At 45.0% G+C, this 115343-nt stretch carries 80 protein-coding genes and 1 pseudogene (1 of these 81 running past the window's edge); 50 read left to right on the top strand and 31 right to left on the bottom strand.

Annotated features, from left to right (window positions below):
* The 6 genes from IY568_RS05270 to IY568_RS05295 all read left to right on the top strand — a co-directional run.
* The coding region (locus IY568_RS05270) for an RHS repeat domain-containing protein (protein ID WP_194866946.1) at window positions 1-1769 on the top strand (1769 nt) is incomplete at its 5' end.
* Entirely contained in the window at window positions 1769-2182 is a 414-nt protein-coding gene (locus IY568_RS05275; protein WP_194866947.1) for a hypothetical protein, read from the top strand. The genes IY568_RS05270 and IY568_RS05275, both read left to right, overlap by 1 nt.
* A gap of 393 nt (window positions 2183-2575) precedes the next feature.
* Window positions 2576-2926 (top strand): hypothetical protein, encoded by a 351-nt coding sequence (locus tag IY568_RS05280; RefSeq protein WP_138539779.1) that lies wholly within the window; start codon window positions 2576-2578, stop codon window positions 2924-2926.
* A 240-nt stretch (window positions 2927-3166) separates the two neighbouring features.
* Window positions 3167-10432 carry an FG-GAP-like repeat-containing protein gene (locus tag IY568_RS05285; RefSeq protein ID WP_194866948.1) on the top strand — a complete coding sequence of 2422 codons (7266 nt, stop codon included), beginning with the start codon at window positions 3167-3169 and terminating at the stop codon, window positions 10430-10432.
* 8 nt (window positions 10433-10440) lie between these two features.
* On the top strand, window positions 10441-10728 hold the full coding sequence (locus IY568_RS05290; RefSeq protein ID WP_194866949.1) for a DUF6966 domain-containing protein: 288 nt from the start codon (window positions 10441-10443) through the stop codon (window positions 10726-10728).
* A gap of 452 nt (window positions 10729-11180) precedes the next feature.
* Window positions 11181-11525 (top strand): hypothetical protein, encoded by a 345-nt coding sequence (locus IY568_RS05295; RefSeq protein WP_194866950.1) that lies wholly within the window; start codon window positions 11181-11183, stop codon window positions 11523-11525.
* A 491-nt stretch (window positions 11526-12016) separates the two neighbouring features.
* Here IY568_RS05295 and IY568_RS05300 read toward each other — a convergent pair whose 3' ends face one another.
* From IY568_RS05300 to IY568_RS05320, 5 genes are all read right to left on the bottom strand, one after another.
* On the bottom strand, window positions 12017-21739 hold the full coding sequence (locus IY568_RS05300; protein ID WP_194866951.1) for a hypothetical protein: 9723 nt from the start codon (window positions 21737-21739) through the stop codon (window positions 12017-12019).
* An 89-nt stretch (window positions 21740-21828) separates the two neighbouring features.
* Complete coding sequence (locus tag IY568_RS05305; RefSeq protein WP_125557867.1) at window positions 21829-22200, bottom strand: hypothetical protein; 372 nt, start codon at window positions 22198-22200, stop codon at window positions 21829-21831.
* 79 nt (window positions 22201-22279) lie between these two features.
* A complete protein-coding gene (locus tag IY568_RS05310) occupies window positions 22280-22759 on the bottom strand; it encodes a hypothetical protein (protein ID WP_138539173.1) in 480 nt (159 codons plus the stop codon).
* Between the two features lie 624 nt (window positions 22760-23383).
* Window positions 23384-24253, bottom strand: coding sequence for a bile acid:sodium symporter family protein (locus IY568_RS05315; RefSeq protein WP_194866952.1), 870 nt, complete (start codon window positions 24251-24253; stop codon window positions 23384-23386).
* A gap of 143 nt (window positions 24254-24396) precedes the next feature.
* On the bottom strand, window positions 24397-27024 hold the full coding sequence (locus IY568_RS05320) for a TonB-dependent receptor domain-containing protein (RefSeq protein WP_194866953.1): 2628 nt from the start codon (window positions 27022-27024) through the stop codon (window positions 24397-24399).
* Between the two features lie 277 nt (window positions 27025-27301).
* Here IY568_RS05320 and IY568_RS05325 point away from each other — a divergent pair, with 277 nt between their 5' ends.
* Window positions 27302-27649, top strand: a complete 348-nt coding sequence (locus tag IY568_RS05325; RefSeq protein WP_194866954.1) for a hypothetical protein — start codon at window positions 27302-27304, stop codon at window positions 27647-27649.
* Between the two features lie 112 nt (window positions 27650-27761).
* Here IY568_RS05325 and IY568_RS05330 read toward each other — a convergent pair whose 3' ends face one another.
* Together IY568_RS05330 and IY568_RS05335 are read right to left on the bottom strand one after the other, a co-directional pair.
* Window positions 27762-29132 carry a hypothetical protein gene (locus IY568_RS05330; RefSeq protein WP_194866955.1) on the bottom strand — a complete coding sequence of 457 codons (1371 nt, stop codon included), beginning with the start codon at window positions 29130-29132 and terminating at the stop codon, window positions 27762-27764.
* A gap of 220 nt (window positions 29133-29352) precedes the next feature.
* Window positions 29353-29565, bottom strand: coding sequence for a hypothetical protein (locus IY568_RS05335; protein ID WP_194866956.1), 213 nt, complete (start codon window positions 29563-29565; stop codon window positions 29353-29355).
* 250 nt (window positions 29566-29815) lie between these two features.
* On the opposite strand from IY568_RS05335, the gene IY568_RS25250 reads away from it, so the two are divergent.
* The 4 genes from IY568_RS25250 (at window position 29816) to IY568_RS05355 (ending at window position 33136) form a co-directional block, all read left to right on the top strand.
* Window positions 29816-31021, top strand: a complete 1206-nt coding sequence (locus IY568_RS25250; RefSeq protein WP_194866957.1) for an RsmB/NOP family class I SAM-dependent RNA methyltransferase — start codon at window positions 29816-29818, stop codon at window positions 31019-31021.
* 16 nt (window positions 31022-31037) lie between these two features.
* The gene (locus IY568_RS05345; RefSeq protein WP_049865270.1) at window positions 31038-31289 is read left to right on the top strand and encodes a DUF2999 family protein; all 252 of its coding nucleotides are present in this window, start codon (window positions 31038-31040) and stop codon (window positions 31287-31289) included.
* A 147-nt stretch (window positions 31290-31436) separates the two neighbouring features.
* Window positions 31437-32234 carry a glycoside hydrolase family 25 protein gene (locus tag IY568_RS05350; protein WP_125557849.1) on the top strand — a complete coding sequence of 266 codons (798 nt, stop codon included), beginning with the start codon at window positions 31437-31439 and terminating at the stop codon, window positions 32232-32234.
* Complete coding sequence (locus IY568_RS05355; protein ID WP_125557847.1) at window positions 32231-33136, top strand: hypothetical protein; 906 nt, start codon at window positions 32231-32233, stop codon at window positions 33134-33136. The genes IY568_RS05350 and IY568_RS05355 overlap by 4 nt, the downstream gene beginning before the upstream one ends.
* A 332-nt stretch (window positions 33137-33468) precedes the next feature.
* Here IY568_RS05355 and IY568_RS05360 read toward each other — a convergent pair whose 3' ends face one another.
* Window positions 33469-34692: a NupC/NupG family nucleoside CNT transporter gene (locus IY568_RS05360; RefSeq protein ID WP_010380163.1), complete on the bottom strand. Its 1224-nt coding sequence runs from the start codon at window positions 34690-34692 to the stop codon at window positions 33469-33471.
* 17 nt (window positions 34693-34709) lie between these two features.
* A complete protein-coding gene (gene udk / locus IY568_RS05365) occupies window positions 34710-35339 on the bottom strand; it encodes a uridine kinase (RefSeq protein WP_194866958.1) in 630 nt (209 codons plus the stop codon).
* Window positions 35340-35655: 316 nt separating this feature from the next.
* Between udk and IY568_RS05370 the strand changes: the two genes are divergently transcribed.
* The 5 genes from IY568_RS05370 to IY568_RS05390 all read left to right on the top strand — a co-directional run bounded on the left by IY568_RS05370 (window position 35656) and on the right by IY568_RS05390 (window position 40376).
* The gene (locus tag IY568_RS05370; RefSeq protein WP_125557844.1) at window positions 35656-36870 is read left to right on the top strand and encodes a phosphopentomutase; all 1215 of its coding nucleotides are present in this window, start codon (window positions 35656-35658) and stop codon (window positions 36868-36870) included.
* Between the two features lie 17 nt (window positions 36871-36887).
* Entirely contained in the window at window positions 36888-37589 is a 702-nt protein-coding gene (gene deoD, locus IY568_RS05375; RefSeq protein WP_010380169.1) for a purine-nucleoside phosphorylase, read from the top strand.
* A gap of 376 nt (window positions 37590-37965) precedes the next feature.
* Window positions 37966-38955 (top strand): tetratricopeptide repeat protein, encoded by a 990-nt coding sequence (locus tag IY568_RS05380; RefSeq protein WP_194866959.1) that lies wholly within the window; start codon window positions 37966-37968, stop codon window positions 38953-38955.
* Between the two features lie 92 nt (window positions 38956-39047).
* Complete coding sequence (locus tag IY568_RS05385) at window positions 39048-39788, top strand: ferredoxin--NADP reductase (protein ID WP_125557840.1); 741 nt, start codon at window positions 39048-39050, stop codon at window positions 39786-39788.
* Window positions 39789-39917: 129 nt separating this feature from the next.
* Window positions 39918-40376, top strand: a complete 459-nt coding sequence (locus IY568_RS05390; RefSeq protein ID WP_125557838.1) for a nuclear transport factor 2 family protein — start codon at window positions 39918-39920, stop codon at window positions 40374-40376.
* A 67-nt stretch (window positions 40377-40443) separates the two neighbouring features.
* Here the strand turns inward: IY568_RS05390 and IY568_RS05395 are convergent, their stop codons facing one another.
* Window positions 40444-41325 (bottom strand): tetratricopeptide repeat protein, encoded by an 882-nt coding sequence (locus tag IY568_RS05395; protein WP_125557836.1) that lies wholly within the window; start codon window positions 41323-41325, stop codon window positions 40444-40446.
* A gap of 124 nt (window positions 41326-41449) precedes the next feature.
* Between IY568_RS05395 and IY568_RS05400 the strand changes: the two genes are divergently transcribed.
* A complete protein-coding gene (locus IY568_RS05400; RefSeq protein ID WP_228553147.1) occupies window positions 41450-42247 on the top strand; it encodes a substrate-binding periplasmic protein in 798 nt (265 codons plus the stop codon).
* Between the two features lie 134 nt (window positions 42248-42381).
* On the top strand, window positions 42382-43863 hold the full coding sequence (locus IY568_RS05405) for a hypothetical protein (protein WP_194866960.1): 1482 nt from the start codon (window positions 42382-42384) through the stop codon (window positions 43861-43863).
* Window positions 43864-43907: 44 nt separating this feature from the next.
* Here IY568_RS05405 and IY568_RS05410 read toward each other — a convergent pair whose 3' ends face one another.
* The 3 genes from IY568_RS05410 to IY568_RS05420 all read right to left on the bottom strand — a co-directional run bounded on the left by IY568_RS05410 (window position 43908) and on the right by IY568_RS05420 (window position 46082).
* On the bottom strand, window positions 43908-44204 hold the full coding sequence (locus IY568_RS05410) for a hypothetical protein (protein ID WP_125557832.1): 297 nt from the start codon (window positions 44202-44204) through the stop codon (window positions 43908-43910).
* Window positions 44205-44359: 155 nt separating this feature from the next.
* Window positions 44360-44995 (bottom strand): response regulator, encoded by a 636-nt coding sequence (locus tag IY568_RS05415; protein ID WP_125557830.1) that lies wholly within the window; start codon window positions 44993-44995, stop codon window positions 44360-44362.
* The gene (locus IY568_RS05420; protein WP_194866961.1) at window positions 44988-46082 is read right to left on the bottom strand and encodes a sensor histidine kinase; all 1095 of its coding nucleotides are present in this window, start codon (window positions 46080-46082) and stop codon (window positions 44988-44990) included. Before IY568_RS05420 ends, IY568_RS05415 begins: the two co-directional genes overlap by 8 nt.
* A 188-nt stretch (window positions 46083-46270) precedes the next feature.
* On the opposite strand from IY568_RS05420, the gene IY568_RS05425 reads away from it, so the two are divergent.
* The 5 genes from IY568_RS05425 to IY568_RS05445 all read left to right on the top strand — a co-directional run bounded on the left by IY568_RS05425 (window position 46271) and on the right by IY568_RS05445 (window position 52243).
* On the top strand, window positions 46271-47044 hold the full coding sequence (locus tag IY568_RS05425; protein WP_194866962.1) for a hypothetical protein: 774 nt from the start codon (window positions 46271-46273) through the stop codon (window positions 47042-47044).
* Window positions 47045-47243: 199 nt separating this feature from the next.
* Window positions 47244-49892, top strand: a complete 2649-nt coding sequence (locus IY568_RS05430) for a reprolysin-like metallopeptidase (RefSeq protein ID WP_194866963.1) — start codon at window positions 47244-47246, stop codon at window positions 49890-49892.
* Complete coding sequence (locus tag IY568_RS05435) at window positions 49882-50235, top strand: hypothetical protein (RefSeq protein WP_125557822.1); 354 nt, start codon at window positions 49882-49884, stop codon at window positions 50233-50235. The genes IY568_RS05430 and IY568_RS05435 overlap by 11 nt, the downstream gene beginning before the upstream one ends.
* Window positions 50236-50934: a response regulator gene (locus IY568_RS05440; RefSeq protein ID WP_138539155.1), complete on the top strand. Its 699-nt coding sequence runs from the start codon at window positions 50236-50238 to the stop codon at window positions 50932-50934.
* The gene (locus IY568_RS05445; RefSeq protein WP_194866964.1) at window positions 50924-52243 is read left to right on the top strand and encodes a sensor histidine kinase; all 1320 of its coding nucleotides are present in this window, start codon (window positions 50924-50926) and stop codon (window positions 52241-52243) included. The genes IY568_RS05440 and IY568_RS05445 overlap by 11 nt, the downstream gene beginning before the upstream one ends.
* Here IY568_RS05445 and IY568_RS05450 read toward each other — a convergent pair.
* From IY568_RS05450 to IY568_RS05480, 7 genes are all read right to left on the bottom strand, one after another.
* Window positions 52227-52652, bottom strand: a complete 426-nt coding sequence (locus IY568_RS05450; RefSeq protein ID WP_194866965.1) for a hypothetical protein — start codon at window positions 52650-52652, stop codon at window positions 52227-52229. The genes IY568_RS05445 and IY568_RS05450 overlap by 17 nt on opposite strands.
* Window positions 52653-52660: 8 nt before the next feature.
* Window positions 52661-53470 carry a DNA-binding domain-containing protein gene (locus tag IY568_RS05455; protein ID WP_194866966.1) on the bottom strand — a complete coding sequence of 270 codons (810 nt, stop codon included), beginning with the start codon at window positions 53468-53470 and terminating at the stop codon, window positions 52661-52663.
* Window positions 53463-54299, bottom strand: a complete 837-nt coding sequence (locus IY568_RS05460) for a DUF692 domain-containing protein (RefSeq protein WP_125557812.1) — start codon at window positions 54297-54299, stop codon at window positions 53463-53465. The genes IY568_RS05455 and IY568_RS05460 overlap by 8 nt, the downstream gene beginning before the upstream one ends.
* Before the next feature lie 77 nt (window positions 54300-54376).
* Window positions 54377-54835 (bottom strand): hypothetical protein, encoded by a 459-nt coding sequence (locus IY568_RS05465; protein ID WP_125557810.1) that lies wholly within the window; start codon window positions 54833-54835, stop codon window positions 54377-54379.
* A 261-nt stretch (window positions 54836-55096) separates the two neighbouring features.
* Window positions 55097-55351 carry a hypothetical protein gene (locus IY568_RS05470; protein WP_194866967.1) on the bottom strand — a complete coding sequence of 85 codons (255 nt, stop codon included), beginning with the start codon at window positions 55349-55351 and terminating at the stop codon, window positions 55097-55099.
* A 139-nt stretch (window positions 55352-55490) separates the two neighbouring features.
* Window positions 55491-55721: a hypothetical protein gene (locus IY568_RS05475; protein WP_194866968.1), complete on the bottom strand. Its 231-nt coding sequence runs from the start codon at window positions 55719-55721 to the stop codon at window positions 55491-55493.
* A gap of 32 nt (window positions 55722-55753) precedes the next feature.
* Window positions 55754-56062: a hypothetical protein gene (locus IY568_RS05480; protein ID WP_125557804.1), complete on the bottom strand. Its 309-nt coding sequence runs from the start codon at window positions 56060-56062 to the stop codon at window positions 55754-55756.
* 380 nt (window positions 56063-56442) lie between these two features.
* Between IY568_RS05480 and IY568_RS05485 the strand changes: the two genes are divergently transcribed.
* From IY568_RS05485 to IY568_RS05495, 3 genes are read left to right on the top strand one after another with little or no spacing between them, the layout of a single operon-like run.
* Window positions 56443-56883, top strand: a complete 441-nt coding sequence (locus IY568_RS05485; protein WP_194866969.1) for a hypothetical protein — start codon at window positions 56443-56445, stop codon at window positions 56881-56883.
* A complete protein-coding gene (locus IY568_RS05490; RefSeq protein WP_194866970.1) occupies window positions 56880-61571 on the top strand; it encodes an RHS repeat-associated core domain-containing protein in 4692 nt (1563 codons plus the stop codon). Before IY568_RS05485 ends, IY568_RS05490 begins: the two co-directional genes overlap by 4 nt.
* 22 nt (window positions 61572-61593) lie before the next feature.
* Complete coding sequence (locus IY568_RS05495; RefSeq protein WP_194866971.1) at window positions 61594-62067, top strand: hypothetical protein; 474 nt, start codon at window positions 61594-61596, stop codon at window positions 62065-62067.
* Between the two features lie 610 nt (window positions 62068-62677).
* Here IY568_RS05495 and IY568_RS05500 read toward each other — a convergent pair.
* The 3 genes and pseudogenes from IY568_RS05500 to IY568_RS25255 form a co-directional block, all read right to left on the bottom strand.
* Complete coding sequence (locus IY568_RS05500; RefSeq protein WP_194866972.1) at window positions 62678-63787, bottom strand: DUF418 domain-containing protein; 1110 nt, start codon at window positions 63785-63787, stop codon at window positions 62678-62680.
* Window positions 63788-63959: 172 nt separating this feature from the next.
* Entirely contained in the window at window positions 63960-64208 is a 249-nt protein-coding gene (locus tag IY568_RS24665; RefSeq protein WP_228553166.1) for a hypothetical protein, read from the bottom strand.
* Window positions 64209-64238: 30 nt separating this feature from the next.
* Window positions 64239-64520: pseudogene (locus tag IY568_RS25255) on the bottom strand (helix-turn-helix domain-containing protein); the annotation flags it as partial.
* A 231-nt stretch (window positions 64521-64751) separates the two neighbouring features.
* Between IY568_RS25255 and IY568_RS05510 the strand changes: the two are divergent.
* The 6 genes from IY568_RS05510 to IY568_RS05535 all read left to right on the top strand — a co-directional run bounded on the left by IY568_RS05510 (window position 64752) and on the right by IY568_RS05535 (window position 75954).
* Window positions 64752-66761: an alpha-amylase gene (locus IY568_RS05510; protein ID WP_194866973.1), complete on the top strand. Its 2010-nt coding sequence runs from the start codon at window positions 64752-64754 to the stop codon at window positions 66759-66761.
* A gap of 409 nt (window positions 66762-67170) precedes the next feature.
* A complete protein-coding gene (locus IY568_RS05515; protein WP_194866974.1) occupies window positions 67171-69801 on the top strand; it encodes a hypothetical protein in 2631 nt (876 codons plus the stop codon).
* 12 nt (window positions 69802-69813) lie between these two features.
* The gene (locus IY568_RS05520) at window positions 69814-73506 is read left to right on the top strand and encodes a DNA/RNA non-specific endonuclease (protein WP_194866975.1); all 3693 of its coding nucleotides are present in this window, start codon (window positions 69814-69816) and stop codon (window positions 73504-73506) included.
* Window positions 73507-73524: 18 nt separating this feature from the next.
* The gene (locus IY568_RS05525) at window positions 73525-73872 is read left to right on the top strand and encodes a hypothetical protein (protein WP_194866976.1); all 348 of its coding nucleotides are present in this window, start codon (window positions 73525-73527) and stop codon (window positions 73870-73872) included.
* 303 nt (window positions 73873-74175) lie between these two features.
* Window positions 74176-75147, top strand: a complete 972-nt coding sequence (locus tag IY568_RS05530; RefSeq protein ID WP_194866977.1) for a transposase — start codon at window positions 74176-74178, stop codon at window positions 75145-75147.
* A 132-nt stretch (window positions 75148-75279) separates the two neighbouring features.
* Complete coding sequence (locus IY568_RS05535; protein ID WP_194866978.1) at window positions 75280-75954, top strand: hypothetical protein; 675 nt, start codon at window positions 75280-75282, stop codon at window positions 75952-75954.
* Between the two features lie 621 nt (window positions 75955-76575).
* Here the strand turns inward: IY568_RS05535 and IY568_RS05540 are convergent.
* Window positions 76576-77073 (bottom strand): YdcF family protein, encoded by a 498-nt coding sequence (locus IY568_RS05540; protein WP_125557779.1) that lies wholly within the window; start codon window positions 77071-77073, stop codon window positions 76576-76578.
* Between the two features lie 429 nt (window positions 77074-77502).
* Here IY568_RS05540 and IY568_RS05545 point away from each other — a divergent pair, with 429 nt between their 5' ends.
* The 4 genes from IY568_RS05545 (at window position 77503) to IY568_RS05560 (ending at window position 82582) form a co-directional block, all read left to right on the top strand.
* Window positions 77503-78474, top strand: a complete 972-nt coding sequence (locus IY568_RS05545; RefSeq protein ID WP_049862959.1) for a hypothetical protein — start codon at window positions 77503-77505, stop codon at window positions 78472-78474.
* A gap of 49 nt (window positions 78475-78523) precedes the next feature.
* Window positions 78524-80107: a HEAT repeat domain-containing protein gene (locus IY568_RS05550; protein WP_194866979.1), complete on the top strand. Its 1584-nt coding sequence runs from the start codon at window positions 78524-78526 to the stop codon at window positions 80105-80107.
* A gap of 166 nt (window positions 80108-80273) precedes the next feature.
* The gene (locus IY568_RS05555; RefSeq protein WP_194866980.1) at window positions 80274-81953 is read left to right on the top strand and encodes a hypothetical protein; all 1680 of its coding nucleotides are present in this window, start codon (window positions 80274-80276) and stop codon (window positions 81951-81953) included.
* Between the two features lie 281 nt (window positions 81954-82234).
* Complete coding sequence (locus tag IY568_RS05560) at window positions 82235-82582, top strand: hypothetical protein (protein WP_194866981.1); 348 nt, start codon at window positions 82235-82237, stop codon at window positions 82580-82582.
* 90 nt (window positions 82583-82672) lie between these two features.
* Here the strand turns inward: IY568_RS05560 and IY568_RS05565 are convergent, their stop codons facing one another.
* Genes IY568_RS05565 through IY568_RS05575 form a run of 3 tightly spaced genes read right to left on the bottom strand, consistent with a single transcriptional unit; the run spans window position 82673 to window position 86976 of the window.
* Entirely contained in the window at window positions 82673-83785 is a 1113-nt protein-coding gene (locus IY568_RS05565; RefSeq protein WP_194866982.1) for a tryptophan 7-halogenase, read from the bottom strand.
* A 9-nt stretch (window positions 83786-83794) separates the two neighbouring features.
* Window positions 83795-85963: a LodA/GoxA family CTQ-dependent oxidase gene (locus tag IY568_RS05570; RefSeq protein WP_194866983.1), complete on the bottom strand. Its 2169-nt coding sequence runs from the start codon at window positions 85961-85963 to the stop codon at window positions 83795-83797.
* Window positions 85964-85974: 11 nt separating this feature from the next.
* Window positions 85975-86976 (bottom strand): ferritin-like domain-containing protein, encoded by a 1002-nt coding sequence (locus IY568_RS05575; RefSeq protein ID WP_010380249.1) that lies wholly within the window; start codon window positions 86974-86976, stop codon window positions 85975-85977.
* Between the two features lie 668 nt (window positions 86977-87644).
* Between IY568_RS05575 and IY568_RS05580 the strand changes: the two genes are divergently transcribed.
* Window positions 87645-88562 carry an esterase/lipase family protein gene (locus IY568_RS05580; RefSeq protein ID WP_010380250.1) on the top strand — a complete coding sequence of 306 codons (918 nt, stop codon included), beginning with the start codon at window positions 87645-87647 and terminating at the stop codon, window positions 88560-88562.
* Window positions 88559-89416, top strand: a complete 858-nt coding sequence (locus IY568_RS05585) for a lipase chaperone family protein (protein WP_194866984.1) — start codon at window positions 88559-88561, stop codon at window positions 89414-89416. Before IY568_RS05580 ends, IY568_RS05585 begins: the two co-directional genes overlap by 4 nt.
* A gap of 23 nt (window positions 89417-89439) precedes the next feature.
* On the opposite strand, the gene IY568_RS05590 is transcribed toward IY568_RS05585, so the two are convergent.
* Window positions 89440-89826: a thiol-disulfide oxidoreductase DCC family protein gene (locus IY568_RS05590; RefSeq protein WP_194867101.1), complete on the bottom strand. Its 387-nt coding sequence runs from the start codon at window positions 89824-89826 to the stop codon at window positions 89440-89442.
* A 591-nt stretch (window positions 89827-90417) separates the two neighbouring features.
* Between IY568_RS05590 and IY568_RS05595 the strand changes: the two genes are divergently transcribed.
* Together IY568_RS05595 and IY568_RS05600 are read left to right on the top strand one after the other, a co-directional pair.
* A complete protein-coding gene (locus IY568_RS05595) occupies window positions 90418-92046 on the top strand; it encodes a methyl-accepting chemotaxis protein (protein ID WP_194866985.1) in 1629 nt (542 codons plus the stop codon).
* Window positions 92047-92362: 316 nt separating this feature from the next.
* Entirely contained in the window at window positions 92363-93547 is a 1185-nt protein-coding gene (locus tag IY568_RS05600; protein ID WP_194866986.1) for a GTP-binding protein, read from the top strand.
* A gap of 85 nt (window positions 93548-93632) precedes the next feature.
* Here the strand turns inward: IY568_RS05600 and katG are convergent, their stop codons facing one another.
* Complete coding sequence (gene katG, locus IY568_RS05605) at window positions 93633-95951, bottom strand: catalase/peroxidase HPI (protein WP_194866987.1); 2319 nt, start codon at window positions 95949-95951, stop codon at window positions 93633-93635.
* Window positions 95952-96429: 478 nt separating this feature from the next.
* Between katG and IY568_RS05610 the strand changes: the two genes are divergently transcribed.
* The 6 genes from IY568_RS05610 (at window position 96430) to IY568_RS05635 (ending at window position 104312) form a co-directional block, all read left to right on the top strand.
* A complete protein-coding gene (locus tag IY568_RS05610; protein ID WP_125557757.1) occupies window positions 96430-96882 on the top strand; it encodes a nuclear transport factor 2 family protein in 453 nt (150 codons plus the stop codon).
* Between the two features lie 18 nt (window positions 96883-96900).
* Window positions 96901-97134, top strand: coding sequence for a hypothetical protein (locus IY568_RS05615; protein ID WP_125557755.1), 234 nt, complete (start codon window positions 96901-96903; stop codon window positions 97132-97134).
* A 101-nt stretch (window positions 97135-97235) separates the two neighbouring features.
* Window positions 97236-97652, top strand: coding sequence for a membrane protein insertion efficiency factor YidD (gene yidD / locus IY568_RS25420; RefSeq protein ID WP_194866988.1), 417 nt, complete (start codon window positions 97236-97238; stop codon window positions 97650-97652).
* Between the two features lie 695 nt (window positions 97653-98347).
* Window positions 98348-98806 carry a hypothetical protein gene (locus IY568_RS05625; RefSeq protein ID WP_194866989.1) on the top strand — a complete coding sequence of 153 codons (459 nt, stop codon included), beginning with the start codon at window positions 98348-98350 and terminating at the stop codon, window positions 98804-98806.
* A gap of 60 nt (window positions 98807-98866) precedes the next feature.
* On the top strand, window positions 98867-103696 hold the full coding sequence (locus IY568_RS05630) for an RHS repeat domain-containing protein (RefSeq protein ID WP_194866990.1): 4830 nt from the start codon (window positions 98867-98869) through the stop codon (window positions 103694-103696).
* A gap of 280 nt (window positions 103697-103976) precedes the next feature.
* Window positions 103977-104312 (top strand): hypothetical protein, encoded by a 336-nt coding sequence (locus IY568_RS05635; RefSeq protein ID WP_194866991.1) that lies wholly within the window; start codon window positions 103977-103979, stop codon window positions 104310-104312.
* Between the two features lie 1152 nt (window positions 104313-105464).
* Here IY568_RS05635 and IY568_RS05640 read toward each other — a convergent pair.
* Window positions 105465-107522, bottom strand: coding sequence for a S9 family peptidase (locus tag IY568_RS05640; RefSeq protein WP_194866992.1), 2058 nt, complete (start codon window positions 107520-107522; stop codon window positions 105465-105467).
* Between the two features lie 309 nt (window positions 107523-107831).
* Here IY568_RS05640 and yddG point away from each other — a divergent pair, with 309 nt between their 5' ends.
* The 4 genes from yddG to IY568_RS05660 all read left to right on the top strand — a co-directional run bounded on the left by yddG (window position 107832) and on the right by IY568_RS05660 (window position 114515).
* On the top strand, window positions 107832-108725 hold the full coding sequence (gene yddG / locus IY568_RS05645) for an aromatic amino acid DMT transporter YddG (RefSeq protein ID WP_194866993.1): 894 nt from the start codon (window positions 107832-107834) through the stop codon (window positions 108723-108725).
* 67 nt (window positions 108726-108792) lie between these two features.
* Window positions 108793-109662, top strand: coding sequence for a PhzF family phenazine biosynthesis protein (locus IY568_RS05650; RefSeq protein WP_194866994.1), 870 nt, complete (start codon window positions 108793-108795; stop codon window positions 109660-109662).
* Between the two features lie 108 nt (window positions 109663-109770).
* On the top strand, window positions 109771-111672 hold the full coding sequence (locus IY568_RS05655) for a S9 family peptidase (protein WP_194866995.1): 1902 nt from the start codon (window positions 109771-109773) through the stop codon (window positions 111670-111672).
* 290 nt (window positions 111673-111962) lie between these two features.
* Window positions 111963-114515, top strand: coding sequence for a serine protease (locus tag IY568_RS05660; RefSeq protein WP_194866996.1), 2553 nt, complete (start codon window positions 111963-111965; stop codon window positions 114513-114515).
* 154 nt (window positions 114516-114669) lie between these two features.
* Here IY568_RS05660 and aroQ read toward each other — a convergent pair whose 3' ends face one another.
* A protein-coding gene (aroQ, locus tag IY568_RS05665; RefSeq protein ID WP_194866997.1) for a gamma subclass chorismate mutase AroQ crosses the window boundary here: on the bottom strand, window positions 114670-115343 show its 3' portion. Its footprint extends 523 nt past the window's final position; only the last 674 of its 1197 coding nucleotides appear in the window; its start codon lies beyond the right edge, outside the window — the gene reads right to left on this strand; the stop codon is at window positions 114670-114672.

Genomic DNA, 115343 nt, shown 5'->3' on the forward strand with positions numbered 1-115343 from the left:
AAACGTTCGGGTATGACAGCCTGAACCGGGTTACCAGCAGTGCGATATCAGGGGGGCCGAGCACCACAATCAGCTATAATGAGCTGGGTAACATCACCTATAAAACAGGTGTGGGCCATTATCATTATCAGTCGAGCCGCCCCCATGCGGTGACGAAAGTCACGGGTGACAGAGCCAATACCTACCAGTACGATGCGGCGGGTAACATGGTGAAGGACAATGCCCGTGAGCTGGTATACAACACCTTCCACAAGCCGGTTTACATCAAAAAAGACAGCTACTGGATGGAGTTTGCCTACTCGGGTTCTGGTAAGCGTTATAAGCGTACTGAATTTGGTGGTGAAAAAGGTTTACTGCTGCCTATCCTCAACGGGGATATCAGCACCTTTATTCCAATCGCACAGGAAACCCGTTATGTGGGTAATGTGGAGTTCGTTCGCTATGGTGGCCAGAGCACCTGGGTGAGCAAGCGCTACATTGCGGGCAAGGTACTTATTACCACAGTGAACAATCAGGCGACGACACGCTTTATGCTGGACGACCATCTGGGTTCAACGCATGTGATAGCGGATGCCAGTGGTAAGAAAGAGCAGGTGATGAGCTTTGATGTGTTTGGTGCACGGCGAAACGCAACCACCTGGGCGAGAGACTTCAGTGACCAGAATAAGTTCACCAGCAAGCTGACACTACGCGGTTACACGGGTCATGAGCAAATGGATGAGGTAGGCCTGGTGCACATGGGCGGGCGTATTTACGACCCAATCCTGGGACGTTTCTTACAGGCAGACCCGATGGTGCAGGCACCGGAGAATATTCAAAACCTGAACCGTTATTCGTATGTGGTTAATAACCCGCTGAATAAGACTGACCCCAGTGGATATATCTTTGCGACGATTGCGGTATGGGCACTGAATGCGGCAATCAGCCAGGGAATCATCACGGGTGTGACAGCGACTGTACTCAGTGGTTTGCTGACAGCTTACTCTTACTATGGCCTGGCACAAACAGCAGTAGGCATCATTCAGGCCATTAATGGAGGGGGAACGGCAATGGCCAATTTCCTAGGTGGTTATGCTAAAAGCTGGGCAGAAGGGTGTGCACTTTCGGTTGCCGGAGTTGGCTCCTGTGATGTGCCGTTTAGTGAGCTTAAGGCACTCTACGTTGCTGGCAGCACACTTATGGATATGGCTACATCTGTGAATAAAGCTAAGGCATCCGAAGGAGCTAAAGATGCTATCAGTGTAACTGCCGCTGATGCTGAAGTAGAAGCACCTGAAAAAGAGGAAACCGCTAAGACGGAACCGCCAAAAGATATTGTTGGTACCCCAGAAATGGACAAGAAAGCAATAGAATTATTAGGCGGTATGACAGATACTAAAAAAGAGCAGTCCGTTGTCGTGAAAAAAGATGGTGGATTGATACAGCCTGACAAATGTGTGAACGAGAAATGTTCGTTTTCTATCAAACCATCGGATGATCTCTCATTCGTTGCTCATACCCATGTTGAAAGTGACGAATCTAATCGAAAGCTTAGAAAATTGATCAATGAGAAGCGAGAAATACCGGGTCCCGGTGACCATGGTTTCCTGGAGAAAAAGAATATTCCTAACTATATAAAAACCCCAACTGGTGCTATCAGGGTGCTGGAAAAGGTCGGTGGACAATATCGGGTCAGAACGCTGTCGGGTGAAGCAGTTCCGACAGAGTGGAAACCAAAGGACGCCGTAATTTCAATTAGCGCTATTAGAAGGGCAAGAAGGGGTAGGTAATGACACCAATGAAAAGTTACCTTATGCTTTGTATCCTTGTTTTCTCATCACTTGCTCAGGCAAGTGATGAGAAAGAACAATACAAACGAACGGTATTTGAAGAGTTACTCAAGAATCCAGAAAATTACCACGACAATTCCATCAGTATTCGCGGTGTGTACTTATTTGGCTTGGATTTTTCTACACTATTTCCAGATTATGAAAAATATGAAAAAGACGATTTTGAGAACTCTATTAGTTTAGTACTTCCTGATGACTCAAATCTCGAAACGGCATATCAGCTCAGTGAACTTCATGGAAAGTGTGTGGAGGTTACAGGTGTTTTTGATGCGGCCTTTAGAGGGTATGGAGGGTTTAATAAAGGAACGCTAATGAAAGTGTTTAGTATTGAGCCCTGTATGAAGCATAATTAGCAGAGCGCTTGATATATAACATTAATGCAGAGCTTTCTCGCCACCTATTGTCTTAAATAGGTGGCGTTTTTGTGAAAGACACTAACTCGATTCAAGAGACAAATAGAGGCTGTCTATGCTCACTTAAGCTAAGTATTCGCTCCTAAATAACGATTTTTTAGTGACTTGTTAAATAGATATATTTTTTGTCGCACAGCCTTAGCAGATCACTTTGCTTACTTCTCAGCATACTGAGATGCGGTGATAATAGGTGCCATGCCCGTGTGAGTTGCCCTTTTGTTTACATTAGAAATAGCTGTATGCAATTGATGATGGGGGTGTGAACTTGTGGTTTATTTTTTGTTCTTTTTTGGGTACCATTGTACCGATAACTAATAAAAGGACGTAATGACAATGAAATTCTCTACACTTGCTATTTCCGCTTTATTCATCACTTTCGCTGGTCAGGCTGCTGCAAGCTGCGATAAGTACAGCTGTGAAGGCGTATCGAACGTTGTATTTTCTTCGGTTGTTGCCAACACCACTCAGGTAAAAGTGAAGTTCCCTCAGGGTACCAATGCCACTTTGGCTTGTAACCTGGACCAGGAAGAAGCGGCTGCACTGAATAAAACCAGCGAAAACTATCGCAATATGCAGTCTATGCTACTGACTGCTGTTGCCGCGAACCTGCCCGTTAAGCTCACTTTTAATCAGGCTTCTGCGAACTGTCAAATCGATGAAGTTGAAGTGAAGGTGGTTGAATAACACCACCGACCAAATTGTCGATATGGCTATACCACTGTGCTCAAGTCAGAGCACTGCATTCAGGTATCCTGATTTTGTGTACAACAGGCTGCCTGTGTCTCTGTGACACTATCAAGGCCCCGGGTGGGAATTACGCTCATTCTGGGTCTGCCAGCGCGCGCGATGTGTCTTTAAACTAAATGAGTGTAAATGCAGACAGGTATTAACGTCAGATAAAAATAAAAAACAAAGTGAGCAAACATGTTTAAGTATAAAGGAACCCTGGCCCTGATGCTGGGGGCTTTTAGTGTGTCGGGACAGGCCAGCCCGGTCACCCCCAGCAGCGATGTCTGGGGAGACAGTAATGGCCACCTCTATTATCAACAGCCTGTTAAACAGGTCACCACGGCGGATGACGCCCCGGTCAGTATTCGTGTTCACAACGCCATGCCCTATGTGCGTGTGGTCGAAACGGCAAACGGATACAAACTGGAGTATCTGTCAAAGCAAGATTTTACGGCACTACGCAATGAACTGGATGTGGTTGGTAAGCGTCTGCGTAGTGATTTTGACGGAGATGGTCAGCCCGACATTCTGATGCAGTCCGATCTTGGACATGAATTGCTCATTTCAAATGGCCAGGTACGCCCTTACCGTATCGGCATTGACCTGCGTGACATCGGTGTTCAGATGCAGGTACGCGATGTAAACTATGATTTTCGTAGTGACTTTGTGAACCCATCTGCCGAGCTGGTACATTATGCCCAGGCGACGGGTCTGAGTTCGGCCATCAACACCAATGATTATGTGGGCTCACTGTCGGCAGAGAGTAACGTATCACCCAGTGGTGAGTTTACTTATTCCATTCCCATCACCATGGGCGAATCAACGGGTGGACTGAAGCCATCGGTTTCTCTGAGCTATGCGTCTAACCCCAACAATGGTCATGTGGGTGTGGGATTTGCCATTGGCGGACTCAGTGCCATTACCCGCTGTGAGCAGAATATGGAAACCGACGGTAAGGCCGGTGCGGTTAACTTTGATAGCAATGACCGCTTTTGTCTGGACGGCCAGCGTCTGATTGTGAAATCGGGTCAGACTTATGGCGCCAACAACACGGAATACCGTACGCGTCAGAACAGTGGCCAGAAAATCATTGCCCATACTTCCAGCACAAGCACAGGTCCGTATGCCTTCACGGTAACGGATGTGAAAGGCAATAAATATACCTATGGTAAGTACAGCAGCACCTCGGATGCGTTGATTAACTCAAAGCAGGGTAAGGCATTTGCCTGGGCACTGAAGCGTGTTCAGGATGCTTCGGGTAACTACTATACCTACCACTATACTAAGGTCAGCGGCAGTCTGGAGTATTACCCGACGGCGGTGAAGTATTCGGGCTATGGTACAGGCGGCACCCGCAATGAAATCCGTTTTACCTGGGAAGACCGTGTAGATAAGAACAAAGTCTCTTATCTGAAAGGGAACAAGGTTGGCCTGACCAAGCGCCTGAAGCAAATTGATTCCTATTACTCAGGGAATCTGCTGCGTAAGTATAAGCTGACGTACCGCTATATCGGCACCGGCGTTACACAAAGTGCGCTGCAAAAAGTGCAAGCCTGCTCGTCGGACAACAGCTGTTTGTCACCCACTGTGTTTAACTGGAAGACGCGCGGTAGCATTCGTCTGGGGTCAGACATTGGTCGTGATTACTCCAGAAACAGCCGCTATAAAGCGCACCAGTTTATGGATTTCAATGGGGATGGCCTGACCGACATCGCGTTTGTGCGTAACGACCGGGGCAGCTCGTCAGATCATTTATACATGATCCCGAATACGGGTCGCGGGTTCGGCGATGAGCGTCGTTTTCATGATATTGCTACGAAAACCTTCCGCAAAACCTGGAAAGTCATTGACTATGATAAGGATGGCAAAGACGACATTCTGTATATGAAGGGCAGCAGCCAGTACTGGCAGCTGATGCGCCATACGTCAGCAATGAATTTCACCACTACCCAACTGACGGGGATCAGTAAGCCGAGCTCAGATGACAACACGCGCTTTTTAGACATAGACGCAGATGGTTACCCGGAGCTGTTGCATTTTGTGGGTAACAAGCTGTCTTATCAGAAAGGTATTAAAACGGGTCTGGCTAGCGGTCAAGCAAAAGCGCTGAAGTTCAACCTGTCGGCACCGAGTGGCTCAACGGCGACTATGATGTCGTACGATAAAGAGGACAACACCTTTCAGGCGATGGATTTTAATGGGGATGGTCGCGCTGATTTCCTCGCTAAAGTGCGAGTGAGTACTTATTATGACGATATTGACCCACCCTGTGAAAGACCGCCTTTCTGTGAAGCTCCCAAAGGGATTGAACCCACCCCAATGGCGGTTAAGGTTAACCATGTAGGGGCCTCTTCAAGTCTGGCAGATCGATTTGGTGGTCAGGTTGAGCGCATCGGTGGTGGTACGGTCACACAGCGTAGTGAATCAACACCCATTACCCCGGTTAATCTGAGTCAGCTGAATCCGGTGAATATGGTGGGTGGCCCGGCAGCCAGTGCGTTATTACAAGCGGAGCAGCAGGCAGCGCAGGTACAGTCACTGAGCCGGACATCTGGCCCTATTACCACTCAGGGCTATCGTAACAGTTACTACTGGAAAATCCTGGTTTCAACAGGGAATGACACCTTTGCAGAGCTTTACTCTTTAGGTAGTACCAGTTCGTATAAAGACATTCAGGCGGTTGAGCTGAATGGCGATGGTCTGGCAGATATTCTGTACCGCAACAGTAACAATGACTGGTATGCCCGGATCAACACAGGCACAGGGTTTGCCAGCGGGATCAAGTTATTTAACTATGACAAGCCAAGCCTGAAGGTGTTTGATATCAATGGTGATGGGATCCCAGAGGTATACCGTGAAGATCACGGAGATCATTTTTACTTTTATAACGGCACGAACTTTACGTACCGCAAAATGACTTCTAATGGGTCGAACTATGACTTCACGACTTATATGGACGTCACGGGTGATGGCAGCGCAGACAAACTGGTATTCCAGGGTCGTATGGGCTTATATCAGAACTCGGATGCACCGACCAACCTGATCTCGTCGGTACGAGACGGATTTGGTGCGTATACGACGGTGTCGTATTCGACGCTGAACAACCGCAATATTTACACACCACATAATGATGCCCGCACCAAGAGCTGGGGCAATGGCCGCGTTACGGATGTGAAGTCCGGCGCCCGTGTGGTGAGCATTCTGGAAACAAAAGGCGAAACCATTAAGTACAAGTATCACGGTGCGAAGGCCCAGGTGGGTCGTGGTATGCTGGGTTTCCGTCAGATTGAAATGGAAGCGGTCAATGGCGGGACTAAGGTTGTTACAACCTATCGTCAGGATGGCGATTATCGGGGCAGCCCGGAGCGGGTTCAGACCTATGTACGTTATGGCAGCGACACGTCCACCGGTGGCGGCTCAGGTGGTGGCTCCGGCGGAGGGTCGGGTGGCGGCTCCGGTGGCGGTGGTGACTTAGATCCTTGTGAAGTATTTCCGGAAAGCTGTAACTGCTCCTGGCAACCTGGTGAGCGTTGCGAAGCACCAAAGTTTGCACCAATAGATACTCTGGCTGCCTCAGCCAGGACTTTCAGTGCGGCAGAGGGCATTTCTGCTGCTGGGATACAGGCATCGCCTGTACAGGTAAGCAGTGCACAGTTTGCAACGCTGTCTACGGCGTCGGTGAATACCAGTATCTGGCGTCTGAAATCAGATATGACGTCGACTTTTGGTCGTAAGCAGGCAACGAGTTTTGTTACTGCCAATAGCACCAAACCCTATATTGTCTATCCGTCCAGAACGGTTACTAAAACCTATAGTACGGATGTCAGCAGTCTGACGTTGATAGCGACCAAAACTAAAAATGTTACGGTGGACAGTTACGGTAATCCGTTAACGCAAAGCAGCATAGTTGATTCGAAAAATGGCTATGCAAAGACAGACACAAGAAATACTTACAGCTACAGCAATTACGGTGGCCGGGTTACTAAAACGGTGGAGACCAAGCGTTATCTGAACCGTTTGAATGGCACAAATAAAGGGAACTATCAGAACACCCATACCTCAACCTTTGCCTATGACAGCAAAGGGCGCCTGATTAAGTCAACCGCAGATAACGGTGTGGTGAAAAGCTATACCCTGAACAGTTATGGCCTGATCACTAAAGAAACGGTTTCTAAGTCAGGCTTACCTACCAAGACGCTGGAAACCTATTATGACAGCACCTACCGTTTGGTCACGGGTGAGAAGAACAGCCTCGGGCATCGCAGTTCCATAGGTTATGACAGCCTGGGTCGTAAGTCTTATACCCAGACTGCCAATGGTCAGCGGACTTACTACACCTACGATAAACTGGGTCGCCTGACAGGAGAAACTTCAACTCCGGCTGACAATACAAGCAAGACTGGCGTTAAGGCACTGAGCAGCAGCGAGAGTAAATACTGGTGTACCAGTAGTAATGGCTGTGTGAGCGGTGCGGCGTATTACGAGGAAAGTGTGTCTGAGAGCGGGCCTACCAGCCGACAGTACTTTGATAAGTATGGTCGTGTGTTGCGTGAGTCTGGTATGTCCCTGAGTGGTACATTCATCAACGTTGATTATCTGTATGACACCAAAGGTCGTAAGTACAAAGAGTCCATGCCTTACTTCCACGGTGGCACGCCACTTTGGAATGTGTACAAATACGATAAGCAGAATCGGGTTGTACAGATAACTAAGGCAGATGGCTCTATCTGGAAAACCGAGTACAACGGCGAGAGTGTGACCACGGTTAACCCGTCTAATCGTAAAAATACCCAGCTGACAAATGCGATAGGCCTGCTGGTCAAGGTCACAGATGCAAACAGTAAATCGGCATACTATGAGTATGATGAAAATGGTAAGTCACGCCTGCTGACTGGCCCTAAGGGCAATAAGATCCAGGTCAGTTATGATAAGTACGGCAATAAAACCCGTGTAATCGACTCTGACAAGGGCACCATCAATTACAGCTATAATGCCTATCATCAGGTAACCCGAGAGTCAGACAGCAATGGCAATGTGATCACGTATCAATACGATGTACTGGGCCGAAACACAGAAGTACAGCGCAAGCGCGGTGGCACGAAGCTTGAGCATCATGTGGTGAATACCTATGACAGTGGTGCGTATGCCAAGGGGATGATTGCTGTGACGACCGACAGGGTCACAGGATTTACCGAGCGTGTTTACTACGACAGTTTTGGTCGTAGCCGCGAAAAGCATACGGTGATTGACGGCACTACTTATAAAGAAGTTAAGCATTATAATAATGCCGGTCAGTTATATAAAGAGACAGATGCGTCGGGCAAGTCAGTGACTTACCACTACAATGCGCACAAGCACATGAGCTCCCTCAAAGACTTGCAGACGAACAGTGTCGTCTGGCAGGCCTCGGCGGCGGATGCCTTTGGTAACGTCACCACAGAGAAACTGGGTAGTCGCATTACCCGGACTAAGGTGTTCGATCAGAAGACCGGTTTGCTGACCAGTCTGAAGTCAACGGGCAGTGGCACGTTACAGAACTGGGCCTATAACTGGAGTAATCTGGGTAACCTGAATTATCGTCAGGACCATACGATTGGTAAGAAAGAAACGTTCGGGTATGACAGCCTGAATCGGGTCACCAGCAGTGCGATATCAGGGGGGCCGAGCACCACAATCAGCTATAATGAGCTGGGTAACATCACCTATAAAACAGGTGTGGGCCATTATCATTACCAGTCGAGCCGCCCCCATGCGGTGACGAAAGTCACGGGTGACAGAGCCAATACCTACCAGTACGATGCGGCAGGTAACATGGTGAAGGACAATGCCCGAGAGCTGGTATACAACACCTTCCACAAGCCGGTTTACATCAAAAAAGACAGCTACTGGATGGAGTTTGCCTACTCAGGTTATGGTAAGCGTTATAAGCGTACTGAATTTGGTGGTGAAAAAGGTTTGCTGTTGCCTATCCTCAACGGGGATATCAGCACCTTTATTCCAATCGCACAGGAAACCCGTTATGTGGGTAATGTGGAGTTCATCCGATATGGCGGCCAGAGCACCTGGGTGAGCAAGCGCTACATTGCAGGCAAAGTACTTATTACCACAGTGAACAATCAGGTGACGACACGCTTTATGCTGGACGACCACCTGGGTTCAACGCATGTGATTGCGGATGCCAGTGGTAAGAAAGAGCAGGTGATGAGCTTTGATGTGTTTGGTGCACGGCGAAACGCGACCACCTGGGCGAGAGACTTTAGCGACCAGAATAAGTTCACCAGTAAGCTGACGCTACGTGGTTACACGGGTCATGAGCAGATGGATGAAGTGGGCCTGGTGCATATGGGCGGGCGTGTTTACGACCCTATTCTGGGACGTTTCTTACAAGCAGACCCCATGGTGCAGGCACCACAAAACATTCAAAACTTTAACCGCTATTCGTATGTGGTGAATAACCCGCTGAATAAGACAGACCCCAGTGGATATATCTTTGTTACCTTAGGTGTTGGCCTGCTAAAACACGCAATCTTGAACGGTTTCATTACTGGTACCTTGGCAGCTGCTATTACTACTGCAATTACTGCGTATGAGTTCTACAGCACAGTGCAGTTTGTGGTAGGTGTGGTTCAGGCCATTGATGGTGGCGGAACTGCAATGGCAAATTTTGCCGGTGGCTTTTTAAAGGGAGCTATCAAGAGCTTTGGAGTAAATGCCTTGCTAAGTAGCACTGGATTGGGTCATGAGGCGGATGAATGGGCTGATTATCAATCTGAACTGGCCGATGAGTATGGGCTTGAAGGGTTGTCAGATTATTTTGCTGAAGAAGCCGCTGAAATCCGAGCTGATAGAGAGCTAAATACTAAAGAGCTGACAGCGAGTCTGGCACTTGGGAACACTAATATGGGCAGGCGGGATGCTGAAGCGATGCTCGCTGGCAAAGTCACAGGCGAAGAGCTCACCATGGAGCGCATCGAGGTTGTTGGTTTTGCAGTTTCTTTTGCGCCCGCGGTAGGCACCCCTGCATGGCTGTATCGCGTTTATCAATCCAGCCGTATATTTAAGCAAGCGAGGGTTGTTACAAACAGCATAGCTCGTTTATCTGATGATCTAGCAGGAACCTTTGCTGGTGGAAGATATACTTCAAGGGTGCTAGATAAAGATATGGTATTGTACCGAGCCGGTACAGGAGATAGGCCACTGGGGCAGTTTTTTTCAAAAGATAAGCCCATAAGCGAGATTCAAACAAGAATTGATAAAGCAGTATTACCTGTGTGGCCCGGCGGTGCAAAGTCTCCGATCGACACCGTTTTTAAAGTTCGAATTCCCGCTGGAACGACAATTCATACTGGCCGTGTTGGCTCTCAAGGTGGTCACTTTGTCGGTGGTACTCAACAGATAGTAGTTGAGACACCTTGGTTGCTTAAAGGTGTTAAGGTTTTAGGTAGCTCGCCTCTAAAATAGGAATATATATGAAGAATGTAACTTTGTTAATTTCGGAAATTGAAAAAATTATTGAGCTCCTTGTCTCAGTTGGCGAAACAAACTGGGCCGGTTCATTCAATAACTTTAGGCAAAAATTAGATTCCACCAATGCGGAGAACTTAGAAACTCTTCGTAGTGAAATTCTGAGAGTATATGGCGGAATGGGATCTTTTAGTGACCTTGTTTTATATGAGCAAGGTCAGCCTATGATAAAGGAAAACCAAAAGTTAGATGAGTTGAGAACAGAGCTATTTCGCATCTTAAACGATAGATAAAGTTACGAAGGAGGTAACAACTGTTGCTCAATGGATGAGTTAAACAGAATACACTAAGTCCATAAAAGGCAGTGTATAAAATTTGAGTAGATACCCATCTTACAATGGCGTACAGGATGTACGCCGTCTACCTTTAGATAATGCTCAATGTTTTGAGGCTGGCGGATTATGCCAATGGCAAGGAAGAGGCAGGTTAGCTTATTAGACACTAAGCACTACCACTTTATACCCGGTGTGTCCTCCGGGTATTACTGTGCGGGAAAGGCTGTGCAATGGGCATGAATTTTGGAAAACATATATGGACGCTCCAGCGGTATCAAGCTATCTCGCTCTTTTACGTGTTTTACTAATCCCGATACTTAGTCTAGTTCGCTGTAAATGTGTTTCCTTTTAAAAGAGTGACGATTTAAATAACATTAATAATTTTTATAATAAAAAACGAGGGTGAAAAAATGGGAAAAATTATCGTAGTATTACTTGGGATTTTATTTTCAAGTAACTTAGTAGCCTCTGATTTTACGGGGAAAAAGCTCACTGGCGCAGCTGCTTATCATCATGATGGCAAAAGTATTTTATTTGTCAAAATTAATGATACTAACCACATGGCAGCCTGCGCAAATACCAAACGTTTTGCCATTGACAGCACAGCTGCAAACTTCAAGGAAATGGTCAGTGTTGCGATGATGGCTTATGCAACAGGGGAGACAGTTCATATAAAAGGTATAAAGGACAGTTGCAAATACTGGAGTAATTCTCAGGATTTGAAAGGCATTGCGATTGGTTCAATACCTTTTTAAACTTTAGTTTTCCAAAGGTGGTTAAATAACCTATGTCCACTAATTTAAACCACTGCTTCAGGGCGTAATAATAGCGCCGTTAGCTGTGATTCGTTGATTTTGAGCTGACTAGTATTTCGGTATAAACATATGGACGCTCTTGCGATGTAAGGCTGAATGGGGCTGCGAGATAGCTGATGTAAGCTATCTCGTTCTTTTATCTGTTTTGCCATTCCCGATGTTTGGCGCAGTACTCTGTAAATGTGTTGACCTGATATTTATTGGGCTGGTTGATTATTCTGCATCCTAAATGAGTTCCTAGCATGCAAACCTGTACTTTCCTGAGACTCCGACCTAACCATTTAAAGCAGAGCCACAGTTGGCTTGTGAATTTATGGGGAAGTTACACCCGAGTCATCTCGATTAAGGAGCAAACCCTAAAATTACACTAGCCGCCAGATAAACCGATGGCCCTTTACAACTAGGGCCTAGTCGGTTATCTAGGCGAAAGTTTAATTCTGTGGTTCCCACCAGTTTGGTGTCTTACCAACCTGTAATGCAACGGCGTTCAATTGCACTAAAGGCAGCCTTTCTTTGGTACTGACAATTGTGGTGGCAAATATAGTTGGTGTGAAAACTATCATACTGTTGGGCGCCTGTGCTCCTGATGCAGCTTGCCAGTTAGCAAGGTTCTGGGTAACCACTTCTGCTGCATCTGCAACCTTGTCGTTGCTGACAACCTGTTCAAACAAAAACACCGGAAGATCTGTATTGAATGTTGATGCTTCGCTCGATAAGCCCGGCGTGACACTGGGGTCAGCCTGGTGAGCCATCACTTGATAGCGATAGTTGATCGCACTTTCATACCTGAGTGCTGGCCTGGAACCATTGGTAATACTCCCTGGAGGGGGCGTCTTAAGTTGTTGCAATAGCTGCTCAACCCCAGCTTGCAAACTGTCTGCATTTGGCAGTTCAACATTTTGTCCCACGTTAATCAAAGGCACTACTGGGTTTGGCCAGTATACGGTCTGAGTATGATAGACAAATGCAGTATTCGTTGTCTCGGGTGATGGCGCCAGATTGCGATTTCGTTCGGTATAAGCACTGGGGCGAACACTTTGGAAATCAAGAATATAGAAATTGGTCCAGTTCAACTCTAAATCAACAGGCAATTCATCTTGCTCGGCAATATAAGTCATGCTGCGATTATCCGCTTCATGAGGCATTTGCCGATAGCCGGTGATCTGTGGCCAGGGTGGGATCTCCTGACTTTGCTCGTCAATAAATACCAACAGCAAGTCCCCACCTTCAAGTTGATCAATAGCATAATGCCATGACTGGGTGTCATCTTGCTCGGCCAGTTTGGTTGCTTCGCTATTTGGTTGCTCTGGAGCGTGCCAGCTAGGCCAAGTGTTTGCGACCCCTGTGACCAATTCGCTAAACTGTGTAACTGCATCACGATTTTGCTCTGAATCCTCTCGACCGATAGCATTGATATTTGCTGCCAGTTGCGGATATTCAAACTCGAACCTAGCGAGAGCCTCAAACAGATCTTCAGGTGCCGGACGAGAGGCAACTGCACTTTGGCTGCTCATTAGCAAAGGCTTTTCACTTAAATCGTTGAGCGGCAGGTTAAAGTGCAGCATTAAGTTTAAAGTATCCTGACTGGCAACCGGACGCGCCATGCTTACACTGAGATTCCAGCTTAATGCATCACCGATTGTATTAATGGTTTTATGCTGTACAGCACTGACTTTGCGCAATACTGGCAAAGGAGGGTAGGTCCGCAGCGGTATAGGAATACGCACATCACCAATAGGTTTGGTCAATGTATTTTGATGCTCGTCGGATAAGTTTTTAGGATTCTGCTGAAGCACATAGGTCAACCAGCTGGAAGGCACATAGCCACACTTGGATGCCCTACTATCCCTTAAATGCTCAAGTTGACTTATCTGATAATTCAAACTGGTATTCACTGCGTTTTGCCGTGCGGGATCTTTGGCTGAGATCAGTGAATTTAGCCATCCTTTACCATCCACCAATGACAATGTTGCCGGAGTCAGCGAAAAAGGCAACTCACTTTGTTGCGATGCTGACTGGCTCTGTAAAGTCCCATATAATCGTGGCGGATATGCCTTGTCTCCATCAGGCTCCAACTCGCCATTGAGTTTGACATTGGCTTGCAATTGCATCAGCGCAGAGAAACCATAGTCCTTGCTAAGTGATTGTAACAGCGCCTGACGCCAAGTTTGTTGCGCAGAATTGATATCCCCACTGCCTTTGGCGAGGTTGTAGATATACTCGATGCTGTCGCCTATGGTTTCAGCGAGACTTTCTTTGTTGTTGACGAAGGGGTTGTATAGCTCATTGTCATGTGTCGACGCTCGGGCTGTACCGGTTGATATCATTGGGCTGAATACAGTTTCGACAGCATTGAGAAACTCCGCGCCCCAGGTATCCATATCGACTCCGTTGAATATCTGCGTCGTATCCTGCCATTGGCCGTCTGTGCTGTAATGCCTCAGGTTATCCACTTTGCGAGAAATTAACCGAGTACTCAATGGCGGCGGGGCATAATAAACCGGTTGATGCTGCTCGTCATTGAGGATCTCTACTGAAGTACCGCGTAGTTCACTCCAACGTTGCAGCCAAATGCTGCGCTTGCCAAATGACTGGTGGCCAATCTGGCTATCCATACCGGTAGCAACTTTAACCGTTCCCTCAGCATCGTCAAATTGATAGTAGGCTTTTTCAAAAGCAATCGCAAAAGTCGTCAGGCCACTAGGGGAGTTGGTTTTGTCATCATCATTATTGTTCGGAATAACTGCTTTTTGCTCTACCGGCTGTATCGCGGATATCACCCGGCGCACATTGGGCACTAAGCTGGCAATTTCATCCTCCACATTACGACGATAAAACTCAATACTCACCTGAAGCCGCTGTAAGTCATTTTTCCATGTCTGTGGGTAGTTTTTATCTAAGGGCAGCTCGATGCTGACAGGGGAAAAAGGCGCATCTGGGTTAGCATTAGTAAGCCATACAATCACTTTTTCGATAAATGTCAAAAGGTTAGCCTGTACTTCATCTCCCTTGCTGGTTTTGTATATCAGCCCTCGGTTTAGCACCTCACTGGTGCTTACCCCTGTGTTCATGTTTTTGTCAGCTAATTGAGATGCTATTAATTGATAGTGTTGCAGTATATTGAGTCTTTGAGGTTCGTTTACTTGGCCCAAGTCATCCAGGATAATGTTGCTATCCAGGACAAACTCGAAACGTAGTTTATTGCCGCTGTTATCAACTACTTTGTAACTGGTGGTGACCCCAACCCAGTCACCGATGCCGAGAATGTTGTCATTGTATTGTACAACTAAGTCCGTTTTACGATTGAAGCTATCGGGCAGGCTGTTGCCAAATACATCCTCACTGGAGATCTCAATGGTTAGTACATCGCCAATAGCAGCGTAACGTCCGTCTGGCGTGCTCAAATCACCGCTGGCAAAGTTCTGTTGGTATAGCCATTTTGGTTTGATGTCACTAACATCCTGTGGCGTTTGTCCACGGCTCCAATTGTACTTTTTCGGTTGGCCGTTAATAGCAGTAACTCGATAGCTAAGTATCTGGTAAAGTCCTGTAAGGTAGTCGCTGCTAATGGCATCGGCTTCGATTGGCGCATTATCCCATTCGACCTGCCAGCCAACGTCGCCACCTGGATAAGCTGCATTATATTGCTTAATAGGCGTTCCTAAGCTATCTGAGGCCAGAGTAGCGAAAATACCATTGTCTTTTTCAGGTGGGCTACCAATCAAGGCATTTTGCCATGGCGCGGTGCGAATTATACTGTCCTGTTGGGCAAGTTGAACCAGCAAGATCAGTTCCGCGTTACCTTGTTTGAACAGACTTTTGTCTAAGCCTTCGAGCTGTAAATAGAATCCTTTACTATTGGTTGTTGAAACCTCCCATACCAATTGCAGGAAGTCAATTTTCTGCTGCACACTCTCTGCGGGTTTAGAATAATTGATACAGTTGATAGGTCCATCGCTATCGGTGACATCTGCCCCATTTTGCCCACCTGGCATATTATTGGTGGATAAATCTGTACGAACTAATACTGACGGCGAGGTTGTCGATTGCCATTGTCCCTGACCACTGCTACTTAATAGCTGAATTTCATCAACAGCGGCCTCTTCCGATGCGATTGCTTCAAGTAATTTTTGTAGCAAGGCTCTATCAGCTTCATCGCAACCCAATAAAGAGAAAATGTTGCTGATAATACTATTGTCCGGGCTGTTAGGATCGGGTATTGCCGCCAGTTCAACTGTAATTGCCAAGGCTGCACTGGCCTGCCAATCTGAGCCAGCACCATTCAAGTCGGCATGTGCGGTCTCGCCATCTTGCGGTCCATGTTGAGACATTCTGAGCCATGGTGCATCTCCATCTTGTAGCTTGTTTTTCGCCTGAGCGATCGATTGCATCAGCCCTGCCGAAAAGCTGCCAATCACTTTTTCGCTGTTATCGCTTAAACGCCAGTTATTCAGTTGATTGAAAGCCAAAGTAAGGTTGGCTGGCGACAATGGTTGCAGAGGTTTCAACAGCCATGGAGTATCATCCGGTCCTTTTTCGTGGACCATACCAGGGTCCAGTGACGCCCTAGTGTCCTTATTTACAGATAAGTATGAAGGTGCATCATCAGCTTTACTCAGGGTTGCATCCAATATCCAACGATTACCGGATTTATGCAGTGTAAATTGTTGACCAGTAAGCGCGTATAGAGACTTCAATTGCTCGTTGTTGTCGCCAATCGGTAATCTGACACCGGCCATCATAAAGCGGGAAACAAACCCAGACAGGTCGCCCATACTTAATTTCTTAATCGCAGCGTCAAGAGTCTTTTGCTCGCTTTGTTTTAGCATTGCGATGAGTTGTTGTGCCAGCATCATAAAGTAGTTATTAAACACCATTTGGCACATCGACAGACCGGCCGTGCACGTCCCACTGTTTTCTGCCCGCCCTTGCTGGTCGAAATAGCGTCTGATGACATCGAGGTAATCCGGTTGCATCTGCTTGGCACCAAACTGATTTGACCCCTTATACAACTGCGAATCGTCAGTATTGTAATGCAGTATCAAATCTGGGTGGGCAGCCATCACGACGGTGGCTGTGTCCTCTGTGAACTGGGCTGAACCGATATTGAATCTGAACAGGGCCGACAACGCCGATTCCAAGTCTTTGGAGAATGCACCTTGCTGAAGTTTTACAAGGGTGTTGTCCAGCTGTGTAGCAAAATTGCCATCACCGCCATAATGACCAATCAGCCACTTTGCCAAACTAATGCACATTAAACCAAATGGTGATTCAGGCCCATCGCTGACCATGGTTAGGATAGCGACCCCTTGGGGTTTCCAAGTGATGTTGTCGTCGCTGACGGAAGTTGTCAGCAAGGAAAAATCAACAGGCAAGTCCACGGGATCGGCGGGGGTGTAGATAAACCCTGGCCCGGATTCAACAAAGTTTGCCTGCTGCGCACCAGGTGCCAGCGCATACCTGTCAATCAATGCCGTATTGTCTCTTTCTCCTAGTACATTATTAGGGGTTGGGTTGTCTAAACTTGCTGCAGGTCCTGAGCCGAAGGTAAAATTAAACAGATCCAGCCTAGTTTCAAATGAAAAGCTTAGCTTGACAAAGATTACTTTCAATGAAGCCTGGGCCTTGACCTTAACGTTAATCAATAACGGCGTACTGTGTTTGGTTTCTATGGCAAAAGCGATGTTAAAAGAAAGGCTGATAGAGACCGAAGCTGCAATCACTACAAAGTCAACTTTACCTGACAGCTTACCGGTTAAAGACTGGCTTATTGCCCACCACCAATAGTCCACGCCGTCTTCTGTTAAAGTACCGTTGTAGGAGGCTAAAAACCCTTGCACAGTAAGACTTTGGATCAGGCTTGCAGTGGCTGACAACGGCCCGACTTTATATTTTTCTTCCAAGCCACCTGCAAGCCCTGCACCAAACGACCAGATCAAATCAAAGTGGTCGCCAAACTGGTCTGGGGCAGCGGCACTACTGAGCTTGGCCAGATAGAAACCCGCTTTGGCTATCAGGGGATACGGACCGGCTTTAAATGCCACAGAAAAGGGATGCGCATCTTCCCCTTCAAATGGCCAACCAATAGCAAAACGCCAATCGCCATTCGTCCATATGGCAATACTAAAGTTGGGCAGGCTCAGCTTAAAAATCCCCAGTTTGAGATCTTTCAAATCGATATAAATGTCGGCTGACCACACCCCCAGTTGATCATTAACTTTGCGATATATGATGGTAAATTCAAAGTTATCGATGATTGAGAGAAAGCCCTTGCCTGGCTTGTCACCTGGTTTTGGGCCTTTCATCATTAGTGACGTTAACTCACCACCAGCAGGTGGTACAGGCTTACTTTTACTGGTATCGATTTTGACTTGTGCGCCATAAAACGAATCGTCATGGAGCAACACCGTCATACCTAAGCTTTTAAATTCGAACTGAAGGCCTGCCAGTACACCGGCACTGGAACTGTAGAAAGGGTCTTTGGCTGCCTGTTGCTGAATAAATTGTTCAACGGTTTTACTGGTATATGGATTCAACCGCTCAAATGTCTCTGAAATCACATTAGGGTTGGTGGGGTCGGTGACGATATCAAATGAGCGCCCAACGAATGTGCTGGGTACACCATCAAGGCTAAGAGCCAGCGTGGGTCCACTCCAATTGCTATCAATGGACTTACCCTGATACAGAATTGGATTTCCTGAGCCCGGTGAGCTGGGGGCGCCAAATAAGCCGAGATCTTTGGGCTTGTTGGAATAGTTAAACATCAGGTTCAGTAGTTGGCCTTGAAAGTGTACAAACAACAAGGCGTAAATAGAACTGTCTGGTAAAGCCACCTGGTTGAGTTGAACTCGCTCAAAACTGGTATTGATCACCCCTTCCAGTTCGAATCCACCTGCGCCATTAACGGCTGACGGCAAACTCAGCACTAAGCCGACCCCCTCATTTTTCGAGCTTGCTTTTGGATCCCAACCTATTGATATATTCGCACTGAGCTCTGTCTTATCAGACAGCAACATGCCAAGTGACCCCAAAGGCACGCTAAAATTGATGGAGAAAACTGCGTTGCCGGAAAAATCTTCATCACCGACTGTGATTTCCCATACTCCAGGTAAGCTCTTTTCTAGGCCTCCAGGCTGATGGCTTAAGGAGTCAATCAAGCATGGGAAAGTGGCATCAAAACTCAGCTTTCTTGAATGGCTGAGACCCTGGTCGACCATCAGTCCGGATAAATCTGTGGTTATCGGCCCTTCGATATCAGCACTGTTATCAGACCTGATCTCTGTCGTTATATTGAAGCCATAGCCAGATATGCAAAGGCCTGCTGTTGGCAAGTCTGGCTCGTTGGCATCATCAAATTCTCCATAGGAAAATAAGTCGCCACCAATGTCGTCGTCAAAGGCCAGCACACCATCTATGCGAAAAGTCGAGTAGGCCAGCACAGTGCCATCCTCATCAGGCTCTTGTCTGCTAACAGGCACTAATTGTGCGTTGGTGATCGATTGGGCTATTAAGGGAGTGAAACATTGGCCATGACTATTGTATTTAAAACTGCGCGGTTCCTTGGTGGCAAAAAGTAAGGTTCCTGTGCCATCTTCAGTGAGCGTGTAGACACCATCGATCACTATGGTACCGGATGTTTTATTATCCTGCTCTGTTGCTACAGCCAAATCAACCGGGCACTCGAGTAATTGATCAATAGAGAAGCCAATCCGGGAATCGAAAACCACAAGTTTGCTGTTTGCATAGCGAACATTAAATAGCAACACCTGAAAATCAGGAAAGCAACTGGGTGCTTCCAGTTCGTGTTGATAATGGATCACACTGAACAGTGAGCTGTAATCGAGCCGACTACCCACACTATCGATTCGATTGGTGGTTATTCCAAAATGATGGGCGCGTAATTGCCCTTGTATACCTCCCAATAAAATCTGAATGTCTAACGGCAACGACTGGTAATCCAGTGGAACGTTAAAAAAGAGTACGCCGTTCCAATTGGGGTCCTCCGCCATTTGTCGAAAATCGGCAAACAGGTCTTCGCCATTTTTTGCCACCGCCAGATACTCTTGCAAGCGGCTCTGTACTTGGGTTAAATCTTGGTCACCGACCAGGCTGGTCCACCTGTCGGGATGGTTTATTAGTTCGGCTAAGCTGACGTCTGGCATAAACTTGAAGATGACTATGGATTCCTCTTCGCCATTGCCAGGTTTAATATCGAAAGTGAAATCCCCTAACTGAATTTTGTTCTGCATTGGAGCCAATGCGCTGGCATCGGTTGCGACCAAAAACAAATTATCGTTCAACATGGCATTAGCAAACAGCGGGTTGACTACGCCATTGGTGTTTGCTGTAAAGGCAAGCTGTTGATCTGGGTTTTGTGGGCTGGTGGCCAGGGTTATCTGATTAATGGTGCCAGCCGGAGGAAGCGTGTCGCTTACCTCATTTAACTTGGCCAGTAATCCCAGTGGGGTGTGCATATAGCCACCATCAAACGGTTGACCGAGATTGATATCAAAAAATACAGGACCATAGCTCTGGTTAAAATAACTCGATAATTGACGACGCCGGCAAGGTGCCACGACAAGATTTTCAAATGCAGCTAGTTGGCCAGCAGAAAGATTGGCATTGGGAGACGCTATCCCGTGTTTGTTATCTTGAAAAAAGACGCCACCGTACGGCAGCATAGGCACGAGTGGGTTGTTTTGCGGATGAAACTGCACCAGGCTGGCACCTACCGCAATGGGAAATCGTTCACTTTGCTCCCCAGGTTTGTCGTTGACTGAAACAAAATAAGTAGCGCTGGCAGCCTGAATACAATAGCTGCTACCGAGTTTTCCAACGGCTTCTTTTGCCGCAGGAATGACTTGCAGCCAGCTCGAACTCAATGAGTCATCTGGCACTGCCCCTTCCGGATTTTGTCTTTTATCGATGTTGACAAAAGCAGGTAGGCCAACTTCAAATGCCAGTATATCGCCTTTACTCAATAGAAAAAATTCGTTGGCAGACACGCCACAGCGTAACGCGATAGACGAGTTTGAAAGTTCATCGTCGTTCGAGCCGACTTCGTAGTGGCCTACTGGGCATAAATAATAAGGGGTGTTATCAGTCAGACTGTTTCTGGCCCAGGCAAATCCGGCCGCAGCTTCAAGTTCAGTGCTTATTAACGGCTTCAGGGGAACAGCAGAGTTTGCTGTATTGTTAAAGTAGCAGGATGATATATCAACTTGCTCAGTGGCATCCGGTTGCAATACCATTCGGGTTCTTCGCCCATCTAAGGGGGCTAGTTGCTGAAAAAACACTTTAAAACCAAGATTATTCTTGGTCAAAGCCTGCTGTTCAGCCGGGGTAAAAAGCGGGTAGTTGATGGTGCTCGCCATGTCAGCGTCATGTCCGAAGAACATTTTTAATTCGCCGCTAAAATATTGATTGAGTTGATAGTGGCTCCATTGCCAGTCAAACACCATTGCACCACAACGGTCACCGCTAAGTGGAATATTGATGAGTTCCGGCTTGCTGCCAATGTCTATCTGTTGTTCCTGCTGTTGTAGTTGTACCGCAATTTTCTGGCCTTCTTTGGGGTTGTTGATGACAAACTGCTGCATCTTCGCGTCAAGTGTTAACGTTGCACGTCGGGTAAGCAGTAACCCCCAGCGATTGCTCAGACCGGCTTCTATGCCACCGGCATCTACCGCAAAAAAAGTATCTTCAAAGACTGCCCCGACATTAGTTGTTTGCAGCGTTTTATATCTTTCATCAGGCTCGTCACAATCGAACGCCAATCGCCAGGCAAGTCTCGAGGTTCCCAGGCCCGTTGTAATTATGTCGTCACTATTATCCAGCTCGGTCAGGAGTTGGTCAGGCGCAACCAGGTCATTACTAAATACGTAGCAACCAGATATATCTTCACTGTCTGCCAAAGAAAACTCAGCTAATGGTGCAGTGCTGCCGTGGCCAAAATAATAAAAATACAGGTGTCCCTTTTGCTGACCAAGCGGGTTGAAGAGATAGAGAGCGGTTTGCTGATCTGGATGGGATTGCTGCAAAACAAATTCATGGCCAGCATGTTCGTTATCCAAGCTACGACGTTTATCGGTTTCCAGGGGAGTATCAAGATCAAGAATTTCTTCACTAGGGCTTACAAAAGTACGCTTGGCCATGGGGGGTCCTTAATAAAAATAGGCAGTTAAAAAACTGCCGTTTGGTAGGTCCAAATTTTCTCTGACTGAAATCGAGATTAAATCAGGTATTAATTAACACGACTGATATGAATACCGTCTGTAGAACCGGTTTGGTCTTCTCCAGTCACTTGATCTTGAAAAATAAAGTAATACTGATTCAAGTTGAGTAAGCGAGTATTGTTGGTGGTAATGGTGTAGCGGCTCGATGAGGCCGCGGCATCAGAGGTAACAACCAAAGTATTATTACGATTATCAGCGCCAAAGACATCTCTGTCGTCCCGGGCTTTTATCGGGTAAGGGTGCGCCTGGGATTTTATAACTGAAGGTTGACCAGCATCACTGGTGATAACACTAAAGGGTTCCAGGGTGTATAATTCACCATCGTTTAAGCGTACTTGAATGGTATTGGTTGTTGAGTTGATAAAGCTTGCTGTAGCCATGTTTATGTCCTTTATATTAAATGGTCTGAGACCGTGGTTGCTTGCAATCGATAATTGCCGATTGATTAATATACTCATTTCAATAGCTAATGAAGCTGGTCGGTTCACTGCCAGGTATCAAAAGCCGTGGCCGTTTGTTGTTGAGAATATGAGAGGGTAAAGCAGCAAGTAACTTAGTTGCTTCGGTTTGAGAAAGCCTTTCAACTAAGATATCTTTGGTGCTGCCAAACTGGTCAGTTCCAACAACCCAGTCGCCATACACGTAGACACAAATCTCCAAGTTGACAGATACATTCGAGACAATGCGGTATGCTTGATAACTCTCGAACGCGGTTGAAAATATCAACAAAGTATTGTCATTACCGTTTGCCGCAAATACGTCTCTGTTTAAATGACTGGAAACTTGTGCTGACCAAGCGTAAAAAGTAAAAACCGTAGTTTGGCTTTCCCTGTCATCTGCAAGCGAGTCACCGGCCTTAATCACATGGTTTTCAAGTGCCGAATTCAAGTTAACCGAGAGCAGGTTTGGGCTTGCATTAATGATATTCGCCTTGGCCATATTACATTCGCTGTTTAAATCTCCTCGATATTGCAGGAATACGGGTGTAAAACATGAGCAGAGCTTGGATGAAAATGAGAAGAATTAATATTACATGGGCATTACGCCCATTATTTGCCTTGACTCGCTGTCTGGCGAAGTAAGGCGAGAAGCAAGGCATGGAGTGCCGGTTGGTATGCGTCGTCTATATCCTTTCTTGTCGCTAAGTATGCTTAGCTCTTCAAGTAATATTCTGGATCTCAACTTGGCGCGTGGCACGCCCAAGTTGAGAACTGCGAGCACATTAGTCATCTTAAACTAACTGAATAATTAAAGTGCTAAAGGTTGACAACCTTGCTGCATGAAGTCGCAGTATCTGTGAGGTTTTGTTATCCCGTTTTTCTATCTTTAGTTGAGAGTTGTAACTGAAGGAACTCTGCACGGTGTTGTTTATCGCACTGCTTGCAGTTAGCCGGATTGATTCACCGTCGTATAGCCCGCTTAGGTATCGACTTCAAGCTATGTTTAGGCGGCAACTGGTTCTGTGTATCCTCCAGAATATTTGCCAATTAGGTTCTTGGTTTTGTCCTGTATACTCAGTTACTGACAACTGCGGGCAGTCAGTGTTATCCACTCAGTTTGCTATCAGTGATGAACCTGCTTATGTTGTTTAATTGCCCATGCAGTAAATAAACCTGCACTGATAAACATAAACAAGCTGTATATGCTTGGTGCAATAGACATCACTTCATTGCCTAATAAGCCTGTGGTCACTAACAGAGCGAGCGTACCATTTTGCAATCCGACTTCCAGTGTGATGGTGCGGGTTTGCGTGACTTGATGCAAGAACGTGCGGGCTACCAGAAACCCTGCCAGCATAGAAACGAGGTTAAGTACGATCACCGCAGGCCCTGCCAGAATTAGATAATCGACGAGCTTGTCTTCAAGCTTTATACAGATACTGATTATCACCAGCAGTAATATTGCAACAGAGAAACGACTGATATACGGACTGGCTTTTTTTGCAAATTCAGGCCATTTGGCATTGATGGCCATTCCTGCTAATACGGGGATAACTCCAACCACAATGAGTTGTAACCAGGCCTTGAGTACCGGAAACTCAAGTAAGGTGTTGTTTTGCCCGTAATAGCCGATTGCCCAGGCGGCCAGAAAGGGGAGAGTAAAAGGGGTTATAAAGCCAACAACCGCGGTTAAAGACACCGACAGGCCAACATCCCCTTTTGCTAAATAAGTGTAAAGGTTGGACGTTGTGCCACCGGGGCACAGAGCCAAAATAAATAAACCTATGGCCAGTTCGCCACTTAACCCGGTCAATGCAATGGTCGTAACAGCAAGCGCAGGGAGTAAAATAAGTTGACAACTTGCTCCGATGAAAAAGCTTTTGGGCTGATGGTAGACGCGTTGAAAATCTGCACGTGTCAGACTCAGGCCGACGCCAGCCATGATCAGGATTAGCGCAATGGGTAAGCCTATTTCAATTAAAGCAGATGGCATGTTTTTGTCCTTGTTTTGCCTGGTTCAGCTTAATTTTAACAACGGGTGTGATATGCCGTTACAGGTAATTTGTACAGGTAGGATGTGAAGGGCATATGACGACATGGCTGGGTGACAAGGATCGGCTTGTCACCCAAACAAGGCTAAAATTGATAATTGACTTTGAGGTAGCCGCGCCGTCCGACCGTGTCATAGGTAAACACATCGGTGTTGGCATCGTTCCATGACGTTAAAAAGGGGGGGCGTTTGTCAAAGAGGTTATCTATACCCAAAGATACAGAAAGTGTCTCAGACACCGAGTAACCGATTTGAGCATGATGATAAATAATGCTGGGTACCTCAGCGCCAATAGGCCCGCCACCATTTTCATCTTCTGCTTTGCCGATATAATGAATGCGATATGTGCCTTGCCACTTTTTTATGTCGAATTGGGCTGTGAGATTCGATTTCCATTTGCTAAAGCTGCCTCTGTCTGAGGTGATTTTACCCAGTAACACTTCTGTTTCTGCGCCGGCAAAAGCGGTATTGTCATGTTTCAGTAGGCGGGTGGTATCCCAGACAAATAGGAAGTCAAACGCCTGATGTGCAGAGTCGATACGAATGTTCAAATCTATCCCGGATACGTGTTCACTCGCTGCATTCATCGGGCGTTTTTCAAGCGCTGTGATTTGATGTGTAATAGGGTCTCTTGAAAAGCTGTCACAATAGGCGCTGTAGGTTGTCGGGTCGCTGTAGCAAAGGCGCAACATGTTCGAACCAGAAACTGCATTGATGGCGTTATCGACTTTAATATCGAAGTAGTCTAAAGAAGCTGACACCAGTGCATTTTGAAATACGACCCCTAACGTAATGGTATTGGCTGTTTCCGGCCCAACGCCCGGGTTACCACCAACCCCAGTTCTGATGGTTGAGCCGTCCTGCACAAAATCATTGGGTATACCTTCAGCTGTACAGTGAACCAATATCTGACCCGTTGCACCATCACACGGGTCAATCGTGATGAGGTTTTCAACATTGGTGCCGCCAAATTGTTCGGTAATGGTTGGAGTTCTGAAAGCGCTGGAGCGCACACTTCTTAGTAACCAGTGTTGGTTTACGCGCCAGGTTAAGCCGAGTTTATAGGTGGTTTCTGCATTAAAATATTGGTAATCGGAATAACGTAGTGCCATGTCCGTTTTTACTGACTGCGCATAGGGTAAGCCGTTTAGCAGTGGGACTGAAATCTCCAAAAATGTTTCTTTCACTTCTGAGCTGCCTGCAATCGCATCCTCCTCACCATTGCTTATTGCGATGGGATCAGGATGACGCCAGCCATTTTCTTTGCGTATCGTTAAGCCGGTCGCAAATGCCAGAGTGCCCGTTTGCAGTTCCGTAATATCACCAGTTAATTCAAAATTAAGTGACTGAAGTCGATTGCCACCTGTGCCTTGGCGCTGATAGGTTACGTAGTTGATGACTTCTGGGGTAAGTTCATCAACACCAAAGTAATCTCCGCAGGGGATGGCTGCATTCAGTTTCGAGCTACAGACCTGTACATTGAGTGTTTGGGCTACTCGGGCGTCGTCAAAGTCATGGCTCCAGCCATCTGTGCCCGTGTTTTTCCCCCAATTGTAACTGGCTTGCCACAACCAGTTATTTGACAATTCGCCCGACAAAGCAAAGGTTGTTTGGGTCGTGTTTGTTTCCTGATAAAACTTAGGATCGAGCACTTCGATATTTCGTCGACGCTTTAAAGTAAGGTCTTGCCCGGTGGGGTTGAAGACAAATTGCGAGGATACATCAACTGGTTGAAAACTTCTGGGGGTAACGATTTGATCCGACTGGCGGTTGGCGTAAAGCACAGAAGCATTAAGCTGAACCGCCGCGGTAAGTTCATAGGAGACAAACGTTGCCAGGTTAAGGCGCTGCATGGGGCTGTATGCGTTGAGCGCTCCAAACCAGTTGTACCCATGTTTACTATTATCATAGGTTTCGTAATGGTCGCCATTTTGTCCGGCAACCTGATTAAACTGTACTTCCTGACCATCGGCTAACAGTGCCCGTCCACCTATGGTTGAACCTGATGAAATACAGACCAGTTTTCCGCCTGCTTCAGTTAACGGGCAGGGATTACGCGTGGATTGAAGCGCATTTCCGTTGTCGACGTAATTTACATTGATGGTAGCATGGCCTTTGTTGAACTGACTACCTGCGGAAAAATTCAGTTCTGCATTTTCGGTATCTTTTTTGCTACTTTGGCCAATTTTGGCTAAGAGTATTGCGCCTTCAAAGTCGGTTTTAGTTATGATATTGACAACGCCCGCAACGGCATCGGCACCATAAATTGCTGATGCCCCATCTTTTAAAATGTCAATGCGCTCGACACTTTCCATTGGGATCATATTAAGGTCCGGGCTGTCATTGGCGCCAGTTCCTCCTGCGACAATGCGTTTACCATTGAGTAAAACCAGGGTGCGCTTGATCCCCATACCACGCAGGTTAATTTGCGCTGTTGCATACCCGTTGTTGGTCCAGTACGCATTGGTAGCATTGCCAGCAGACCCTGCCGATATATTCAAGCCTTGCAGTACCTCTTCAAGGTTAGACAGGCCCGTTATAGACAGATCTTCGGCCGTTAAGGTAGTGATGGGGCTTGCCGACTCCAGTTCAATGTTTTGAATTTTAGAACCTGTGACTTCAAAGCGTTCTATATGAACAGTTTGCTGCGCAGAAGCAAAATACGAGAGACTCAAACCCATCAGCGCAACGGAAATTTTAGAATATGAAAACATAACGATGACTCTTGGAGAAATTGCCGCGAGTATAATGAACTTAAGTGAGTTTGAAATGTGGCAAATTGTCGCAGGGCTTGCCTATTCTGTAGGTTAAATTAAAAGCAATACAGTGATGAAAGAAAATAAATATGTCCGAGTGATGAACAGGCTTTTCCTAAAAGTTGATTATGATATAATCAATAAAGGTACAATCTGTTTTTCATAACGTATTTTTTAGAGTGTTTTTTTACTCAAAATGCTTTGTTTCATTTTAAAATATAGGGGAAATAAAAGAATGAAATTAGCAAGTTTCAAATTTGCCTTTGGAATTAGTCTTTTGCTTTTTAATGCCTTCGCATTCGCTGAGGGTTGGACTGTAGCAACCAGAATCACATCGGTGGGCCAATATGGCTCTAATTCAACTTTTTTCACCACTGAAGCTAACGTTAGCCAATGTGGAGATAAGAAAAAACTATTCTTTTTGACAAGTGATGCAACCGATCCTGACAAACTTTACAGCACTTTGCTGATGGCATATGCATCTGGAAAAAGAATGAAAGTGTATTTACATGATCCTGTTGTGTGTGGTCCCGAGAATGCTCAAAAAATAAATGCTGCAAACTTTTTCTATGTTTTTGATTAGTGTGTTTTACAACTAAAGTAAAAACGGCCTGTTTCTGAACAGGCGTTTTTATATCTAGTATGTTATTGGTGCTGAAAGTTAATAGAAATCACTGTACTCAGCTATATAGATATTACTCAGACGCTTCAATTTCAAAACTATAAACAGCTGCCCCTTTTAAGAGTGAAGTATCTGTATACATATTTCCAGCCGCTCCCTTTTGAAATTCCAGTCTTAGGGCGTCAAATTCTCCAGTAAAATTCATTGCTGCCACATCCAGGTTTAGCTCAAAGCCTTCAACAGTGTCGACAGCCATATTTAGGCTTGTACCAAACTCAAAGGTGGGGATAACTGCCTGGGGTTTACTGAGTATTTCCCATTTAACTTCGCCATTGATGGTATCGTCCCAGCGCAATGTGATGGCGACCAGGTTGATGCGATCATCAACATCGGAGAAGTCATACTCGAATAGGTTGCCATTGCTCTGCTGGGCCATAGACTGTGCAAACTGCATAAAGGCATTTTGTAAAGCCGCGTCATAAAGCAGCGGATCAGTTTCGCTGGGTTGACCGTCATCAGAAATGCTATGCACGGTGGCAGAACTGGTAAACATATCGAAGCCAGGTAAAGCTGCGCGCTCGGAAATAGAGTTGTATGCATAGCTGGTGTTTGCAAGTTCAGGAAAAATATATTTATGACGATAATTAGGACCAACTAGAAATTGCGTGCTGAGTTGCTCACTATCGTCGAATGACGCCAGGAGTACACGAGAGTTCACACTGTCTATTTGTGATAAAGGTAAGTCGACGACATTAACTCTCACACCTGGGCTATCAAATGCTTCATCCGTTAACTCGAGTGGATCTGAGCCTTCCAGGTTGAACAGACCACCACGAACATCACTGTAGTCTTCGTTACTAATATGTAGGATCGTATTTTTACTTTTAGCATCAATATATGTGCTGTCAGGTAGCGCGTCATGTAAGGCCATTTCGTCGCCTAGCAGCCCGCTGATATAGTAATCAGGTTGACTGGCAGAAAGTGCACTGAGATCAACTTCTTTTCTGGGGAAGTCACAGGTTTGCTGTCGGTCAAATTCGATGATGCCATAATCAGTGTTTGCAACATCCAGCAATGTAAATAACTGAGTTGCCATCGGTTCGTTATTCGTGCTTTTAGCGATTAGCGAAACATGATGTGTGTTTTCTGGCAGGGCCTGCGCGAGTTTGCCATCTACGCCTGTTTTTGCGCTAGAGATGACCTTGCCACTGACATTATGAAAAATCACTTCTGCAACTGTTGGTGTGGTCGCGTTACTACATGCGCTACCCAGTGTTGCTGTCACTGAAAATACAGGGGCTGGCTTGTCTGGCGTTGGTGTTGAGGTAATAATGGGTTTTGTTTGTTGTTCTTTGCTTGCAATCGAGTTATCGTTTGATGAGCCGCCACACGCCGCGAGTGTTAGTGCTGCACTGACAGCGATAAAAAGTCCTTTATACTTCATCTTATCTCCAATTTATAAACTCTTGTTTTTTGACATTTTAATATCAATCTCATTCTAACAAACTTCGCATGTACTTGTCTTGTGGACAGCATGCTTGATTTGTATTCAAAACTGATAGATTTGTTTTTTGTTACCTGCGGGCAAGTCTGTGGGGGCGATAGTTGCATCAAGGCAGACTGCAGATAAGCGCTGCCTTTGTTAGTTTAAACTATTTTTGGGATTAGAAGTCGCTGCAGGGACCTGTGATCACACAAATCATCTCCTGTGCAGGGGCACAAGCCATCGAATCAGCCGGAGGAGGGCAGTTACGATAAGTTCGATAGTTGCTGTTTGGTTCAATCTGGCCGCCGGCCACATTGGGTGTCTGAGCCTGGTTAAGTTGCTGGGATTGAGATAGAAATTTCAGATTCGACTCTCTTATTTGTCGTTTCATAACATTTCTTTAGTTATTGATTTAACTCGTATCCCCCGAAGATTATCCTGTTATGGGTACGTTTAACCTGGTATCTAGAGCTGGTGTCGTCAATATGATTAATTTGTTGGCTTTTTGATTTTTTCTGCTCTTTGACTGGGTCTGGCAACAGCCCGCTCACATTGAAGCGCTGACACTGCATCCATCAGTGGTTTGAGCCGCTTAAAAGCGCTACAATTCATATTCAATATTTGCAGGCAGAGAACACCGCGTGACCGTTGATCGTCAACTTATCAGTACTTTACACACCGCATTTAACGGAATATTCCAACAATCTTTATATGCTGACAAAGTCATACAGCACCACTTATACGACAATCCCCACTGGCGTCGTGAAGACAAAGCGTATTTTGTTACAACTCTGTATGACCTCGTGCGCTTTATTCGCAAGTTAGCCTATATTAGTAATGCCAGCGAGCAAGATTTTTGGCCTGTTTGGCAGGCTTTTCAGTTACTCACTGATAAGCCGGTCCCCGATTGGCCAGAAATGCGAGACTTTTCAAAGGCTGAGCTATTAACTCGACTGAACACAGCGCCACAAGCGATTCAGCTTAGCTATCCAGACTGGTTGAATGCTTTGGGAAGCTCTCAGCTTGGCGAGCAATGGCCAGAGGTCGCTGAAGCGTTAAATCGCGCACCGGGTTATTATATTAGAGCCAATACCTTAAAAACTTCGACAGACGCCTTGGCTAGTAAATTGGAGCGGGAACAGATCTCCTGTGAGCATGTTTCTGCTACGCTACCTGATGCGTTGGTCATTCAGGCGGTAGATAAGCTATTTAAATCCAACGCATTCCTGGCTGGTGAGTGTGAAATGCAAGATGCAGGCTCTCAGCAAATTGCGCCGTTACTGGATGTTTCGCCAGGCATGAAAGTGGTTGATGCGTGTGCGGGGGCTGGCGGTAAAAGCTTACATCTTGCAGCCTTAATGAAGAATAAAGGCCGTCTGTTGTCGATGGACATCCATCAGCATAAGCTGGATACGCTTAAAAAGCGGGCAAAGCGTGCCGGCTGCCATATGATTGAGACGAGGGCGATCAAAAACAATAAAACCATCAAACGCCTCAAAGATAAGTTTGATCGGGTTTTACTTGATGTGCCATGCTCCGGGACCGGTGTGTTACGCCGTAACCCAGATAGCAAATGGCACCTTAGCGAGCAAAGCATTGACGATCTGATTGCGCTTCAGGCCGACCTGCTACAACGATATAGCCAGATGTGCCGTCCGGGTGGCAAACTGGTGTATGCAACCTGCTCTGTACTGCCGGTTGAAAATCAGCAACAGGTCGCACAGTTTTTAGACGCAAACCCTGACTGGACTCTACAACAGGAATTAAGTTTGCTGCCGGGGATAAACTCAGAGTTTGACGGATTTTATGGCGCCGTATTGCGCCGTAACGAACTACCACAAGATTAAAATAGGACAAAAACATATGAATCCCATTATTGCTTTACTCAAAGAGCACAACATCAGTGATGAAAAAATCAATGAGGTATTTCAGGCGCTGACTGAAAACCCGCTGATGGCTATGGCCGTTGTTCAGCAGCTTAATATTCCAGCTGAAAAACTACAGCAGCTGATGGCTTTAGTGATGCAGAACCCGGGACTGATTAAAGAAGCGGTTCAGGAGTTGGGTCTTGACTACGATAAAGTAGAGCAGGCAAAAGCGCAGCTTAAACAGTAAATCACATCACTTATACTAGTTGGCCGGGGATTCGGACCGGCCATTTGTTTCCTCGCTTATTTAAACTACCTATCAGACAAACTCACTTCCTTTGACTAAACTAGATGCTATTCGCTTGGTAGCACTTATTTTAGAGAAGGACACTGAATGCTCTCCAGCAAAACACTCGAACACGATTCCCCTATGGTCTTTGTGCTGTTTATGGCCATCGCCTGTTTGTTTTTTTTCTTTCGACCCGAATTCATGCCGCCTGTACAGCAGAGTAGTGCGTCGAATGAGGTACTTTTTCCGAACAACCTTAAGTCGTATCTCAGTGATCCTAATGCCAAGGTTGTGTTGGGGATTGATGTGTCACACTATCAGGGCACTGTTGATTGGCAGAAAGTTTCGCAAGCAGGTGTGCAGTTCGTTTATATCAAAGCCACCGATGGCATGACCTATCGAGACCCACAATTCTATGCTCATTTTAAAGGAGCAAAGTCAGCGGGCTTGCAAGTGGGGGCATATCACTTCTTTGAACCGGACGATGACCCCACTAAGCAGGTCGATAACTTTATGGCGACCCTACAGGGGCTGGAATTGACACTGATGCCCATGCTGGATGTGGAGATCACCAGTAATCGTACACCGCAACAGATCAGCAATGGGGTTGCGCAGTTTATGGAAGCCGTGAAGCAGCGAACAGGGTGTGAAACCATTTTGTATAGTTATGGCGATTTTTGGCAAGAGAACTTATCGGCCCAGCTCGCTAACCAACCTTTTTGGCTGGCTGATTATGCTGACAGCCCCGATGTCCCTCAGCAGGCACATGCCTGGTGGTTATGGCAATATTCAGATTCTGCCCAAGTTGCAGGTGTGCGTACTTCGGTTGATATGGATGTGGTGATAGCGGGAGAGCCGGGGCTAAATGCTATGAAGTGCACAAGTATGGGAGCAAAATCATGAACTTTGCGAAACAGCTTTGGCAACACGAGCACACGGTGATGCGGGCTCTGCTACTACTGGTGGTGGTTATTTTTTTTACCCTTGCGGTGGTCCATTATCATGACTGGCAGCATCAACCGGATGCCGTATACCTGAGCAATCAGGCATACCTACATCATGTTGAAGCGCAGGCGCTGGACGATTTGTTTTATCTGGCAGAGATTAACGGGCTACTTAAAGTGGTGGAAAGCAGTCAAGTGGGCGTATCTTTTATTGCCGAGTTTAAGGTCGACGTCGGTAATATGATTGCGACAGTGACACATTATCTGCAGCAAGGTATTAATCTGAATCTTGCCTCTTTGGTTGCTGTAGAGATATTGTCGTTACTCAGTGAGGCAGCACATTTTATAGCCATGCCGCTGCTGATTGTCACGTTAAGTGGCGCGATGGTTTGGCTATGCGCTGAGTTATTTGGCTTACCTGTGGTGTTATGTGCTGTGTTTAAACGAGTATGTGAAGGGCTATTGCTGGCTTTTGTGGTGCTGCATCTGATGTTGCCCTATGCCATTCATATCAGTGGTGCCATTAGCCATTCAGTGAGTGCTAGTTATAAAACCACGGGTCGTACAGCGTTGTTGCAATATCATCAGGATGTCACACATGGACAGAATAAAGCGTCATTAAAAGACAAAGCGGAGTCGAGCATTCATGAACTGGAAAAAGTATCACCTAAGCATGTCAGGTATCAGCAGAACGCTTTGTCGCATTATTTAGTGAGTACACTGGCGGTGAATCTGTTTGACTTGATCTTAATGCCGTTATTGCTTGTTTGGGGGTTCTTTCGCATAGTGAAGGGACTTTACCTGCATGCACAGGAAACTTACCGGATAGCAAAAAGAAGTGATACCAATTTGCTTAATTAAGTGTTCTATTTTGAGGTGAGAAAATATAGTCGATAACACCGCTCCCGCGTCCTGCTATCGCTGAGGCACCTACATCCCTATAGGCGAGGCAAAAATTTGTGAACCTATGTCTAAGGTATCAGGTTCTAAATGAGAAGTTTTTAACGCTGTTAGCGTCATATTTACTCCTTCAAATAGACCAGGTGTTAAGTGAAATTGGTATGAGCGTATAGAAACGATAAAAGGGCCATAAAGGCCCTTTGGTGAAGTATCGTTCAAGTTAGTTTGGTTACTCTAACCCCTTAAAGCAACCAACCAATTGTTTTGCAACTGAGGCTTATCTCATTAAGTTTCTAAGCTAGCGAGAGGAAAAACCCTGCAATTGCTGCGCTCATTAGGTTAGCCATAGACCCTGCTAAAACCGCCCTGAGCCCTAAGCGTGCGATATCCTTTCTTCGACTCGGCGCCATACCGCCTAATCCGCCTAGTAAGATGGCTATCGATGACAAGTTAGCAAATCCACATAACGCGAATGTGACAATCGCTTGTGTGTGTTCACTTAACGTGTCGCGATAATTCATAAAGTCCAGGTAAGCAACAAACTCGTTCACAACCAGTTTCTGGCCGATAAAGCTGCCTGCCTGAGTGGCTTCTGCCCAAGGTACGCCTAACATCCAGGCAACCGGAGCAAATACATAGCCTAAAATCTCTTGTAGCGTCAGTGTTGGATGGTCAAACATCCCACCAATACCACCAAGTAACCCGTTTAATAGTGCAATCAGTGCCACAAAAGCCAGTAACATTGCACCAACGTTCAGTGCCAGGTGCATACCGCTTGACGCGCCAGCTGCTGCTGCGTCTATTACATTAACCGGCTTGTCGTCGCCGCTATCAACCTCTGCGAGGTTTTCTTTTGGCTTTTCGGTTTCCGGCACAATCATCTTGGCCATCAGGAAACCGCCTGGTGCTGCCATAAAGCTGGCTGCAATCAGGTACTTTAATTCAACCCCAATAGCAACGTAGCCTGCCATGACAGAGCCTGCTACTGTCGCCAAACCACCTACCATTACGGCAAACAGTTCTGACTGGGTCATCTTAGGGATAAAAGGCTTTACGATTAAAGGTGCTTCAGTTTGTCCTACGAAGATATTTGCCGTTGCTGACAAAGACTCTGGTCTGGACGTTTTGAGCAGCTTCTGTAGACCACCCCCTAAGATTTTGATGATCCACTCCATAATGCCAATGTGATACAACACACCGACCAGGGCTGAGAAAAATACGATCACAGGAAGTACTTGGATCGCAAAAATAAACCCTATGTTGTCCGCACCAGCCAATGGGCCAAACAGGAAGCTGATCCCGTCATTGGCATAGCCGATCACGGATGAAACCGCTTTCGACATAGCCGCTAGCGCGTTTTTACCGGCTTCTACGAAGAGTACGAAGCCACCAATGAGTATTTGCATGATAAATGCGATACCCACGGTTCGATAATTAATGGCACTACGCTTGGTGGAAGCTGCGTAGGCGATGGCTAGTAGCATTAACATGCCGACTAAGCTCATTATTGTTGTCATGCCAGATTGTTCCCGTATTATTCTTGCAGTAAATATTTTATTTTACTTTTAATAATATCAATCGCAACGCGATTCATACCGCCACGGGTAACGACCAAGTCGGCATTGTGCTTTGAAGGCTCAATAAATTGGTAAAACATAGGTCTTACCGTTGCCTGATATTGCTCAACCACCGAAGAGATACTTCTACCGCGAGTTTCTATGTCTCGTTGCATTCTTCGCAGCAGACAGATATCAAGCGGCGTATCAATAAACACCTTGATATCAAATTCTTCGATTAATGCTGGATCGCTTAACAGTAAGATCCCTTCAACGACTAAAATCTTTGCCGGGTTTACCGTGCGTGTCTCACTACTGCGTGTATGTTGAGCATAGTCGTAAGTCGGTACTTGTACAGACTTACCTTGACGCAGTTGCGTCAGGTGCTCTTTCATTAACGCATGTTCAAACGCATCCGGATGGTCATAGTTCGTTTGAGTTCTGTGTTCAAACGGCAAATGCGATTGATCTCTATAATAGGCGTCTTCTTCTATAACGGCGATGGCACCCGACTCAAGTTCGTTTACTAGTTCGTTATAAATAGTTTGACTAAAAAGAGACTTACCGGACGCAGATGCGCCGGCGATGGCTATAATTGTTCGTGTCACTAAAGTTCACACCCAGCAGTTGCTAATGTTGGAAGATCACAATAGCAAAAAAGACACGATTAATCTCTTTTGCCTCGCTTAAGGAGCAAATTTAATTGTTTTGGTTATAACAAAACAGGACTTATGTCCGCTGGTCCAATTAGTGTTGAAATTTAATTAATATGGGGACAAATGGATTTTTGTTATGCTTTTATGACAGCGGACTTATGTCCTGTACGTTAATTTGGGCTACAAATAAAGTAACACCCTCTGACGAGTAATCACGACCTAAAAACAAAATCGTTGTGCGTCAGAATAAATAGATGAGAGGTAGATTATGGCAAGAGCAATCATATTAATGGCAGACAGCTTAGGGATTGGGGCTGCACCCGATGCCGAGAAGTTTGGAGATGCTGGTGCTAATACCTTAGCTCATCTATTAGCAGCATATAAGCAAGAAAAAGGTGAAGCCTTATCTTTGCCTAATTTAAGTAAGCTTGGACTTATTGCAGCATGTGAAGCCGCAGGCAAAGAAACCTGTGAAGTTGCACAGCGTATTGAACCGCAAGCTGCATGGGGTTATGCAAAAGAATTATCCAGCGGTAAAGATACGCCGTCTGGGCACTGGGAAATGGCAGGCGTACCTGTGTTGTTTGAATGGGGTTATTTCCCCAATACACAGCCTTGTTTCCCACAAGAATTTATTGATGAGTTGTGCAAGCGCGCAGATATTCCCGGAATTTTGGGTAACTGCTATGCATCAGGTACAACCATTTTAGAGCAACTAGGTGAAGAGCACGTCAAAACTGGCATGCCAATTTGCTACACCTCAGTTGACAGTGTGTTTCAAATAGCCGCACATGAGCAATCATTTGGCCTTGACAAGCTTTATCAAGTATGTGAAATCGCACGGGCACTGCTTGATGAAATGAATATAGGACGAGTGATTGCGCGGCCATTTATAGGCACTTCTAGTGCCGACTTTATTCGTACTGGTAATCGACGTGATTACTCAGTGTTACCGCCCTCACCGACAGTATTAGACAAACTGGCGAACGACGGTGGTGAAGTGATCAGTATTGGTAAAATCGCTGATATCTATGCGCATCAAGGTATTACACAAAAGCATAAAGCGCCTGGCCTGATGAATTTGCTGGAAAAAACCAGCGAAGTCATGCAAAGCGCTCCGGAGCATAGTTTGATTTTCACTAACCTGGTGGATTTCGATGAAAAATTCGGTCATCGCCGCAATGCGGTGGGTTATGCTGAGGCGCTGGCGCAGTTTGATGCTTATTTACCGAACATCATTAACCAATTAAAAGACGATGATCTGCTGTTAATTACAGCGGACCACGGCTGTGATCCGACCGCACCGGGCACAGACCACACCCGCGAATACGTGCCAGTATTGGCGTATCGTAATGGAATGAACAATACTCCGTTAGGTGAAAGAAACAGCTTCGCAGATATGGGTCAGACGCTGGCTCAGTGGTTTAACTTATCTGCTTGTGATTATGGTGACGGCTTTGCAGCCCAACTCGCTAAGGCTTGAATTAAAGGAAACATGTTATGAGTACTCCGCATATTAATGCTAACCCAGGTGATTTTGCAGAAACGGTGCTAATGCCAGGGGACCCACTGCGTGCCAAGTACATTGCTGAAAACTTTTTGCAAGACGCACGTCAGGTAACGGACGTACGCAACATGTTCGGTTTTACTGGCACTTATAACGGTAAACCAGTAAGTATTATGGGCTCTGGTATGGGTATTCCATCCATGTCTATCTATGCTCGTGAGCTGATTGTCAGCTTTGGTGTTAAAAACTTAATTCGCATTGGTACCTGTGGGGGTATCAACCAGGATACTAAAATCCGTGACGTGATCTTTGCACAAGGTGCAAGTACAGACTCAAATGTAAATCGCGCTCGCGTACGAGGCTTTGATTTTGCGGCCATTGCTGACTTTGGTCTGCTTGAGAATGGTGTTAACGCTGCTCGCCGTCTGGGTATTGAAGCAAAAGTAGGTAACGTATACACCACAGACACTTTCTATCAGGCTGACAGCAGCTTTTATCCTGAACTGGATAAGTTAGGTGTACTGGCTGTTGATATGGAAACAGCTGGCCTGTACGGTGTTGCTGCCGAGTATGGTGCAAAAGCAATGGCGCTATTTACGGTGAGCGATCACGTAATCACTGGCGAAGCAACACCACCAGAAGAGCGTCAAAGCACGTTCAATGAAATGGTTAAAATTGCCCTTGAGTCAATTTAAAGAATTTGGTCCTGCCCAGGATCTCCCTGTTCCTTGGTAACGTAATCGCAGAGTTTTGGAGACACGCCTAAAACAACGCGAATCACACCCAAAAAGCCGCACCTAGTGCGGCTTTTTTTTATCTGAAATCTATTGCCCTCTGTCTTGTGTTATTCATTTTCTTGAATATCCGGGGAGGCGCGACAATGATATATGCCTTTACCAAATTAAAGAGCCTGTTTCGAGAATAGTTTTTCGTTGAACATTCCTTGCAGACATTTTGTCATTTTATTTCTTCTCAGTATTCGCTGAACTGAAATAAATGTATGCGGGTTGGCGTTTAATCTTACCAGTTAGCTATATACTCAGGGTATGCGGTTTTATATTAAGGTCTGAGATGATAGTTTTTCCGACTATGTTGTTATCCTGGGGAATGGCCCTGTCAACAACAGCATCCTGTAATGTGCCGATAGAGTTGCTGAAATCACAGGCAGTTAACCAGCCTCAACAAGCTGTGCAAACGTATTTAAGCAATCAGGAGCGTTTTCAGCAAGCAACCTGCGCCGAGGCGGCACTGGCATATCGCTATTTGTTGATGGCTGCAACTAGGGTACAGGACTGGAAACTCGTTGAAGAGGTCGCTCAAATACTTCAGTCGGGACGATTATCTCCTCACGTTACGGGTAAAGAGCTTAATGTTATAAATAACATAGGCGTTGCCTATCGTAAGGTCGGGCAACCTGAAGACGCACTGACGCACTATCGTTGTGCGTTAACATACGCCAACAGCCACGATCAACGAGCGCTTATTAAAATCAATATTGCGATAGTACATCGCAATGCCGACCAGCCAGCGATTGGATTTCGTCTACTTCAGGGAATTGAGGAAAAGTACCTACCGAGCATTATCCTAGCCGGATTGCATGTCGCTAAAGGCAATACGGCTTTGCAGCTCAAACGCTATGATGAGGCGCAGCGCGCGTATCAGCAAGCGCGTGAACACTATCTGGCTGTGGGAGATAAACGCAATGCACAGGCTGTGGTGGCAAACATGTTGGTCGTTGCGCTGGCCAAAAATGATACGCAAGCATATGATCAGCTGCGCGCCTTGAGCACTCTGGAGGTCGACATGCTGACAGAGCAAGGAGGGAGGTTTATTCAATGGCTCGACACCTTCCGGTCATATAGTTCTGCTAATAATCTGAATCAGTCACAACGACAGCAACTACAAGATATAGAGGCAATTGCGGCGGACTATATCGAGTTTGTTATGCTGTTGTCGGCGCGTTTTAGTCTAAATCAGGCTGTGGCAAGACCTGTTCGAAATAGCGCTGAGCAACCTCTGCTTTCGAGTGCACTGGCCAAACGCTGGTGTAAAGGGATGTAGTGTTAGCGGGCTTGATTCATATAAAAATTTGTTTTTACCTCACTTTATGCCAGATTTAAGGTGCAGGTATAAGAAAACTATCGGGAGCAAGTATGGCGAACTGGGTGAATGGCAAAGTGGTTGAAAAGCTGTGGTGGACGCCCAGCTTGTTTAGTATCAAAGTTGCGGCTGACATAGACCCTTTCACAGCTGGCCAGTTTACTAAACTGGCATTACCCGTTGAAGACAAAAAAGTATCGCGCGCATACTCTTTTGTGAACGCGCCTCAGGACCCGTTACTTGAGTTCTTTTTAATTGAAGTGCCAGATGGACAATTGTCAGCTCCGTTGGCAGCGCTGGACATAGGCGATGATATTTTAGTGGCAGGCAAGCCTAGTGGGTTTTTCACGTTGGATGAAGTACCAGATGCCAGTGTACTGTGGATGCTGAGTACAGGTACGGCGATAGGCCCCTTTTTGTCTATGCTGAGCGATGGAAAGCTGTGGAAGCGCTTTGATCGGGTTGTACTGGTCAACGGCGTGCGTCATGCACAGGATTTGTGCTATCAGGACATGCTACTGGATACCGAAAAAATCTTTAAGCAGTTCAAATATGTGCCCTTAGTTAGTCGGGAGAAGACGGCGCATACGCTGTCCGGAAGAGTGACAAACCTGCTCGAGAGCGCAGAGCTGTGCCGCCATTGTGGTTTTGAGCAGCTGCCAGCAGACAGCCAATTTATGTTGTGTGGTAACCCGCAAATGGTGAAAGACACGACGACATTATTACAGACGATGGGCTTTGCTCGTAACCGGCGGGCACAACCTGGGCATATTACGGTAGAGCAATATTGGTGAGCGTCAGGCAATGTACTCGAATATTGACACTTAGAAACGCAAAACTTCCCGATGGACTGGCCTGATTCTGTATTCTGGCAACTGAATTTGCTATCGTGCACGCCAATTAGTCCCATGAAAAGGTAATTTATGAAATACCTATTTGTACTGATTGGATTGGTTTACTCAATTATTGGGTCGGCAAACCCTGCGCTTGATGAACAGGCCAGCGATTATCAGTTAACAAAGACAGAGCAGGAACTGGCGGCAGAAGCTGTGGTCGACAAGCTTATTCTGGCGTATAACGCGCAAAACATACGCAAGTTTATTGAGTTATATGCCGAAGATGTTGAGTTTTACATGTATCCGCAAACCTTGATGTTTACGGGAAAAGAAAAACTGATCGAGCGTTATGGGCTAATGTTTAAGAAAATGCACTGCCTTAAAGCTACCTCAATTAAGCGCATTACGCATGGCTCCATCGTGATTGATCATGAAACTTCGGAGATTTGCAGTAAAGAGGCGGGTGTTGTGGACAAACGCTCTGAATTTGTGACCAGCTATCAAATTGAAAACGGCAAAATTAAAAAGGTCGTGTTTTTTCGTTAAGTGTGTAAACCACCAAGGCTATGCACAGTGTTTTTCAGGTACATAGCCTCAGCACAGATGAGTGCCGCTACCAGTGCTCAACCAATTCCTTAAAGCTCGGGTTTGTCTCCAAAACTTGAAATGAGGGCTCGTTATTGAGCTCATTCTTTAGGTTTGGCGAGTAAGCCAGGGCCATTTTTATGTCGGCAATCGCATCAGCATATTGATCCAGCAGTGCATAGGCACAGGCGCGTTGCCAATAGGCATAGCCGTAGTCACTATCAATTTCAAGTGCCTGATTACAAAGGTTAATAGCGGGCCCTGTTTGTTCCAATTCAAGCAGTGCATCGGCTTTGTAAACCATTGCTTCAACATCATCGGGGTGACGTTTCAGGATTTCGTCGTACATCTCGATTTTGCCATGCATGTCACTTTCAAGATTTGCCCGCATCCATAACGAGTGAATTTCGTTTGTAATCGTGATTTTTCGTTGGTTGTTGAGAATTTCTTCTGAGCGCTCTTTGAGTTTTTCTTCAAGCGTTCTGAGCCTTTGTTCATATTCTTCGGTGATGTTTCCGACTCTATCATTGACCGTTTCTTCAACTTTATTTTTGATATCCCGTAATGAATTCCAGCCAACCAACACGAGCAGTGAGGCAGTGGCTGTGATGATGAACAGCACATTGTTGATGGTATCCGTGGTATAGGTCAGTGCGCGATCTGCAGCATCAAGCTGTTTGTGGGTGAGCTGTAAAGTGACATCCTCACGCAGCTTTTGTTGATCCTGCCGTAAGGATTTTAGCTCGTCTAAAATATAGCGCTCCATTAATGGGCGATACATTGGCTCTTGCAGCTGTTGTAATACTTGTTGCTGCTGTTGCTCGGTTAAGACGGGAGCAGGCTGAGCGCTATTTGCTGCGAGTGCGCCGCAATAGAGCAAAGTGACGAAAATAAGGATATTTTTTAGCATAGCAGTGATCTGTTTGAGAGTTTAGTCTAGCATGGTGCATGAGAGGCTTAGAAATTGCAAAACCATCAGGTATGGTTGGGTGCTATTTGGTCAATACAATGAGGGTTGAGGTTAAGTAGATTGCATGAGGTATTGCACGATCTTTAAGTTATTGTTTTGCTCCGTAGTGGCTGTTGCTATCTTTGCCTGCCGTCTGGTAGCTGCTCATCCACATCTGCAGCCGCGCCCCGTCATAGTGCCAGAATCAGAACCGACTATTCAACTTCAAGTTGTCACGGAAGAGTGGGTGCCTTACAACTTTACCAACGCGCAGGGGCAGGTAGATGGACGTGCCACTCAAAAGGTGCGGGAAGTGCTTGACGCAGCCGGGATCAGCTATGAAATTTTGGTGTTTCCCTGGACCAGAGCCATGAAAATTGCCCAAACTCAACCTAACACTATGATCTACTCTATTTTTCGCACGCCAGACCGTGAGGCCCGGTTTGAGTGGGCTTGTCCTCTGTTAAGACCGGTCAAAGAGCACCTGTTTCGCCTCGCTACACGAAATGACATACAAGTTGAGTCTTTGGACGATGCTAAACGCTATATTATTGCTTTGGTCAGAGGCAGTGTGACCCACGAATACCTGCGTGCCAGGGGATTTAAGGGCGGGGTTAACCTGGATCTGTCTGCTGACCCCAGTTCTCTGGCCAAAAAACTACTGGCAGGTCGGGTAGATTTTCTTATGACTACGGAATTTACCATCTATGAGGCCCTGCGTTTGATTGAAGAGCCTTATGAGGTGGTGACTTCAGCACTGGAGGTGCGAGATCGTTCCGGCGAGAGAGCTTGTCTGGCATTTCATCCGGATACAGACAGTCAAATTATAGATAAGGTCCGCCGTGCCTTGGCTGATCATAACCGCCGTTATATTGGCCCATAATATAAGCCTGTTATCACACGACCCACCAAACGCTTCTGTCTAAAACTTGAACAAGCATTTCAACTCTGTCACAGTGAATTGGCAGCACTGTGCGTGTTGCTCGCATATAAAATAATAACATCAAGGAGTTAGAAGTGAACGTATATAGAATCTTAATCCCCATCATACTAGGCATCTTGTCTGGTTTGAGCTTTTCCAGCGTCGCAACCAGCTTGGCTGAATTGCATGATATTAATAAAGGCAAGTTTTTCCTTTACGATAATAGTTCGACTGGCCCCACCTATGAACTTGTTCTGGTCAAAAATGGCACGGGAAAATACGCACGGCAAACTGAAAGCCAGATAAGCTGGAGTAAAGTCGATGATGGATTACAAGTTATCCTGGCCTCACCGGAACTTATCTGGGCATATCAAGATCAGGGCGTTGAGTATCGCTCAGAAATATACCAGGTGCATGTTTTTCCGTCGGAGGAAGGTGTTTCCTTTGCACAACACATGCGGGTAGTGCGAACGGATACGATGGAAGTGGTTGAAACGCAGGTACAGCACTTTACCGGAACCCTATTGCCAGCTAAGTCAATGCAAGACTGGCGAGTTGATCTTACTGAGGGAACTTGGGTGCTCCCCGCGGTTGATTACATCCTGTATGAAGAGTTTGATATACCTGCATTTGGTGCTGTCGAAGCGAATTTTTTTGCTAATGGGGATGGCCAAATAACGCATCATGATAAAACGGTGAGCCGCTTTAAATGGCGTATTATGGGCAATCGTCTGGTGCTGAAATATTGGCAAAATGGTATTAAAAAGAAACTTGTATTGAGGATCACAGAGTTATTGGCAGGGGTTGGATTACGTGTTGTGATCAAAGCCACAAGTCATACAGGTAAAGCGCCGTTGTTGCGCACGGGGTTGATGATTAAAGATCAGAAAACGCACTTCAGTTATGAGAATACGGTTGGTACCTGGTTGCGTGGCGCAGTTCGCTATGATTACTTTGAGGATCACGTTTATATTCCCAATGTGGCTTTCGGGAGCGCAGTTTGGTCATTTAATCAGGCTGGTGAAATAGAGCGCCAGAAGATTATTCACCCTCAGCTGGGTACGGTCCCCGTCTGTCCCGATGATACTTGTTATGTGTCTTGTACTTTTACGTTAAAGCTGTTGGCGCAGGACGAAGGAGCTCTCTACGTTTCAGTGCAAACAGACTCTGAGTTGGTCGATGCTGGCCCGCATTTTTTTATGGGTAAGGCAATTGTTAAGTTCGATTTAAAGCCATATCAAAGCGTAGCCGCGTTTGATTATTCTTGGCTTGGTCAGACAATGCTTACTTTCAAATCTGGGAGTGAGTCTGCGCTATATTACTTCATGATGGTGCCGTCAGAAACAGGAGTCTGGGAGTATGTTTACGCGAAAGAAGCGCCGAATAATATTCAGGGCAAGTTTGCCGTGGTTGACGGTAAGCTGCATCTTGAGGGTGAAGTGGAGACACAAGTTTTGGAGATCCAGCAATCGAGAAGGGATAGCTTAGATGTATGCCGCTACATTCAGGGTAGCTCGTGTGCAGCCGGTGACACTATGATTTTGGAGTTTCATAACGGCACCGACCTGCTTAAATAGGGCTTCGTAGCACTCATTGCATAAGGTCAGCCGGTGCGCAGGCTTTATGCAGCTGAACCGGACAGAAGCTGATATAGCACGACGACTAATACCACTGAAATACACACCACCAGATAAGGTATGGTAGTAGAGCGTTGATTGGAGTCAGCTACCAGGTGCTTTTGGTACAATTGTTGGCCATAGCCTGCAGCGTTGTCTAACTGCGTGTGATTACGACGTGGAAATGTCAGTATGCCCAAAGTAGCCAGTAAGCCGGAATTTAACCACTGTCCTTTAAATAGGGTCAGCATTGCCAATGTAAGCAGGGCAATGCCAGCGATCCATCTGATTAAGTAAGTCATAGTGCGTCCAATGCAATAATAAAACCAGACTGTACTTTAGAGTTTGGGATCTAAACTTTCAAGTGAATTGTTCCTAAAACAAGTAAATTACAGATTTAACCTATTTCTCCTACCAATTGGGTAGGTTATATCTCACATTTTGCTCATTTCTGGATCTAGCTGTTTTGGTTTACCAGACCCAATTCTACTGCTTTTAATGTCGCTTGCGTGCGGTCTCTGACCTGAAGCTTACTCAGTAAATTTGAAACATGATTGCGAATAGTCCCCTCCGCTTTAAACAGCTGGCTTGCAATTTCTTTGTTTGATAGCCCACGCGCGATGAGGACAAGTATTTGTTTTTCTCTGTCTGTGAGTTCATCCAATGCTGATTCAGCCTGTTTAAATACGTTACTTAAAGCACGTTGAATAACCAGTTTTCCCTCGTATACTGCTTTAATCGCTGCTTCTAGTTCTTCTAACTCGACGTCTTTAAGCATGCAACCATTGGCACCCAGTTGCAGGGCCTGTTGCAGCTTTGTAGTATCATCGAAGGTGGTCAAAATTAATACTTTGGGTGATTCACTGATGGCATTAAGCTGCTCCAGCACGCCAACCCCATCGAGTTCAGGCATACGCATGTCTAGCAAGATAACGTCTGCATCAATCAGGCCTGCGTTGTACTGATTCATAAATTCCAGCCCGTTTGCTGAGCTGCTGTTACATTCAATGTTTTCACAGAGTGCGAGTAGTGCCTGCATGCCCTGTCTGACTAAAGCTTGATCATCGACCAAGTGAACCTTTATTCTATTCATTATGGTGTGTTTCCTTAAACTGAACTTGCACGATAAAGCCTTTTGGTGAACTTTGCCAATCAAACTGACCCCCAAGCTCATCAACCCGTTCTTGTAGACCCAGTAGTCCATTGCCAGGCTTAATGAGTGGCGCAGCTGTACCGTTATCACCTATTTGCATCCTAAACTCTGCGCTGGCTGACGGGCCAAATTCAATATTGACCTGTGTGGCGTTACTATGCTTAAGGGTATTGGTGATACTTTCCTGGCAAACTCGCAGGATACAATGGGCATGGCTTAAGCTTTGTAATACGGGATGAGCGATAAACTGCAATGAAATATGGACCCGGGGTACGTGATGGATCAGCTCAGTGAGCACCGCTTCGAGGTCAAGTGACTGCTCGGTGCGCTTATCACTGACGAGTATGCGGATCTTATCCAGTGTTTCACGGGCAAGTGTATAGCTTTGTTGTAGCTGAGACTTTAGAGGTTCCTGTGCGGTTCTTCTGGCAACATCAAGGTTAACGATCAAACTGGTTAACTGATGACCCACATCATCATGTAGTTCTCTTGCCAGTAATAATCGTTCTTGTCTTGATACGGATTGTCCGAGTAGTGATTGCGTGGCCAGCAATTGACTGTTTGCCAGTTGTGCTTGCTCTTTGGCCGTTCGCTCTTGCTGCATGCGATGGCTTACCACGTAGGAAAATAAATGAAATGAGGTAAATAACATCGCTTCTACCCAAGGCCATGGGTGTTGCCAGTAGAGTTTTTGGATCAGCAGGTAGGCAATGCTAGCGAATAGTATGTAGCTGTATGACTGAGCCGGTGATAAATAAAAGGTCAAAATGGCGATGAGCATTACGCTGTAAATTAGGTATACCGATGACGGCAGTAAAAAACCCGTGCTGTGGATCAGTAAAGCCATTATCGCCAGTAGCCAGTATCTGACCGTATAACCATAGCTGTGCCGGGACTCATTGGTGACCAGCAAAATTAAGGGTAGCAAGGTCAGATGTGGCAACCAGGCCCAGAATGAGGCTTGTGATAAGGCAAGCAGACTTGGTACAGCAACCGCGCACCAGGTCACGAGTGCGGTTGTAAGCATAGAAGGTTGGTATTGAAAGTAAGGCTGCACAATAAAATCATAATTATTATTTATAATATGTACTTATATCAGATCAGAGTCAGAAAAGAAGCATGACGAATGTCATTAGTTATTAGTGACAATAGTGACATGAAGGTCGGATTATTTTTCCCTAAGCTGGATGAACATCAACTAGGGAGCTAACAATTATGCAATACCTTCATCAATTTTCTTTAATTATTCACATCATAGTGGGTAGCTGTGCATTACTTTTATTTTGGGCACCAATCCTGGCTAAAAAAGGGGGGAAAATACACAATCTGTCAGGTAAAGCTTATGCTTATAGTATGCAGCTTGTCTCTCTATCAGGGATTTTGTGCTGTACACTGGTTTTGATTGACCCCATTTCCGTTTATCAGGAAGCTTATCTTCAGGCACAAAATCAGGCTGACTTTATAAATACTGCGCGTGAGCGAGCCAGCTTTTTACTCATGCTGTCCTTTTTGGTTCTGGCGTCGGTTATACATGGTATGCGCGTGCTTAAGGATAAGGCTTCACGCCTGACAGTAAAGCGCCCTGATATGCTTTTCAACTATTTTGCTTTGTGTGTCAGTGCGTTATACGTTGCTTATCTGGGCGCTCAAAGTGGTCAGGTGTTATATCTGGCGTTCAGTATTATTAGTATGATTGTGGCAATTAAGATGATGCGCTATACCTTTGCCCAAACAGTAAAGCCGCGCCAATGGGTTATTGAACATCTTAGCGCAATGATTGGTTCGGGTATTGGTGTTTACACAGCGTTCAGCGCCGTTGGTGGCCGCTACTTGCTTGTTGAGGTATTGGGGGAGCAGGCAATATTGTTGGCGTGGCTGGCCCCTTCGGTTTTAGGAACCCTTGGGCTTATTTTTGCTAAACGTAAATATCAGCAGCGTTATCGGGTTGCCGCAAAGGACAATTTAGCCCATCAAGCCGCGACCTCCTGAGCCTTTATAGGTGCGTTGTGCTGAAATGCAGTATTTTCCAGCTTAGATAATTGTGCCTGTACCTGACAAATTAAGTAATTGGTTTGGGTACATTTATCAATCCTGATACAAAGCGCCTACAAATGGTTACTGACCGTCTATGCTTGTAGTTGTATGGTTGAATTATGACCGCAATGACAACAATCCGACGGGGCTGACTATGAATAAACTCTCACTAATATGCCTGATGCTTTTTCTTACTTGCCAAAGTGCATTGGCGGTCCATTTAATCGGCCAGACTCACTGGACTATGCTTGAACAAGACAAGTATTTTAAGTCTGGCAATACTGAGCAATACCTAGAGCTAGACATAGCATCCGTCAGAGCAACACTCCAAACGGTAAACATGGTAGATATGGTTTTGCCGCTGCCAAATGGGCAATTTGTAACGTTTCGCCTGGTACCGAGCCAGGTGATGGCACCCGAGCTGGCAAAAAAGTATCCAGAAATTAGGACGTTTAAAGGTGTTGAAGTAGGAAAGCCTCAAAATCAGGGCACCTTTGATCTGTCACCGAGAGGGTTTTATGGGATGTTTGAACACCAGGGGCAAACTGTTTACATTGACCCTCAGTCGGCGTTAAACAACTATCGTAGTTATGTTTTTAATCCAGCGGTTCATCATGACCATGCTCAAGACATTAAACGTCACCGCGCAATTCGCTTTCCTGGTATATCTGACTCTATGGCAAATAAACCAGAAGGGCTGATGCAAACCAGCCAGATCAGTGAACAAATAGTCTACCGTCTTGCCGTCGCAGCTACGGGAGAATATACCGCTTATCATGGCGGTACACGTCAGCTAGGTCTGGCTGCCGTTGTGACTATGGTAAATCGAGTGAACCAGGTCTATGCGCGGGATCTTGGGGTCACATTTCAGCTGGTTGCTAACAATGACCAGATCATTTTTGTGGATGCTGACACGGATCCATTTACAAATACGGATGAGGACATCAACGGAGATACCATTTCACAAGCGATTGAAAACGTCATGAGTGACACGGATTATGATATTGGACATTTGGTGGTAACCTCAGGGGGAGGCGTTGCCGGGCTGGGGGTGGTTTGCTCAACCCAGAAAGCGGCTGGTTTGACTGGCAGCCCTGTACCTGAAACAGACGCGTTTTATATCGATTATGTAGCTCACGAAATTGGTCATCAGCTAGGTGCTGAACATACTTTTAATGGTTTGGTGGGCGCCTGTCAGGGTAATCGCTCCGGCTTATCAGCCTATGAGCCGGGCAGTGGTTCGACAATCATGGGGTACACAGGTATCTGCGGTGAACAAGATTTACAGCAGAATTCAGATCCCTTCTTTCATTTGCATTCCATTGAGCAAATGGTTGCAGTGACACGTCAGGGGGTTGGGAGTACTTGTGGCGCCCGTACTAACCTGACTAACCAAAGTCCAGTGGTTGATGCCGGTAGCGATTTTACAATACCCGCACGCACGCCATTCATTTTAACAGGCAGCGCAACCGATACTGATTCAGATACACTCAGCTACAGTTGGCAGCAATTCGACCTAGGGTCGGCTACAAATAGTGCGAGCCAGGATGCCATTGACTCAGGGTCGGGGCCTTTGTTTCGGGTCTTTAATCCAACAATGGATCCGGTCAGAACCTTTCCTAAATTAATTGATATTTTGTCAAATAGTGTGGCTTATGGAGAGGTGTACCCCACAACAAGTCGCACCCTTAACTTTCGTCTGGCAGTGAGAGATGGTCAGGGGCATGTTGCCAGCGATACGATGCAGGTGACTGTGGTTGATTCGCAAAATGGATTCACCGTAACGCAGCCTGATAGCAGTAGCCAGTGGCTAACTGACACACACACTGTGACCTGGGATACTGCGAATACCCAGAATGCTCCGGTTTCTTGTTCCAGAGTGACCATTAGCCTTTCTACCGATGCTGGTGTGACTTTTGGCACATCATTGGCGAATGGGGTCGATAATGACGGGCAACAGGAAGTATTGATCACATCTGCAATTAGCACTAACTCCGCCCGAGTTCGGGTTGCTTGCACCGATAATATCTTTTTTGCGATTAACTCCGGCAACTTTACAATCAATTCTGATGGCCCACCAGATCCGATAGTGCCTGTGTTTGAATCTCAAAGCCCGATTTCTGTTGCGGAAGATGACCGTGTACAGATTAAAAAAGAAGATCTTAACTTTGAGCTCGGGCTGGCTGTTGATTTAATCACTCTGTTGCCCGGTGATAACTATACCTATACAGATCTGACAGTGATCCCGCATGAAAACTATAATGGCACGCTGAATGTCGCGGCATTCGCAACAAAGGACAATCAAAACAGTGAACGATTTAACGTAGAGGTAACGGTTACTGCGGTTAATGATGCACCCGTCGTGGAAAACGACAGTGCTAATGTGGAGTTTCAGGCAGAGCAAGTATTATTGACTGTATTGAGCAATGACACGGATGTTGATGGTGATGCGCTGAGTATCTCTGCTGTGGATTATCAGGGAACCGGTACGGTCACGATTGCGTCTAACGGTTTGCTCTATACGGCTGGCTCCGATTTTTCTGGCTCTGATACAATCGGTTATACCGTCAGTGATGGTAATGGAGGCACTGCATCTGGTAGTGTTGAGGTCATTGTTGAGGCTGCACCAGTTGAGCCTGAGCCAGATCCCGAACCAGATCCTCAGCCCGATCCGCAACCGGATCCACAGACACCTACTCAATCTCTGGATGATGGTGGTTCAGGGGGAACGTTGTTTGTACTGCTTTGGTTATTGATGGTTGGCGCTTGCTGTAGGTTAGGAGTGAAAAAAAATGAAAGGTAAATTAACCGTTCTGAGTGCTTTGCTCAGTGCGGGATTGGCAGCGGGATGTCAGGGGATGAATCAGCAAGAGACTGCTTCAGATAGTAAGCTTCAACAAGAACTTGCGGGGGCAATGGATAAGCAAGATTTCCGTTTATATTACACCACAGGCCGGCGACCTGTGGTGCCGGGTTTCGAGCAATTTGAATTTAAAGCGCTTGAGGCCCGATGTGGTGTAAAAGCGATGCCAGGCAGCGGAGATACCTTGCGTAGTGAAGCAGATAAAGCAGCACGAGCAGAAGCTTATCAGTACGCGAAAGCGTATAACCTGAAAATATATGATGCGTGTTTAAACAGGCTGTAAATGACGACACAACAAAAAATACTTTTAATAGATGATGATCGAGAACTCACGCAGCTGATGTCTCAATTTCTGCAAAAAAATGGATATGATGTCGCTTGTTATGAACAGGGAAATGGGGCTGTTGCGCGCGTTGAAGAGTTCGCGCCGGATCTACTAGTACTCGATTTAATGTTACCGGGTCAAGATGGCCTGAGTATTTGCCGTCAGATCCGGGGGCGTTTTACCGGGCCCATTATTATGCTGACGGCATTGGTAGACGATATTGATGAAGTAACCGGGTTGGAAGTTGGTGCTGACGACTATTTGTGTAAGCCCGTTAAACCTCGAGTCTTATTGGCGCATGTTCGGGCACAATTAAGACGCCATAACATGCTTGTGACACAAACCAGTCAGACTGTGCGAACAATTAATGATGGCGAAATCTGTGTTGATTTAGCAAAACGCAAAGCAACATGCGGTGACAAAGAGGTTTTGCTGTCCAGTGCTGAATTCGAACTGTTATGGTTGCTGGCTAACTCTGCGGGCCGGATACTGTCGCGAGATGAATTGTATCGCACTATCTTTAAACTTGAATTTGATGGTATGGACCGCTCAATTGATTTGCGCATCTCCAGGCTGCGCAAGAAACTGGGGGATGACCCAAAAGAGCCTAAAATTATTAAAACAATAAGAAATAAAGGATATCTGATTGCAAGTTAATGTTTTACGGCTGAGCGTATTTATCGCCCTGGCCGTTGTGCTCAATAGTGTGGTAGCTCTGACAGTGCGCGATACCTTACTTGTTGAGATTGAAACCCGATATATCGAAACGCAAAATCAGTTTTTAGATGAAGTTGGGGCCAAAGTTCAAACTGAACTTGCGCAACCTGCACCACTCTCGTTATCTGAACAGCAGATGCGTCTTGAAGCACGGTACGATACTCAGGCGCTGGTGGTGAGGCGCAATGCTGACTTTTATTCACAGTCGCAGCTGAGCGAATTTGCTGAACTTGAGAAACAGCAAGCGCTGGTTGATTACTTAAATGCCACATTGTATTTTGTGCTGAACGATAATGAGGTGCTCGAAATCGGCCCTTTGGTTGATCAGGATGTCTATTATTACTTGGTTGATTGGTTTGACTGGCTTATATCGGCCTTTCTTAACCTGCTTTTACTCCTCGTTTTCTGGTATCTGAATATTAAAGAGCGCAATGTGTTGGCTGAACGACTTGCTCAAATGCCCGTAGCGCTGAGCCAGCCTCAGGATCTGAAGAGCAGTCTGCAACAGCTTTCGCAATTAGTTGACGCACAACTAAATGAAGGTGAAGCGAGAATAACGTTACAGCGAGATCTGTTACATGGTGTGGCGCACGAGTTTCGCAGTCCTATGGCCAGGATGCAGTTTGCATTGGATATGCTGGAAGATGCCGAAGAGGAGGAGAGAGAGGCGCTCCATACCAGTCTGAATCAATCACTACAGGATCTGGAAGGCCTCGTCAGTGAGTTGTTGTATTACGCCAGAGTGAAAGACAACTCAGTCAAACCAAAACAGGTTGTGTTGCAAATGAGCTCTGTATTGCAGGAAACTCTGGACAAGGTTGCCCCTTTTTATCCTCAGGTTGACTTTGAACTGGATGCACAAGAGATACATTGGCAAGGCGATGAAGCTTTGGTAAAGCGACTGTTCACCAACTTATTGCGAAATGCAGGTCGTTTTGCCAGGCAGAGGGTTCGCGTTGAACTAAGGGAGCAGTCTGGCGAGTTGGTGGTTCGTGTTATAGACGATGGAATAGGTATACCGCCGGGAAAACAGGCGCGTATTTTTGAGCCATTTACCCGGCTTGATCCCAGCCGCTCTCGGGATTCCGGAGGTTGTGGACTGGGGTTGGCGATAGTCCAGTCAATTGTCAGCAAGCATGATGGTACTGTGCGTGTGAGTGAGGAAAGCACAGATCTGGGCGGAGCATGTTTTGAGATCAGGCTGCCAAAGCGTGTAACTACGAAAAGCGCGGTTAATCCAGTTCATTAAGCAATTGTTTGATGTCACCGCGGACAGTGTCAATATCTTTAACCACCAAATCAACAGCCTGGGTACTGGCATAAATATTTTGCCAGTTATCAGACCAGGTAGCTTTGAGTGTGGAGGCACTTTGTTGCAGTTCACCGTTGGTCAGGTAGCTGAAATCATTGATTAAGCCTACGCTTACCCAGCCTTTTCTCGGGCTGCCTTGTGTTTTGTCCTGATCATAATGAGCGATGTAGATAAGCTGTTCAAGTTGTGTCAGTTCTCTAAGCATTTCGAAACAAGCCGTTCGTATATTATTGTTTTGCTCGGAGACCTCAAGTCGCCAGGCGTTGTAAGTAAAGCCCACAAACGCAAATAACATACTGGCGATCAGGCTCATCTGATATAGACGGACTTTTTCACTAAGTTTCATAAGACGCCTTATTCCGAGGGAGCCTGGATAGGATCTGGAAGCTGATACTGGCTAAGCCAATTTGCGTTGAGTGCTTTTTGCAGCAGTTGCATAACGGCTTGTGTGCCGGCTTCAGTATCCTGATGCAAGTTGGCTGCGGCTTCGCAGACGAAGCTAAAAGGCAGGCCCTCTTTCAGGGTAGTCAGACATATATAATCACTGTGAGAGAGCGGATGAAATGCGGTGCGTAAATCGGGCTCGCGAATAATCAGCCAATAGTGTCTGGTTGCAAGTTCAGCCTGTGGTGGGGTGTCTGTTTGTTTCAGTGCCTGCCAACTCTCAACCGCGGAAAATTGACACGCGAGTAATCGCGCACTTGGATGCAGCGTAAAAACGACATTGGGCCATAAATTAGCTGGGATCTGTTGCAGTGCCTGCATTGTCAGGCGCGGTGCATCCGGTGCATCAAAAGCCTGCAACAAGAGGCGCTCAAACTGGGCTATTTCGCTCAGTATCCCATGGTCAGAAAAAGGGGAGTGATACGCGAGAAACTCGGGAAGTCTGTCACCAAAGTGTCGCAAAGATGGATCAGTGGATGGATATTGAGTAAGAAATCCATTTACCATGTCATCAAATAAGTCGTCGCCTAAGTAAAGGCCGAGCATTTCATGGTCCTGTTCCAGTACTTTGGTCAGGCGAATACGATAGGCATTTTGATAGATTGAAGCTCTGTCCTGAATACTTAGGCCTGGCTGGGGAGCAATCTGATTGAGTAAATCTGATTTCGTGCCTGTGAGCATTGCAACAAATGCTTGCTGAAGTTGGGCTAACTCAGCCATTGGACCTCCAACTGAGCGGGGCAAGTTCTCTGGCCTGGTGCAACTCCGCCATTAGAGTTTCAAAAGGAGGGAAGTTATCGTCTCTCTCGATCATGGTATTGACCGCCGGCCTTGATTGCGTGTAACGCTGAAACAATTGCCAGACGGCGTCGCATACAGGTTGATCATGTGTATCGACAATATGACTGCCGAAGTCGCTGTGTCCGGCCAAATGTATCTGCGCAACCGCTTGCTGAGGGATCGCGTTGAGATAATCCATGGCGTCGAAACCATGATTTCTGGCACTGACATAGACGTTATTGATATCAAGCAAAAACTGACAGCCAGACTGCTGATGCAATGCCGATAAAAAGTCCCACTCAGTCATTTGGGACTGATGATAGGTGAGGTAGCTGGAGACATTTTCGAGGATAACGGGGCGTTCTAAATAATCCTGAATAACGTGTAAACGCTCACATAAATGTGTCAGGGCTTCTTCTGTATACGGCAGTGGCAGTAAGTCATGGCTGTTAAATTCACCAAGAGATGAAAAACACAAGTGGTCAGAAATCCACACAGGGTTGACGCGTTGAATGGTGCGCTTAAGCTGCTCAAGATATTCGAAATTTATTGCTGACGTGCTGCCAATCGACATAGACACACCATGCATTGCAATCGGGTAGCGCTCTTTTATCTGATCGAGGTAATGCCATGGCTTGCCGCCATCAACGAAATAGTTTTCAGAGATTATCTCGAACCAATCGACGTCCGGCTGAGTTTGGATAATGTCTTCGAAATAGCAGGTTCTGAGTCCCAGGCCAAATCCCAGATAAGGCGGTATAGCTTTCAATGTGTCTTCCGTTTAAAGCAAGAGGTTAGGATCAGCAGGCATATCAGGTGTCTGCCTGCTGACACAAGGCTAGTTTGTTAGCTGTCGACTTTGCCACCTATGTCCTGGCATGCTTTGGCTGGCATTTTCACAAACCCAGTACCTTTGCAGGAAGCATGGCCACCACAGGCATTGTTAGCGGTTTTACAGTCATTGTGGCCACCGCAAATGTTGACGTCATTGCACTTTACAAGGTCAGATTTGGCTACTGAACCGACCCACTTATCTTTTACTTTACCACCCACATCTGCACATGCTTTAGTTGGCATCGCAACAAAGCCGGTCCCTTTACAGCTGGCTTGTCCTGAACAGGCATTGCTTGCGGTTTTGCAGTCATTATGGCCACCACAAACGTTAACATCATAGCAATGAACCAGATCGGTACTCGTACCACTGGTATTTGCATTTGCTGTATTGGATGACGTGTTGTCTGTAGAGTTACAGCCTACCAGGCCTGCAACCATGACCGCCATCGCGGCCCCCGTTAGTGCTTTCATATTATCTTCCTCATTGAGTGTGTGCCAAACTGAGCGTGGCGGTTACCTGACCCAAAATAACAACTCTCTTTTATTCAACAGGTAGTTCAGCAGCATGTTCATGCCCGTACTTATCGGTAGTGTTTAACTACCTGAACATGCTGCTGTAACGACAAGACCAGAGTCAGATGAAATTCATTTCAGTGTAGTCGAAATTTTTTTGCTCGGGCATTGAGATACGCACTCGGGTTGTCGGCAAATGAGGGGGGATTGCTTGGCAGGTTAAACATGGCGAAGCGCTCGCCTGAGCAAAGCCAGCTTGCGCAAAATTGAAAACTTGTGCTTACTTTTAACTAATAACACACCGCTTAGTGCGAGCAGTGCAATACCTTGAGGTGTGCAGGCCACACGCTTTGCTTTGCGGCAAAACCGCCGCTTGCTAAACTGCGCATATTGTAGCTTTTTCAACAGGAACAGTTGTTGCTGTTGCACTTCCTGGTGCGCAGTACGGTATATAAAACGTGCCAGCCAGGTCATGGTCCTCTCCTTCAAAGCTTGTTAGTTAAAACACATCAAGCAGATCGCTGGTAGTTTTATCAAACAGCTGTATTGCAGTTGCTATCAGATAGTAGATAAGCGCCAGATTAAACGCCATCAGGAGCCCTGCAGAGACAAATCAACTCAGGCCAGTTTGCACCATGGCATAGGCCATCAAACCCTGAAGAGACAACCAGGTTGCTGTGATAAGCAGTGAAGAAATCTTCAGCAGCAAGACGCAAGTCAGAATCGTTTTAAAATGGGCGCGCAGTTTCGCTTTAAATAAAGCCGCGAAAGCGCGGGCGACGTCAACATAGCTTGCAGTAACGGCTTCGCCCTGTTGCATCCGCGCTGTAAGCTGAGCGCCCATACTGGCAGTTTGGTGTGTTTGGCGCGCTCATATTACTTACTCCGTAATAGCATTGTTAGAGGGACACCAGCGCCAAATGCAGTGCCTGCCGTTTTAACCGGGTTTTCAGTGGCATATTTTTTAACACCTGAGGCATCCCACTTTTTCTCCAGCTCGCGTTTTTGAGCCTGCAAGGCCGGGCCAGACGCTTCACCTTTGTTTCTCAATTGCTCTTCGGTCTTGGCCGCCGTGTCGTGCAGAGCATCGACAGTATGGTGGAGAGAGTCGGCTAATTGATCAGAAGCCGGGTGTGGATGTTCACTGTTTGCCTGACGGTTGGCAGTCGATTTGCTGGTACTCATAATAACTCCTGATTGCGAGAATTAGTACTCCCGATAATGCAAATGATCTGCAAGGAATTATATCATTTAAAATCAATGGTTTAGGTTTTGGTGATGTGAATAAACAGGACGCTTTTACCTGTGTGTGAAATTTTTACCCGGTATTATTTACGTGTAGGTATTGGCGGTTCTGAGTAGGTACCTGTGCGTGCAAGGTGGCATTTGAACAGCCATTTATACTGATGATATTTCGGGCTATTTCTCTTCTGGTGATTAATTTTTTGTTTTTTTTGTTTTTTGTGTGTTTAAAGTCAGTTTTTTTAATGTTTTAACTGTCTTTTTGTTTTGACTTTAGTATTTAAATCTATAGGATTTTCAAATTTTTATAAGGGAAAGATTAATTGAGATTAATAATTGCACTTTTGTTTTTTGTCTGCTTTTCAAGCAGTGCAAGCACGACATGGATACCGATTAAGTCAGGTTCCATCACTGTTTTTTTACCTTTTATACCCAATTACCCTTTTGAAGCACCAAAGGGTATAAAAAAACTGCAGTCAGGAAATGTAATCACTATTACTTGGGATGATATAAAACATGCGAGTAAATACCTTGTTCAAGCTGTAAATAGTCGGGGTGAATGGGTAGATGTCAAGATAACTACTAGTCCAAGTCTGACTATAGGTAAGGATTTTGATGGATTTTATCAGATTAGAATTGTCGCATGTAACTACTATAGTTGCGAGAAGACGGGGGATTATAGTGAAAGCATTGCATTTAAAAAATCAATTATTTTTGTTCACCCAGACATCCTAGGTAGCCCAATTATGGAGAGCACATTATGAGAACAAAACTGAGCTATGGTTTAATTTTTTTCCTTGTACTGGGTGCTAATGTATTTTCAGTGAATGCCAATGAAGACTTGACTAACTTGTATACAGCCAGGTTTAACCAGGTAACTAGTGCTCACTCTAGTAATAATCTAAGTAATGCGCTAATTGTAACGCCGCAAGGCAAGGATATGTTCACAGATAAGATAGATCTGTCTACGGGGACTGTGTCATTTGTCAATAATGACATTAGTTTGCCGGGTAATTTCGATTTACCGGTGGAAGTGATACGTCGCTATGATACAAACTACCCTTTTAAAAGAGGCTGGTACTTTGATTTGCCGCGCATATCTTATACATACATGTCAGGTTATCAAAAGACAACACTACCTTTGTCATGGCAAGATGGAAAGTACTGTAGTGGAGGTGTTTCCAGAAATAGTACGGATATAAAATATCAGCCCGTATTTGCTATGTCCGGCTCATTTGATATCAGCATACCTGGTCGAACACAATCAATGTTGCTGCTTAATAAGGGAGCTTGGTCAAAGGCTGGCAAGGGTTTTCCATATTATACAAATACGAATTGGCTAGTTTCATGTTATAAAGAAAATGGTAAAGAAGGTTTTGTCGCACATGCCCCAAATGGGGACAAGTATTACTTTAGCGACTACTCAACGACCTCATCATATGCTGAGTGGGCTACAGCAATACAAGTATCTAGTAGTGGTAACGATGAACCTTATTACTTGCAAAGAGCTGATATAAAAGTAACGAAAGTCATTGATAAATATGGGAATTGGGTTAAGTACAGCTACAATCCCCTAAGAATAACAGCAAGTGATGGTCGAGTTTTAGAACTAAAGAGTAACACGGGCTCTCATGGTAGGAGTAATGTACGTTACTCAGAGACGATATCTGGATACAATAAAAATAAACCAAGTGATAAAAGAGAGTGGGTTTCCATTCATTACAATAGAAGCAGTGTAAAAAGTGATTTAAAATCTGAGTTTACCTTACCAAGTGGACGGTCATGGTTGTATACCCTTAACTATATAGACTCTGAACCGCTTGATCTAATGTTAGCTGCCGGATCAGGCGATGTACGCACTGGCTGTGGTAATCTGAATACACTTAAACATACTTTCACTGTTCGACATCCGAATAAGTCGGTTGCCAAGTTTCATGTGAATGAAAGAGGTGACTCTAGTATTAATCTACCTATCCCTGTTCTTGGTCGGACCACAGATTGTATATCCAGGCTAAGTATTAACAAAAAAGAGGTATTTCCAAGAAACTCTAATTCCGCGCTTTACACATGGGTTTATAGTTACTCGAATGCACATAGTGACTATGCGAGATTTGATAGTAAATCAGATCCAAATGGTGCTCCTAGTAACCGTTTTTTCTCAGGTTCCTCGCCAAAGAACATTAATAAATTTTATCATAAATGGACTACTGTTAACGGACCTGAAGATTACTATTTAAAGTACTATATAAATAGAGACAACCGTAGTCCGTTCCAAAATAAAGTCTTCGCAATTGAAAGCAGAAAAAAAGCTGGTGGTGGGTTACTTAGTACTAAAAAGTTTAACTATTGGCATTCTGACGAGTTAGGATTAGGTTATGCCACGCGAAGTGCGAATAGAAGTTTGTCTATGCATCAAGTGCATCTTTCAGAAGATGCACTACAAGTGGGCGATGACAGTTACAAAAGGACTTTTTATGATTTTGATAGTTTTGGTAGCCCTCTCAGAGAAAAATGGTCATTGAACGATGATCACAGATACTATAAAAACTCTTATACTAGTGATACGAGCAAATGGATCATAAAAATGCCTGGAGGTCGTTCTGTATCCAGTAACAACAGAAACTTCAAAGAGCTCTTTTCGGTTGATTATCAGATAATTAGTGCATCTGATGGCTCATATTCCGGACTTATATTACCTTATCATGAGAATCGCCTGGGCGTCAGGCAAGTTACCTACAACAGTTACTGGAACGACGGTAACATTAGAAAACTCACTAAAAATGTTAAGTCATACTCAGGAAAGACTTTAACTGAAGAGTACAGCGATTATTATTCAGGTGTTGCAAAAAAAGTAACTTTAAACGACAGATATAGCAGTAAGAAGCTTGAAGAAAAGTATGAGGTTGACCTGATGGGTAATATTACTGCTTTTACCAATCTTAACGGACATACCACAAACTATTATTATGACGGTGAAAACAGAACATCCGCTATAGTTTTTCCGAGCGACTCTAATATAGGATCGTTGCGAAGTTTAGCTATTGATTGGGATGATACAAAAAATAGACGCACCATTACGTTGTGCAGAATTCATGCAGGTTCAAACCAATGTGATGGTAACGGGTATGGTTATAAAGTTACAGAGCAGTATGATGCTCTTGACAGAAAAAGCTGGAGCGCAGTGTATGATCCTGCCATACCAAATACAAAAGCCAGGAACACTTACCAGTCTTTTAAATATGACTCGAATAACCGATTACTCAAAGCTTCTTATCCAAGTTTTTCACTGGAGCAGACACAGCATAATGGTGAACAATTTAGGTATGATCACTTGGGGAGAGTTGTCTACAGCAAGACTAATGTTGAAGGTGAAAAGACTTTTTATTATGGCAGTGGGAATAGGGTTGTAGAGAATAAAGGCCTAGATAATGAAGTAACTCGAACTTATCGTCACGAAGGTAAGCCAAGCTATAATTTGCTGGAAAAAGTGGTTTCAAAGCACTCTACCACAACCATAAATGTAGACGTAATTGGATTAACCCATTCAGTTAAGCAATCTCACGGCGCACATTCTTTTACCGAAACACGATTATATGACAGTAATAACAAGCTATGTTTAATCAAGCGCGCAGATGTGGGTAATGAACTCCTAAAGTTTGACGCTTTGGGTAGGAAGGTTTGGTCTAAAAAGGGGGTGAGTAGTACCCGATGTGTAGGCACGACGCCCCCTGATGTGACTTACTTCCTATATGATAACTTAGGAAATTTAAAAGAAAAAAACCTACCAGGTACTGGTATCGATGTAAAGTATGAATTGGATAATGTCGGTAATTTAGTTTCTGTTTCACGAGGAGGGGTTGTACAAAGGTATAATTACAACTCACTAAACTTGCTCGAAGATGAACAGTTGTACATTAAAGATGAAGCACCACTTTTAGTCGATTATGTCTACGATCTAAACGCTAATCTAAAGTCTTTGGTTTATCCGGATGGTTCCGTTGTCAATTATTATCCCAGTGGTACAGGGAAAACATCAAAAATTGATGTTTTCAACGGTCTTGGAGAGCTTGAGCAATCTGTATTAGGCGGTGTTGAGTACCATGCATCAGGTGCACCTTCAAAGTTTACCTATGCTAATGGCGTTGCTTATCAAATGGTTGAGGAGAAGGATAAGACGTTACCACGATCATTAAAGTACTTTCATAAAGGCAGTGTCGTTTCAGGCTTCGAATACACTTATGATGAGAGAAACAACTTTAAATCAATCAGTGACCTAACTGACAGGAGATACTCGTTATCTGATATGTCCTATGATGGGCTTAACAGGCTTAGCAGTATTCGAGGAGGAAGCCAGTTTGGCTCTATAAACATTGACTATGATTATCTTGGGAATATAGAAAGGTATTCATCGAAGAAACGCAATTTGTCTTATAACTATCAACGCGCAACAAACCGACTTATACAAGTAAGCGGAATCAGTGGTAAGTATGGAGCTTTTCAATATGATAGTCGTGGAAATGTGACTAACAATGGTTCTTATAAACTGTATTATGATGCTAGCGGCAGTGTTACAGAAGCCAATGGTTTACGCTTCACTTACGACTCACATGGTAGAAGAGTGCAAATTGTTGACGAAGAAACCAAGCGTAGCAGCATGTACAATCTGCACGGTAAGTTACTTTATACCGAGAGTGGTGATATTCAAGGCGAAGGCGTGAATTACATTTACTTTGGTAAAATGTTGGTGGCAAAATATGGTAGTGTTGCTGCCCCGAAAGGCAACTTTGAGAAAAAGCGTTATTTACCTTTCGGAGAGACGCTTAATGAGCAAGATGACGATGTTGGTTATACAGGTCATTGGTATGATAAAGAGTTGGGCCTTAATTATATGCAGGCGCGATACTATGATCCGGTCATAGGTCGTTTCTACTCGAATGATCCGGTTGGATTTACGGGCGAAGTAGATACCTTTAATCGATACTCATATGTAGCTAACAATCCATATAAATATACAGATCCTAATGGTGAGGAGAAATATTCAATTGCCCTTACCGGTGAGGTGATGTTTATTGCCGGGGTTAGGGCTGGATTTTCAGTCGGGTTCGATACTGAAACATTAGAGATTAGTGGCTCTGCTAACGCGGGGCCTAGATTAGGCTTAGGGTTAGCTGTGAAACCGAGTTACAGTGTAGAAAAGAGCGGCACTAAAGCAGTTAACACAACGACTACGGAGATTGTTGTCAATGCGGATGCCGGTTTGGGTCCTCTAGCGATCGGGAAAGATATTGTATCGGAGAAAACAATTAATGGAGAGCACCAAGCTCAGGCAAGCTTTACTAAGCCTGAGGCTAAAGCTGGGCTTGCTGCGTCAGTCGGTGTGGATTTTAAAATTGAGCAGAAATCAACAGTTATTCGAGATGCTGTTGATAATATAATTGAGTTTTTTAAATGATATTTTGGTGTTGGATTGTTGTATGAAAAAAGGCTATTACACAGTGCCAGTATTACCTCTGGTTTTGTTTTCGTTTTCTACGCTGGGTTTTTATAATATTTATTTCTATTTTAAAAATATTTGCTTGAGCTCGAAGGTAGAGGGCTTTGATCTTGTTACGGTTGCGAAGAGTATACTATATCCAATTTTTTGCTTTAAGTTGTTAAAAAATGCAGAATCTTCAATTGACAATTATAATGGCTTGAGTGCGAAGATTATTTTCTTTTCTCAGATTTTCTTTGTCTTTGGAGGCGTTTTTCTTGGAAAGGGAGGTGAGATACTTGGTTTTTTTACCTTTATACCATTGATTTTTTCTAACAATCTTTTTGTTTGTTCAAATAAAGTGCAAGGGCTGAATTCTCAGGAAGTGGTTTTTAATAAGAGTCACTATTTTGCTGGGATAATAGGGTCACTATTGGTCTCTTATTGCATATTGTATTTTTACGTTCTTATTTAATTTTATTTGTGGGCTTGCAAGTTATTGTGTAAGCCCTTTTTATTTTATATTATTGGTAAATTCCTCTTTAAGTCATGCTGGCCTTTCCATAGTTATAAGTTACATCCTAGTAAGATTACTTATTCTACTTTTTTGGCTGTTTCTTCGACGTAAAAGCATTTAGTGTCATTAGAGACACCTGTTTTTACTGAGCTGATCTTCAAATATTTTGGCTTGAGTATGTCGCGTAACTCCCCCATACTTTGGTCCGTATTTGCGTCAACTGTCAGATTTAACTTTCGCTGGGCTTGGTGTTTATTCGAATCATGTTTTCTTGTATGACATCTAAAAGTTCTTCTCTACCTTCAAGCCGTTGTACGATGATTTGGCCTATAGCGAACTGCCAGCTAAGAGACATGACCTAGCTCACGCTCAATTGCTCTATTGCTCAGTGACACCCTCAGTAATCCAAAGTTGAATGTTGCTTCTGGCGATAAGGGTTTTGTTGTAATCGTGCTGGTTGGTGATAAGTCTTTCTTTCAAAGTTCAGCCTTGGTGTCTGCGATTGAGATTTCATCATACAAAACTAAATTAATTCAATTCAATGATTTAACAAACACGCCTATAGATACTAATTTCGACGAAAGATAAAGCGATTTTTCCTGATTGTAATATTGACAAAAAGATATCTGAACAACCATTCGGCGGGGCCCTGAGCATACTTGCGCCGCCATATCGTGGCAAAACACCAGGCAGACAGACAAAACAGCAGGCTGCTCAACAATGCCATCTCTATAGACTGATTACCCAGCATATTCAGCGCTTCCAGCGTGCCCATGCCAATAATGATGTGTGCAATATAAAAAGTGAGCGACAACTTACCTGTATCTTCCAATGACCGCAGTACAGCTGAGTGGGCAAAGCGCTGCGCAAGTTTGATGCAGCCGAGTAAGACAAGTACCGAGCTGGCGGTGGCACATACCAGATACTGAGGCAGTGGAGGAATAGGTCCGGTGCTGAGCAAAAACTGAATGTCTTGATCTTGCATGCCAACACTTACGGCCAGTGTGCGCAGCAGATAAAAAGCGCCCTCGAAAGAAACTAAAGTGACAATTGCGATTTTAAACAGTCTTTTTTGTAGTGCACTTTGGTGCAGCGGTTGACGGCCCAGCCATATACCAAATAATAGAAAGGCAATCCAGGGAAACACAGGATGAAAGCCATTGTAAAAAATGCGTCTGATCAGGCCATCCAGAGTCCATAAGTCAAGGTAAGTGAGTGTTTCCCACTGCCAGCCTTTGGAGTAATCAATGATAAGCAATAGCGCAGGGAAAGTGGAGACAATCACCGCACACAGTGTGAGTAGCGTGCGATGAGAGGCGAACAATAGCCATGAGGCCAGAATAAAGTAGCAGCCGTAAAAGTGCAGAATATCTGCCGGCCAGACGGGCAAATAAAGTAGCCCGAGGCAAAGTAGCAGAATACCACGCATGATTACTTTATTTTGCAGTTGTTTTCGCTGAAGTAGGTTGTGGTTTTGCACTTTGCGAGCGCTCAATGTCAGCCCGACACCTGCCAGTATCACAAACAGCGCTGCGGCACGACCTTCCAGTAAACTGCTCAATGACAGCAGCTGCGGGTTGCCAGTTGTTGCGCCCATAACAAGTTTAAAGTTAACGACCACCATACCAAAAATTGCCAATGCTCTGGCAAGGTCAATACCATGGATCCGCGCGCTCATCTTTGTTCCTTTTAGGATATCTGGTGAGTTTAAGTTAAGTGGAGTGGGCGGAATATTCCGTAAATAAATGTATAAAGTTGTAACAGACACAGGTACGAATTATTGATACGTGTCCCAGAGAGGTTTGAAGCCGTGGCTGATTGTGTGATTAGCAATGCGGAAGATCGCATTATCACCAGATAGCGAACTTGTCACCCATATATTTGCAATAACTAATAAAGTATCCATTGATGAGCAAAAGTAAACCGCCAGCAAGGGCTGCCTCGTTTATGAGTCCCAGCAAGCAAAAAAACAAGCCAAAACCATGTAAAATACGCTCAAGCCTGATGAGCAATGATCTACCAGGCTGGCGTTGAAATGTTCCTAGGAAAAACCAAATCCGTAGCCACAGTGGCCGTGGTGATGCATGTTTATTGGTCATAAATGATTCCTGTTGTAATGTGCTGATGTCAGTGTCTAGTGCAGCGGCAAGGCATTTTAGAGACTCCAGGCTTGGAGTGTGACCCTGTTCTATCCGCTGAATTGTGCGGATATTTAATCCAGACATCATAGCTAGTTGAGCCTGTGTCAGGTGCTTGCTTAATCTGAGTTGTTTGAGGATCATAGTGTTACTCGCTGCAAAGTGATGTCGAAAAGTGTTATCCAGAAGCCTCAGCATAAGCAAGGGGTTTGCACCGACTTTTTTGTGACAAAGTATAGTTTTCATATAGTTAGCTATCATCAGATATGTCATCTTGGACAGAAAACGGTGCCTTGTTAACTGGAATAAAGACAGATTTAGCGGGTGCTTTTAGGGCTACAATCGTGGGCTTCACAGGCTTGTAAGGTTTTTTTTAACCTGTTTTTGCAGTGTAAGTGCAGGCACGTTTTATTGCATACGTATTCAATAGACGTTTAATCGGATCTCTCTATATTGTTACCGTGATGTAAACATTACCGTTATGACAACAACAGAGAACATACAATGATTAAACAGTCACTCAAAGTGCTGAACACAGCACTCATCGCCGCGGGGTTGGGCATGTCTGCTCAGGCACTGGCCACCCCCACAACCTTTGTTCATTTATTCGAATGGTCCTGGCAGGATATTGCGACCGAATGTGAAACCTTTCTGGGCCCAAAAGGTTATGCCGCCGTACAGGTTTCGCCACCCAGTGAACACATCACCGGCGCTCCCTGGTGGACACGCTATCAGCCTGTCAGTTACCAGCTAGAAAGTCGTAGCGGTAACCGTGCTCAATTTATTGATATGGTGACGCGTTGTAAGGCCGCAGGTGTTGATATTTATGTTGATGCTGTGATTAACCATATGGCACACGGCAGCGGCACAGGCGTGGCGGGCAGTACATTTGGCGACAAGCATTACCCAATCTATAGTCCACAGGACTTTCACGAAACATGTGCAATAAATGATGCCGATTATGGCAATAACGCTTGGCGGGTACAAAACTGTGAGCTGGTAGGTCTGGCTGATCTCAACACCTCCGCGTCGTATGTCCAAAATACACTGGCAGGTTATTTGAATGACTTGGTTGGTATTGGGGTCGCTGGATTTAGACTGGATGCCAGTAAACACATGGCGTCATCGGATATTGCCGCCATCATGGGCAAGGTGAGTGGCGACCCTTTGGTGTTTCAGGAGGTCATTGATCAGGGAGGGCAGGCAGTACGCGCTGATGAGTATTTTGCAAATGGGTTGGTTACCGAGTTTAAGTACAGCACCAAGCTGGGTGACACCTTCAAGTCCGGCAAACTGGCCTGGCTGAGCAGTTTTGGTGAAGCCTGGGACATGATGCCTAGTTATCTTGCGGTGGTATTTGTTGATAATCATGACAACCAGCGAGGCCATGGTGGTGCCGGTAATGTGGTGACGTATGAAGATGGTGCACTGTATGATCTGGCCAATGTCTTTATGCTGGCCTACCCATATGGCTATCCAAAGGTGATGTCGAGTTATGACTTTAACCATGACGGTGATGCTGGACCGCCAGGTAGTGTTGTGCACCAGGGCAGCACCTTAAACTGCTTTGCCAATGAGTGGCAGTGTGAACATCGCCGCAGCATGATTGCAGGTGCCATGGACTTCAGAAACAATACCACAGGCCACTGGACAGTAAATAATTGGTGGGACAATGGTAATAACCAGATAGCTTTCTCCCGTGGTGATGAAGGGTTTGTGGCCATAAACCGTGAAGGTTTTAGCCTGAACCAGACGCTGCAAACTGGTCTTACTGCTGGCGTTTACTGTGATGTCCTCAGCGGTGGTAAGAATACTGCGGGCGATACGTGCCTTGGTAATCAAATCTCGGTTGATCAAAATGGGCTGGCGAGTATCAACATTGGCGCAATGAATGCTGTGGCAATTCATCATAACAGCAAGCTGGGGGACACGCCGACTGAGCCGGTAGGGGACTGGCAAAGAACGGTTGTATTTATCAAAGCCGAAACAGCCGCTGGCCAGGATCTGTTTGTTCGTGGTGGCCTGGACCATAGCTTTGCAGCCACCCTGGGCCGCAATTGTGCCCAGTATCCAATGCAGTGTGCTATGCCTGTCCGCCATAACAATCTGAAAAGCCCGACCACACAAGGCTGGAAACAGGGCGATAGCTACCTTGACTGGCATGGAGCTGAATCAGGCCAAAGTGCGGAAGCTCAGGGCAGTGCACTAGACTGGACAACTAATTTGTGGCCTGCCGAGTGGGGGACCAAAGCAACGGTAGAAAGCCATGGTTACGGTGAAACCCCGTTGAATCAGTGGGGTGCGCACTACTGGATGCTGGATGTGGACATGGATTGTAGTCAATCCCACAATGGTTGGTTTGAAATCAAAGCCTTTGTTAAAAATGGCGAGGGTTGGGAAGGTGATATTAATCAGGCTAACACGCCCTACAGCAGCAATAACCATTTTGCGCGCTGTGGCCAGATCTCGGTGTTTGAATTCAACCAATCCACTGCGAGTTACAGCACGTTCTAAATTCTAAACCGGGACACCGGTAAACAAAACTCGGTGGCGGTCACACTCACTGGTGACCGTTTCTAACTGGGATTATCACATTATGACACCACACTGAAGAGAAGCTCCTGAGTGTCAGCCTGTCCAATTGTTTGCTCAGTTGATTAGTAATTAAATTTCATTGTTTCAAATATGCACACTTTAGGTGTGTGGCTATGCACCTATGTTGGGTTTACAATCTTTTACGTTAGTGTAAGTGTGGTTTAATTGTTTGATATTTAAGTAAAGCCCCCTGCTATTAAATGTTGTCTCATGTCTTGTTCGATTTACATAATTGATTGCGATAATTGCAATTGTTATGATGCGCAGCTTTTAATTTAGGGTGCTTTATGCACTCTTTGCATGGGTGTTAAATAGGTATCAAATATATATGAAGAAGCTGTTTTTCTTATTAGTGTTGTATTGCACTTCTATGTTTGCAAGTGCGAATGATCTGAAGGAATTTGAAGGGTTTTATGCAATAACACCGGAGCAATCTAGCTCTGGTAATGCATCATTACAGGTGAACTCACTGGATTTGGGCAAACCTCTCCTGATTTATAATGGGGATGCAAAGAAAAGCCTGATTCATATCAATATTACTGGGAAAGTGATTGATACAGAGATAAAGGTCCTTGGGCATCCAACTAATTTGATTATCTCTAATCCGAATGGGATAAGTTGTTCCAATTGTAGTTTTGAAAATGCAAAGCGAATTAGTCTTGTAGATGGGTATTATTCTAATGGTGACATTCGTACTAACTCCAACAGCATGAATAACCCTAGTATGTTCTCATTAGGTAAAATCTATGCGCCAGGAGCACAGTCACTTGAAATATATACTCATTATTTGAGAACTTATAGCAGCTCAACAGTTAACATCAACCTAAAGGCATTCAATCAGAAAGGGGAATACCTTGTTATGGATGAAAAAGGTGATGTTGAAGTAGGAACTGGTGGTATTTCAATCTATGTCGGTAATTACACTATTGAATACAATGGTGGGAGAATACTAGCTAGTGACAATACATCTGTTGACTACTTTAGAATGCTCGAACGATATGGGCACGTTCCTACTCTGATATTAAATGGTAATTATAAATCCGCTGGCTTCTCTATTGCATCTTCCATGGGTATTCAAGTATCGAGTGGCACTAAGATTGATACCGTTACCAAGGCCTTATCCTCCAGTAACTCTGGCAATGGTATTTTTGTACCGAATGAGGGAGTTGCTATATCAAATGTGGGTGATATCACAGTTTCTCGCATGCCTGGGCCGATGTTTAGTACAACTCGGTCGATTACACCTTCCGTTATTAACAGGGGTACAATTCTCAGTGACAAAAAGGTAGAAGTGGTATCCGCAGGTAGTTTCAGTAATACAGGTGTAATTCTATCTGGAAAAGCGTCTCTCTTTGCTGGATCGGGCGTTTTTAATAGTGGAGATATCGAAGTTTACGATTTAGAAGTTGCTGGAGGTAAGTTCGCCAATCAGCAGAGCATTAATGCTAATTCTATGGTTATAGAAACAAATGGTGATATCGTGAATGCCTATGGCGGTATTATCAGAAGTCAAGAATTAACGCTTAAGTCTCGAAGTGGCTTAGTGGCCAATGGGGTAAGACGAAGCGGACAGGATATCACCAAATTTCGGGGGTTGCTGGAACTTGAAAAAGATCACGAAAAACTAGAACAGGGTATTTATCATATAATAAAAGACAAAATAAAATATAAAGCAATGCCTGATCTGTCCGCAAAAATATTTGCGAGTAAAATTTCTGTTTCTGCAAAGGCATTTGAGAACATTAATCCATACTCATTGAGTAAAGGGTCTAATGATTGGAGTTCATCGATAAAAGTCAGCTCTTCACGCTCCAACTCCGTTATATTTCAGGCTGAAAATAACCTTGAAATTGATGTTGAAAACTACATCTTAAACTCATCTGCAATTTTAAGTCTTAGTCAAAGTGGTACGTTTGATATAAATGCAAAGAAGGTATTTAATGAACGTTATCATCTTGATGTGGAAACTGCATATTACTCTGGCTTTAGTGTCACTAATGACTCAAAAACACAGGTGTATGCTTCTGAAAAAGGCAATCGTTCAAAGGTGGTTAATTACTCTCCGCCCGGAAGAATGATTGTATTTGGTAAGTTAAGAGTAAGTGATGGCACAAAAAACGCAAGGTCGACACAGGAGTTTAATAATCTCTTCTCGTATGTAGAAGTATTCTCTAAAGCGTACTTCAACAATCTAAAGTTAACTTCGGTTGGGTTACAGCTTTCTTCAGATACCGATACTTATACATATGCAGATGCAAGATATTGTCAATCTACAGGTCGTTGTGGCTCCGAGGTGATAGAGACCCACGTAGAGGCCGAAACTCTGCTGTCATTTCATGGTGGCGTTTATGGGGTGAAAGAGGATCTGCCTTCTACAGCCGATCTTGACCTAAAGAACGTAAAAGGTCTTGAGGTAGACAAGGCAGAAGCAGGAAATCAATACATGGCTAGCTTAGTATATAATCGGGGCCTAGATGATTCTGCAACAGTAACTTCATTTTCAGTAGAGGGTGATATTTTAACATTCTGGCTGTCAACATGCCGTAGGGTTCTTATTCCTTTAACCGATGATAGCTTTAGAACAGATTGTAGTAGTGAGAAGCTTACGGTTGATCTAGATAAACTATTAACTGAAAAAAACAAAGATAAAATTGTTGGTAATACAGGGCTAACGGTTGCTCAGATTGAAGCAAGACTCGATAAGTATATTCAAGGCTTAAAAAATGATGTTTCTTTGGTATCACCGTATGATCTTTGGTTTCCTACAGCAGCATATAAAATGGCATATGAAATAATCGAAAAAGATACGAAAATTAAATTCGGCTATCGAATAGGTGGCTACATGGCTATTGATGATCGCTCCCCAACATTGAAAAAGTGCGAGTCAGGAAGCAATTTCTGCAGATATACTATTTTTAATAAAAATAGGACTGTTTTAATTTCAAAGTTGCCAAAATAAACCTGAGTTATTATGATGAAAAATAGAATTGAAAATGGGAATTTTGAATATAAAGTTCCTTTTTGGCAAAAGTCAGTTGCCAGCCTTAATATATTTTTAATACTTTGGCAGGTGATGCTGCCAAGCATTGCGTTTGCAATGACAAGCTCACAAATAAATGCAGAGTTAAATAACCCTCAATATACAAGGGTATATAATGGTGGTGAGTATCTGTATGCTAAATCTGATTTTGTTGATAATAAAATTGTTAGCTCTTCAGTGCAAAATATCGAGAGCTTTTTTAATAAGCTAAAAACCACAAACAAGCAATCACTTGAATCACCGCTTATGGTTCCTGTCCTGACTGGCAAGATTACTGTAATTTTGCCTATCTACCCATTAGGTGAACGGATAGGCGATAGCTTTGTGCAATCCAGGTTTGTGCGTGCACAGATCTACAACCAATTGAACCGTAATTTGTTAGTTGGTTACACAAGTGAATCCAATCAAATAAATGGCCTGTATAACAATGCATACTTGTTTGCAAAAACTGGCAAGGTTAAATTTGGCAGTGCAGTAACCAGGGCACAAGTGAATGCGTTTGGTTCCAATTTTATTTGGCCCGAGAAGCGCTCAGTTGGTGGCCGAAGTGTGCTAATCCCAATATTACACTTAACTGATTCAACAATTACCGCTCAGACTGTCAATGGTCATCAGGTTGAGTTTCATGGAAATTCTAATGAATTTAGAAACATCACTGTCGATACTGGCAATCTCTACACCTATGGTAACGCGATTATTCGAGCTGCAAATAATGTTACTGTGCTGGATGGAGCCGTTATTGCCAAAGGTGATCTAAATATCGTTGCAGGTGGAACTGTTTCCAACCTCTCGAGCAATTTTTCAGCGCAAGATAATATAAATATATTTACGAATGATTATGTTCAGAAAACTCTGGTGCATAGATATGAAACACCTTATTCGCAGGGCTCCCGGTTCGGAAACATCGCTCGCCTAGATGGCAATAATATCTATATAAAGGCTAGTAATGACATCGTTCTGGAGGGGGCGAGTGTTTCTGGAAATAGCATTGCCTTTAACGCTGCGAATAACATCATACTCAAATCTGCGCAAGCTACTACATCTTCGAGCTTTTCTTCGCCTCGTTTTTCTGAGGATGTCGGTACTGTAGAAAACCTCATGACGGAGTTGAGTGCAAAAGACAGTATTTCTTTGATGGCAGGTGGCACAGTAGAGCTATACGCATCAAAGCTTTATGCAGATGAAGGAACAATAGACATTCTTGCCAGCAATGGTATTTACATTGCCAATGAATTTGATGAGTACCAAGCAAGTCGGCAAAAAAAGTGGGGCAAAACAACGGTTCAGGAACAAGAATTCGAGACAATAGCTATTCGCTCTGCACTTGAAGCTGGAAAAGGAATAAAGATTGCTTCTGATTTCGGAGAAATAACACTTAAAGCAGCAGATATATCTTCTGCTGTGGGTACTGAAATTGACGCCAGAAATGGCAAGGTTAACTTCTTGCTTGCAAAGGATCATAACCATTACTTTTATAATAAAGTTGAGAAATCAACATGGAAAATCAAAACTGAGACAATTCAAAATACCTCTGATACTGCTGTTTATAATGATATCGTTGGTGGAATCAAAGTAAACGCGACACATGGTATTAAGCTGGAGCTAGGACAGTACCAGGGAGAAACCGTTAAGGAGATTATTGGTGGGTTCACAGGATCAGACTCTTTAGGTTGGATGTCGACTATTTATAATGATTCTGAATTTGCGTGTCCGTCGGCTTCAGAGCTGGCAAATTTTCCGCTTAGCATAAGAAACGATGCAGATTTTGCAAACTGTTCAGAAAGCTTGCTGGACGTTACATTCCAAAAATTAGAGCATATAGAGGTTCATGAACGAACCAGTGCCTTGTCGCCAGCAGCTATGGCCGTTATTGCAATTGCTGTATCTGTTGCAATGGGACCTGGTGGAATGGGCTGGACCGGCGGCCAGGGATCGATAGCTGCAAACTTCGGTGCACAGACTGCATCCGGGGCAATTACACACACAGCGACAAGCGCGATGATCCAGGCTGCTGCTACGACTATGGCGTCTCAGGCTGCCACGAGCCTTGCAAGTGGCAAGGGTCTGGACGGTACTATCAGAACCATGTTGTCTTCAGATGGTATTCGGTCTTTAGCTACAGCAATAGCGACTGCAGGGATATTAAATAGTGAAACTTTCAAAAGCCTGAAATTCTTTAATAGTGCAGATATAGGGAGTGCACTATTTGAAAGTGAAAAAGCAATTCAGCTAGCCAATCAGGCTGCTGAAGCCGTGATGGCGTCAACCGTTCGAGCGGGTGTTTCTACGATCGTTGATGGTGGCAGCTTAAGTGACTTCAGTAAGTCTCTAACTCAATCACTTGCAACAACAGCGGTTAATACGTTGGGTGACGCTATGGCTAAGGAAATCGGAATTAGCTTCAAGAAAGGAGATATTAACAACTTAGTCAGATATATTGCGCACGCCGGTGCGGGTTGCGTCAGAGGAGCACTAACGTCTGAAGTTACCAATGCAAATGGAGGTCATGGTTGTGCGTCAGGTGCTGGTGGTGCAGTCATAGGCGAAATGACTGCAGATATTTACAAAGCAAGTGCTATCAAAGAGCTGCTAGAGGAAAACAAAGAAGTTGTTGATGACTTAAAAGCACAAGGAAAAACTCCGGAGCAGGTTCTTGAACACTTCCGCTCTGCCGAAGTATCAGACAAGCTCAATAAACAGGTTGACTTAATTCTCGCTGCAGGTGTGGATTATGCCAAATTGTCAGGCGCACTGGGGGCATTTGCCGCACATGGCGATGTCGATATTGCCGCCTCTGCGGCAGAAGGGGCTGCTGCGAACAATGGTGCTTTCCTGGTACCTATATTCCTGTCTATCTTGAAAGCAGTTGATGTTGCGCTGACTGCAAAAGAGTTGTGGGCAATTTATCGTGCGGCAAATGGCGATCCGACCGTCCTTGCAAAAGGGTTGGCTTCCTTCCTTGGAGAAAGTGCATTAGAGCGTATTATTCCAGGGTTTAAAACAGCCGATGAAATGATCGACTGGTTAAAGCGCAATAACTATCTCAACGACAAGCTGGCAAAACAAATCAAAGACATCTTTGACGATAACCGAAAAGAAGGTGGAAACGTCGATTTACCTTCAGGGTTACTTAAAGAAGTGCATGTACCCGTAGGGAGTAAAGGTAACTGGGATAAGCGAGTCAATGGTAAACTTGAAGCAGATACCAAGTATGTATTGAGCAATGGTCACAGCTATACGACCGACACACATGGTCGGGTCATTTCTGTCTCTGGTGAAGCCGGAAAAGGGGTTAAGCTTGATAGAAACACCTACCAGCAGTCACAAACCGGGCACGATGGAAATGCGCAGAGCCATGAGTTACACGACGGTGGCCATTTGATAGCTACCCACTTAGGTGGAGCCGGTGATAAGATTAACTTGGTACCAATGACCCGTGAGCTCAATCGCAAATTGTATCGATCAATGGAACGTGAATTGGGTCAGGCGTTAAAAGATGGAAAAGAGGTATACGTTGATATTCAGGTCGGATATCCTGACAATCCAGCAGCGACTAGGCCCAGTATTATAGAGGTTGTCGCTAATATAGATGGTGTACCAACGCCATTCTCGTTTATACAATAACTATTGGGTATGATAAATATGAATACAGAACAAGCTTATAGTGTTATTGCTAATGTGTTGTTTGCTCACTTTGACCCAAACGAGAAGTTTGATAAATTAGAGCTAATATTGCAAATAGGTGATGGCGCCATCGCAAGAAATACTTGGAGATACCTTGGAATAGATAAATTCCCACCAGCATTGGGATTGAAATTGCCTTTGCAGGCGAGTTTAGATTTGGGCAAAGCAGCCTTTTTCCTTCGTGATAATCTGCTGGAAACGACAGGCGAGCAGATCTGGGGATTGACTTTTACTCTCTACCCGGACAGCAGCTTTAACATAGAGTACACCTACGAAAAGTCTGACTGGTTAAAAGGTGGTGAGTAAGCCAACAACTGGAAAGACTGATATTTAAGATAAAAAATGCCCGTCAATGACGGGCATTTTTATGGTCAGTTTTTTTCTGTCAAATTATTATTTATACATGGACATATATGGACGCTCCAGAGTGTATTTATACATGGACAGCCATCTAAAACAGGCGTGCAGGCTGCGCGCCATCCACAAAAAATTGGCGTATAGAATATAGCAGGCCGTCTGGTCGTCGAATTGAACATACATCCTAAACTGGCGTGTGGAATTTACGCCGTCTACCATTAGGTGATACTCATGGATTGAGGATGACAAATTATGCCAACTGCAAGGAAGAAGCAGGTCAGCTTATCAGATACTAAGTACTACCACTGCATATCCCGGTGTGTGCGCCGGGCATTTCTGTGCGGCAAAGACCGCTTAACGGGCAAGTCTTATGAACATCGGCGAGACTGGGTTGAGCAAAAATTGCTGACCCTTGCGAAGGTGTTTTGCATTGATGTGTGTGGCTATGCTGTTATGAGCAATCATACGCACGTTGTGTTGTATGTAGATGATAAGAAAGCACAAAGGTTATCAGATAAAGCGATAGTGCTTCGCTGGCATAAGTTGTTTAAGGGCAACTGGCTGACGCACAAGTTCATTCGTGGTGATGAGCTGAGTGCATCCGAGTACAGTATGCTGGCAGCTGATATTGCTAAATTCAGGCTCCGGCTATCGAGTATCAGCTGGTTTATGCGGGTGCTCAATGAAGACATTGCCCGCAGGGCCAATAAAGAAGATGGTTGCACAGGTCGATTTTGGGAAGGAAGATTCAAGTCACAGGCCTTACTGGATGAAGCGGCGCTGGCAGCGTGCCTGGCTTATGTTGACCTGAACCCTATCCGAGCCCAAATGGCCGAGACTCCGGAAACGTCAGACTATACCAGCATTAAAAAGCGTATTGAGCATGCACAGCAAGGAAAGCAACCCAAAAGCCTAATGCGTTTTGCGGGTAATCCAAGAAAGCACAGGCCGAAAGGACTACCCTTTGAGCTGACCTATTACATTCAACTGGTTGAGTTAACAGGCCGATGTATGTGTGCAGACAAGCGGGGTTATATCAGCGATAGTCAGCCACTGTTGACACGATTGCAAATAGAGCCAGACAACTGGCTTAAACTGACTATGCAGTTTTCGAAGGTCTTTCATGGCGCAGTAGGGCGAAAGCAAGCGATGACAGATTACTGTGAACATCTTCATAAAAAGCGACGAGCCAACTTGACTCTGTGCGAACGGTTGCTGGGTTAATACCTTTTCTTTAGTACTATTTCAATTTATCCAAGTTCAGGCTTGAGTGCGTTCTCGTAATGCCCGGTTCTGACTTATTTCCTAGGTTTTGTGATTAAACTCTTGAATTTCATTGCTGATAATTGATAAGAAGTGCAGGCATCAATCATCTTGTATATCTATATTGAACGTGCCCACAGTTTTCCTTTGAGTTTACGGGTGGGTGTCGCGCATAACTCAGCTAGTTTACAAGTTGGTGAGTTATATCTCGATAATAACCTGCTTACTGAGTTTACTTTAACTGGCTTGCAGCAAAACGAGCACTTACATGTATTGCACCTTACGGGCAATCAACTGACGCAGTTCGATGGGGCGCAGTTCGATAACTTGTATAGCTTGAATCTGTCTGACAACCCAGTATCACGATTGGCCTTAAAACATGAGCAAGGGATACGAACCTTAGTCCTTGATAATACGGCTTTAACTGAATTGGAGCTGTCGGGCTTTAATCGCTTAAATTATCTGTCCATCAACAATACGCAGATTGCAAATATCACTATCCCGGCTACAGTCGATAAACTATATGCAAGTGACACGAATATTACGGAATTAAATCTGCCTGATGGCTTATCCCATGCCGACATATATTTCAGAGGAAATCAGCTAAATTCGTTAAGCAGTGCAGATAATATTGGGTATATAAGGTTGTACCTTCGGGACACTGAGATCAGTGAACAAGTGAATGAGTTGCTGCAAAACTCATTTCGCGACAAGATAACTGCATATAGATGCAGTGAAGGTGGTTATATCTGCACCGTAATTAATTGATACTTGTCTTAAAAGCAAAAACAGCACCTTATCTCAATTTAACCAGCTTAAATGTGATGAGGTGCGTTAGCGCACAAAAGAAGTATCACTGCTAAATATGAGTATCTCATCAGTACCATAGTGAGTGAGTTGATCAAGCAAAGTCATTTTATGAACGGCTTGTCGGGGGCACTTTGAGCAGGTGGTTAGAGTGACTCGTCGCCTGCAACCTGTGCTTTCTAGACATGGTTTATATCTTGCGAGTATCTAGACTCGTCAGGTTAAGCATTTTTATGATTGGATCATCGTCAGCACATATAACGCAAGAAGGCATCTGCCTGTCTACGATATTTTGGGTTTGTAGTAGGTATAACTTTGGACCAGTTACACTTTGCATTTCAGAACGGCAGTGTTTGCGAATTGCCGTTTTTCGTTGCCACGCTTGGCAGGTACAACAAACCCATCAAAGCCATTGATAGTTGTAGGAACTGACACCCAGAATTAACTATACTGGAATTTGCGTGGTGGCAATCCAACTGCTCGTCAATGTGGGAATCAAACAGCAAGCACTTAAGCATAGCAACCAGGCATAGCAGGGGAATTTATTGTTGCTTTATGCTCGCTTAATTCTGTGGATATGCATCAAAGGTTATTGAGCTTGGCGGCATAGGAGATGGCATTGATTTCGTGTTGCATCAGTGCAATTAACTCTCTGGCATTCTTTTTAGTGATAGATGTGATGAGCCTGACGCGTTTTTTACAGAATAATTCGAACAGCATGCCGACCCGGGCTGCGTGAAAATCTGAAGTAATCACATACGCATTGTTGTAGTCCAGGTCGTTAAGAAGTTCACTGGTTTTTTGCGCATCCTCGAATGTATTGGCTGACGATATCCCCTGAATAAAGTGCATCGGCTGGGTAAGCTGGCCTTCGATGTAGTGTCGCATATATTCGTAGTGTGGCGTTGTTGTGGCATTAAAGTGTGGACCAAAGCCACCAGTAAGCACACACCGGATCTGATGCTTGCTAAGCACTTCAATTGCTTTGTCTGCCCGCTCTTTCGCCAGGCTGGAAAGCACGCCGCTATCATCATTGGTGCACCCTAATACAATCAACACATCTTTGTTTGTAAACGCCATTTCTATCCTCTTTGAACCTGGGCTATGTCTTTGAGCAATTTAATCTGGTCAGGTAATAGTACTTAAATGCACAGTACAGATCATCCGTCTTTATTACATGAGATGTGTGACAGCCATTTGTAACAGTGCTGGTCTTTATTGTTTGTATTTTTGCACTATTTCTGTTGGGAGACGTCTGTGCACTTTGAAAGAGGCACCTGGAATACATTCTGATATCTGACTTTTAGGACAAAAACTCTAGTAAATTCAATTGAAAGCATGAATAAAACTAAAGTGCTAATTTTTTACCCAAAACATAAACGAAAACCTCATTTACCACAAAAAGGTAATCTTGAAAGCAAAATGTAAAAATAAATGTGTATCTTTTTGGTGTTGCGCAACATATGTAGAAATGAAATTTTAAAATTCTAATAAAATAATGAGGAAATTATGAAGTTTAAATACGCTGCAATGTTGAGCGTTATCTCTGCGATTACATTGTCACCGGTTGCAAATGCTTACCTGTATAAAGATCCTGGCTATGTTGAGCGTAATGCGCGTTCGATACAAAAGAACAAAGTGATTGGCCAGTCTCATCAGTATCGTGATCAGCAGGGCTGGATGTACGTTGATCAGGTGCAAAATGGTGCTACACAAGGTTTTTATCAGGCTGGAAACTGGCTAAAGCTGAATAACCGTAACTTTAAAATGTCCATCGGGGAGCTGGAGTTTTCGTTTAACCCCAGCAAACTGGATTGTACTCAGGGCATGAGCTTTAATTTTACTGTAGGTGAAGACACTGTCGCAGCCTTCAAGCCAAACTGTGACGATCTGTTAGATGCTTCGATCACCTATCCTGTTGAGTATTACTTTGATCTGATCCCTGAACCCATTAAGCCTAAAGTTGAGCTGCCGCTTGACCCTCTGGGCCTGCTCAAATTAGGCGTTAAATTTGGTGCGGGTATTGAAGCCGGTGCTGAATTTACCGTGGGTGGTGTGATTGGTGGGCATGGCAACGAAGAGCCATTTGAGGTAGATGGAGTAAGACGCCCAGATTATGTCTATGCTGCTGTAGAGCCGTTTGTCGGCGGTGTAGTATCCAGCTCGGCGTATGGATCGTTTGGCCATGGCATCTCTGAAGCCGGTGTTAAAGGTAAAGTTAACTTACTAAAAGTGAAGGGCAAGGGCTATGTAGAAGCCGGAATCCGTCGCATCGTTCAGGATGAACAAGTGATTGAACAAGGCTTCCTGGAGCTGAAGGTAAGCACTAAGCTGACTGGTGGAGATGGCAAGATCCAGGCTTACTGCAAAAAGCTTTGGGGGTTGTTGCAGTTTAATGTGGATGTACTGAAATGGGACCCGCTGTATACGCGTGAAACCGTATTGTACGAATATGCAAGCCCTGTTTGGGAAGATCTATAACCCCTGGATGTTGGTGGCCTGAATAAGGCCACCATTTCGAGATAGCTTTATGAAAAAAATAACGATTACGCTGGCTTCTTTTAGTCTATTAGGCATCTTGGTTTTCGTGGCTAATTTGTCATTAAAACAGGCCTATCAGAGCCCCGACGCTAAAGCCGTGCGCACTGCTAACCCCAATCATGTCAAGAGCCAGGAGCATGTCTCTGGATATCGGGTCCATATACAGTCTGCTGTATTGAGTGATAAAGGCACTGCGTTTGCTCATTCTGATTTAATCTGGAACATGTACTTTCATCAGGCTTTAGGTAATGCTTCAAGGTCTGCCGCGCTGTTAACCGATATAGAATTTGTCTCTGATAACAAAACTCAGCACATGCCGCAGCATTTACCGTTTTACTTTTCTTATGACGGCCAGCAATTTGTGCATTCAGACCTATTGGGTTTAGCTCAGTCTCATCCGTTATCCGTGTTACCAAAAGTACTGGACCTGATGAGCTATTCACTAACAGAAACACTGACTTTTAATGATGCTTTGGGATCAACGACTTATCGCTTTGAGCAAGATGGTAATACCATTGGCAGGAAAATTGTGAGACAGCAGAGGCAAACCAATAATAAAGCGCAAGAAAGCTGGTTACTCACATTAAAAAACGCTGAACATACTATGACCAATCAGCCAGGCCCGCTCACGCTTGAGTACAGTCATACGCAAACTTTGCAGCAAAACACGCAGCAATATCAAATTGTACAAACAGTAAAAATACAGCCTGTTGAATACCAGCCATTTGCTCTGGCCAATTGGAGCGCATCTCATAATGCGAGTATCTCCTCGTTAGATAATAACCCGTCTGCACCGATTGTGATCACAGCGGAAAACTTTATGGCACAGTTGGATCAGTTAACTGGTTCTTTGGATCCCATGCTGGCAAAAGAAATCGGCAAGTTCATGTTAAAGAACTACGATCATAGCACCATTAAGGCCTACCTGACGGAGCATGCTGGTCTGAACTCTGCATTGATCTATTCGTTGCAAAAAGCACAGACACTGGAGGCCGAACAAACCCTTGCTGACTTGCTGATTGAACGCGACCTTGACCACCCCTCCTTGCAAAAGGTCGCAATGGCACTGGGCAGAATCGAAAATGCGTCAAATATTGCATTTACCAGCCTGCAAGCTGTGGCAGACGATCATTCTGACCAAACATTGTCAGGCGTTGCCTTGCTGAGTATTGGCACGATGAATAAGTTTTCGCCAGCTCAGTCACAGCAGGTGGAGCGATTATTAGAACGCAAATTGACCGAGCCACAACAGCTGCCAACAGCCATTTTGGCGATCGCCAATAGCAAAAATCCAGCTTTGGTGAACAGGCTGCCCGAATATCTGAACCACACAGACGGACAGGTCAGGCGCAATACAATTAAGTCGTTGGCGAACAATGAAGTCTATCAGGATCAGGTTGTCACCAGCCTGACCGATGCGCCAGATGTGAATACAGTGGATGCGTTTGTCAGGACATATCAGCGTGCTGACTACACGTTATCTGAGGAGAATATCGGCAAACTGACGGCGTTTTATCAGGCAACAACACACCCAATAATCAAAAAGCGTCTTGCGTCGATCATCCAGCAGTAGTCAATTGGTCACTCTTTTGCATTAACAAATGCTAAAGAGTGGCCAGCTTACTAACTTATGTTCATCCAGTCATTAAGGCTGCACGTAATATCATGTAATACCAAGCTTACCCCGGGCCTTCTAACCTTTCATCACTTATTAAACGGTCAATATGAGGAATAAACCGATGAAAGATGTATTTTTTGGACTAGCAGAACAATACGACACAGGCAGTATTCCTAACGTAGCGATTAATGCTTCTGGTCAGATACTGGAGGTACATAAGAACGAAGAAGGTTATAAGCTTTACTATCGATTTGGCAACTTAAACAAAGCAACTGTAAGCTGGGGATCCAGTCACCACTATGATGACGGTAACACGCCTGCTGTGGCAATGAACAACCGGGGTGTTGCGGTTGAAGTTCATAAAAACCAGGCTGGCTCTACACTGTACTATCATGTCGGGGATGTGTCTTCAAACGGCGTAAGCTGGCATAGCTCTCATAAGTACGACAGTGGTATTGAACCGCATGTTGCAGTCAACGACGATGGTATTGTGGTAGAAGTTCATAAGACTCAAAGCCCATTTAGCAACGGTCTTTACTATCACGTGGGGCAGGTAAACGGGAGCAAAGTTGATTGGCATTCCAGCCATGAATACGACTCAGGTTCTGTTCCTCAGGTTGCCCTGAATAATAATGGCTTCGTTGTTGAAGTGCACCAGTCTCAAAGTAAATCAAAAGTCTGGTATCACGTGGGTCGAGTGAATGGCAGCAAAATTGATTTTGGAAGTAGCCATGAGTTTGGATCGGGTACGGCGCCAAGTGTCGCGTTAACCGACGATGAAATTGTGATAGCAGTATGGAGTCAGGGCGGAAAGCTTTATCAACGCCAGGGCCAAATTAGTGGCACTCAAATTGACTGGCAAAGTGACGCTGTTGAATTTGATGATGGTCAGCGTCCTTCTGTTGGTATTGCTAATAACACAGCAGTGCAGGTGCACCCTTCAGAAACAATTCTATACGGATTGTGGTATTCCACCTCCATGCTTACAAATCGGGCTTCATGGATGTATAAAGGTGGACTCGCCGTCTTTGGCAAAACGCAAGACTTGTCAATTAAAGGTCAATTAGAAGCTGGAGTCAGGTACTTCGATTTGCGTCCCAAATGGACAGGCAGTAAGTTTGTTATTCATCACGGCCCAATTACCGGGCCTGACTTATCAGAGGTACTGTCCGACATTCGTGCCTACTGTGAGCAAGGTCATAAGGAACTTGCCATCCTTAAGTTTTCTCACTTTGATGGCATCAATAGCGCTAATTACCCGGCATTTCGTCAACAAGTCGAAGACGCAATAGGTTCATGGATGGTTAAAACGAAACCTGAAGACAAGCGTTTAGCTGAGGGCACGCTCAGTGAATACGTAAACGAGGGTACGGCAATGATGGTGGCCATTGGCAATGATTTAGCGATTGATCAGCCGCAGCAAGGTTTTTGGGTTTACAAAGACTGGGATTCGGAAGCTGTTGCTCAAGCTGATCTCACTGTATTTGATGAGTATTCAAAAACCATTAGTTTTAGTTCGATGAAGAAAGATCAGTTTGAGAAATTCGAGAGATTTACCGGCAAATGCGAAAAAGATCCAAGCGTGCCGTGTGACCTCTTCTTACTCTCATGGACACTTACCCCGCCAACGGCAGTATGGCCGGTCTCCAAAGAAGCAAACCGGGCATTAGGCAGTGCAATGGTCGAGCTGCCTGAGAAAAATCAGTACGGTAAAATAGTTAATTTGTTGTATGTCGACTACGTCGAATACGCGCGGGCGACCGATGTGGCGATAGCGCAAAACAACACAAACCAGCTCTAAGAGTTCGCCAGGTTCAGCGGGAAAGGAAATTAGACTTTTCCTTTCCCGTTTACGAGCAGCGTAACAATCAGGTGTTGTGCTTTAAACCGAAGGCGCCTGGTCTTTTCGTTCTTACCTACTGCATTCATCATTGCAGAACACGCTGATCATACCTTTCTTAGCGTATGGAGTAATTGTGCTGTATGCTCCTGCAAGTTCCTCACAAGGGGCGGCCTCGTTGTTGTGATTTAAGTGCTATTGTGAAGAGACAGCACAGGCCTAAACAGATTAGAGAATGAGCGATGAATACAGAACAAGCATACAATATTCTGGGAAACGTGCTTTTTGCCCACTTTGACCCTGAAGAGCAGTTCGATAAGCTGGAAATGATATTAGAAATTGGCGATGGTGCGACAGCTAAAACGATGTGGAAGCACTTTAACGGACAGAAAACATGCCCTGCCCTTAGTGTGGATGTCCCACTTCAGGCTACTATTGATTTACATAGTGCCGCCTTTTTCCTTCGTGATAACCTGCTCGAAACAAGCAATGAGCAGATCTGGGGATTGATTTTTACCCTCTATCCGGATAGCAGCTTTAATATAGAGTACACCTATGAAAAGTCTGACTGGCTAAAAGGCGGGGAGTGAGCGTACTGCCGGATTAGCTAAATTTTAAAACTAGAATGCCCGACTTGGCGGGCATGTTTGTTGATTTTTGAGCGGTAACTTGTATTACCGTCAGCTCGCTCGTCGTTGTTGCCAGAACGCGGATTCATGCCAGCGCTGCTCTTGTTGGTAGAAGTATTCTCTTTGGCTGAGGTAATTAATAAACTCATTGCCTATGTATTGTCGGTACTCAGCCAGTGTAGTTGGCTTATTATCCAGCCAGTCTGCGATGGCGTGTGCGGCTTTAAGCCCGGTTGCCAGCGCTTTATAAACCCCCTGAGAGCTGATGGGATCATAGCAGGATGCCGCGTCGCCAACGGCCAGCCAGCCATTGCCCGCCGGTGGATTGAGCAAACTGGAGGGGGTTTTCCAGTAGTGTAAATGTGCAGGCGGGGCGAGGCTGTGTACGCGCTTTGCCACATGTGCGCTCTGATGTAACAGGGTGAACCAGTTTTTGGGGTCTTTCAGCCCATGCTCTTTGGCGATATGGGCATCGGTTGTCAAACTGACCACCAGCTGGTTGTTTGGAATAGAGGCGCAATACCACCAGCCCAGATCGATGGCCTCAAGCAAAGTGAGCTTGAGTGTATTTAAGTCGGTACCTTTGCAATCAAAATAAGCGGCAATGCTTAACATCGCATCCTGCATTTTGGGTTGGGCGCCAAATCTGCGGGCAACAATGGCAGACTGACCTGTGGCATCCACCACAAAGCGACATCGTATAGGCGGCTGGTCGTCAAAAGATAGCTGGAATGGATAGGGCGTGTTGTGCTCAACAGAGACAGATGCAAAGCGCGTTTCACAGGCAAGGTGACCACCCCTTTGTTTAAACTGATCCGCCATAAACCGGTCAAAGCGACGTCTGTCGAGATGCCAGCCTGCGCCATAGGGGTTGAACAGGTTATCATTAAACCCCAGTTGTGCGCTGCCCCAACTGGAGAAACTGCCCAGGCAAGGCTCATGGTGCTGCTGTTCAAAGGCTTCAGCAATGTTCAGACGCTGAAACAATTTTCGGGTGTCAGGCGGAATACTCTCGCCAATTTTGGGTTTGCTGTAACTACCAGCCTCGGCAAGGAAAACCCTGCCGACGCCGATATTTTGTAGCGCGATCCCTGTCGCTGTCCCTGCCGGACCACCACCCACAATGGCCACGTCAAATTTCCTGCTGTCATCAATCGCGCTCATTATATTTCCTTATTTCTTTTTCGTTGCTGTGCCATTACCACCTATCATTGGCCAGGGTGTTGGGTCGGCTAACTCAGGTTCACAGCCCTTTAATCTGCTTTCTACTTCAAGGTAAACATGGTCAGCGTACTGCTTGCCATCATCAATCACTGTGCCCTGAACTATTACGCCAATGTCGTCCCACTTGGTCAGCATTTCCCGGTATTCCCAGAAGCGCCCTGCATTGGCTAAGTCATGTTTATCCTCTGGAGAGTTTTCCTGCGGATAAGTGCCGGAGCCTCGCACTGAGTAACGCTGTGCCGGTAGTTCTTTGTTATTGATATCATAGTCTTCCGCTACATAAACCGTGACCGGGCGCTGCGCTGGCCATGACCAGTAGAGCGTTTCAGAATTGAGGTCATTCGGCGAAGTCTGGTGGATAGCGCAGGAGTTATAGTCCGCATGCCAGGGCAGGGCCATAAACTTAGTGGCATCACCTGGCTCTAAACCTAAATGCTCAACGTCTTCATGTTGTGGGATCCAGCCCAAGCCTAAAAATGGCTTATCGGTTTGCACGCTCGCGTAGTTAAGTGGTTTATGCTTGATACGAAATGGTCCTGCACCGGTCAGCCAGTCCTGATACATGGCGGGCTCGCGAATGATCCAGGTCATATCAATGCCCGGGCTAAAACGTCCACCTAAGCAGTTTTGCAGAGTCGCCCGATCCAGGTATTCGCCCTCATTGAGCTTTTGCGTGCTGGTGTGCACATAGTTATGATTCGACCAGCTGTGCAGGAACTGATACTGAGTAACGGTAGGGGTTAAAAAGGGCTTGCCACCCGCTGCGCTGGAATCACCTAACGCCAGCGGCATCAGTGGTGCACCTTCGTCAATCGACTGCGAGCGCCAGGTTGCCTCGGTACCCGGGTTAGGCTGACGAATATAGGCTAAGCCAGCTAAAATGGTGCGGTCCGGATCGTCTTCTGCAACGATGGCGTCTACCGATTTGTGGGCCTGGACGGCAATTTCAGGTAAGTAGGCGTTCCACAATTGCTGCCCGGTCGCTTTAAAGATCGGTTTTATGTGGTCGTCGAACGCCGGTTTATAATCCGGATTAAATTTACCATCGCGATATAACTCAGGTTGTAAATTCAGTTTTCTGACAAAGGTATCGTAGGCTTCATCAAACAGAGAAACCACATTCAGCGTTTGTGGTGCGTAACTGGGGTCGGTCACAACCGCCCAGCCGCCGAATACTTCCTCGATGCTGCCATCGTCAAATTCAACCACAGCCGTTACCGGGCCGTCTGACGTATCGTCAAACCACTGGTCGTTGTTGACGGGCCCTTCAATCGGCACTGGCTTGTCTTTGCTGTCGAGTCTCCAGCCAACAGCCTTACCATAACCACCGGCAACAATTAGACGTCCTTGAGCATCTGTGTGTAGCTCACCCAGGCTGGTGATCCCATAAGGTGTGCGTGCTTTATGGATGTCGCTGCGATCTACAACGTCCTTAATCTTGAACTGAGCACTTGTCACTTGTTCGTTTTTCTCAGGGATATCCAGGTAGTCAAAGTGCATATAAGGAAAGGATTTAGGATAATCCGCTACTTCAACTTTGTTACCGTCTTTCAGGTAAGCCGCTACTTCGTTGTTATCAAACTCAGCCTCGGGGGTCTCCCGGTCAACCACACGCGGGCCTGCGTCTATGACCAGTCTGGATAACCGGCTTTCATTGTAAGGGTCCAGGCCCTCAGACAGGTTACGTAACACTGGGAACTTACCATTTTCGTAGGCAACGACACCGTGGTCGTCGTCGTTTACGAACCAGGCCGATTTCTTATTGGCCAGATGCACACACCATTTGATGTTAGTCACAGTTTTGCCCTGAAAGCTGGCGCCCACAGTCAGCTCCTGGCTATGGCCTTGTTCAGGGTAGCTCGGCTGATCGACGTCTGTGTAAGCAAACACACGAAAGCGTGCTGCCTGGCGTTTAAAAGCACCTTGCCCATCGCGCAATTGAGAGCTGGTGATCACTTCACCTGTAGCTGGATCGAGCGGCAATCCCCCCGTGGTTTTCTGTGGTTTGCCTGGCTGAGGTAGTGCAGCGATGCTCTCAGGCGCCAGGTAATATTCTTCACTGTTACCAACGCGTGCAATGCCAATAGCAGGATGAATTTTGAATAGTGTTTTAGACATGATGGCATTCCTTATTGATCATTTGGCATTGAAAACAAAGGCAACACGCCATTTTGCCAGCAGGCTGAGATTGCTGCGCCATTTTTGTACATCACTACTGCAAAGTCATCCGGAGTGTTCCCTGTCGTAAAGGTCTCATTCATGATTTCCAGAAATTCGCTAAAGTGTTGCAACTGAATTTGTTGCAGGCTCTTTTGTCGTTCACCGTAAGGCACAATCGCGTGGGTTTCTGGCAAAGGCTGTTTTAACAGGTAAGTGAATTTTTCGTAGTGATCCCAGGTAGGCTGAATATCATCCGCACGATTTTGATATTCTGGCGGAATATACTGTGCTGTTTTTTCATACCCTTCTCCCTGATCGGTGATTAAATCAATGAGGTTGTAAGCCTGAGTCAAACCATCAGAACCAGCTTCGGTGATTGTCAGCTGCGTATCAGGGTAAAAGTTTCCAAAGTGGTTTACCTGTTTTGCGTTGGCCTGAAGTAAATCAACACGTGCTTCACAGCCAGCTTTGATTGCAGCGTATAACTCGCCAATGGAGCCATATTCATCTGTGGCACCGGTGCCGCCTTTCTCTTTCCAGGTGGGGAATTCGATAATACACATGGTATTCAGTCTTTCCACGTCAAACGCGCCGATGGCCGTTGAGTGTGGGAAGTAGATGTCTTTCGGGTTAGGATCATCCAGGTCAAAATCCAGATGTGGGATAGTTGTGCCGTACTGAGGGGCGCGGATCTCAAGAGCAGTGCCATAGGCGTTGGCAAGGTTTGCTGCGCTTTGCAGGTGCAACATCTCCTGGTTCACGACCGACTTGATCAAGCGACCAGCTTCAGTGGATTGATCTTTAATGGAATACATAGCAGCCATATAAAATGGAATGGTGTACATCTCAACGTCAACCGCCCACTGTAAGTGGTCATGCAATTGTTTATCGCTCCAGCCACCTACCACTTTTTTTGGCTTTTGTAATGGTTTTGCCATCAAAAAATTCGATGGGTTCTCGAGTTTAATCATTTTAGTTCCTTTATGGGTTAAGCCGCTCGCTTACGGGTGTTTATTGCGAAAGGAACTAACGTGCGACCCCACACGGACTACCTGGCTCCGAGAGCGTTAAACCTGTATAGCAAGCAGACTTCGACGGTACATATAGAAGAGACAAGGTTAGAACTAAGCGAGCTGACGATAACAGACGGTGTTATCACACTGGGAAGTTCAGGCGCTGCATTTGTCTCACCAAAAACTAGTTCAAGTAAACGACAAATCAACTAAACCTGACATTACATCGGCATTACAGGCCATGGTATTGCAATCGGTTGTATCAGTGTGGAAGGTTTTTTGATTATTAATTAATTTATTACAGAGGCCATAAGCAAATCTCAAAGTCACTTGTGTGGATTTTCATAGGTCTTTGATTTTAACTTAATTGCTCTAATTAGTGCATCTGCAACACAATACGTATTTGGTCATTTCTTTGCATGCGTAGTGCAAATTCAAATCTATTATAAAAAATCATTATTTATCAATTAATAAAATAAAAAACTTCGCCATCTTTGACAAATTAATGAACCTGCGCCATCTAAGCGTTGAGGACTTTTTAGTGTGTTTTTTAAACAGTGAGGCTTGACCTCTTACCACTATGAACTACTCTTTTGTTGCTAAATTGTAACTTTTGGAGCAAGTAAATGAAAAAAATAACACTCTCACTCTTACTTTGCGTGACGTCACTCTTTGCGCAATTGGCGCACAGTAATGATGAGCTCGAATACCCCGTGGTGCTGGTTCATGGTCTGTTTGGTTTTGATAATTTACTGGGGGTCGATTATTTCTATCGGGTGCCTTCGGTGATCCGCCAGGAAGGCGGGAATGTCTATGTGGCAGAAGTCTCATCGGCACACAACTCAGAACTGCGCGGTGAGCAACTGTTGGAGCAGGTTGCGTTGATCAGAGCACTGACAGGCAAAGACAAAGTCAACCTGATAGGCCATAGCCAAGGCGCACAAACTATTCGTTATGTGGCATCGGTTAAGCCCCAATGGGTTGCGTCGGTAACCAGTATTGGTGGGGTTAACTGGGGCAGCCGCTTTGCTGATGTGGTGCGTGGTGGTGTGGATCAGGGATCTTTTTCGGAGCAGTTCTTAGCGTCTCTGGCCAATGGTCTGGCTGGATTGATTGATTTGTTATCAGGCAAGCCAACGGCGCCCAAAGATGCCCTTGAAGCGCTGAGTGCACTGACAACTGAAGGCACCATCGCTTTTAATCAAAAGTATCCTGAAGGCGTGCCAGCTCAGTATTGCGGTCAGGGTGAAACGCTGGCCAGTAACGGCGTGTACTATTTTTCCTGGAGCGGCAGCCGGGCATGGACCAATTTGCTGGACCCGGCTGATAATGCTTTGTTACTGTTCTCTGGTGTGTTTGACGAAGCCAATGACGGCCTGGTTTCCGCTTGCTCAAGTAATCTGGGCAATGTGATTGGCAATGACTTTAAGATGAACCACCTGGATCAGGTCAATCAGACAATTGGTATTCATCATCTGTTCGAAACGGACCCTCTGACTGTGTATCGTCAGCATATTCGCCGCCTGAAGGGGTTAAATCTATGAGGTACTGGCGTCTACTTTCACTCAGTTGTGTTGGACTAAGTGTCTGCTTTTGGACTCTGTTACCTGAACGGGATCCCGAAGTAACCACTGAGATAGTGACTGGCTCCGCACGCATAGTGACAGAGACGCCACACCAGATTAAAGCGCACTCTGCCGCTGTGATGCCAGCAGAGCCTGAGCATTGCGGCGCCATTACCCGGGCACACAAGCACCAGCTCGACGACTGGATTTTGTCATTGCAAAACGAGCAACTGGAACAGCACTGGGCGCAACAGACACATCGCATACCACCCTGTTTGCGGAATATCGCCCATGATTATATAGCCTATAAACAGGCACTGAGTCAGGTAGATATTAATCTGACTATGTACGAACGTTTTGAAGCACTGCAAACGCTTCAGGGGCAGTACTTTTCCGCTGAAGTGATAGCTGCTTGGTTTGAAGGCGAGAACCGTTGGCATGCTCAGACCTTAGCGCGCTGGCAGATTTTATCGGACAAAACCCTGAGTGAGGAGACCCGGACTGAGCTGATTGATGCGCACATCAGTCAGTTACCGCAAACAGAGCGACAAACGATTGAGTCCACCCAAACCCTGATCACGCTAAAACACAGTTGGCACAACATGGATTACAATCAGCTCAGTGCCCGGTATGGAGATGCAGCAGCACAGCGGTTGATGCAAGTTCGCCATAATCAATCCAGTTGGACGCAGCGAGTAAGCGAGTATAAACAACGACGGTCTGAGCTTTTAGAGAAAGGCGTGTCTGATGAAGCACTGACATCGCTGACACGCGACTTGTTCACACAAAACGAGCGAAAAAGACTGTCCGTTATCTTTTCACAGGCGCATTAATCTTTAAGGAGACAACATATGCCTTATTTTCGACATACGCCGCTGTCGCACCGGGAGCGGCCGGTGAGCCAATAAGAAATACGGTAACGGTTTTTTGCAAACACTAAATAGAGTTTGTCTGCGAGTGGCTTTATGATTGGCCATCTTAGTGGCGCGTATAACCATCCCATCCCGACCAGTCGCCAGGCCTGATGTGTGACGTCAAGACCAAGTATTAGATTACCGTCTGCATCGAGCGCATGTAATATCGTATTTGCTTCATTTGCGTCAATGTTTGGATAGTGTGCAAAGTCCTCACTATAGATATCTACGGTTGCGATCCGCTGTGCCGTGTCGCGCTTTGTCAGTGCCGTCATTTCCTTTACGCACAGTGGACAGGTGCCGTCATAAAATATGGTTAGTTCACGCATAATCTTTCCTGTTGCTTTTAATACGATACGCTTTGCTCTCAGACTCAGATCAGTATTGGTCAAAAGCAATCTGATTTGCATAATATCTCATTGAATAGAAAAGTCGTCAGTGCCGAAGGTCTAAAATATAGTCTAAGTTCGGGCTGCAATGGCAGCACAACATCATTCAGCGCAAGAGCCATTGGTCAACTCGGTTTTGTAATGATCTAATACGTATTTAATCAGTGTGTTCTATGCTTGTTAATGAGGGTTTGTTTTTTGATCTCTATTTGTTTTTTATTCATAAAAACAGCAATTTAATACTGAATTCTTAATAAATATTCCATTCCCCCGCATTTGCCAATCCATTATAATGGTTGATTAAATATTGAGTTGTGGCGTGTGGAATTTATACGCCTCTCGCAGCTGGTACTGCACGCGTTTTATAATTCATACTGCTGCATAGGTATGCTGATTTCAAACATAAATGCCTCTGTGCTAACTCAATATACAGTATTTTATGATAACCGCCAGAGTGCTACCTGAGGGTCGAGCTCTGGCGGTTTTTTGTTCACTTTAGTCATTATCTAATTAGGGACCTATATAAAGAGCATGGCAATAAAAGACTTATCAATTACCAAACAAATTGGCCTGAGTTTTTCATCTGTATTTTTAGTTTTTTTCGCAGTGAGTTTACTGACCTATAACGGACTGAGTGGCGTCCGCGATGATCTGGGCTTTATTGTGCAAACAAGTATTCCCTCTGTTGAGATAGTGAAGGATATTAAAATAGACTTGACCACCATACGTAAAGACGAGTTTGGTGCGACCATGAACCCGGAACATCCACAAATGGCCGAGTGGTTGTCTATTTTGAATGATTTACGAAGCGGCGTTGATCGTAAAATACATCTGTACAGCCAGTTGGACGTTTCAGATATAGAACAGCGCCAGTTTGAGGCCTTTGCCCGGGCATGGCGACAGTATGCAGCCGCAACCTCTGATTTCAATTCTCTGGTGCGTAATGCCAAAGTAGCTCAGGCGAATGACATTGTGCTCAACAGCTATCCTACCTTTTCCAGAGCAATGGATGAGCTTAGTGCACTGGAAAAAATAAACAGTGACAATGTAGGGAGTGCTGAAACTTCAGCGGTCAAGGCCGTTAATATAGTAATTAAGGCCATTATTATTAGCACTTTAGTGTCAGCGTTAATGATTGCATTGATCTGTATTGTGCTCAGTGGCGCAGTCAGGCGGCCGTTGGAAAAAGCCATGAACCTGGCCGGAAATATCGCTAACGGCGATCTGAGTACCCGCATTGAAACCGATTCTGTTGGTCAAAATGAGCTTGGCTCCTTACTGATCTCACTTGAGAAAATGCGTCAGCAGCTCAACGGCCTTGTTGTAAAAATTAATGACAGCGCTATCTTGCTCTCTTCTGCTGTTGAAGAGGTTAATATGATCTCGGCACAAAATGCCAAAGGCATGGAGAATCAACAAAATGAGTTGCAGTCTGTTGCGTCGGCGATGACCGAAATGCAGGCAGCCGTGACTGAGGTGGCACAAAGTACAGAAATGGGCGCTGAATCAGCTAATCAGGCACATACTAAGTCTCGCGAAGGAAGTGTGGCACTGAAAAGCAGTATTTCACATATTTCTGCGGTGGCGGATACCGTCACCCATGCGGGTGAACTGGCCGTTAATCTTGAAAAGAACTCTAAAAATATCAATGTGGTTGTGGATGTGATCCGCGAGATTGCGGAGCAAACTAACTTACTGGCGTTGAACGCAGCCATTGAAGCGGCACGTGCCGGCACACAAGGGCGAGGCTTTGCTGTGGTGGCTGATGAAGTGCGTTCACTGGCACGCCGGACACAAGATTCAACCACACAAATTGTTGAAATTGTCAGTGATTTGCAACAGAAGTCCAAAGAGACTGGCGAAGCCACCCGGACCTGTCAGACGGGGATTGACGTGTGTGTTGAGCAAACCGATACGGTCAGTAAAACCATCAGTCAGATTGAGCAGGAAATTGACAGCATTGCCGCCATGAGTACTCAAATTGCGGCAGCGTGTAACGAGCAGTCTGTGGTGTCTGAAGAGCTTAACCGAAATATTGAGAATATTAATGTCGCGGGTGTTGAAATGACCGAAGGCGCAAATCAAATTTCTCATGCCTGTCATGAAATCAGTGAACTGGCGCATGATCTCAAATCTTGTGTTGAGCAGTTTAAGTTATAATTATTATTCCTATCAGCCGGGTAATTCATTGCAGGAGTTTCCCGGCAATAAATCAGGCAAGGTAATGATCCGTAAAATAGCCAGTATTGATTGTAAAAGGTCTAAATACTTGCTCTTGAAGAGGGGTCAGTCAAATAGATAATACCTCCTTCACCTTTCTGGCTGAAATTCCAGCATAGTCGAAAAACACAATAGCAAACCAGCCTAAAACTGCGGCTTCAGTATCACAGGTGTAATACCGTGTCATTGATATTTAAGCAGACCCTTTATCATAATGAAGGTCAGTTAAATATCACCTGAGTCAGGAAGTTATAGTATGGCAAGCAACGATGAATTTATGAAACAAGCTATTTTTATCGATACGATCGGTGCCAGAGGGCATGGTAAAACGACCTTAACCGCAGCTATCACGCAGGTTCTGGCAAAAGATCATATGGCGGTAGCACAAGACTTTGCCGCATTAAATAATGCGCCACAACAAAAAGCGCGATCTGGCGTGACCTTTTACCGCTCAGAAGCGGTGTATGAATCCTCGGCCCGAGTGTGCATTCAATATGATTGTCCCAGCTATATGGACCACGCTAAAGGGATCAACAGTGGCGAAACCAGAGTCGATGCCGCGATTCTGGTGGTCAGTCAGGAGCCTGATTTTAGCAGAGCATGCGACGAATACCTGATGTTATTGCGAGATTTCGGCGTCAGTCACATCATAATATTTATGAATAAGTGCGATTTGGAGCAGTACGACGAGCTAACGGGGCTTGTTGAGTCACTCGTAAGAGAGCAGCTTAATGGCTACGGGTTTGATGGTGACAATGCACCCGTGATTTATGGCTCGGCATTGCAAGCGCTTGAAGGCGTGCCCGTTTGGGAAAATAAAATACGCGAGTTAATCAGGACGATGGATGACTATTTTATAGACCCGGTATTATTTAAAGACCAGCCTTTTATGATGCCTGTCGAAGACATATTTACCTCACCGCGTCGTGATACGCAAGCTTATAGCAGAATTGAAACAGGTACTATACGAGTACACGACCCCATTGAGCTGGTTGGTATCAGAGATACGCGGGAGACAACCTGCTCAAGCATCGATATTGGGGCCCATCCACAAGAAAGGGTGAGCGCGGGGGATAGCGCGGCGATAGGCCTCAAAGGGATCCCACGCTCTGATATTGAAAGAGGGATGGTGCTTTGTAAAGCGGGTACGCTGAAATCATGTCAACGTTTTGAAGCACGGGTTTATTGCTTGACCAACGAAGAGGGCGGACGTAGAACCCCTTTGCTCAATGATTTTGAAGCTGACTTTAGCCTAAACTACCTTGACGTGGCAGGCACGGCGGACTGGCCTCGGAATATTGAAATGATGATGCCAGGCGATGAGCTACATGTAACTGTCAGACTAAGTAAGTCTATGGCGATAAAATTGGGTACAAAGTTCGAAATTCGTCAACAAGGTCAGATTGTTGGCGTAGGGCACGTGACAGATACCTTTGACTGAGTGTGAGCAGGAAAAGGATGGCCAGTGCGGTGAGTTGCTAACGTGTCAGTGCCTGTAATGACAGGCACTGACAATTTGGGTGTGATTACAACTGATGGCGTAAATCAAAGCGGTCCAGCTGCATCACTTTGTGCCAGGCTTTGACAAAGTCCTCTGCAAACTTTTGCTGGGCGTTGTCGTAGGCATAGACTTCGGCCACGGCGCGCAGCTCTGAGTTTGAGCCAAAGATCAAATCCACACTGGTGGCCGTAAAGCGCTGTTCGCCGGTGCTTCGGTCAATGCTCTCGTACAGACCCGCCTGACTGGTTTTCTGCCATTGAAGAGACATGCTCAACAGGTTGACGAAAAAGTCGTTGCTCAGGGTGCCTACTCTATCGGTAAATACACCATGTTGAGATCCTGACGCATTGGCACCGAGTACGCGCAGCCCCCCCAGCAGCACCGTCATTTCTGGTACAGTCAGGTTTAACTGATCGGCTTTATCGACCAGCATCTCGGTCGGCGAACGGTAGCTTGCGTTGACATCAAAATAGTTTCTGAAGGCATCCGCTTTTGGTTCAAGCAGTGTGAATGAGCCAACATCGGTTTGTGCCTGAGTCGCATCGGTGCGGCCAGGAGTAAAAGGCACAGAAACTGCGATACCCGCATTTCTGGCTGCCTGCTCAACGGCTGCTGCACCCGCCAGGACAATCACATCAGCCATGGATACTTGCTTACTGCCACCCGCTGCACGGTTAAAGCGCGTCTGTACAGCTTGTAACTGATTTAAAACTGACGATAGTTCGTCCGGGTTGTTAACTGGCCAGTCCTTTTGTGGGGCCAGCATAATGCGGGCGCCGTTGGCACCACCGCGCATATCCGAGGCACGGAAGCTGGCAGCAGACGCCCAGGCGGTGCGAATAAGCGCCGGTACGCTGATACCAGTTTGCAGAATATCCAGCTTGATTGCTTTGGCATCGGCTTCATTAATTACAGCATGGTCAACTGTCGGGACTGGATCTTGCCAGATCAGTGCTTCGTCGGGTGCTGTATTACCCAGATATCGAGTGCGTGGCCCCATATCGCGGTGTGTCAGCTTGTACCAGGCTTTGGCAAAGGCCAGGCGATATTCTTCCGGGTTCGCTAAAAAGCGTTCGGCAATTTTACGATACTCAGGGTCGTACTTGAGTGCAAGATCTGCGGTCGTCATAACAGGCGAATTGAATTTCCCTTTAACATGCGCATCCGGAACTGATGTGTGTAGTGCTTCGTCTGTTGGGATCCATTGAATCGCGCCGCCTGGACTGCGGGTCTGCTGCCATTCAAAGTTCAACAGGTTTTGCAGATATAACGTAGTCCAGCGGGTTGGAGCCTGAGTCCAGGCGCCTTCCAGGCCACTGGTTACGGTATCTTCTGAGTGGCCTTTGCCACATTTGTTTTTCCAGCCCAGCCCTTGCTCTTCAATAGCTGCTCCACCGGGTTCTTTGCCAACGCATTTGCTGGCTTTGTGGGCACCATGCATTTTACCGAAGGTGTGGCCACCTGCGATCAGCGCCACAGTTTCTTCGTCATTCATGGCCATGCGACCAAACGCGACGCGGATGTTTTTCGCCGAGCCAGCCGGATCTGGCTTACCTTTTGGTCCTTCCGGATTGACGTAGATTAAGCCCATATGAGTGGCACCCAGCGGGCGCTGGAGTTTACCGTCTTTTTCTTCGCGATCACTGGCCAGCATTTCAACCTCCGGACCCCAGTAGACCAAATCAGGCTCCCAGTCATCCGTTCGGCCACCGGCAAACCCATAAGTTTTGAAACCCATATTCTCAAGACCAACGGTACCGGCCAGAATCATCAGGTCGCCCCAGGAGATCTGCTCTCCATATTTTTGCTTGAGTGGCCAAAGCAGGCGTTTTGCTTTATCGAGGTTGCCATTGTCAGGCCAACTGTTGAGTGGATCAAAGCGCATTTGTCCGCCATCACCGCCGCCGCGACCATCCAGTGTCCGGTAGGTACCAGAGCTGTGCCACGCCAGGCGAATAAACAAAGGCCCATAATTGCCCCAGTCCGCTGGCCACCAGTCTTGTGACGTTGTCAGTAATTCGTTCATATCACGCTTGAGCGCAGCCATATCTAACTGGTTAAATGCCTGAGCATAATCAAAGTTTTCGCCGAGCGGGTTGGAGCGGCCGTCGTGGTCACGCAGAGGCGACAGGTCAAGTTGGTCTGGCCACCAGAACTGGTTCGATTTGGCCACGCCTGTGGGTACATGACCACTACCGACGGCGCCTTTTGGTTTACTGATTTCGCTATTAGAGTGGCTGGCTTGCTGAGCATCATTGCTACTTGCGCAGGCGCTCAGACCCGTGATCGCAACACCCACCAGTGCGGCCAGTGCTGACTTTTTAAACATCATCGTTGTTGTCATAAAGGTTACCTTTTTTCTTCAACATACCTGTCGACCAGCCAGATCTACCCGGTCGTCAGTGCATCTACTTAATTCTCTGAGAGTATAATTTTTTGTTTGCAAAATTGTTAATAGGATTTTTCGATGCCTGTATTCGTAAAAATCAATCATGGCTGAGGTAGATACAGCTAAGAGGGGGTAGGACGAATTTAGAGCGAGTTGTGAAAAACGAACGAGCGCAAAGTTCACACTCTTCATCGCAAGCCTGCTTGAGTGCATGTAATTTACTTGATAGGTTTTCTTTAAATTTGCATTGATGTGGTTTTTATCTCATTGAGAGATATATGAGCCCATTGAGGCGGTGAGTGTATTAATGCTTAATAATATGCCTTTTAAGGTGTAAGCCAGCTTGCATGATAATATAAATTTATACTCTGATAAGCCTTTGCTTTTAGCTGAATCAGTGAATCATAAACACAATTTAAAGGAAGTTATAATAATGAAAGTATTCTTTACAGCTATGGCTGCGGCAACACTACTGGTCTCTACATTCAGTCGAGCTGAAGCGGTTACCGGGACTGAGTATCAGGCCGTCGTTGACACCGCATACACCTACTTCAATGGCGCGGCAAAGGGCGATCAGACACTGCTGGCCAAAGCGTTTGATTTGGAGTTTGGCCATATCAAAATGATCCGGGTAGACAAAGAAACGCAGCAAGAAACGGTCAGGGTGATTTCACTCAAGGAGTTCGCTGGTTATTTTAAGGAGGCCACAAAGGATAAATGGGAAGCCAATATTTTATCTGTTGATATCGTAGATGATAAAATGGCGATGGTTAAACTGGATTTTCACACCCCGAAAACACACTACATCGATTATTTGGTAATGTATAAACGTCAAAATGCGTGGCGTATTGTGACTAAAACCTTTGTCGCTAAAAGCAAATTGTAGGTCAGGAAGTGTTTTTGAATGACGAATCAGCAAAGAAAACACATTATCCTCAGTGCGATTAAGTGCGCGGAATGTGCAGACATTCATGATGTGCTACGCATTGCTGGAGCAGAAATCGAGTGCCTGGAAGCTGTCCCTTTTGGTTCAAGAAATGAAATCATGCGGATCTGTGAAGATATTGCCGACGGTGTGATAGATGGCAGTGAGTCGATCAAAAGGTTAATGATGTTTTTAAACTCTATACCAGATTAATGCGCTTTTATCGCTTCCAGGGCGGCCGCAGTGCTTCGATAAGACGAGCGTCATATGAGCTCATCGGAGGCTGCGCAGAGTTACACAACATTGGGGCTGACATGGATTATCTGGCCATATTATTGATACGATTTTATCAACGCTTTCTTTCTCCCTATAAAGGGTTTAGGTGCGCGCATGCTGTTGTGTATCAGGGCACAAGCTGTTCACAGGCTGTATTAGACATTGTAAAAAAGGACGGTGTTTGGCTGGGATACCAGCAGATAAAGTCCCGGATGCATGCTTGTGAACAGGCGTACATCACCCTTCAACAATCAGATAACCAAGACAAACGGAAAAACAAAGAGAGTCGTTGCGATTGTGGCGACCCATGCGCAGGCTGTGATATCGCCAGTTGCGGAGGAAGGGAAAAAGCTGCGATGTGTCAGACTTGTCTTGTAATTGCTGGCCTTTTTAGACGACTGTATGCGCGACTCAGTTCCAGTCAATCACTTCAAAAAAGAGTATATGTGGTTTAATCAGGCTACTATCTTTTGCCTCAGCACACTCCGGCATTCCTCTGTGTTATATACAAAAGTCTATCGCGTCAAATTTTATTACCTGAGGTTGGAGCAAAAAGTCTTTAACTGGGGCTTGAATGTACCTTCCAATGAATCCTGATGCAAAAAAGCGCTTACAGTTAGCTTGAGTGGCATAACGACCCTTATTTTCATTAAGTTCTTTAATAATTCAATAGGATATAGAAAATCTTATCGAAATATTGGTATGTTATACTGTATCATGTTGTGGTTGGTACCTGACAATGACTTAACAGAGCTGCGATCCCAAACGTAAGTATCGAAATCGCAACACACTTTTCTGTTTATTTATTGTGCGCTGCTTAAAGGTTGGGTGCTGAATTAATATACATGGTTTTCTGTACCTAAAATTGCTTCGGAGCATGTAGGCTGTTCGACTGCAATTTAGGACACAGATTTGTGCTGCTTCTAAGTGCTTTTTATGGGATTGATAAGTTATTTGGCAGGTTTCTCGATTAAATTCGGAATTCATGAAAGCTATCTGAGCTTATAGTTTACATGAATTATAGTCCTTATGGTATTGAAATATATAAAGATAAAGGGGTTTAAATGAGGTAAGGAGAAAGGCTGGTTCATAAAGGGATTAAATTTTATTGATTTTACTTATTTTGATATTGAATTTGATAAGCAGGCTTATGAGATTTTTATTTTTGATTTTTTTACTTTTTTCAAGTGGTCAGTTGTTTGCCAAGACTACATGGATTCCAATTTACATGGATGAAATAACTACTTTCATTCCATATATACCAAATTACAAATATCCAGAGCCAAGCTCAGTTGTTATAGAAACGATTGATGACGTTAAATATATGAAATGGGAACATGTGATACATGCTAGTAAATACCTTGTTCAAGGTAAAGATGTAAACGGTAACTGGGTTGATGTATTAATAACGGAAGATAATAGTGTAACTATTGATGCTCGCTTCGATAAGTATTACCAGTTGAGAGTAGTTGCTTGCAACTTTAATACATGTAGCGATACTGGTTTATTTTCACAAGGATACTCGCATCGGGAAAGCGTGATTTTTATTCATACCGACATGCTAGGAACACCTGTTTTAGAAACGGATGTTAACGGAAAGTTGTTTTAATATAATTATAAAGGAATTTTGTGGTTGATTTATTTTTAATTGGTCACTATGTAAATTAATATGAAGAATTTTTTTTCAAAATTAGAACGTCCCTTATATTTTTTCAGTTTTATATTCTCATCTTTGAGTTTTTCAGAGCCGCCAATACTTCCTGATTTGGATGAGGACAGCTATAAATATGAGAAACTAGATTACGATTATAAAATAGATGCACACACACCAGATTTGATGGGGGATAAGCTTGACTATTCTTCAGGTACTGTCAGGTTTGAAAATGTTGATATTGATATTCCAGGTAACTCATCTCTGAAGGTTGAACTACGCCGATATCTCAATACAGCCCAGAGTAGCACGTCTGAGCGCTCTGCATTCCACATTTGGGAAACATTGTCTCCCCTTAGCAATTTTGCACCTGCTGGTAATAATTATCGAGAGCATTATCAGACTTGGCATTTTGACACGCCAAGAATCTCTATGCGGATTATTGAAAGCCAGATTTCGGGTCTTGGGGGCAAGTACTGTACTAACACAAAAGATTTAGGGGAGCTGTCGTCTCACTATCAGCTTTTTATTCCGGGTCGGAGTAGTGAACATCTCATCAGGAATATAGGTGCATTGCCTGGAGGTGAACATGCTGAATACGTTACTAAAAGTAAATGGCTGATCAATTGCAAAAGCCTTTCTGGTAAAGAGTACTTTGAGGCTGTTTCTCCTCAGGGAGTGACATATACATTTGATAAACAGGTGAGCAGTGCGCCAATCGACTATCTTATGCAAGCTTTTTACTACGACAGGCCTGTCGTCAGGCTCATGTTTTTGGTGTCAAAAGTGCATGACCGGTTTGGCAACTGGGTAAAATATGATTACAAGAATGGTGAGCTATCTTCGATATACAGTAATGATGGTCGACGAATAGATGTGAGAAGGACCGCAGATGGCGCCGTTGCAACTGCCAATGGTAGATCCTGGACTTATAAACAAGTAAACAATACCTACAAAGTAATCTTACCTGATGGTCGTTTCTGGAGTTACAACGCATTCCTCGACCAGTCTAAGCAAAAAGCGGTTAAGTTTGGCAGAAACACAGAGTTGGGCAACTTAGCTTATGAACAAGGGTGTGAATTTGATGGCTTTGAAGGTAATTATTCATCAGTGACGACCAGTACTATAGGCGTCTCACATCTAAATCAATACCCTTATCGCTACAATAAGCCAACAGATTGGTGGCGTTATTCGTATATGCGTGAATCCTATATTGAGGTTCGACATCCGGATGGGGCACTTGGTAAGTTTTGGCTGGGCACCACTCGTCAAGGGCAGGTTGATACCGAAGAGTTTCCTCCCCCGGCAGGAAGTACTGCTACAACACACAATAGAAACCCGAAGTGCATATTTGAGCCAAGCCTGATTAAGAAATCAATTGAATATAATGCAAATAAAGCGTATTCGTGGCACTACCAGTATTCAAACAAAGTTGGAACTTCAAATAAGCAAAATGCATCAGACCCAGCATATCAGGCTAGTTATCTTAGTAATGTTCATGTTCCAGACTTTTACTTTTTCTCCAGCCGAACCAATAAGGCTCTCAAAGTGGTTCAGCCTGATGGAAGTTACCTAATCCATTATATTAATAGGGATTATGAAAGCGCTATGCAAAACAAAAAGGTAGCGACTGCCTATTTTGATCAGGATCACAACTTATTGAAGGAAGAGTTAGAACAGTGGTCGATGGGGACCCGTTGGGGAGACGTTCCACAAGCGGCTAACTGGTATTTCTCTCCAAAAACGCAGTTATACGATCCGGTACTTAACGAATATCGAACCATTCTGTATGACTCTGGAAAGCCGACTAATTACTATCGCAGGTATAGCAACCGTGATAATTTTGATATGCCTCAGTCAATTGAGTTGTTTAGTGCAGTTGGTAACCCTATTGTATACGGCGCTATATACGAAGGTGAATTGTGGCATCGTAAACGCTTTTACAGACTTTCTTATTACAATGACAAAAATAATTGGGTTTTATCTCAGCCTTTAAAAGCTTATATGGATTTCGAACGTATATACGAGCATGACTTGGTTAATTTAACCCCTGTTCAGGAGTTTATATATCACAGTTCTGGCTCTTACGCAGGGAAAAGTTTAGTTTATGAAGAAAGACGATTTGGGACCTGGGTCAAACGGCACACAAGTTATCATGCTGATGGTAATGTAAAGCGCATAGAGTATAACCAGAAGCTTAGAAATGAAAATGGGCTTAGCTCAAATTATAGATTTAAAGAGCAACTAAATTATAAGCGAGGCCAGGCGCAAACCATTAAATATCCAGCAAGGTATGCAGACAATGGGACCGTTACTCAGTACAGGGTAATAGACAACAATGGCTGGGTTACAAGCATTACAGATGCTAAAGGGGCAACGACCAGATTCACGCACAATGCAATGGGCCGGATCACATCAAAAGATCTACCCAGCGATGTCAGTAATAATTGGTTAGATTCGTTTTTTTCGTGGAACTATGACAGTGGTTATTTAACCTTCACAGAAAGCCGGTGTCGATTAAATACCTCAAAAACGGGGTGTTCCAGTGGGGAGCTCTTTAGAGAAACCATTAGTTACGATGGTATGTTGAGGCCTGTTACGACTACTCACTCCGATATATCGAAGTCAAAGGATTTACATAAGTACTCTCTGTTCACCTGGAACAATCAAAAGCAATTCGAGTCATACTGGTCTCACTCTACTAGGGAATCCAAAGGGGTTACTTATACCTACGATGGCTTGCAACGCCTAGAGACTAAAACAACTACTGGGCTAGGTCAGGTCAGACATGATTATTTGTCAGGCAATCGCATTCAAATCACTGATGGAAAGGGAAATCAAACGACCACAACCTATGAAGCCTATGATACACCTGACTACTCGACAGCTTTGAAGATTATTTCACCTGAAAATGTAAAAACAGATATTAAGATCGATAAATACGGCTTGGTTACAAGCATCACACAATCTGGGCCAGACGATCAAAATGGAACATTATCGCAAACCGAACATCGTTATTATGATGAAAGAAAACGGCTATGTCTGGTAACTAGAAAAGATATCGGTGCTAAAGCATATGCTAAAAATGCGCTTGGCGAAACCATGTGGTCTGCAGAAGGATTGAATGCAAATCTCACTAGTTGCCTGAGCGCTAAGCCAACAACATCAACCGATTATACATTTGACAACCATGGACAGATATGGAAAGTCAATTATGCTGACCAGTCTCCAGACAGAGAATATTATCGAGACAATAATGGTAATATAACCTCGTTAACGGCTGGTAAAGTAAGCCATCTCTATATGTATAACAACCTGGATCTGTTGGTTCATGAGAATTTTAGTATTGAAAATGATCTTTCCTTATTTTTAGATTACGACTATACAAATTTAGGTCATCGCTCCGCAATTACCTATCCGGATGATGCAACTGTTGAATTTTCACCAAATGCTTTTGGCCAGGCGACCGGGGTAAAACGCAGGGCGGCAGGAAAATTTGACGCTTTTACATATGCAGAAAATGTTTTATATCATGCTTCTGGCTTAATCAGCAGTTTTAACTATGGTAATGGTATAACTCATCGTTTGACACTGAAACATAACTTGATGCCAGATATATTAGAGGATGCAAATGGTCAGAATACAATTATTAAGTATGGTTATAGTTATGATAATAATCTGAACTTAACTAAGTTAATAGATCATACGAACAGTGCTTTCAGCTTGACAGATTTGAAGTATGATGGATTAGACAGATTGGTTAGCACTACGGGTGGTAGTGGTATTGGTAACAGTGCGATCAGATATGATGGATTGGGAAATATCAGGCACTATACAAGCAAAAATAGTGAGCTTGTTTACCACTATTCTAATGGTAGTAATATGTTAGACTCTGTCTCAGGTACCGGCAGTGATTCAAAAAGCTACCCTTATTTTCATTATGATAGTCGTGGTAATGTAACTAATAATAGCCACCGTTCTTTTATATATAACCGTGCTAATCAACTCGTTTCTTCAGGTAATAATAGCTATCTTTATGATGGGTTTAGTCGAAGAGTAAGATCTCAGGAAGCTCAAGGTGACAGCTATAGTTTTTATAACCAAGAAGGTCGTTTACTATATCGCCAGTCTGCTAGTGGAGGTGTGAAATATATTTATCTGGGCAATAAGTTGATTGCAAAAGATGGAAATAATGTATCACCAAACAAAGGTAAGAGGCATTACCGCCCATTCGGCGCGAGTATCACGGACGAAGTGGATGATATTGGCTATACAGGGCATAAGTTTGATACTGAATTGGGATTAAGCTATATGCAGGCACGATACTATGATCCAGTCATAGGTCGGTTCTACTCGAATGATCCGGTTGATACATTGGGACATTTTGAGGCTGGTAATGGGGCTTTTGGCTTTAATCGCTACGCATATGCTAACAATAACCCATACAAATATGTAGATCCTGACGGGCAGATTGTTCAATTCGCTATCGTTGCTGCTGGTAGATGTGCTGCTAGTTCAGCGTGCAGAAAAGTTGTAATAAAAGCTTCAAAGGAAGCAATTAATTACATAAAGAAAGGTGGTAAGCGAAATCGACATACGGATCGCCATATAACCAAGAAGAATTATGATAAGAAGAGTAAATTCAAAAAACCAAGTGAGATGGATAAGCTCAGTGAAAAAACTGTTAAAAAACCTGATAGGATTCAAGACCAGGGTGATAGGGTTAGAGTCGAAAAGGACTTTAATAAAGAAATAGGAACCAAAGGGGAAAAAACTAATGTGACGGTCATAGATAAAAAGACTGGTGACAGAGTTACTCAATTTCCAAAGAAGCCTGATAATCTGTGATTAAATATGAGTGTGGAATTTTTAATAAAAAACAATGGAATCGAGGTTTCGATCAATCATAGGGATTTTACTTTACTAGAACCTGCGTTTCAGTATCTGAAATTCAAAACTGGATTGATTATCGATGAATACTCGGATGGAAGAATAAGTCCTGCTCATGCAGGCCTTTTATATCAATATATATTTGAGAAAATTGATACCAGTAATAGTGCTGAATTAGTTAGTCTCATGGAATTGCTTTCAAGAAGTTATAAACAAAACTTATGGGTGGAATATATAGGTGACTAAGTCGACTAGTAAATTTGAAATTGGCCAAGTATGGACTTGCCGCTCCCTCTCACCTGATAGAGAGCACAAGGCTCATATCATCAGCATTGATGAGTTTTCAGACGATAATATAATCGGTATTGTTGTTATCTCTGAAGGTTCTGCGGATTCGCCCTTTATGCCATTTTCCTTAGAAGCGTTTTCTGCATCAGCGATTGAGCTAATTGATTGTGGACGCGGGTCCGATTGTTTTAAAGATGGTTACATGTATTGGAAAGAACTGTATATTGCTGGAGAAGCTGGTGTATATGATATATCAGTTGATGAAGTTCTCAGCCTGGATAGTTAATCCATAATGTGAATCTAAAGCCTCGCACTTTGAAGTGACCCCCCAATAGTTGGACATTCCAATTGGTGGGGGTCTTTTTATGTCTAAATACAGTAGAGGCTTCAAACTAGAAGTAGTAACGCAAGTCAATATCAATGGTTTGCGTATGCTTGCAAAGCAGTTCGATGTTAGTTCAAGACAAATTCGGTATTGGTGTTTAGTGTTTCGTCTTCATGGTAAATATGTGTTTTTGCATACGCAAAAACCTTACACAAAAAAAAGCTGGCCTAGAGGTGATTCAACGTATGAAACGCTAAGGGGGATCTTTAACTTACACTATAGCTTTTTTCAATTTATCTTCTTCCGGCATGTTATTCGAATGTTCTCCCGCTTATAATTCGGAAAAATAAACTCACTTGAAATCACTCAGAGCAAACATGCCCAAGCCTGTCAAAGATAAAAAGCTCGAAAGAAATGACTGAAAAAGGACTAAGAGAAGAGCTCGAATATCTCAGAGTAGAGAACGCTGTCTAAAAATGTGAAATGCCTTGACTAAAGAAAAACAAACTACGAAAAAACAAAAGTAGTGGGTGAGCTTAAGCCTAAATTTAAACTTTTGTATTTACTCAAGGTCAGTGAGCTGCCTAAAAGCGTTTACTATTACCATTGCGACAAATGCGATGCGATAAAGCGGCAAATTACGACTATATTCCATGCTTGCAAAGGGCGGTTTGGTTATAGACGCATCATGTCAACATAAACGCAGCGATGGCACACGCATAAACCACAAAACGGTTCAGCATTTGATGTCGCAATGTTCACTGAAATCGGTATTAAGACCTAAGTGTTATAAATCTCATAGAGGCGCAGCAGCTATGCATATTAAGCTGAAACTAAAGGCCTTGGGTCCGATAGCGTATCGAAATTAGGTCTTGGTAGTCGCTAGAAGTGAGTCCAACTTTACGAGGTGACTTCAGCCACTTCAACTAGCGAGGCTTGTTTCTTACTAACCTTTAATAAACCTAAAGTCCGACTGCAATTAACGACGGCATAGTATAATCGACAATGAATAACAGACAGCTTCTAAAAAACAAGCTTTATGAGATTCATAATTTTTAAAAGGTAGTTTGTTCAGTAGCGGCCACCACCTGCATGGCAGGTGGCCGCTAAGATTTAGTCTTCTTTATTGTCGGTTCGGTATTTCTCAAACCAGGCTAGGATGTTACCTACTTTACGTGCCAGGTTGGAAGGCTTGGCTGCGATACCGTGATAAGCCCCCTGAATACGTACAAAGGCGCTGTCTACGCCTTGTAGTCTCAGTGCACCGTAATACTGCTCACTTTCTGCCATTGGCGTACGGACGTCGAGCTCACCGGTCAGTACCATCGTGGGTGTTTTAACATTACCAACCAAAGAAAGCGGCGAGCGGTTCCAGTATTGCTCGTAGTCATTCCACGGCAGATCGCTAAACCAGTAACGTGTCATAAAGGTATAAATGTCAGAAGCACCGATCATGCTGGTCCAGTTGATAACGGGCTTTGCTACGACCGAAGCTTTAAAGCGGTCCGTTTTGCCGATGATCCAGGCCGTTAACGTCCCGCCGCCTGAGCCGCCGGTGACAAACAGGTTTTCCTCATCAACATACCCTTTGGCAATGACGCCATCAACCATATCCATCAGGTCATTGTAATCTTCTGACGGGTAGTTTTTATCAATTTGGTTGGCAAAATCAGCGCCCATAGACGTTGAGCCTCTTGGGTTACCATAGACAACGACGTAGCCAGCAGCGGCGAATAACTGGACTTCGGTTGAAAACTCAGGGCCGTATGCCGTGTGTGGACCACCATGAATTTCCAGGATAAGCGGGTATTTTTTCTTGGGGTCGAAGTTTGGTGGGGTGACTATCCAGGCTTGCAGGCGTCTGCCATCGACACTGCTTTTCACTTCCATCAGCTCAGGTTTATTAAGCGTTTTATGGTCAAATACATCGCTATTCAGGTCGGTCAGCTGAGTGACTTTCCCACGTTTGGAGACCACCGCTAAGTCGGCAGGGCGCACGCCAGTGGATTGAGTGAACACAACTTGTCCATTGTCAGTCACATCATAATGGCCTGACGTATAAGGACGACCCAGACTCATGCCACCCAGTGCATCTGTTTGCGTTTTCATCTTGCCAGATAAAGAGACATACGCGACGTGTTTTTTACCTTCGTTGTCGTAACTGAAATATAAGCCTTTGCTGTTGTCGGCCCACTTTACATTGCCAACACTTCGATCAAGATTAGGTGTCAGACGTTTAATGTCTGAGCCATCCGGGTTCATCACATACAGCTCAGTGATCTGGTTTGATTTACCATTGTCTTCAAAGCCAGTAAATGCCAACTTTTTGCCATTAGGGCTCATCTTTGGACTGCCCTCAGGGCCAGACATCGCAGTTAGTTCAGTGACTTTTGAAGTTAAGACATCAATCGCCATCAAATCGCTGTTGAAAACGTCAAACTGCGCATCATCGTGGGTATTGGCAGAGACAATGATTTGCTTGCTATCTTTTGTCCAGGCCAGAGCGCCCGCGAAGTCATGTGCACCTGAGGTGATCTGTCTTGGTGACCCGCCAATTGCTGGGACTACATAGACGTGCATATTACCAGGGCGTTTCATTCCGGCACCGTCACGCTGGAATAAAGTTTGGTCGATATACTGAGCATTATCGGCCCACTTAGCATCTTTGGGCTTAAAGTCGAGGCTAAACAGGGGCTTAGATTTGCCCGGCGTAAACATGGAGAAAGCCAGCTGCTTGCCATCTGGCGAGAAGCTCAACCCACTTGGTGTCATGCTGACATCGGTCACCCGTGCAGTCAGGCCAGTGGCCAGATCGCGCATATAAATCTGTACTTTGCCTTCCTTGCTCGAAAGATAGGCCATTTTGGTGCCGTCGGGAGAAAAGACCGGGCTGAAATGGTTTTTAGAATCGGATAGCAATGGCAGGTGTGTCTTACCATCTAATGATACTGTCCAGAGGTTCCTTTTCAGGCTGTCCGTCATGATATCCATGCTGCGGCGTTCATAAACAACTTGCTTACCGTCAGGCATGACCACCGGGTTGGCGGCATACTCGATATTGAACAGATCTTTATAAGTGAGGGTGTTTTTAGTGTGCTCAGACTCAGCAGCAAGCGCTGAACCGGACAATGCCAGCGCAATACAAGACGTTAAAATAGAAAGCTTTTTCATTGTTTTAGTACTCTACTCGTTGTTGTCGTTGACCGTCCATACGCCTGTATAAGAAATATAAACCGTCGCTCGATACATCCCCTATTTATGATATGTTATAACACTTTTTGGAATAGATACGCGGTAAGTGGCAGAATTATCCGACAATTAACTGATACGTCGGATAATTTATGGATAAAAATTTGCTATCTCGCATAGTCACGAGGTATCGTGCCGACAGTTTGATTTTCTAATTTACTCAGAGCTTTCTTTTCGCAGTGCCTCTGCCATGCCGAATATCGTGGGTTCATCAACACATAGTTTAAAATCATGAACAAGTCATACCAATATACCCTGGCTGGGGTGGCCGCTATTTTGCTGTGGAGCGCCGTGATGGGATTAGTCCGTGCTGTAACTGAAATGCTGGGACCTATAGGTGGCGCAGCCTCGATTTATACAGTGGCATCTGTATTTCTGGTAGCAGTGATGGGCGTGCCAAAACTCAGGCTGTATTCGCCACGTTATATCCTGATCGGTGGCAGTTTGTTTGTCGCTTACGAGATCTGTCTGGCGCTGGCACTGGCAATGGCGAACTCGCGGCAGCAGGCTGTAGAGATGTTGGTAATCAATTACTTATGGCCGGCACTGACCGTCCTGATGGCAGTGCTCAGCAGTGGCAAACCATGTAGTAAGTGGGTTTACCCCGGTATTTTTCTGGCCTTTTTTGGTGTGGCCTGGAGTATCACAGGAGAGCAGGGACTGACCTTACAACAAATAGCCACGAATGTGACCACCAACCCTGTAACCTATGCAATGGCTTTGGTTGGTGCATTTTTATGGGCACTTTACTGCATTTTAACCAAACGTATCGGGAACGGACAAAATGCCATTACCTTATTCTTTATAATGACCGCCGTAAGCTTATGGCTTAAATTCGGACTGAGTAATGAAAGCACTATGGTGTTTGATGCTGAATCTATCGGGTTACTATTGTTGACTGGCGTTGCATTAGGAAGTGGATATGCACTTTGGAATTACGCCATTATTGGTGGCAATATGGTATTGCTGGCTACTTTGTCTTATTTCACACCTGTACTTTCAACGGCACTTTCGTCCCTGATCTTGGGGTTAGTGTTATCACAGAGCTTTATACAGGGCGTATTTATGGTCACTGCGGGATCTTTATTGTGCTGGTTGGTCACTCGTACTCAGTTCAATCAATGAAATGACATGCGTAGCCTAAAATGGGCTGACTGGTATCAGCTGAGTCCAATGGCAGACAGGAACAAATATGAATCATCTCACAGTTTATTTGGTTAATGCTTTTACAGAGCAAGGCAAGGGCGGAAACCCTGCAGGTGTTGTACTAAAGGCTGACGGTCTGACAGACTCTCAAAAGTTGGCCATTGCGCGGTCAGTGGGGTTTTCTGAAACCGCGTTTGTCTCATCAGACAGCGAGGCCGATTTTGCGTTGTCTTTTTTTACGCCAACGGATGAAGTCGACTTTTGTGGACATGCCACTTTAGCAGCGTTTTCTGTGATGTTTGAACAAGGGCTTATCAGCGACGGGGATTACACGCAAAATACCAAAGCGGGTCAGCTTGGCGTAACAGTCGAGGCAAATGGACGCATAGTGATGGCACAAAACCTCCCTCAATATATTAAGCGCTTTAACTACGAAACGATTGCCGACCTCATTGGTCTGGACGTGTCTATATTAAGCGCAACTCAATTGCCAGTCGAAATAATATCAACAGGATTACCGGATATCATTGTACCCGTAGCAACGGGGCTTCTGGATAAGATTAAAGTGGACCAGCAGGCCCTGAGCGACTTTTCTCGCCAACACGATGTCATCGGTTTGCATGCGTTTGAGCTGAGTGATGCCGGTGAAGTGTTCACGGCGCGTTGTCGTAACTTTGCGCCATTGTTTGGTATCACGGAAGAGTCAGCCACAGGAAGCGCCAGTGGGGCACTGGCGTGCTATTTAAATCAATATGTGTATCCTGCCCGGTCCAACCATTTTGTGTTTGAACAAGGACGTGCGATGGGATATACCTCGCGTATCACAGCTGAACTTGAATCGGATGAGCTGGGGGTCAAGCGCGTGCTTGTCGGCGGGATGGCTCAGATCACAGGCCAGAGGGGGCTGTCTATTTAAGTTGATAGGTCATAACTGTACAGAGCAAAGCCACTCATCGCTATCTCTTTTAACTTTCTGTTAATTTAGGTAGTCTAGCTGGGATTCAATTTTCGGAGGTATTTCGCGATGTTGCGAATTCTAGTAAGTGCTGGCCTGGGACTGGCAATGACGAGCGGTGTGGCCGCCAAAGAGGTGATGACGCCGGAAAAACTTTGGCAGGTAAAACGTGTCAGTGCATTGGGGCTAAATAAAGATAAAACCCACGTCATTTACAAAGTGACTATGCCCAGTGTTGAGATGAACAACTTTGACAGCAAAGTCTATCAGGTGCCGCTCAAAGGTGGAACGCCTCAGCTTCTTGACGCCTACCAGGGACTGCTGGCAAACAGCAAAATCTCGCCTGATGGCAGCAAAAAACTGTTCCACGAAAAGGTTGAAGTGGAAGCCGTGCTGGCATCTGACAGACACAAGGCGCTGACTCAAGCAAATGCCTATGTGTATGATGACCTGAACTACCGTCACTGGGACACCTGGAAAGATGGCAGCTATAAGCATGTGTTTTATCAGGATCTGAAAACAGAAGAAAAAGTCGACATTATGCTGGGGCAACCTTTTGATAGCCCGACTTCTCCATTTGGCGGCGGCAGTGATTATATCTGGGGACCTAAAGGCGAGAATATCTATTATGTGAGTAAAAAGCTCACTGGTGCAGAATATGTTGCCAGCACCAATACCGATATTTATCGTTACAACCTGGCCAGCAAGCAGACGACTAACCTGACACAAAGCAACGCTGGTTATGACAAGTACCCCGCATTTTCGTCAAAGGGGCACCTGGCCTGGTTACAAATGACCACACCTGGCTACGAAGCTGATAAGAACGACATCATCATCAGAGGTAAGGGTCAAAATATTAATTTGACCGCACACTGGGATGGCACCGTAAACAGCTTTAAGTGGAGCGAAGACGGTAAACACATTTACTTTGTGGCGCCAACCGACGGCACAATCCAGTTATTCCAGGTATCTGTAACTACCAATCCAAAAGCCAGACCGGCTATTAAGCAGCTCACCCGGGGCCAGTTCGATGTGAATGGCATTGTAGCTGCACTGGATAAACAGCTGGTAGTAACGCGTAATAGTATGAACAAAGCGAAAGAAATTTACCGCTTTGATTTAAAAAGCCAAAAGCTGAGCGCATTGACTAAGGTCAATGATGCATTTTATGCCAATATGGACCTGCCAACCGTTAAAAAGCAGATGGTAAAGACCAAAGATGGCCAGGATATGCTGACCTGGGTTATCTATCCGCCAAACTTCGATGAAACGAAGAAGTATCCGACTTTATTGTATCTGCAAGGTGGCCCTCAGTCTGCACTCTCACAGTTTTACTCTTTCCGTTGGAACTTCCAGGTAATGGCGTCGCAAGGTTATATTGTGGTTGCACCAAATCGTCGTGGTATGCCAGGACATGGGGTTAAGTGGAATGAAGACATCACTCAGGACTGGGGTGGTAAAGTGATGCAGGATTACCTGGATGCCATTGATGAGGTGTCTAAAGCGTCTTATGTCGATAAAACTCGTATCGCAGCGGTCGGCGCTAGTTTTGGTGGTTATTCCGCTTTTTACCTGGCTGGCAATCACGATGGTCGATTCAAGTCCTTTATCGCACATTGCGGTATCTTCGACCTGCGGAGCATGTACGGTAGCACAGAAGAAATCTTCTTCGTTGACCACGAGTTTGGCGGTGCGTACTGGGAGAAAAACGCTGCAACCGATAAAACTTACGGGGCCTTTAATCCAATCAGCTATGTGGATAAATGGGATGCACCTATGTTTGTTATCCACGGTGGTAAAGATTACCGGGTACCGCTGGAGCAGGGGATCCAGGCATTCCAGGCAGCGAAATTGCGTGGTCTGAAAAGCCGCTTCCTGTACTTCCCTGAAGAAAACCACTGGGTACTCACACCACAAAATGGCATTGTCTGGCAACGTGAATTCTTTAAGTGGCTGGATGACACACTTTAATTAAACGATCACGGGCCCGACTATGAGGCCCATGAGCTGTTTATTAAGATTTACTGGCCGAATGACTTCGGTCAGTAATTTTATAGATATTAGATAGTTACGCCTCAGAAATTGCCTTTCTTTTTGTTACCAACGCTCTAGAACCCAGGGCACTTCTTTTTTTGTTAGTACTTTTTTTGTTCAAGTGACAATATCTTGCGTATTTTGTTTTATATTCAGGAACAATCTGTGGTAATTTGTTGATTGTTTAGCACTAAGTAAACAAGTAGTTTAAAATCAGGATAATCTACATGGAATCGACAATAAAAAAAGTACTCTTATTCACTTTAGCATCCACTTCCCTGACTGGGGTAGCGCTTGCGAAGGAGAAGCTGCAACCGCAACCACGTGCCGCTATGGGCGATGTTAGAATTGTGGGTGGGGGGGAAACAATACCATTTGCCTATCCATTTATGGGTAGCCTACAACTTTTCAATGGTGATAACTATGGCCACTATTGTGGCTCTTCCTTGATTGCGCCGAATAAAGTGTTGACTGCAGCTCATTGTGTTGAAGGCTGGAGTGCCAGTGACTTTGCGGTGAGGTTTGGTGGTCATGACCTGACAGATGAAAGTCAGGGGCAGCTCTATAAAGTAACTGATATCGTCATGCATGAACGCTATCGTGATCAATATAACTATAACAATGATATTGCGGTTCTTACTCTGGAATCACCTGTTGAAGGGATAACACCGATTGAACTGGCAGACCCTGAACTGAAACGCAGTTATGTTGTGGGTGAGAACTTTAAAGTGATGGGGTGGGGGGCGCTATATGCAGGTGGCCCTTCGCCAGATAAACTCCATGAAGTGGACGTGCCTTATATCTCAAACGAGGTTTGTAATGATGCCCAGCATTACAACGGTAGCATTTCAGATAGTATGATTTGTGCCGGATTCGATGAGGGGGGTAAAGACTCTTGTCAGGGGGACAGTGGCGGCCCTCTGATCGTCAATCGTGATAGCCGTTGGATCCAGGTTGGTGTCGTTAGCTGGGGAGAGGGGTGTGCTTATGAATTCAAACCCGGTGTATATGCTGATGTTGCTGCTTTAAATGAGTGGGTGATTCGAAATCAGCAGTACGTAGGGTTCCAAGCTGCTGATACTGTACTCGCAGACAAGCCAGATACTACAGTGTCAATTGCCTTAAAAAACAAGTCAGACCTTACAGTTGATATCGCAGCTATTCTGCTATCTGACGCGTCTGCCGGTGTGAGTATCGCATCTGAAAACTGTACTACTGCTGCGATTGAGCCAGGTCAGCAATGCGATGTATTGGTTTCTACATCGGACAGCATTAAAGAGGGGCAGTTTACCTTGAGCGCTGAGCTGGTAAACCAGGACGTATCGTCGCGCAGCCATACCTATAGCTACGAGAAGATCCCAGCCAGCCAGGTCGATATCAACGCACACATGTCTTCAGAGTCTTTCGTGCAATGGTACACAGGTGGTGACGCACCGTGGTTCATCAGTGAAGAGACTGCTGCGGACAATACGCAAACACCACTTCTGGTGAGTGGTGACATAACAGACGGGTCGGAAACCCCAGGGTTGAATGAGTCGTCACAGAAAACTATTTTGATGGCTGAAATCAATCATGATCTGGCTATGGGCATTGATTTCGAGTACCTGCTTTCATCGGAACTTGGCTATGACTTTTTCACTTTTTATATCAACGGTGAACAAGTGCTAAGACAGAGTGGTGAATCCAATTCGTATGAGTCAGCTTCATTTGAGTTGGGTAAAGGCTTAAATACTGTGATGTTTGAGTACTTCAAAGATGGCTCCGTCAGTGATGGTAATGATAATGTTGTGCTCAAAGCACTGAACATAAAAATGCGTGAAAATCTAAGCCCTGCTATCAAGCTTGCAGAGGCAGAACTCAGTGTAAGAAGTGGTATGGAGATTACCCTTGATGCAACTGGGACAAGCGATCCGGAAGGAAACAGTTATACGCTGGCCTGGACTGATATCAATGCACCTGAAACTGTATTGAGCACTGAAGAAGCGTTTAGTTTTGTAGCGCCGTTAGTCAATGAGACCGTAACTCAGGTATTTGAAGTCACTGCAACTGATGAGTACGGTGCAGTATCTAAACAACATGTTACTGTGACCATCGATGAAAACAAGCAACCAGTGATCAATGTCGCTGAGGCGAGCATTGAGGTTCGAGGTGGCTCTGAGTTTACACTAGATGCAAGTGCGACGACCGATCCTGAAGGCGATGCGTTGTCTTACACTTGGGTAAATCTTTCAAGCGATGACTCGGCATCCATTGCTGAGACAGCCATCATGAATTTGAAGGCGGGTGAAGAGCAGATTGGTCAAACTCTGGTGTATGAGTTCACAGCAGAAGATGAGTATGGTGCCAAATCGTCACAGTTGTTTACGGTAGCGATTGTTGAAAACAAAGCACCCCAGGTTACGTTGACAGCCAACTCAACTTTGGTTGCCGCGGGTCAAAATATTGAACTAAACGCATCGGCTTCTGTTGACCCGGAAGGTGATACGCTGACATACAGCTGGGAACAGGTATCCGGGACCAGTGTGAATGTTTCTGGTAGTGATGCACAATTAAGTGTAACAGCACCTGATATCACTCAGAGTGAGGTGCTGGAATTTGCCGTTACAGTAACTGACTCTTTTGGCTTATCGTCAACTGAGACCATTAAAGTTGCTGTAGAAAAGTCTGCCAGTAGCAATAATGTAACCGCAGAACAGCCTAAAAAGGACAGCGGTTCTTTTGGTTCCTTTGCCTTGTTGCTGATGTCTTTGGCGTTGTTTACTCGTCGTATTAAGAAGTAACCAACCCTGAGATTTTTTAGAGGCATTACAATTGTTTAAACATGCAAAAATACCGTCACTATCAATGTAGTGGCGGTATTTTTTGATCATATCAGCCCGTTCTGCTTTATCGGCGCCAAGGGCGGGTGGATAAAGGTAAATCAGTGCGATCCGATTAGTCGGTTGTCTGGCAGTTCTTAACCCTGCGCACGCTTTGTAATGCTCGGTAAAGTCTTTGTTTGTCCTTGCCTGTTAAGTTATCGGTGACTAGCACAGCATTAAAAACAGGCTCCAGTTCCGGGGTTAAGTTGCCATGTTTTGCCAGGTGACTGGTCAGTGTTTCGAGTATGGCTGAGCCGAGATGATTCAGGCTATGTCTTAATTTGGTGAGATCGGCCGTTTTGTTGGGCACGCCTTCAGCCAGCCATTGTGCGCGATATCGATATTGAATCGCCTTGGCCGCATCCATCTGTGCCTGAAAAAATGCCTTCACACTATTTGTATCCAGGCATTGCTGTCTGGCTTGTTCCAGCGCTTGTGAGAGCACTACAACTTCACGGGATAAGTCTTCAATGGGTTTGTGCTTGTTGGCTTTAAATAGCGCCACAGACTGCATTTGAGCAAGGCGCTTATCAATTAACGAAAACACAGATTTACCGGAGTCCGCTCTTGCTTTTATTTGTGTTTGAGCATGAACCACGACCTGTTTTAGTGCTGCGCGTGCTTCGTCCACGTTGACTTTGTGAGGCCGTTTTTCCAACTTCATTAAGCCAAATAAGGTTTGGTTATCTGCGTTATCCTGAATGCCCACTTCACGCAATGTCAGCTTAGGAAACACTGCTTTGAGTG

The sequence above is a fragment of the Pseudoalteromonas sp. PPB1 genome (genome assembly GCF_015356275.1).
Lineage (GTDB): Bacteria > Pseudomonadota > Gammaproteobacteria > Enterobacterales > Alteromonadaceae > Pseudoalteromonas > Pseudoalteromonas rubra_D.

Excerpts from the sequence above, each read along its gene's own strand:
- IY568_RS05275 (WP_194866947.1), top strand. The coding sequence starts at position 1,769 with ATGACACCAATGAAAAGTTACCTTATGCTTTGTATCCTTGTTTTCTCA.
- IY568_RS05280 (WP_138539779.1), top strand. The coding sequence starts at position 2,576 with ATGAAATTCTCTACACTTGCTATTTCCGCTTTATTCATCACTTTCGCT.
- IY568_RS05285 (WP_194866948.1), top strand. The coding sequence starts at position 3,167 with ATGTTTAAGTATAAAGGAACCCTGGCCCTGATGCTGGGGGCTTTTAGT.
- IY568_RS05290 (WP_194866949.1), top strand. The coding sequence starts at position 10,441 with ATGAAGAATGTAACTTTGTTAATTTCGGAAATTGAAAAAATTATTGAG.
- IY568_RS05295 (WP_194866950.1), top strand. The coding sequence starts at position 11,181 with ATGGGAAAAATTATCGTAGTATTACTTGGGATTTTATTTTCAAGTAAC.
- IY568_RS05300 (WP_194866951.1), bottom strand. The coding sequence starts at position 21,739 with ATGGCCAAGCGTACTTTTGTAAGCCCTAGTGAAGAAATTCTTGATCTT.
- IY568_RS05305 (WP_125557867.1), bottom strand. The coding sequence starts at position 22,200 with ATGGCTACAGCAAGCTTTATCAACTCAACAACCAATACCATTCAAGTA.
- IY568_RS05310 (WP_138539173.1), bottom strand. The coding sequence starts at position 22,759 with ATGGCCAAGGCGAATATCATTAATGCAAGCCCAAACCTGCTCTCGGTT.
- IY568_RS05315 (WP_194866952.1), bottom strand. The coding sequence starts at position 24,253 with ATGCCATCTGCTTTAATTGAAATAGGCTTACCCATTGCGCTAATCCTG.
- IY568_RS05320 (WP_194866953.1), bottom strand. The coding sequence starts at position 27,024 with ATGTTTTCATATTCTAAAATTTCCGTTGCGCTGATGGGTTTGAGTCTC.
- IY568_RS05325 (WP_194866954.1), top strand. The coding sequence starts at position 27,302 with ATGAAATTAGCAAGTTTCAAATTTGCCTTTGGAATTAGTCTTTTGCTT.
- IY568_RS05330 (WP_194866955.1), bottom strand. The coding sequence starts at position 29,132 with ATGAAGTATAAAGGACTTTTTATCGCTGTCAGTGCAGCACTAACACTC.
- IY568_RS05335 (WP_194866956.1), bottom strand. The coding sequence starts at position 29,565 with ATGAAACGACAAATAAGAGAGTCGAATCTGAAATTTCTATCTCAATCC.
- IY568_RS05345 (WP_049865270.1), top strand. The coding sequence starts at position 31,038 with ATGAATCCCATTATTGCTTTACTCAAAGAGCACAACATCAGTGATGAA.
- IY568_RS05350 (WP_125557849.1), top strand. The coding sequence starts at position 31,437 with ATGCTCTCCAGCAAAACACTCGAACACGATTCCCCTATGGTCTTTGTG.
- IY568_RS05355 (WP_125557847.1), top strand. The coding sequence starts at position 32,231 with ATGAACTTTGCGAAACAGCTTTGGCAACACGAGCACACGGTGATGCGG.
- IY568_RS05360 (WP_010380163.1), bottom strand. The coding sequence starts at position 34,692 with ATGACAACAATAATGAGCTTAGTCGGCATGTTAATGCTACTAGCCATC.
- IY568_RS05370 (WP_125557844.1), top strand. The coding sequence starts at position 35,656 with ATGGCAAGAGCAATCATATTAATGGCAGACAGCTTAGGGATTGGGGCT.
- deoD (WP_010380169.1), top strand. The coding sequence starts at position 36,888 with ATGAGTACTCCGCATATTAATGCTAACCCAGGTGATTTTGCAGAAACG.
- IY568_RS05380 (WP_194866959.1), top strand. The coding sequence starts at position 37,966 with ATGATAGTTTTTCCGACTATGTTGTTATCCTGGGGAATGGCCCTGTCA.
- IY568_RS05385 (WP_125557840.1), top strand. The coding sequence starts at position 39,048 with ATGGCGAACTGGGTGAATGGCAAAGTGGTTGAAAAGCTGTGGTGGACG.
- IY568_RS05390 (WP_125557838.1), top strand. The coding sequence starts at position 39,918 with ATGAAATACCTATTTGTACTGATTGGATTGGTTTACTCAATTATTGGG.
- IY568_RS05395 (WP_125557836.1), bottom strand. The coding sequence starts at position 41,325 with ATGCTAAAAAATATCCTTATTTTCGTCACTTTGCTCTATTGCGGCGCA.
- IY568_RS05400 (WP_228553147.1), top strand. The coding sequence starts at position 41,450 with ATGAGGTATTGCACGATCTTTAAGTTATTGTTTTGCTCCGTAGTGGCT.
- IY568_RS05410 (WP_125557832.1), bottom strand. The coding sequence starts at position 44,204 with ATGACTTACTTAATCAGATGGATCGCTGGCATTGCCCTGCTTACATTG.
- IY568_RS05415 (WP_125557830.1), bottom strand. The coding sequence starts at position 44,995 with ATGAATAGAATAAAGGTTCACTTGGTCGATGATCAAGCTTTAGTCAGA.
- IY568_RS05420 (WP_194866961.1), bottom strand. The coding sequence starts at position 46,082 with ATGCTTACAACCGCACTCGTGACCTGGTGCGCGGTTGCTGTACCAAGT.
- IY568_RS05425 (WP_194866962.1), top strand. The coding sequence starts at position 46,271 with ATGCAATACCTTCATCAATTTTCTTTAATTATTCACATCATAGTGGGT.
- IY568_RS05430 (WP_194866963.1), top strand. The coding sequence starts at position 47,244 with ATGAATAAACTCTCACTAATATGCCTGATGCTTTTTCTTACTTGCCAA.
- IY568_RS05435 (WP_125557822.1), top strand. The coding sequence starts at position 49,882 with ATGAAAGGTAAATTAACCGTTCTGAGTGCTTTGCTCAGTGCGGGATTG.
- IY568_RS05440 (WP_138539155.1), top strand. The coding sequence starts at position 50,236 with ATGACGACACAACAAAAAATACTTTTAATAGATGATGATCGAGAACTC.
- IY568_RS05450 (WP_194866965.1), bottom strand. The coding sequence starts at position 52,652 with ATGAAACTTAGTGAAAAAGTCCGTCTATATCAGATGAGCCTGATCGCC.
- IY568_RS05455 (WP_194866966.1), bottom strand. The coding sequence starts at position 53,470 with ATGGCTGAGTTAGCCCAACTTCAGCAAGCATTTGTTGCAATGCTCACA.
- IY568_RS05465 (WP_125557810.1), bottom strand. The coding sequence starts at position 54,835 with ATGAAAGCACTAACGGGGGCCGCGATGGCGGTCATGGTTGCAGGCCTG.
- IY568_RS05470 (WP_194866967.1), bottom strand. The coding sequence starts at position 55,351 with ATGACCTGGCTGGCACGTTTTATATACCGTACTGCGCACCAGGAAGTG.
- IY568_RS05475 (WP_194866968.1), bottom strand. The coding sequence starts at position 55,721 with ATGGGCGCTCAGCTTACAGCGCGGATGCAACAGGGCGAAGCCGTTACT.
- IY568_RS05480 (WP_125557804.1), bottom strand. The coding sequence starts at position 56,062 with ATGAGTACCAGCAAATCGACTGCCAACCGTCAGGCAAACAGTGAACAT.
- IY568_RS05490 (WP_194866970.1), top strand. The coding sequence starts at position 56,880 with ATGAGAACAAAACTGAGCTATGGTTTAATTTTTTTCCTTGTACTGGGT.
- IY568_RS05495 (WP_194866971.1), top strand. The coding sequence starts at position 61,594 with ATGAAAAAAGGCTATTACACAGTGCCAGTATTACCTCTGGTTTTGTTT.
- IY568_RS05500 (WP_194866972.1), bottom strand. The coding sequence starts at position 63,787 with ATGAGCGCGCGGATCCATGGTATTGACCTTGCCAGAGCATTGGCAATT.
- IY568_RS24665 (WP_228553166.1), bottom strand. The coding sequence starts at position 64,208 with ATGACCAATAAACATGCATCACCACGGCCACTGTGGCTACGGATTTGG.
- IY568_RS05510 (WP_194866973.1), top strand. The coding sequence starts at position 64,752 with ATGATTAAACAGTCACTCAAAGTGCTGAACACAGCACTCATCGCCGCG.
- IY568_RS05515 (WP_194866974.1), top strand. The coding sequence starts at position 67,171 with ATGAAGAAGCTGTTTTTCTTATTAGTGTTGTATTGCACTTCTATGTTT.
- IY568_RS05520 (WP_194866975.1), top strand. The coding sequence starts at position 69,814 with ATGATGAAAAATAGAATTGAAAATGGGAATTTTGAATATAAAGTTCCT.
- IY568_RS05525 (WP_194866976.1), top strand. The coding sequence starts at position 73,525 with ATGAATACAGAACAAGCTTATAGTGTTATTGCTAATGTGTTGTTTGCT.
- IY568_RS05530 (WP_194866977.1), top strand. The coding sequence starts at position 74,176 with ATGCCAACTGCAAGGAAGAAGCAGGTCAGCTTATCAGATACTAAGTAC.
- IY568_RS05540 (WP_125557779.1), bottom strand. The coding sequence starts at position 77,073 with ATGGCGTTTACAAACAAAGATGTGTTGATTGTATTAGGGTGCACCAAT.
- IY568_RS05545 (WP_049862959.1), top strand. The coding sequence starts at position 77,503 with ATGAAGTTTAAATACGCTGCAATGTTGAGCGTTATCTCTGCGATTACA.
- IY568_RS05550 (WP_194866979.1), top strand. The coding sequence starts at position 78,524 with ATGAAAAAAATAACGATTACGCTGGCTTCTTTTAGTCTATTAGGCATC.
- IY568_RS05555 (WP_194866980.1), top strand. The coding sequence starts at position 80,274 with ATGAAAGATGTATTTTTTGGACTAGCAGAACAATACGACACAGGCAGT.
- IY568_RS05560 (WP_194866981.1), top strand. The coding sequence starts at position 82,235 with ATGAATACAGAACAAGCATACAATATTCTGGGAAACGTGCTTTTTGCC.
- IY568_RS05565 (WP_194866982.1), bottom strand. The coding sequence starts at position 83,785 with ATGAGCGCGATTGATGACAGCAGGAAATTTGACGTGGCCATTGTGGGT.
- IY568_RS05570 (WP_194866983.1), bottom strand. The coding sequence starts at position 85,963 with ATGTCTAAAACACTATTCAAAATTCATCCTGCTATTGGCATTGCACGC.
- IY568_RS05575 (WP_010380249.1), bottom strand. The coding sequence starts at position 86,976 with ATGATTAAACTCGAGAACCCATCGAATTTTTTGATGGCAAAACCATTA.
- IY568_RS05580 (WP_010380250.1), top strand. The coding sequence starts at position 87,645 with ATGAAAAAAATAACACTCTCACTCTTACTTTGCGTGACGTCACTCTTT.
- IY568_RS05585 (WP_194866984.1), top strand. The coding sequence starts at position 88,559 with ATGAGGTACTGGCGTCTACTTTCACTCAGTTGTGTTGGACTAAGTGTC.
- IY568_RS05590 (WP_194867101.1), bottom strand. The coding sequence starts at position 89,826 with ATGCGTGAACTAACCATATTTTATGACGGCACCTGTCCACTGTGCGTA.
- IY568_RS05595 (WP_194866985.1), top strand. The coding sequence starts at position 90,418 with ATGGCAATAAAAGACTTATCAATTACCAAACAAATTGGCCTGAGTTTT.
- IY568_RS05600 (WP_194866986.1), top strand. The coding sequence starts at position 92,363 with ATGGCAAGCAACGATGAATTTATGAAACAAGCTATTTTTATCGATACG.
- katG (WP_194866987.1), bottom strand. The coding sequence starts at position 95,951 with ATGACAACAACGATGATGTTTAAAAAGTCAGCACTGGCCGCACTGGTG.
- IY568_RS05610 (WP_125557757.1), top strand. The coding sequence starts at position 96,430 with ATGAAAGTATTCTTTACAGCTATGGCTGCGGCAACACTACTGGTCTCT.
- IY568_RS05615 (WP_125557755.1), top strand. The coding sequence starts at position 96,901 with ATGACGAATCAGCAAAGAAAACACATTATCCTCAGTGCGATTAAGTGC.
- yidD (WP_194866988.1), top strand. The coding sequence starts at position 97,236 with ATGGATTATCTGGCCATATTATTGATACGATTTTATCAACGCTTTCTT.
- IY568_RS05625 (WP_194866989.1), top strand. The coding sequence starts at position 98,348 with ATGAGATTTTTATTTTTGATTTTTTTACTTTTTTCAAGTGGTCAGTTG.
- IY568_RS05630 (WP_194866990.1), top strand. The coding sequence starts at position 98,867 with ATGAAGAATTTTTTTTCAAAATTAGAACGTCCCTTATATTTTTTCAGT.
- IY568_RS05640 (WP_194866992.1), bottom strand. The coding sequence starts at position 107,522 with ATGAAAAAGCTTTCTATTTTAACGTCTTGTATTGCGCTGGCATTGTCC.
- yddG (WP_194866993.1), top strand. The coding sequence starts at position 107,832 with ATGAACAAGTCATACCAATATACCCTGGCTGGGGTGGCCGCTATTTTG.
- IY568_RS05650 (WP_194866994.1), top strand. The coding sequence starts at position 108,793 with ATGAATCATCTCACAGTTTATTTGGTTAATGCTTTTACAGAGCAAGGC.
- IY568_RS05655 (WP_194866995.1), top strand. The coding sequence starts at position 109,771 with ATGTTGCGAATTCTAGTAAGTGCTGGCCTGGGACTGGCAATGACGAGC.
- IY568_RS05660 (WP_194866996.1), top strand. The coding sequence starts at position 111,963 with ATGGAATCGACAATAAAAAAAGTACTCTTATTCACTTTAGCATCCACT.